Here is a 115,343-nt window from a genome sequence, read left to right as displayed (position 1 = left end):
CATGTGGCGAGTTACCGATAAAACGAAAATCAGGACGCAAACAGGAGAAAAGATCACAATTGACGATTTAAAAGCGGGCGATGTAATCAGTTATGAAAACGACGGCCCTGTTGCGGAATCGTACCCTGGTCAAGGAACATTGAGAAAAATTACTTTGCTTAATGATGAATCTAGTTTAAAGTTAAGTTCTGCAATTACGTCCTTTCTCGAAAACCAACCTCACGGGGACCTAGTCAGGTTTGAAATGCTGGGAATTGAGGGCGATGAACTTAGCGCACATATTAGAGTGTGGGATTTAGAAGCAAATGGTCAATATCTGGTCCAGTTGAATATTGAAACCAACCAGTTTACGATTGTTGAAGAATCATAAAGATAGTAGCTTTAAGAGGAGGTGAATTTATTATGTGGAAGGATTTTAAAGAGTTTGCGTTTCAAGGAAATGTATTTGACCTTGCTGTTGCGGTTGTGATTGGAACGGCATTCGGGAAGATTGTATCTTCACTCGTGGAAAATATTATAACACCTTTGATTGGATTACTTTCAGGAGGTATTAACTTTTCGGGTTTACATAAAAATTTCCGCAACACAGATTTTACGTACGGTATGTTCTTGCAATCTATTATTGATTTTTTAATTGTCGCTGGTGTTATTTTCTTAGTCATCCGCTTGCTTTCGAAATTCAAGAAGAAAGAAGAAGTCGTGGAGGAAGTTGTAGAAATCGATGCACAAGAAGCGCTTCTAATTGAAATTCGCGACTTGTTAAAAGCGCAAAATAAACAATAGGCTACTATAAAAAATGGCACCCTCCAATTGAAGGGCGCCATTTTTTATTTAATCAACGGTTACGGAAAGCTCTTTAACGAGTAGTGATGGTGAACCATAACCGCCTGGTGCAAATTGTAAATCGGATCCTGTTTCTACGATGTTCTTCATATAGTCATAGTAGTTTCCAGCAATCGTCATTTGTTTAACCGGCGATGCTACTTTGCCTTCTTTAATATAGAAACCCGTCGCTGCAACCGAGAAGTCACCAGAAATTGTGCTAGCACCCGAATGGAGTCCAGATAATCCGGTGATGAGTACGCCTTCTTCGACTGAATCGATTAGTTCCTGCTCACTTTTAGTGCCCGGTTCAATGTATAGATTAATCGGCGCGACAGAAAGGGTTCCTTTATAGGATTCTTTCTGAGCATGCCCAGTCGTTACGACACCGTCTTTTTTAGCGGTTTTTCGATTATGAAGAAGTGTTTCAAGCCTACCATTCGAAACAATTGTTTGTTTTTTAGTGGCGACACCTTCCCCATCAAAGTTCGATCCCATAATTGATTCTTGATGAAATGGATCATCGATTAATGTGTAAACTGAAGAAGCAATTTCCGTTCCGATTTTTCCTTTTAATAAAGACTGATCCTTTTGCGTATTTTCAGCTGAAAATATGGCTGTAAATGTAGCAAGTAAGGACGCAGCTGCATCATGTCTCATAATGATTGGATATTTCTTTGTCGGAATTGATTTTTCACCTAAATGGGACAAAGCTTCCTCCGCAACTTCTTTTGCTATTTTATCGGCATCAAGCGATTTATAGTCCCGTGTCATTTCACGAGCCATACCTGTTTTCATTTCATCGCCTTCTTTAACAACGGCTGAAATGAAAATGATGATTCCATTTTTCTTTTCATTCAATGAAAGGCCTTTATTGTTCGCCAGAATCCGGTCTTCTGAAAACTCTTGTAGCGCACAATAGTTAAGCGTAACAATACGTGAATCGTAGGCAAGCACTTTCTTTTCAATGGCTTTAATCAGTTCGATTTTTTCTGAAGTCGGGATATTTGCTAGTTCTTCACTGTAAAAATCATGGTCACTATAGTTATCGCTACCTTCAAAAATATCGGTTCCATCATCTTCATCAAGGACTTCGGCATTGGCTATCGCGCTTTCGATTAAGAACGGAATCGACGCTTCCTCAATTTTTTCCGTGTACGCATAGCCCATTTTCCCATTATAAAGACCTCGAAATCCAAGCCCACCCTCTTCAGATGTTTCGTAACTATCGATTTCACCTTCAAATATCATGCATTGGAAAGATTCTGATCTTTTATAATAAATTTCAGCTTCTTTAAAATTTGCGTTCACCGCTTCGGACAACAACTTCTCTTGAAAATCTTGGATAGTTATCATTCGTTATTCCCCCTTCGTCCCGCCGACAGTTATTTCACTGACTCGAATCATCGGTTGACCGACATTTACAGGTAGACTTCCACTGATCGATCCACACATGCCTGCACCATGCGCAAGATTATTCCCCACCATATCGACTTTTTGCAGTGTTTTTGCACCGTTTCCGATTAGCGTTGCACCGCGAACTGGTCGGTCAATTTTTCCGTTTTTCACAAGATAAGCTTCTGCAACGGCAAAGTTATAGTCACCGGTTGCTGGATTCACTTGACCACCGCCCATATATTTCGCATATATGCCATTTTCTGTCGAGGCAATAATATCTTTGGGTTCCGATTTCCCAGGTGCGATATAGGTGTTTGTCATACGGGATGTCGGATTAAACCTGTACGATTCCCGGCGTGAAGAGCCCGTGGCCTCAGCGTTCATGCGACGCGCATTGAATTTATCGATAAGATAGCCTTTCAAAATCCCATCTTCAATAAGGATGTTTTTCCGCGTCTTTTCCCCTTCATCATCAATATTAAGCGAACCCCACTCATTCGGAAGCGTTCCGTCATCAATATATGTCACGATATCCGGAGCCACTTTTTCACCAATTCGGTTTGCGAAGACAGAGTTATTTTTCGCAACGGATGTTGCTTCAAGTCCATGACCACAAGCTTCATGGAAAATGACGCCACCAAATTCATTGTCAATAATGACTGGGAATTTTCCGCTCGGACATTCATCTGCTTCAAGCATCGTCACGGCAATCCGCGCAGCTTCACCTGCATAATGATCTAAATCAAGGTTTTCAATAAACTCAAACCCCGCATGTGCCCCCGGTCCGTAAAAGCCAGTTTGCAATTCTACACCATCAGTCGCAGTTGCTTGAATCGCCAATCGGCTATAAACCCGTGTGTCTTCCACAAATTTACCTTCAGAGTTCGCGATGAGAATGTTTTGTTCTTCATCAATATAGCGTAAACCTACTTGTGAAATCCGCTCATCATAATTTCTGGCAATATCATTCGCTTTTTTCATAACTGCTGCCCTTTGAGCATGTTTCACTGTCTTCGGCATCTGTGCAATTGAATGAATCGGCTTGATAATTTCTTTTTCGAGCGGATGAATGATGCCATTTCCGCCACCTTTTATTGCCAGCGCTGCCTTTTTAGCCGCTTTAACTAATCCCTCTTCCGAAAAGTCGGTCGTGTATGTATACACGTTTTGAAGGCCAGAAAAAATTCGAATCCCGATACCGAAGTCGCGTCCCGATATACTTTTCTCGATTTTATTATCCTGTAATGCCAATGTGTTTGCATAACGATCCTCCACAAACACTTCTGCAAAATCACCGCCTGTTGACAATGCGGCTTCAATTACATTTTCGATTATTGATTGTTTAATCATGTATTATTCCCCCCTTGTTTTAAGTATAGCGAATATTTCACAATACGAAAGACTTTTCTTTAATAGTTTAGTATTTTTAATTAACTTGAAAAGGAAAAAGGGTTTGCTTGCAAGTCGTGACCTTCGACTCACACAAAACTCTCACACCCCTCGGCAACATTTCCGACACATCCATCGATTGCCCAGCGCGGTAAGTAATGATATACTAGATGAAAGAGATTTCTCGAAAAAGGAGTGGAATGCTCATGTGGTTCTTATATATTATGTTCGCATTATTCGCATTCGTCCTCGTTGGGACGGCTGCAGGTCTTATTCGTACGTTCAGCAATAAGTAATTAATTGAATTCAAAAGGACGATAACCGATCAATCGGTTATCGTCCTTTTTTTCATTTATGCTGTGACGTCACGTTTATTAAACGTTAGATAGCTAATTGCCAGGAATAAAATCGCGTAAATACTCAAAACTAAAACCGAGAACGCCATTGTATTGCTTTCTAAAATTTTCTGACCTAACTCATATTGTATTAAGTCATGCGCAAAGAAGATATATTTAGCGATTTCAAATCTTTCAAGGAAAAACACAATCACCGTGCCTGAGAAAAATAAGAAAATCGATAAACCAACCGCCAATGAGGTAGAACGGAAAACCGATCCAACCATGAACGCGAAGGTTGAAATCATAAATACATTCACGAGCGATAAGAACATCATATACGCTGACTTGCCCCACACGGCTGTAAGTGCCAAGTCTGAGCCGCTCCAAATAATTGAATTTCCTTCTGCTGACGGGAAGAAGATAAATGCGCTTATGATGGTGAATACATACACGAGTATGGTTAATGACAAGCCGAACAATAAAATCGTGATATATTTCGACGTTAATATTTTCCAACGTTTAACCGGCCTAGACAGTAGCATCTTAATCGTCCCTTGTGAAAACTCGGACGCCACGATACCAGCTGAAGCAATGATCGTGAACAAGGTGACAAGCGACATAGTACCGTATGCATCGACTATCGTTCTTTCACGACTTCCGGGCTGATTCCATTCTTCATTCATAACTATTGTTTCTACTGTACTCTGCTTCTGAGCCTCTAAATCAGCTCTTTCATCATCCGTCAAGTCCGGTGATGCAAGTTCTTCGTCCATTTGAACAACTTCCGCTTCCATGTCCTCGATCCAAGTCGTGTCTGTAAATCGTTCGGACAATTTTGTAAGTCCCGTAAGTCCAATAATGGCAACCACTAAGAGTATGGCCATAATCCAAGTCGCTTTCTTATGCCATAGTTTCATCCATTCATTTTGTATGAGCTTCAGCAATTTGGCCACCTCCTGTGATTTCTAAGAATTGATCTTCAAGCGTTTTACGGTGTGGATTCACTGCGAATAGCTGAATCTCTTCCGTAGCCAGCTTTTTCATGAGCATTGGGATCTGCTCTTTTTCAGCATCGATGATAAACCCATCATTCAACGCATCTACCGTAAATCCTTCGGCTATCAAGATGTTTTCAACCAAACTAGCAGGTGAAGCTTCGATATAATAATGTGATTTCTTTGTGTCTGCTGTTTCTTCAACATCAATCAGTTTCCCATTTTGGATAATGGCAATCCGGTCACACATCAATTCAATTTCAGACAACATATGACTAGAAACAAACACCGAGACGCCTTCTTTTTCTGCAATATTTCTTAAATAGATACGAAACTCTCGGATTCCTGCTGGATCCAAACCATTTGTCGGCTCGTCGAGAATCAGAAATTTAGGGCTATGCAATAAGGCTTGTGCAAGGCCGAGTCGTTGGCGCATTCCAAGTGAATACGTCGATACTTTTTCATGAATTCTGTTTTGCATCCCAACTTGTGCGATGACCTCGTCAATTCGCTCTTTCGTTACATTGTCGTGCATTCGCGCGAAGTGTAACAAGTTTTTATAACCCGACATAAACTTATACATTTCTGGGTTTTCAACAATGACGCCGACCTTTGAAATACTGCCTTCAAAATCATCTTTTAATGACTTACCTTCAATTAATACATCGCCTTCTGATGGTTTCATTAAACCAACCATCATTCGAATGGTCGTCGTTTTCCCTGCCCCGTTCGGCCCAAGAAAGCCTGTAATCTGACCAGGATATAAAGACAAATTCAAGTTATCAATAATTTTTTTCTTCCCGATCGTTTTCGATAAATTCTTTAATTCTACTACCGGTTTTATCGTCATATTAATGCTCCTCTCTAAACAAAGATACCATCCAACTTGTGGCATCTTTCCCGTGTATGTCACGGATTTCATCTACCGCTTTTTGTGCGATAACATGGCCCTCTCTAAGTACTACGATTTCATCGAGCAAAGGTTCCACTTCTTTTAATTCATGGGTTGCCATGAGAATTGTTTGCCGCTGGGTGTCGGTAAAGCGGATGAGCCCTTTTGAAATATCATCACGTACCATAGGATCGAGTCCAGAGAAGGGTTCATCTAGAAAATAATAGCTGGCTTCACGACCAAGTGTGACCGCAATTTTGACCCGCCCCCGATTTCCTTTAGATAGACGCTGCATTTTCGAATCCAGTTTGATGTTCAAAAACTGTGCAATCTCTTTTGCCTTGATCAAATCAAAATCTTTAAACTGTGAATTATAAAAATCGAATAACTGCTCAACTGTAAAATAGGGATAGAAAAGGTCCGTGTCTGGCATATAAGCAATTTCCGAAGCAATTTTTCTTGTAATCGGTACCCCGCCGTATAAAGCTGTCCCTTTATCAGGCGTCAACAGGCCAGCGCTCAATTTTAGAAGCGTTGTCTTCCCACTTCCGTTTTCCCCAACTAGGCCAATAATTTTTCCTTGTGGAATGATGAGGTCAATCCCATCCAATGCTTGTTGTCCACCGTACTTTTTCGAAACTTTTTTCAGCTCAATCATTATTCGCACCCCGTTTCGTTAAATATTCCACCATCTCAGTTTTTGTAAATCCAAGCGCTTCAATATTTTGGATGAAGGACGCAATCAATTGTTCTTTCATTTCGTCACGGAGCTTAGAAATATTTCTAACGTCTTCCGTTACAAAAGAACCCTGTCCCCTTCTCGTTTCGGTAATCTCCATCTGCTCCAGCTCCTTATAGACGCGTTGCATCGTATTGGCATTCACACCAGCTTGAACCGCATAATCCCTAACAGAAGGTAACTTTTCCCCTGGCATCAGTGTTCCTCGAATAATATCGCCGACAATTCGATCAATCAGCTGCTGATAAATTGGTTTATCTGGAAGAAAATCCATGCTCATGTCATAACCTCACTTTCTTCTCAAATGACTTGGCACCCACCGCAAAAAAGATTAGCGTTAAAGCCGCGTAAAGAATCAAACCACCAGCAGTGAATGCAACCCCATCCGGAACAATCCCTGTGAATAAATAACTGTTTTGTTCATTGTAAAAGGATAAGCCAGTTAATCTTACTGGTCCAAATTCTTTAATACTTGTTAGGAATTCTATTGATCTGAACAACTCTGTAGTAACCGTCGCCGTAAAGATTCCTGCGAAAAATAGCAATGTCGTGAAAATGACTGACAAGCCCTTAGAGCGAGAACGGCCGATTTGATAAAAGGACCAGAACATAAACCCAAAGCTCATGATGTAGATTGACTTTAAAAAAATTGATATCATGACACTCACCATGGCTAGCACTCCGTCAAACCTCGGTATCGAGCCATATGCATCAGAGAGCGTGAACGAAATACCTAGTAGAATACCATTCAATACAACGATTAAAGCCGTGACCGTGATGGCAAAAATTGCTTTGACACCAACAAGTTGCCAGATGGGTGCAGGCGAGTGTAACCAAATATCCGGTTGTCTCATTTCCCTTTCCAAACTTGTAAATATAATACCAACCCCAATGAATAGACTTGCGACAAACCAAGTTCCAGAAATGATGAGGTAGTTCTCAAAAGAATCGAGTGGCAAATCGAATGCGCGGTTGATCAGCGGAGGCACAGCCATCACAACTGCAATATTCGCAAAGACCAAGGCAAGAATTCCCCATTTCAGCAGAACCCACTCTTTTCCGATTAATCCCTTCAACCGACTTATGTCCATATTAAAGCCTCACTTTCTTTTCGAATAACTTAGCTGCAGCTATGAAAAAAAGAATGCCAACTACCAATCCCATGAAAATATCACCCATATAAAAAACAAGCGCATCTATTTCCATAAAAAAATCTTCCCCAAAATGATAAACGCCTTCACTAGGTCCTCTTAGTGGCCCAAAACCTTTAATTTCTTGGATAAATTTCATCGTTGTGATTTTATTAATTAGCCACATAGAGATAAAGAACAGCAATAATAGTGTTGGCGCCACCAGCCTTTTTGCATATGAATTGATTAACTGAAATAGAACAGCTCCGAATGAACCTATACACAAAATTAGTAATGACAGCATGTAGAGCATTGTAAATAATAAAGAAATTGATGTGAATGTAGGACCAAACGGGATCCCTGATACGGCTAATCCTACTGCGTTGACGATAAGTACGATAATTGTATTTATAGCGCCAACCGAACCAGCAAACGCCGCCTTTGAACCAAATAGTTTATAAATAGAAGCTGCTGAATGTAACCAAATGTCTGATCTCTTCATTTCATTCGCTAAGGATATAAAGAAAACAACAATTGGAATACCTGCCCCCAACATCATCCATTGAATACTGACGCCAAACATAATCTCTAAAAATTCGATTCCCCAATTAAAAATTTGATTGCTTAGCGGAATCATGACTGTAAATATAATTGCGACGCCTACAGTTATATAGAACGCTATGTTCATCAATGCCCACTCTTTTTTCAATAAACCACTCCACTGTCGCACTTTATCCCTCCTTGCTTATTTGTAATTGACTGAACACGCACCTGAAAATTATAATCTTACTTTCTTATCAAACAATATCGTTGCGGTTATGAAAAATAAAATGGCTATCATGGTATCGATTAGTAATTCTCCGGTATGGATTTCCATGTTTTCAAATTCAAATGTGAAACTCTCTTTCTGAATTTCGTAAGTTACTTCCTGATTTAACCGACCGAAATGTGTAATTTTAGTGTAGATTGCCGATTCAGCTAATCTGGCTTGCAACCAAGATAAAAACAAAAAGATCATAACAACGATTGGACCTGAAAACCCTTTGACAACTGGTTTGAATAATTGATAAAGCACGCCAAGGAATAGTCCGGTGCACATGATAAAAATTGATAATAAAAAGGACATAATAACAATTAACACTGCGGACTTCGATTCGGTAAGAAAGAAAATGAGTGGAAACAAAATATTTACGAACCCAATCATTGAAGCAAATACCATTTTAACGCTGAAAAGTTTAACTGTCGGTGCTGTTGAATGAAGCCAAATATCCGGTCGAACCATTTCCTTATTCAGCGAGCTAAGCAAAAGGATTGTCGGTAAAATCACGTTAAACATGACCCAAAACGTACTGAAAATCGACAATAACTCCCCCAGACTTAATTCTTCAAATAAGTAGTGGCTTGCTAGCGACAGAAAAAGGACACCGCATAGTTGAATTAATAACGATGCGTAAAACCATCCTTTCAGAGCTGACCATTCTTTCTTCAACAACCCATTCCACTGTTTCATAGATTCATCTCCCCCCCTGTATTGGTGTATTAGTTACATAGTACACTATGTTTATATAAAATGTAAAGGGTTTATCCAAAAGAATTTTGAGTTTATTTGAAATACTTGGTTTCGAATTATGTCCATAAGGTTTTCTTATGGGTTTAATTCCAAAAATGGTCATGGGTGTTTCAGGAGTCTATCTGTATACTAAAGGTATAAGGGGGAGATACAGTATGCGTACATTCTTAACAGGCATTGACCATATCCAAATTGCGGCACCAAAAGGTTCTGAAGATGAAGCACGTGCATTTTACGGGAAAATTCTTGGAATGGAAGAGATTCCAAAACCAGAAAACTTGGCAGGTCGTGGAGGTTGTTGGTTTAAGTGCGGTTTGCAAGAGGTCCATATCGGAGTCCAGCCAGATTTTACGCCAGCGAAAAAAGCCCATCCAGGATTTACCGTGAATGCGCTCGAAGAACTAAAAGTACGATTGGAAGAAGCAAACTATACGATTAGCGAAGAACAGCCTATTGCAGGAAGATCGCGTTTTTTCACACATGATCCTTTTGGAAATCGCATTGAATTTCTTGAATTTGAGTGACTACGCTTCAATAATTTCGCGTTCCTCCACATCAAGCTTTTCTAATCCATGCATGATTTCATCACGTTTACGGGCAAGGTCATCTTGGACCCTGCGCACATCCCTAAGCACATCGTTTAACTTGGCTTTTGCATCCGTAATCCGTGAGTGCACGGTCCAATCTGAAAAAATATTATCAAAAAAGATGTCTGTGAATGTGAAAATATCTTTTTTGTTGACTGTGAATGATTCCGTCGCAACGTTTTGAACGTCCATTAACTCTGTTTCAAAGTGACGCAATGCACGCTGAGCACGGTGAACATAGTCGTCTGAACTGTTGACTTCGGAATATTTTATCGCGGAAACAATCAGTCCACCGCCTAGAAACGTATCCCATAGTGACAACCCTTCTGCCGATCCAAGCTTATCAATCGCCGCATCAAGTGCTCGGCTCGCTTTCGTCCCCGCCTCACGGGCTTCATCGATTTCACGCAAGATAGACCTTAACGTCACCCGCTCATCCGCAATTTTTTGCAGTGTGTTATTTGCAGCAGTATCATTTCGACGAATCCACGTCTCTTTCTCTTTTAAAAAATCTGCCCAGTCTTCATCAACATATGCAAAGTCGGGATTTTTCATAGCTGCCTGTAACCTCATTACTTCAGCTTCGAGGTCAATGAGATTTTTCTCGGCTTCGTTATATTTTAGCTCGGCTTCTGCTGCTTCCGCTATTTCCTTTTCCATTTTCTCATTCCATTTACCCGTCCACTCGCTGATTTTATTGGCAAATGAAAAACGTCCTAGCTTTGCAACATCCTGCTGTTCTTTCGTAAGTTGTTTATGAAAACGGTCCCGTTCCTTACGCGCTTCCTTCAACCCAGCTTCTGCACCGTCAAGCCGCCTCTTCACTCGATTTCGCTCCGTCCGTCTAGACGTCAATTCCATTTGTCGCTCATGAATATTTCCTCTCATTGACACCGCCCCCTTTTAACTCTATACGAAAATATGGGCATAAAGTTTCAACTATCTTGATGCAAATCAATGTAACCGAACAAGATTCCTTTTAATCTTAGAATAGAGGTGATGGTATGAAACAGATTCTGATATTTTCTTTTCTCATCCTACTAACAGCGTGTGGAAACACGGCAGAAGTGAGTACATTGCCAGATCCTGTACCCGATCAAAAAATAAATGCTTCTGAAGAAGGATTATCACTAACACTTCTCGAAAATACATTTACTGGTTCTCCAGCAATGATTCAAACACAGATTCAAAATGAAAGCCAAATCGCTTATACCTTGGGGGATTTCTACCATATCGAGGTCGAGAAGGACGGACAGTGGTATATGATTACCTACTCAGATGCCGTGTTTTTTAACAATCCAAGATTTAAGGATTACGGAAACACGCTTGCAGCAGGCGATGAAGTCTATCAAGATTTTCACGTGAAGGATCTTGATGTGAAGTTAGAAGCAGGGAATTATCGTCTGGTCAAAACGTTTTTGTCACAGGGTGAATCCTTTTATGAAGTAACTGTGGCTGAACCATTTATTGTAAACTAAAGGAGAAGATTGAATTGGATGAGCTATTTGACCAAGATTCCATCAACAAAGGAGTAACAAACGAAGAAATTCTAGCTGCACAAACAGATTTAGGAATTATATTACCCGATGACTTTATAGAATTAATGAAGATATCAAATGGGGGTTATCTAAATTATGAAAAACAAGCTTTTCCTGTAAACTTCAGTATTGAAAGCGGCGATTCATTTATTAGCATTGAAGAAATTATGGGCATTCATGAGGACGGAATTTTACAGAGCGAATACTTGGTAAGCGAATGGGGGCTGCCAGAAAACTTGATTCTATTCTCAGGCAGTGGTCATGCATGGGTTGGTTTCAACTACGAGGGACGTAACATTCCAAATATCGTCTATGTCGAGCCAGATGATGGAGACGGCCATAACTTTCATATAATCGCAGAATCTTTTACAGCTTTTTTAAATAAGCTGGATAATCCAGATAAATATATGGAATGAAAAAAGTTTATCATACTCTAATCCCGTTTTCCCACTCCAATCAACTAGTTTTTGTGGTACAAGGAAGTTTTTCAGTGCTTTCCATTCACACAGTAAGGTTCTTTACATTTATCCGTCAGATAGAAGAAGATATCCGACAAATGCGGTGTGATATCCGTAACTTTTAGGTGTATATCCGTATATTTACTACTTATATCCGTACCTTTTACACACATATCCTCAAAACACAACTTAAGCACTACCAAAATGAAACAAAAAAGAGCCTTACATCCACAGCGGACTTTTTGTATTCTAATGGAGGTTCGTCTTAATCCGTTCTTGTCGGTGTTCTCTTCTTGCAGGTCCCATGTCAACTAATGCTTTTTCAGCTTCCGTTTCAGGTTCGATTCCTGGGACAGGGGTTGGCTTTTTATTTTCATCCATCGCAACCATCGTCAAAAATGATTCCGTCGTTAGTTTGGTTACACCTGTCAATAGATTTGTTGAGTGAACGAGTACGTGAACTTCCATGGATGAGCGTCCTGTTGAGCTCACAACAGCCTCAAGTTCTAACACATCACCTACATAGGCAGATGATACAAAGTCAACTCGGTCAATAGATGCTGTCACGACAGCTCTGTTAGAATGCTTCATCGCAGTGATCGCTGCAATTTCATCGATATAAGCAAGCACCTTGCCGCCGAATATTGTTTGCAAATGGTTTGTATCTGGGGGTAACACGAGTTTTGTTTGAATGGTGCGAGATTGGCTCATAGGCCTTGTATTCGACATCTAATCATTTCCTTTTCTATACGGTCTTCAATCTAATATACCAGTTTATGTAGATGATTAAACAACATTTTCATCCAGCCAATTGAAAAAAGCGGATCCTAGTAAATAGAGATCCGCCTTCACACCATTTTTGCTAATAACGCATAAATCCGCTTCATTTCTTCTTGTAGCGCCCATTGACTGCGGCCAAGCCATCTACAGTGGATTGCATTTCCTTCTAGTCGCGTCATGCTCGCTTTTAAGCCTTCATCTACAAGTAGGGTTTCTTGGAGGGTACGTATGTCTACATCATTGATTTTAGGCGACACAAGCCAAATAGATCCAATGTACAGCGCATCTTCAAGTACACCGACGCTGCCAAGTTCTAGTTCACTCGGTGAGAAATGAAGTGCATCAAACGCGATTAACTCGCCTTCTACAAATATCTTAAAGTTTGAGCGAAATGATTGATAGTCAAAAATCTCTCCGCGTTTCTCCCGGCCCGGGGCAATGATTTCTCCCCATAAGACTGTAGAATCTGCGGCCATACGAAGCGTTGTATCCACTTGAAATTTCGCAGCAACAAAGGGAATAATTACTTCGGGCATCCATTCGAGACGTGCATTTTCAGCGATATCCACGTCTATTTTATGAAAACATGTTTCACCTGTATGTGAGGGGTAAATTTTCATCGCTGATTGTTGAACTAACCGAACACTGCTTTGTGGTGCTAGCTTGATCGTTATATCGTTCCGATCGCCCGCAACCATGCCGCCTGAAGATTCCATAATATAAACGGTTGCAGTCGGGTCTTTTCCCTCGTACAACTCACGGCTGGCTTTTAACGGGGGTTGTTGGAAAACGTGTGGCATCCGTGTATAGCCTCTTCGCAGTTCGAATTCTAAATCCAGTTTCCCGTTATGATGCCTACGAGTTGTTGAATTACCCATTTTCACCAACAGGCTTTGCGCCTTCCAAGAGCATATTGTGCTGAATCCACTCGACTATTTTATCCACGTTTTTTTGCGTCCTTACGTCTGAAAATATATATGGACGACCCCCACGCATTTTTTTCGTGTCGCTTTCCATCAAGTCAAGATCAACCCCAACATGCGGCGCAAGATCGGTTTTATTGATCAATAAAAGATCTGAACGCGTCAATGCAGGGCCTCCTTTTCTTGGAATATCTTGCCCTTCCGCGACATCAATGACATAAATATAGCCGTCCACAAGCTCTGGGCTGAACGTAGCGGATAGATTATCACCGCCACTTTCAACAAAAATGATATCAAGATCTTCGAAGCGACTGTTCATCTCATCAATGGCTGCAAAGTTCATTGAAGCATCTTCACGAATCGCAGTATGCGGACAACCGCCCGTTTCCACACCAATAATTCGATCTTCACCGAGCACACCATTCGTCATTAAAAACTGTGCATCTTCACGTGTATAGATATCATTTGTAATGACACCAATATTATAATCTTTATGCATGACACGCGTCAGTTGGTCAACGAGTGATGTTTTGCCCGAGCCAACTGGTCCACCGATCCCTATACGTACTGGTTTCATTAAAAAAACTCCTTTATTTAGAATTCCGCTTCAGTGGAAATTCATTAAGAAATAAATAATCTCGAATACAAATACTCATGTTTCATCGAAGCGAGTTCTATTCCGAGCGCATTATTACAAATATCTTCTATTTTTAAAGTCCCCACTAAATCCGAAGCCTCTGTTACAGGACGTATTAACTCATTCATGGCCTGCACACCGGTATTTTGACCAAACGGCACAGCCCGAACCGCATTTTGCACAAGTCCGTTCACAGAAGCGTACAAATACATCATCACAGCATGATGGACACTAACTCCCGTCGTTGCGCTGTAAATCCCGTACAAAATTGCGTAATGACCTTTAATCGACTTCGCATCGATGCGCGCTTTCCATTCAGCTAAAAACGCATCCGCCCCAAGCGGCGATACCGTGCGGATAAATTGTCTGCCAAGATTCACACTCGCTTCACGCGATTCCTTTGCCAACTTGACAGCTCCACATATCTGTTCTAATTCCAACAGCTTGTCCACGTCCTGCGCCGTTGCCGCAGCGTAGGCTTCCTGAATAAGAATCGCATCGCTGCGCACTAGGTTATTGAACAAGAAAGACGTACAAAACTCAATCAAATCTTCTTTCGTACGAATTAGATCTTCTTGTATATATGTCTCCATGCCATATGATTGCGTGTAGGAACCTATTGGAAAGGCGGAGTCGTGTATTTGAAATAGTTGTAACAATGCTAAATCAGTGGGAGTGGCCACGGTATTTGAATGGTTGTTTAAACCTTCTTTCGGTTGTTTCATACTGAACACCCACTTCATCTAATAATGTGTCCAACGTATGATCCGCACGCACGATAATTTCATTATTATCGATTAGAGAAGGTGTATGTCGATTCCCCAACTCAAATGCGGCTTTCCCCATTTCAGTCATGTTTTTCGGACTAATGACGATAACTGGCTCTAATTTCGTTCGGATGGCAATGCGACGTTCGTCATCTTCAAACAGGATATCCCCGTATTGAATTGGTTCTTCTTGGTTTAGTCGTAGCGCAATATCCGTCCCTTTGTCCGTTTCTGTACGGAGAATACGCTTGCTCAACTCTTCCCAATCAAGCTCAATCCATTCCGTATTCTTTCCAGCAATTTCTTCTGCTGAACCGACATTACCCACTATTTTTTCAATTAGCATATTGCACTCTCCTTCAAAGACCTGCATGATGCAGGTCTTAAATCGAATTCATTAAAATAAGAAATAGCGCTGAGCCATTGGTAGAATGTCTACTGGCTCACATGTAGCAAGCTCACCATCAATTTTAACTTCATAAGTCTCTGGATTCACATCAATATCCGGCGTTTCATTATTATGTTTCATATCTGCTTTTGAAATATTACGGCAGTTTTTCACTGTACCAATCATACGTTTTAAGCCAAGCTTTTCTGGTAAGCCTTCTTCAACTGCAATCTGCGGTAAGAATGTCATCGCTGCATTTTGTGGTCCTTGACCGTGAAAGCCATACATTCTTCGTCCCATCATTGGCTGCGGCGTTGGAATCGAAGCATTCGGATCACCCGTCATTGCGTAAACGGCAATACCGCCTTTAATGACAACCTCAGCTTTCACACCGAAAAATGCCGGATCCCAAAGAATAATATCCGCAAGTTTACCTTCCTCGAGGGAACCTACTTCATGGCTGATCCCAGAGGCGATAGCCGGATTGATATTTAGTTTTGCAATATAGCGTTTCACGCGGAAGTTATCGTGATCTTTTCCTTCATCTTGCGGAAGAGGTCCGCGTTGCATTTTCATTTTATTCGCAGTTTGCCATGTCCGAATTCCTACTTCACCAACACGGCCCATAGCCTGTGAATCGGATGACATAATACTGAGGATCCCCATGTCTTGCATAATATCTTCAGCCGCAATCGTTTCAGGACGAATACGAGAGTCCGCAAATGCTACGTCTTCTGGAACGTCATGTTTCAAATGATGACAGACCATAAGCATATCCAAGTGCTCGTCAATTGTATTCACTGTAAACGGTTTTGTCGGGTTAGTCGACGCCGGCAAAACATTCGAAAACCCAGCCATTTTCAGCTGATCCGGCGCATGTCCGCCGCCCGCTCCTTCTGTATGGAAAACGTGAATCACTCGACCGTCGATGGCTTTGATTGTTTCTTCAACAAATCCAGCCTCATTAAGCGTGTCCGAATGAAGCGCCACTTGAATGTCATACTCATCTGCCACGCTCAAACTTTGGTCGAGTGCCGCAGGGGTCGCGCCCCAATCTTCATGGATTTTCATGCCAATTGCACCCGCGCGAACTTGTTCCACCAAAGGTTCCGGAGAAGACGCACTACCTTTTCCGAGAAGTCCCACGTTAACAGGTAAATCTTCAACAGCTTGGAGCATGCGATGCAGATGCCACTCGCCCGGAGTTACACTTGTAGCTTTTGAACCTGCCGCAGGACCTGTCCCGCCGCCAATAAACGTCGTCGTGCCAGCATTGAGTGCTGTCTCAACTTGTTGCGGGCTGATAAAGTGGATATGTGTGTCAATCGTTCCCGCTGTTGCTATTAAGCCTTCACCAGCATATACTTCGGTCCCAACCCCAATAATCATTCCTTGGTCGACCCCGTCCATCGTGTTCGGGTTTCCTGCTTTACCAATTCCTGCAATACGGCCGTCCTTAATACCAATATCCGCTTTCACAATCCCTGTGTAATCAATAATCATGACGTTTGTAATGACTGTATCCAAAACGCCTTCATCACGTACTGATTTCCCATCTTGTCCCATTGAAACACGAAGCGATTTTCCACCGCCGAATACACCTTCATCTCCGTATTTTGTGTAATCTTTTTCAATTTCTATCCATAAATCCGTATCCGCAAGTCTTACTTTATCGCCAACTGTCGGACCAAACATTTTTGCATATTGATCATGTGTTACCTTCATTTATACTCCGCTCCTTTATAGCCACCTTCAGATGCTTTTTCTACAATTTCATCTTTATTATGCGTGGAGCCTTCCGTTAACTTGTTCAATCCGAAAACATGACGTTTTCCGCCAAATTCGGTTAACTCAACTTCTTTTTCTTCACCTGGTTCGAACCGTACCGCAGTTCCTGACGGTATATTTAAATGCATACCAACTGCTTGTTCACGGTCAAACTCTAGATTTTTATTCACTTCAATAAAGTGAAAGTGAGAGCCAACTTGAATCGGTCTGTCGCCTGTATTTGCCACACGAACCGTTATCCTCGGGCGTCCTGTGTTAATTTCTATCGTTCCTTCAGCAGGTCTAATTTCTCCTGGAATCATTTTGTCTCCTCCTTTTATTGAATTGGGTTGTGAACAGTAACTAGCTTCGTTCCGTCCGGGAACGTACATTCAATTTGTACATCGCTTATCATATCCGCTACACCGACCATTACATCATCGACTTTCAATATTTGTTTTCCTTCGCTCATTAGTTGTGCAACCGACTTCCCGTCTCGTGCACCTTCCATAATGTAGTGGCAGAGATATGCCATCGCTTCCGGATAATTTAATTTAACCCCACGTTCTTTTCGTTTAATTGCAAGTTCACCTGCAACATGGAGAAGTAGCTTTTCTTGCTCAACTGGTGATAATTTCATTAGAAACACCTCTTTTTTCTAGTTTCAAATAAACTATCCCTTAAATCGGGATAGATTTATTTTATTTATTCTGCTGTTTATCTATTTAGTATGTGTGCATGATCATGCTTAAGTACAAGGGTGGTGTCGTTCGATGTTTTGCAGACGATCGCATTCATCTCACGACGGAGAGGGAATATAAACTATTCATTTATTAATTGTAATGGATAAAAACAAGTTCTTCAAGATAGACACATTGCAATTGCGATATAGTTCGAACTATTGACGTATTTTGCACTTATTGCACACCTGGTAAAATCGTTAACGTAAGATTATCTGCATCCAATCTTGCCTTGACACCAAGTGGAACTGCAAAATGAGGTTCACAATGACCGATTTTAAACCCTTTGACTACCGGCTTATCTAGTGTCTTAAAGTAGTGATCAAAAACTTCATCAACTGTGAGTGTTCGCTCTTTTTTCGTCTCTGTTTTGGAAAAGTCACCGAGAACAATTCCAGCAGCATCGTTAATCTTGCCACTCATTCGTAACTGATTAAGTAAACCATCAATCCGCGCCGGCTCCTCACCGATATCTTCCAGTAATAAAAGCTTTCCTTTCGTATCAATTTCATACTTAGTCCCTATTCCGCGCGCAAGTAGCGATAAATTCCCGCCAACCAATTCACCTTCTACAACGCCTGTCGTCAGCGCAGTTAACGTCGAAATATCGTTCGTGTAATGCAATTCCATTGGTTCAAATAATTGACTGAACATTTTTCCGGACATTTCATGAAAATGATCCGCCCCAACATTTGGCCCCAGCATTGGTCCATGAAAAGTCACGAGATTTGAATAGCGTCCCATAGCAGTATGAAGAAATGTAATATCACTAAATCCCCAAAATATTTTCGGATTTTCTTGCATCAGTTGCAAATCAATTTGATCGGTGAACCGAGCTGCTCCGTATCCACCACTTGAACATATAATGCCCTTTACCTCTGGATCTGTAAACATGTCATGTAAATCTTCCAACCGCTGAGCGTCTGTTCCTGCAAGATAACCTTTCACTTGTTTAGCATGTTTACCAAATTTCCATTTCAAACCTAATTCCTCTAGAAACTTCAGTGAACGCGCCAAGTTTTCTGGATTTGGTGGACTTGATGGTGAAATAATCCCAATCGTATCGCCTTTTTGTAAACGCTGTGGACGTATTCTCATAAAAAATCCCTTCCTCTCTTTTCTATCTACTTCTATCATAACCTTTTCGAATAAAAAAAACTGCTATCCAGTTGCCTGGATAGCAGTTCAATTGTTGTTAATTATTCAGCAACCACTGCATCTTGAGATGTAACGCCCCAAACCCATGGACGGTAGTTATCTGAAGATTGGTCGATCGAGTAGTTCGCAACACGTTTGTTAACTAAAGTTGTAGCATAACGGTATACAGTTGGTGCAACCGGAACGTCTTCAACCATTAGTTCTTGCCACTCATTATAGATTCCTGTACGGTATTCAGTGTCAAATGCTTTCTCTGATGTACCTGCTGCAAGAAGTCTATCGTTCTCTTCACTCGTGTAACGTGAATAGTTGAATGAAGATGTTCTACCATATAGTCCTTCAGGATCTGGGTCAGAACCAGTTCCCCAAGCGCCTTGGTAAATATCAATTTTCGGATCATCTGCTTCTACCATATCGTAGAAAGAGTTAAATTCGTGTAGACGGCCATCTGTAAGTTGAACTTTAATTCCTACATCTGCCCAGTTTTGGATATAATGTTGTGCAATCGGCTCTGCAACTTCTCCACCTTCCATGGAAGCGAAGTTAAGAACGAATTCATTACCTTCAGCGTCTTCACGGATTCCGTCGTCGTTCGTGTCTACAAATCCTGCTGCATCAAGTAATTCGTTTGCTTTTTCAGGGCTATATTCACGGCCTGGATTTTCAGCATCATGGAAACTTTCAAATACTGGAATAATTAGTGTTGTTCCTGGGAAACGAAGACCGTGGTACATTTTCTCACCAATTACTTCGTTGTCCATTGCATGCCACATTGCTTGACGTACGCGCTTGTCAGCAAGTTTAGCATCTGGATCTGTTACGTTTTCTTTCGCTTTATCATCCCATTTACCCATTTTGAATCCGATATATGTGTAAGCTAGGTCAACTTTAGCAAGTAAGTCAACGTTTGTAAGTTCTTTTGCATTCAAATATTGGTCTGCAGGAACTTCTGCAATATCAATATTTCCTGATTCAAGTTCTTTAAGAACAGATTGTGTGTTTACTACTGTTAAAACAACAGATTCTAGAGCTGGTTTACCTCTCCAGTAATCTTCGTTTCTTACAAATTGTACAGACTCACCTGGTACTACTTTTTCAACTTTATAAGGTCCGAATCCAATTGGAGTTGTACGGATCTTTTCAGATTCAATAATATCATCAATTGTAACGTCACCTGCTGCTGCGTCACCAAGGTAATGACGTGGAACTGGAGCAGTCCAGATACCTGACATTAGTGATGGTGATGCTTCTAGGTAGTTAATTGTAATTTGTTTGTCGTCTTCAGAAATTTCAATACCTGAAATTGTATCTGCTTCGCCAGTATGGTATTCTTCCATACCTTCAACGTTGTAAATTGTGAATGTATAACGGTTACCTGTGTAGTCAGGGTGTCCAAGAAGTTCATAAGCGTATAGAAGGTCAGACGCTTTAACTGGCTCTCCGTCATGCCAATTTACATTATCACCAATTGTAAGCGTGATTGTCTTGTTTTCATTTGTAACTTCGTATGTTGCTGCTCCGTCGTTAGTAATGAGGTAGTCGCCGTCAGTTGCTAACAAGTTTTCATTGAAGAACTGCATTACCTCAGCATCAGGTGCTCCTGCGTAGAATACTGGGTTAAGTGTTCCTTCAAATGGTGTGTTTGAAACTAGTGCATAGTTCAAAGTCCCATCCTCGATTGTTGAGTCAGTGTTAGAAACATCTAGTGGGAATGTAAGCTCTTCCTCAGCCTCTGCTTCTTCTTCATCTTCGCCTTCTGTGTCTTCTGTGTTGTCTTTGCCTTCGTCTTTCGTGCCCGTATCTTCTTTGTCATCACTACCTGAACATGCAGCTAAGAAAACGCTGAGTGCTAGCATAAGACTGACAAGAAGCATTAATTGCTTTTTACCCAATTGTATTACCTCCCCTATTTGATTGGTTAACTTATGTCAACCTTTGTCTTGCATCGGACGCGCGTTTGATCGCTTGACCGATATAATTTATACACAACATCACTACTAAAATTAGTAATGACGCAGGTAACCATACCCACCACTTATTTTCCATTACATCAGGGTGTGACGCATAAGAGATTAATGTTCCAAGTGACGGTGTGCTTTCTGGCAAACCGAACCCAAGGAATGTTAAGCCCGTTTCAATCCCGATGTTACCGGCTAAAGTAAGTGTCATATTTACTATGACGAGAGAGCTTAAGTTTGGAAAAACTTCAAACAACATGATTTTCCAGTTCGGCGTCCCTAACGTCTTTGAAGCATTGACATAGTCAAGCTCCCTTTCTGCAAGTGCTCTAGACCTAATAAGCCTTGCTTTCCCAAACCAAAGTAGAATACTCATAATCGCGATAAATGTCCAAACATTAAATGCTGGTACAATTACAACGAAAACGATGATAAGCATCATTGTTGGTAGGACCATCAAAAAGTCGAGCACACGCATAATTACAAAGTCTACCTTACCGCCAAAATAACCGGAGATTAAACCTATCATTAATCCGAGAAATCCAGCGATCAGTGTAATTGCTACCCCAATAGTGATGGAGTTTCGTGCACCGATGACGAGTTGTGTAAATATATCCCGTCCCCCACGGTCAGTCCCAAGCCAAAAATCCTTTGAAGGCACTTCATAAATTTGCATAAAGTTTGTACGAGTCGCTTCAACTTGGTCTATAAAGATTGGTGCTATATAAGAAACAAGCATTATGATTGTAAGGACAAATAGCGCAATTATTGCCATTTTATCGCCCTTAATTTCACGCCAAATTGTTTTCCCAAAACTTGATTCTTCTGATTGCTCTTCTAAAACTGCTGCGTCTTCCGCATCGATTGGCATATCTGTTTTCATTTTGTTACCCTCCGTTCATTCAAATTTTCATCAATCAATGCGGATTCTTGGATCAACGATACTCAATATAATATCCGATAACATTGTACCAACAATAACTGCGGTTCCGGAAATCATAACAAGTGCTGTAACCACCGTGAAGTCCCGCGTTTGAATCGACTGAATGAATAGTTGTCCGAGTCCAGGATAACTAAAGATTGATTCAATGAACACTGACCCTGAGATTAATAATGTAATTTCATATCCCATGAAAGCCGCGATCGGCAAGATGGAGTTACGCAAGATATGACGTGTGTATACTCGCCCCTCTGGAACACCTTTGGCACGCGCTGTTTTAACAAAGTCTTTTAATTTTGTGTCTATAATATCGTTTCTCAAGTATTGAATTGTCCCTGCAGTTCCGATAATGGCCCCGGATAATGTCGGTAAAACAAGATGATTTGCTTTACTCATAAAATACTCCCAAGTGCCATTCGGTATGGTGATGTCAACACTTCTTCCGGTCGGGAACCAACTGAAGTAGAAGCCGAAAACAAACAGCATAATGAGCGCAAAGATAAATACAGGCGTTGCAATTGAAAAATAGTTATATGTAACAATTAACTTATCTGCCCACGAGTTATGCCAACGCCCCGCAATAATCCCTAAAGGAATTGAAATAAGGTAAATGGTAATCATGGTCGTGATCGATAAAAGAACTGTATTACTGAGTTTACTTCCTAATAAAGATGTTACTTTTTGTTTATGGACATAAGACATTCCCATGTCACCTTGAACAAAGTTTCCAATCCAACGGCCATACTGTTCATACCACGGATCGTTAAAACCCATCTTTTCCCGTAGCTCTTCTATCTGCTCTGGATTTGCATCTGGGTTTCCTTGAAACGCACCAGTTAGTGCATCACCCGGCATCGCTTTTGCGAGCATAAAGATAATAACACTAAGTAAAAGTAGTTGCGGGATCATGACCAATATTCTGCGTATTATAAATGATATCATATTCTCATAATCCCCCTTTAAGGCAATGCTACGGAATGGGTATCTGATATTTTCTTAAGATCGAATATTCGCCCATCCTTGTCAAAATAATTATCATACCTAGTGCGGTACTCATCATCAATCGCTTGACGTAAGTGCGTCTTTTCTAGACGAAGTGTAGGGTCCATTTCTGGGATCGCAGAGATTAAACGTTTCGTATAAAGGTGTTTTGGATTACTATAAATTTCATCTGCTAACCCTTCTTCTACTAATCTACCACGATACATAATCCCAATGCGGTCACATAAATGTTGGATGACACCAAGGTCATGACTAATAAATAAATAGGATAGATTGAATTCTTTTTGAATATCTTGCATAAAGTTTAAAACTTGCGCTTGAACCGACACATCTAGTGCTGAAACCGGTTCATCTGCAATGATTAGTTTAGGATTTAGAGTTAACGCACGTGCGATTCCTATACGTTGACGTTGCCCACCTGAAAACTGGTGAGGATATCGATAAATTGAGTCCGGATTGAGCCCAACTCTCTCAATTAAGGCTTGAACTCTCTTTCTCTCTTCGTCTGGTGATAGTCTTTCAAAGTTACGAAGTGGCTCCGCAACAATGTCAAGTACTCTTTTCCGGACGTTTAACGAGGAATAAGGATCTTGGAAGATCATTTGAATATCGCGTGTATGAAGTCGTTTCTCCTTACCGCGAAGCTTCGCTAAGTCTTTCCCTTCAAATAGGATTTCTCCTGATGTTACTTGATTAAGCCCAATTACTGCGCGGCCAGTTGTTGTCTTTCCACAACCAGACTCTCCAACAAGGCCATATGTTTCACCTGGTTGAATCTCAAAACTAACACCGTCTGTCGCACGAACATGGTCGACTACACGTTGGAAGAATCCCCCGCGAATTGGAAAATGAACTTTTAAATCATTAACTTTAAGTAAGGACATGTTTTTCTACCCCTGACTCTTCCGGCTCAAAATGGAAGTTTTTGTAGCATGTACACCGTACAAAATGCCCAGGTTCTACTTCATGTAAAGAAGGATTTTTCTCATGTTCCTCTTCTGAAATCCAAGGAATACGAGGTGCAAAGCGACAACCTTCTCGGTCGAGGTTTTGCAACGCTGGCACAATGCCTTGAATCACGTGTAGTCTACCTTTGTCTGGCATATTTGATGGAATTGAACTGAGTAAAGAACGAGTATACGGATGTTTCGGATTGCTAAACATTTCATTTACCCCGCTAAGTTCAACAACTTGACCCGCATACATAACTGCAACCCGATCGGCCATTTCTGCAACGACACCAAGGTCATGAGTGATTAATAGAATGCCTGATTTCATTTGGGCTTGTAATTCTTTCATCAAGTCCATAATTTGCGCTTGGATTGTTACATCCAGAGCAGTTGTTGGCTCATCTGCAATAAGAAGAACAGGATCGCATGCAAGCGCTATCGCAATGACAACACGTTGCCTCATTCCACCCGATAATTCATGAGGATATTGAGAGAAGACACGATTTTCATTCTTAATGCCTACTCGTCTGAGTAGTTCAAGCGTACGTTTTTTCATATCTGCTGGTGACAATTTGAGATGATATTTCATTGGTTCAGTGATTTGTGAACCAATGGTCGAGAGTGGATTTAATGCCGTCATCGGGTCTTGGAAAATCATTCCCATATCTTTCCCACGGATTTTATTCAATCTGGCTCGCGATAAATTAAGAAGGTTCTGACCTTTAAAGTTAATCTGTCCTTCTAATTTTGTTACTCTGGCTTCATGGAGCCCTATAATTGATAGTGCTAAAGCACTTTTACCACAGCCCGATTCTCCTACGATTGCTAGCACTTCATTCTCGTGGATTTTCAAGGAAACATCATCCACCGCAGCGTAGTATTTTCCCTTGATGCTAAACGATGTGCGGAGATTTTCAATTTCCAATACAGTGTTTCCCAAGAAGAATTCCTCCTAACCTCAACTAATTCTGTGCAAATAGTTAATTTTCAGATTTCAAACTACTTGCATTAATATACTACAGAAATTTCAAGTTGACAACACCATTTTTTTCAAATTCTTAGTGTTACAATAATTTCATTTATGACAAACCTATTACAAACGTTGGTGTAAACATGTTCTGTCGGACTTTTTGCATAAACTAAATTCAATCTTTATTTAGAAATAATTTTTAACTTTTATTTTTTTGCATGAAAAAGCGGTCCTGCATGAAAAATACAGGACCTATTCGCCTATGAAATTTATAGTTTTATTTCTCAATTTAACTTCTGTAGACAATTGTCATGTGAGAAAAAAGGAGAATAGCTCCTTCGCCCTACGTTCTTTGCTTAAGAATTTGAAGAGTTAGCGCTAGTTGAAGCAGCTACTGCAGCAATCGTAGCTACCATCACTGCTTCTTGCGCCTGAACTAATAGTTCGACTGAGGTTGCTAGGCTTACAATCGAATCATCCGCGTTTCCAACTAACTCATGAATTACGTAACCAATCCCGATTGAAAGTGCCATTTCTTTTTTCAATTTCAACGGCTCCGACTCTTCTAACGCTTTTGTTAATGTTAAAATTCTTTGGATTTCTTGATTGGACACATCAAAAATTGTTAGAAAACCTATTAGTGGATAGTGTATCGGTCGAACCTTCGCTTGCTTTTCGAATTGACGAAGGTTTTCTGCCGCTTTTTCAGCGAGTGAAGCGTCATAGTTTTCGTTCACATAAGTCATTACTTGCGAAAGCCATTGCAGTTCATTGCCCGAGCGGAATTTTTCTCCGCGCAAGGTATCATAGTACATACGCATTGACTTTGCTTGCGTGACAGGATTAAAACCCCTCTTTCCAAGTAAGACCGCATATGTATAATCATCGTCTGATGTAAGAAAGAAATGATGTTTTTTCATTTCACTAAATAGGGTTTTGGCTAACCTAGCTTCTTGATCATAAGCGTCCGAATCATTCGTCATGAAAAGCGCTGCTAAGTAAGAGTGGATTGTATTGCGAAATCCAAAAGTCCGAAGTACTCGCTGTTTTTCAAAAAGACGAACAACTTCGTCATCAATATCCACACCTGGCTGGTCGATAAATGCAGCCATCATTGGAAGTAGGTTGCCGCGTAGCGGAGAAAACCAACCGGACTTTTGTTTAATCGCGTCCATTGAGCGACTTAAACTTTCTGCATCAAACTCACGCTCCGACGTGACGTAGTAGGAAGCGATAGTCAAGACAACATTTTTATCAACCGTCCAACCAGCCAATGATTTTATTCGCTCATAAGTGATTTCAACATCTCGTCGAATCGAGTTTGTATCCACAATGACCATCTCCTTATCTATTTGTACGATTTGGCTAAGGAAAGGTTTCATATTCAGTCCAGCTAAATTTTTAACGGTTCTTATTTTCCGGCGGACACAATTCTGAAAGTGATATTATATGGAAGGAACTTTATTTTTCGACGCATTCACCAAACTTTTGACAATCCTTTTTTCTCCATTGTGAAGGGCGGTTACAATCGCACTCCCGACAATGACCCCGTCAGCATAATTTCCGATTAACGCAACTTGTTCTGGCGTAGATATGCCGAACCCTGCTAGAACAGGAACGGGACTCACCTCTCTCAACTTTTGAAGATGTTCTTCTAGCTCCGTATCAAATCCGTCTCGAACACCGGTAATACCATTTACAGTTACGGCGTATATGAACCCTTCACCTGCAGCAGTAATTTTTTGGATCCGTTCAGGAGGACTCGTCAGAGAAACTAGTGGGATTAAAGCAATTTCTGCGTTCGTGAGTGCTTCGCGTACGATGCTGACCTCTTCATACGGCAAATCTGGGATAATCAACCCACTAATCCCACCATTTCGACAATCATTGGCAAATTCTTCAATACCATACTGAATAACCGGGTTCAAGTAGGTCATCAAGATAATCGGTACGGTCAATTCCTCCTTAAACGATGCTACCGTTTCAATAACCAAACGGAGGGTAACCCCTTTTGCAAGTGCTCGTTCACCCGCTTCTTGAATCGTTGGTCCATCTGCTACTGGATCTGAAAACGGAATGCCAAGCTCAATCGCAGTAACGCCAATTTCTTGGAGAAATAAAATGGTTTCTTTCAATGTTTCTATTCCGCCGTCGCCTGCCATGATGTAGGGAACGAATGCTTTATCCCCTCGAGCATTACAGGCTTGAATTGCTTCTGTAATCTGCTGTTTTGTCATGTTAAATCCCCTCCAAGTCTAGCTTTCACCGTTTCAACATCTTTGTCGCCGCGACCCGATAGACAAACAACGACAATTTCTTCTTTTCTCATACTCGCTGCAAGTTCAACGGCATATTGCACAGCATGAGAACTTTCAAGTGCTGGGATAATGCCTTCTGTTTGCGACAATAATTGCAATGCTTCAAGTGCGCCTTGGTCTGTGATAGATGTGTACGTTGCCCGACCGCTTTCATGTAAATGACAATGCTCCGGTCCAATCGCTGGATAATCCAACCCCGCAGAAATCGAATGTGCTTCTTTTATTAAACCGTCCTCATCTTGCAAGATATACATATAGGCACCGTGCAAAACACCCTCTTTGCCACCAGCTACTGCTGCGGAATGGAGACCAGATGTAATACCGCTACCAGCTGCCTCAACGCCGAATAATTTCACGCTAGTATCATCGACAAACGGATAAAACATACCAATCGAGTTACTTCCACCACCAACACAAGCGACAACTGCATCGGGTAAACGGCCTTCCTTTTCCAAAATTTGCGTTTTCGTCTCATCTCCAATTACACGTTGAAAATCACGAACAATTCGCGGAAATGGATGTGGTCCTAATGCAGACCCCAATATGTAATGCGTATCTTCGACATTCGCTACCCAATAACGAAGTGCATCATTGACCGCATCTTTCAACGTGCCTGCGCCTTTATCAACAGATTTTACAGTAGCACCGAGTAACTCCATGCGGAAAACATTCAATTCTTGTCGGCGAATGTCTTCTTTCCCCATGAAAATCGTGCACTCAAGTCCAAATAACGCACAAACCGTTGCGGTTGCAACACCGTGTTGACCCGCACCTGTCTCAGCAACAATTTTCTTTTTACCCATGCGAACCGCGAGTAGCGCTTGCCCTACTGTGTTGTTAATCTTATGAGCTCCTGTATGGTTTAAATCTTCTCGTTTCAAGTAAATTTTCGCACCACCTGCATGCTTCGTAAGTCTCTCAGCAAAGTAGAGTGGTGTTTCACGTCCGACAAAATCCTTTAAATAATAATTTACCTCCTCAATAAATTTAGGATCTTCAATTGCTTGGTCGTAAGCTTCTTCTAATTCAATCAGCGCCGTCATTAACGTCTCGGGTACATATTGCCCACCGAATTTTCCATACCTGCCTTTTTGTGTACTCTCTGTTTGTATTGTCATTCGTATCGCTCCCCGTCTTTAACTACTCGTATAAATTCTCGAATAAGTCCAGTATCTTTTCGCTTATTTCGCTCGACACCGCTTGAAACATCCACCATAAAAGGGCGTACGCGCAAAATAGCTTCTTGTACATTGCCGCTATTTAATCCACCTGCAAGGATAATTCTCTCCGCTGGAACGCCTGCGTTTTTCAGCAATTCCCAATCAAACGTGATACCACTCCCGCCTTTATAAATCGTACCCGGAGCGTCAAACAAGTAATAATTCGTATCGTACTTCGCTGCTTTTTCCACGTCATCAGCACTTTTGACTGGTAGTGCTTTAATAGAAGGAAGTTGAATATTACGAATAAACTCCACACTTTCATCTCCATGCAGCTGGACATAATCCAAGGGTACCGTTTCAAAGATCCGCGTTAACTCTGCTTCCGTTTCATTGACAAAAACACCAATTTTCAACACATTATCCGGGATATCCATTGCCAGTGCTTGAGCCTGTTCAACCGTCACTTGCCGCCTACTGGGTGCGAAAACAAAGCCAATCGCATCTGCACCCGCTTTTACTGCAACTTTGACGTGCTCAGGTTCCATCAGTCCACATATTTTGACTTTCGTCACCGTACAGCCCTCCTAAGCGGAACACCAAAGGCTTGAATGGCTTCTTGCACTGAACCGCTTCTCATAAGAGATTCGCCTACAAGGACCCCGCTCGCTCCAGCTTCCGCAACCCGAATTGCATCATCCCGCCCCACTAAACCGCTTTCGCTTATCAGCACCCGCTCCTCATCAAACGGAAATTGTGCTGCAATTTTCTCTGTTTGTTCAAGATCCACTTCGAACGTTTTAAGATCACGGTTGTTCACGCCGATTATTTTCGCATCGAGTGCTAGTGCTCGTTGGAGTTCTTCCTCGTCATGCACTTCGACGAGGACTTCAAGCCCCAACCCTTTTGCATACGAATAAAGTTCAGCGAGTTCGGATTGCGCTAAAGCTGAAACAATTAGTAAAATAACAGATGCCCCAGCACTTTTTGCTTTATCGATTTGTACTTTGTGAATCATAAAGTCCTTGCATAATATCGGCGTCGAAACAGCTTTCGCAACAGCCTTTAAATCATCGAATGACCCTTTAAAAAAAGTGGTATCTGTTAACACCGAGATGCAAGCGACATCAGCATCGCTGTAAATTCTTGCCTGCCTAACCGGATCAGCACCCTCTGCAATTAGTCCCTTGGAAGGGGAGGCGCGCTTCATTTCCGCAATGACTTGCAAGTTATCAGCTTTATATAATCTTTGAAATAAAGAAGGACGGGTTACCGGGCTTTCAACATCGACTTTCTCCTCTGTCAGTAAGACTTTTACTTCAAGTCGTTTCTCCCGTAGAATCTTGTCTAATATCGTCATATCACCAGCTCCTCCTTGTGCCCAATCTTTTCACTAAACGCAACAACCGCTTCTAGCTTTTCTAATGCACGCCCTGATAAAATACTATCCGTTGCCAATTTAACCCCTTCTTGAATTGTTCCCGCCTGCCCGTTTGCGAACAAGCCAATTCCTGCATTAAAAACAACTGTGTCAAAACGCGGACCACGCTCACCTCTAAGAATGGAGCGAGTAATTTCTGCATTTTGAGAAGCAGTCCCCCCGCGAATGGCAGACAGATCGGCTGTTTGTAATCCGACATCGTCCGGTGTGAGCGAAAACGGAATTAGATCACCTTGGTCGAGCAATACAAATGCATTTTGTCCCAGTAACGAGGCTTCATCCATCCCACCAGCACCTGAAACAACAACCGCACGTTTACGCCCAAGCATTTGAAGGACCGACGCATATTCCATGATGAAATCGGGTCGACTGATTCCTGTAAACTGTGTGTGCAATTGGAGCGGATTGGTTAATGGGCCAACAAGGTTAAAAATCGTTGCTTTGCCGATTTCTTGTCTCACCTCACCAATTCGCTTCATTCTTGGATGAACATTGGCCGCAAACAAGAAAGTAATCCCTTCCTGCCGCAGCAATTCACTCATATCCTCTGGACTAAAATTCGTGTGAATTCCAAGCGCATCGAGTACATCCTGACTACCTGCTGCACTTGAGATTTTCCGGTTGCCGTGTTTTGCAACTAAGGCACCTGCTCCGGCTAAAACGAAAGCTGCCGTCGTGCTAATATTGAAGCTGTTAACACCATCCCCACCAGTTCCACAATTATCCATAAATAAATCTTTTTCAACATCCAAATCAATCGCAAATGATTGCATGACGGATGCCAAAGCGGCCACTTCATTAGCTGTTTCCCCTTTAGCTGACATCGCAATTAGAAAGTTCTTGATATCTTCTTTCGGCGTGTTTTTATCGAATAGTAACTTTGCCGCCTCTTTCATGTCTTCATATGGTAAATGCTTATTCTGCTCCACTCGGCTCAAATACTTTTTCATGCTCATCTCTCCTCGTCTATGTTTTATTAATCTTGAATAACTTCTAATAATGATCTAGCTTTATTGACAGTTTCAAAATACTCATCAGTCGGATTCGATTGTTTAACAATGCCGGCACCCGCTTGAACGTACGCTTTTTCATCCTTTATTAACATCGTGCGGATGGTTAACGCAAAATCGATATTGCCGTTCAAACCGATATAACCAATCGCGCCGCCGTATATGCCGCGGTGCTGCTTTTCCAATTGATCAATAACGTCCATTGCCACCGATTTAGGGGAACCCGTCACCGTGCCAGCTGGTGAACTCTGTTTCAATGCATCGAGCGCATGCAACCCGTGTGCTAGCGTTCCTTCGACTTCTGAAACGAGGTGCATCACATGTTCATAGCGAACCGTTTCCATATAATTCGACACATGGACGGTTTCTGGAATGCACATCTCGTTCATCTCATTTTTGCTTAATTCCACAAGCATATTATGCTCTGCCAGTTCTTTCGGGTCTTTGCGTAATTCAGCTTCTAGCTCGATATCTTCTGCATGATCTTTACCGCGGCGACGCGTTCCGGCAATCGGGTTAACCATGACCGTGTCTCCGGTTACTTTCACAAGGCTTTCAGGCGACGTTCCGATCACGGTATGATCATCGAATTCCATGTAATACATATAGGGAGACGGATTGCTTTTCCTAAGTTTTCGATATAGTGCGAGTGGATCACCTTGAATATCTGCTTCCAATCTACGTGAAATCACAATTTGCTCAGCCATGCCTTTATCAATAAAGGAAATGGCTTCACGCACTTGATCTTCGAATTGTTGTTGCGTTATTCCACAACGATAGGAAGACATTTTCACTTCGGCTTCCTTTTTGGTGGCTCCATTCAAAATCATTTCTTCTAACGCTTCTAAGTTCGGCCCGCCGTAAACCGGGTTTATTTCCGTATGCAGCAATGTCACTTCATGTAGTTCGTGGTCATAAATAATGATCGTATCGTAAATATTGAAGTAGACGTCTGGCATTTCTAAATCATCTTCCGCGCGCTTTTCGCCGTTTCTTGCAGCGCCGTAGCCGACATATCCAACTGCGCCGCCTGTGAATGGAAAATTCACATCATCTGTAATTCGCGGCATAAGTCTTTTCAGTAATTTGTACAAGTCACCTTCATGCGTGTACGACCGCCCATTTGTATAATCCAATTCCTCGAGTTGACCATCCTGGCCGCGGTACGCTTTCACTGGATTCATCCCGATGAATGAATACCGTCCAGAGCCTTTTTGAATGGATGAACTTTCAAGTAAAAATTTTTGTTTCCCTTGAAGTCGTCTAAAGATTAAAATCGGTGTGAGCGAATCGCCATTTAGTTTTTTCATCGTCGTCCGTAAGTTTTTTGATTTTGTCGTCATATAAACACTCCTCTTTTTTATGGAAATAAAAAAGCCCCCTGCAAAAGGACAGATTAGTCCGATTGCAGAGGACGGTTTAACCGCGTTGCCACCTCTAGTTGAAGTATTGCTACTTCCGCTTGGCGTGCTTTTAAAAAATGAAAGCACATCCCGTAACGTGGGATAGACGTTCCCCTTGAAAGAATTTCCAAAGGGACTCTCATAAGTCCATTCACAAAGGCTGCGTATCAGTTTTCACCACCCACTGATTCTCTAAAACGCTCACCCGTGCTACTCCTCTTATTCAACAATTTCTCAGCTATGCTCTTCTCATCTAAACTCATCTGTTCCGTGGGCGGCACCGCTATCGGTACCTCCTGCCCGTCTTTGAAACAACAACTTCATATTATCATAGTACGTATTATTAGAATCGTCAAGCTTTTCTGTAGGTTAGTAGAATTGTTTTATATGAATCCCCATATAGTAGGAGGTCAGTGAGAAAGGGTGGTTAATATTACTTTCCTTAAAAATGATTTAGTGCTCCGTCGTTCGCTTTCCTGCGGGCGAGCGCCAAGCCGCTTCCCTCGCTGCGCTCAGTCCAGGGTCTCGGCTGTCTCGCTTTCCCGCGGGAGTCGAACGACTGCGCACTAAATCGGTGAGTATTAATATACAGCATTCTTTTCAATACTTTTGCAGTCGACCAATCTAGTAGTCTTGGAGGTGAATGGACATACTCTATATTGCTGCTTTTATAACGCTTGTCGCCATTTTTTTACTTGGGATTGGCTGGATGCGTATTGGGCTTTTTAATCTTTCTGGGAAAAAGTTAGAACAACGGTTAAAGAAAGTTACCAAGACGCCTGTAAAGGGAATGTTTGCCGGAATTGTCATGACGAGTATTTTACAAAGTAGTTCGGCTGTTATGTTGATTACAATCGGCTTTGTTGCAACGAGATTACTGTTATTCCCGCAAACAATTGGCATTATTTTAGGAACAAATATCGGCACGACCTTAACATTACAGTTTATTTCATTCGATCTATCAAGTTTAGTGATTCCACTTATCCTCCTAGGAATTTTATGCCTTCTTTTTAAAACGATTTGGATTAAAAGTACTGGATTCATTTCGATCGGGTTCGGGTTTATCTTTGGTGCAATGTACGGCTTCGAAAGACTCGCAATTCCTTTAACGAATACTTCATTGATGGGTCATCTACTCCAATTGCTGGACCAACATATACTTTATGCTTTACTGGTAGGCGTTCTGATTACATCCATCGTTCAATCTAGCACTGTCGTTACGGGGATTGCCATGAGTTTTTTAAACGCTGATATTTTCCCTTTGGAAATCGGGATTGTCATAATGTTAGGTGCCAATATCGGGACTTGCGTCACCGGATTATTGGCCAGTATCGGCGCCGGTGAAGAGGCAAGATTAACCGCATTCGCGCATGTATGGCTAAATGTTATTGGAGCCATCATCTGCCTGCCTTTTATCACCCAGTTAGCCGATGCCAGCAGCATTTTCGCTAACGATCCCGATGCAAGGTTGGCCCATGCCAGTATTATTTTCAACTGCGTATCTTCCCTGCTCGTCTTGCCATTCGCCGTTCGATTCGGAAAATTTGTCGCTTGGATTCACGGAAAACACTAGGCTTCACCCATCCCTTTTCTTAGTAGTGTGTCTTTCGAATAAGGTATACTTGGTTTATTATTTAAAGCAGGTGACTTTTATGAGAATTAACAAATACTTAAGCTCAGCAGGGATTGTTTCAAGACGCGGTGCCGATAAATGGATCGAAGACGGACGCATCACGATTAACGGACAACCCGCCGAACTCGGCAGTCGAGTAAATGAGGGTGACGATGTTCGTGCAGACGGAAAACCCGTAAAAACTGAAGAACAACTCGTTTATATTGCGCTCAATAAACCCGTCGGCATTACGAGCACAACGGAACGCCATATTAAAGGGAATGTGGTCGACTTCATCAATCATCCCTTACGTATTTTTCATATCGGCAGACTCGATAAAGACTCAGATGGTCTATTACTTTTGACGAACGACGGGGATGTCGTGAATGAAATCCTTCGTGAGGAACACGGACATGAAAAGGAATATATCGTCGCCGTCGACAAACCGATTACAAGAGAGTTTGTGCAAAAAATGGAGTCCGGCGTCGATATTCTCGGGACGACGACAAAACCGTGCAAAGTAAAACAACTAGGACCACGCAAGTTCAACATCACACTCACACAAGGACTCAATCGCCAAATCCGCCGCATGTGTTCAGCACTCGGCTTCACAGTGAAGAGTTTGCAGCGCACACGCATACTAAATATTCACCTCGGCGACTTGCCAAATGGAAAATGGCGTGATTTAACGAAGGAAGAACTGGATGAGATGTTTACTATGATGAATTATGTACCGAAACGATAGAAAAGCTGTTCCAATCCGGGGAAATACCGGGGATGGAACAGCTTTTTTATTTTACATAATTTGTGGTTGTGAATTCAGATGGAGATCGAGTGGGGTTGAGAGGACCTTCGGGGGTGATTCAGAGGAGTTCAGACAAAACTCCAAAGTGAATAATTATGTTCAACTCTACCTTTCTCCAAGTTTTTTAAATAGTCATTGTTTCATTGTTTATTTAGTGTATTGTTGTGTTGTACATAACTAATTGTATGGAATGATTTAATTGAGTGTTTTTTCTGAACCGAACGATTTATTTGGGAGGTTTGTAAATTAGGAGGGATTCTTTATTAAAAAGTTGAAAACATGGATCGCTATTTTAGTAGTTCTCTCTACATCCATTTCTCTCTATTATTTCTCAAAGAATAATTCATGTATGAGAAGTGTGCCTTATTATAATTCGTTTGTTTTTGAGGAGGTTCCAGTAGATAATAATTTTTTTATCGCTAAGAATTTATCATCCGAGGAAGTTGATGAGAAGGATTACAAGCGTTTTAAAGATACGACGGATGCGATGAAGGAATTTGGTGATTATGTTCCATTGCCGAAGGATGAACCTTATTTTGTCGAGTGTACTTTTGGTGAAGTGAAGTACGAGGACGATGAGCCGGTTGAGTTTACACATTTCGTGCTGAATAATGATATTAAAGTCGATTATGAAAAGTACGGTAAAACTGAGTATGATAAGCAACTTCATTATGGTCGCTATTATTATCGTGTGAGTAAAGCGCCATTTGACTATTCTCTTGTGTCGTCTGAACTTGACGACGCGCGGGACATCACTTTTGATGATGGTACATCCGCATTGGTCTATAACAACCTTGTTGAGTGGCATGATGATAAGTATTATTATCAATTCTTTTATCCGAGTGAATTAAACTCGGAAATTCTCGCCTACATGGCGAACTCGACGCGTCATAATATAAGCAAATTTATCAGGTAAACATCAAAAGCTGTTCAACATCTATAGGTCATGGATGTTTGAACAGCTAATTGCTTTTATCCCAAAAGCGAGAAACAATGTAATCCACGATGAAAAACACACCGCCACTTTCCCCACATAATAAAATAAACCATAGTTCAATGCTACTAACCTCATGATAGATTACTAGCGAGAAAAGATTTAGCGGAATAAAGAACAGGAGGCCAAATCCGATATGGTAGAGTAACGACCAACCCTTAGCATATTGTCTATGTTTCACACTAAGCCATTCAGATATGCTAGATGTTAGAATGCCATACACAAACATCGGCGGGAATACATGAATCGAATAAATAAATAGATATAGACCGAAGTTCTCCGATTCAGGTCCATCTCTTACATATGTGATTGTGGCTAGCACTAACACAATAATAATTGACGCTAAAAGGGCGGATATGATTTTTCTTGCTAACATAAAACTCCCCCATATTAATCCCGTTTATAGTTCGCAATAATCACCGCAACTTCGTCTAACAATCCGTATGCAGTATCGTCTAGATGATTGTTTATGATGACAGAAAAGATGAGGGTTTCACCGTCTTTTGTTTCCGCGTACCCCGCCAAAGAAGTAACACCGTTTAGTGTTCCAGTTTTCGCTTTGACCTTGCCTTCTGCGGCTGTATCTTTCATGCGATATCGTAATGTTCCACCGACAAATCTTTCTTCAACTCCCGCGATAGGTAATGAATTCATGAAGTCATCGTACCAGGGTTTAGTTTGTGCAATATATAAAAGGTTAGTTACTTCATTAGATGTGACGAGGGTTTTATGGGACATCCCTGAACCGTCGCGCAGCAATATGGTGTTCATATCAATCCCTATGTCAGCGAGTGTTTGATTCATCGTCGAAAGTCCTTTCGTCCAACTGCCTTCGCCGCCGATTACTCGTCCTATTTCTTTGACGAGCACTTCCCCGTGTCCGTTATTGCTTAATTTCATAAAAGGTGTGATTAGTTCTTTCAAAGGTATGGACTGTTTAGTGGCCAAAAGAGTTGCGCCGCTAGGAACTGTGCCAGTTCCGACTAGTGTTTCGTTTGTCAATTCGATGCCTTTTTCGTCTAGTACGTGTTTGAATACATTCATCGTATAATTCGCTGGTTCCCAAACGGATGCCCAGGAACGATTTTGTTTGAAGCCTATTGGAACTGTTCCAGTGACGATGACCGTATTTGAACCGTGTTCGCGCTCTGCTTTAATGTAAGACGTTCCATTCTTCGCAACAGTTTTTGTTTTGTTGACAGTGGTCAAATAGCTGTTTTCTGGAACCATTCGAATCGTCCCGGCTTCACCAACTTTAGTTGCTGGATAAACGTCAACGATAACTGTTCCTGCGTCAAAATCGTCGTTCGGAGAGAGTGTCAACCCTGAAACTTGTGCGCCCGTGTAATACGGCTCATCGGACCAGTTTAAATCTTGAGAAAGTCGGTCATCATCGTACCATGTATCGTCTCCGAAAAGATCGCCTGTTATGGTGTGAATGCCTTTTTCTTTTAATTCATGAGCAAAATCGATTAAGTCGTCTTTCGTTAATGTCGGATCGCCTAGTCCTCGTAAGTAAAGATTCCCTAGAAGTTCTCCGCCCTTAATTTCCCCATCGGTGTACAGTTCTGTTTTAAATGTGTGATCTAACCCAAGCGTTTCAAGTGCCGCGACTCCGGTGAAAAGTTTCATGAGCGAGGCTGGATGGACTCTTGTATCGCCTAAATTTGTGTACAGGATTTTCCCGTCGGTTGCTTTTCGAATGCTGATGGAAGTTGTTGTTCCGTCTAGCCTGGGGTCATTTAAAACAGTTTCTATTTGCTCCTCTAATCCAGCATCATTTTCAATTATTCTTTTTTCCATGGCTTCGTTTGGTTTAATTTCTTTAAAAACGAACTCTTTAGAAGAAGGCGATGCAACCTCTACTTGGTCGAAAGGATTTTGGCTAACTGGGACGTTGACGACAACCAGTAGAAGTATGAAAACAATGATTGATTTTACTATTCTTAGATTATCCAACTGACTGCACCTCAGCATTCATTCAATTTATGAAGACAATATCAAGGTTTTTAACTGGCTCTTTTAGGGCAAATTAACAATAGACAATAAAACAATTCTTTTCTAAATAAATAAGGAGTGTTGTGAGTGATTAACAAAATTGAAGAAGATCAAGTTGCAATTGGTTTAATTCAACTATTGAAAGACGGGAAGAAAGAAGAGTTTCAAGATGTTATTAAAGAACTTATACCTTATGATGTTGCACACCAATATAAGGAATTGCCCGTGAAACGCCGGCCACTTTTTCTTGAATATTTGGAGTTGGAGCAGCTGGCCTATCTTTTGCGGTACCTCACACGAGATGAACAACTCCATGTCATTGAAGTCCTGAAAGCTGATCGTTCAGCGGAACTCTTAGACCTTATGAAAAATGATGAACTTGCAGTCATGTTGACAGGATTTTGAACCTCCCACGACTGTAGTCACGAGATTCCAATGTCAAAAGACGTTGAAAGCCCGGTGCCGTTGGATTCCTGCTTCATCGAGAACTGCGTTAATTGCAACGTCTAACACTCTCTCCATTGCTCCTTTCCTAGCGAACAAACAGCCCCCCTTAGGTGCTGACAGGCACACCCCGCAGTTCCTGCGGTAGTTAGAATCTTTAATTTAGATTTCTGCCAACATACGAATGCCTTCCTCTTTTATATTTTTAGCGGCATTTACATCTCGGTCATGTTCCCTCCCACAATTCGAACAGACCCAAGTTCGATCAGAAAGGGATAAAAGCGTATTTTTCTCTCCGCACCCATTGCACTTCTTTGAGGAGGCAAAGAAGCGGCCAATGAGCACAACCTTTTTGTGGGCCCAATCTGCTTTATATATCACGAAAGTTACGAAAGTAGACCAGCCCACATCAGAAATACTGCGTGCCAATCTACGATTCTTGATCATACTTTTGACATTCAAATCTTCCAACACGATAACTTGGTTTTCATTAACGAGTTTTCTAGATTCTTTATGCAGAAAGTCCTTGCGCATATTTGTGATCTGTAAGTGTAGTTTCGCGATTTTTTTTTGTTGTTTTTTATAGTTTACAGAACCTTTCATTTTGTTTTTCAAGCTACGTTGAAGCTTTGCCAGCTTACTCAAGGCATTCTTCAGGTGCTGCGGGTTCTCGACCTTTCTACCGTTTGAATCGATTAGAAAATGCGTTAAACCTAAGTCGCAACCAATGACTTCCTCGCTTGGAATCGTCGACCAATCAACCTCTTTTTTAAGTGGGATAATTTCTTCGATTCGTAATGAAATATGGGTTTGCTTGCTACCGTGAACGGTTAGCGTAGCCGCTTTCACTTTTCCATTGAAGCCATTTTCTTGAAACGATGCGATTTGCCCTTTTGAAAACCGGACGTTTACCCATCCGAGTTTAGGTACTTTAATGCGTTGTTTTTCAAAGTCAATCGCTAGATTTCCATTGGTTTCTTTTGTTGAATAACTTTGTTTAGATGTATGCTTGGACTTGAATTTTGGGTAGCCGTTTTGTCCTTTGAAGAAGCGGTCGTAAGCGTCATCCACTTGTTCCATGCCGCACTCTAATGCGAATTTATCGGGTTCAGACAGCCATTCATACGCAGGACTCTTTTTTAAAGCAACAAAATCTTTTTTGAAAGCACTATAACTGATGGCTCTCTTCGTCTCTTTGTATGTTTTTTGTTTTTCAGCCAAATAAGCGTTATAGGCGAAACGAGCACAACCAATTGATTTAACAATCAGTTCGTGCTGCGCCGGTGTTGTAATCGCACGAACTTTCATGCCGTAAAAACGTAATTTCTTGCCTTCTTTTTCAAGTTCTTGATTACGTTCTACGACAGTTTTTCTTCGAGCCATAACGAACACCTCCCTTAGTTTTTTGGTCTGCCACGCTTTCTCGGTGCGGTTTGTTGTCCTTGAATATAAGCTTTAATTTGCTCATCCGTTCGATCACTCACAGTACAAACGAAATACGATGGATTCCAGAGATGTCCACCCCAGAGCGTATTTTGCAGCTCCGGGAACTCTTTAAAAAGAAAGCGGGCACTGTTTCCTTTTAACGCTTTCATTATATTTGGAATGTAATGTTGTGGGGAACATTCGATTAACATATGTATATGGTCGCCATCCGTTTCCATTTCAACGATTGTAAAAGCATGTGTCTTGGATTGTTGGATTAAAATCTCTTTCAAGCGGGCTTCCACTAAGCCATTCAGTATGCTTTTTCTATACTTCACACACCAAACCATATGGTATTGAATACTGTACACATAGCCTCTACCTTTTCTAACATTCACTATTATCACCCTATTATAATAATAACATGTGCAATTTTTAATAGATAACTAAAACCATTTTAATTTGTTTAGGATCTAAAAAAACACCCTATCCCACGACTGAAGTCACGGGTATGCGGGTGCTAGTCAAATCAAGTGATGCCATTGATAAACTCATTAAGAAGATGAAACACGAAGAGTCCACTGCGATTCGTAGGATTCTTTCATACCCCGAAAAGTCTGCCGGCCGCGCGATGTCTGACCGCTTTGTTTGGATTGACAAGTCATACACAGTTAAAGAGGCCACCCAAAAACTGAAACATTTCTCGGACCTAGCGGAGTATTTAAACTACCTCTACGTGATTGATCATGAACAAAAACTTGTCGGTGTTGTTTCTTACCGTGATTTATTGCTCGCGGAAAGTGATATTGTCATTGAAGATATTATGGTCAAGAATGTTATTAAAGTAGACGTCTTAACGAAACAAGAAGAAGTTGCGAAACTCATTGCTAGACATGATTTTGTTTCCATTCCAGTTGTGGTGGAGGGTAATACATTGGCGGGAATTATAACAGTTGATGATGTTGTTGACATTATTATGAGAGAAGCAGATGAAGATATCGGAATGCTTCTAGCTTCAGGTAAAGACATTGACTTTAATACGCCGCCGTTCATTGCAGCCTATAGACGACTTCCGTGGCTCATTTTACTATTATTTATCGGTCTTGTTTCCGGAAGTATTATTTCAAGATTTGAAGCAACACTCGAAGCGGTTGTCGCTCTGGCTTTTTTCATGCCCATGATTGCAGGCATGACTGGAAATACAGGAACTCAATCGCTCGCCATCGTTGTGCGCGGATTTGTGACTGAGGACCTGAGTGCAAAGAAAACGATTAAACTGATTTTCAGAGAATTTTTTGTCGGCATTATTATCGGTGTCACTTGCGCAATCCTCATTTCAATTATTGCTTATGTTTGGCAAGGCAGTCTTGTTCTTGGGTTAGTTGTCGGTGCATCCTTGCTTGTTACGCTCATTATCGGGACGCTTGCGGGAACGATTATCCCGCTTATCTTACACAAGTTCAATGTGGATCCTGCGGTTGCATCAGGACCGTTAATTACGACAATCAATGATATTTTATCACTTCTCATATACTTTGGCATTGCGACGATGTTTATTTCCAAACTCATGTAATAAAACAATTGAGAAAATAGTGCCAAAGGGGAAATTCATATGACGAAAATTAATGGAATCGGTCAAGTTGCAGTGCCTGTCAAAGAAATTAATCGCGCAATTACTTTTTACCAAGATGTTTTAGGTTTGCCGCTATTATTCAGCACCGATACGATGGCGTTTTTTGACTGCGACGGCGTGAGACTTCTCCTTAGTCTCCCCGAAAAAGAGCAATTTGGGGCGGCTAGTTCCGTACTTTATTTTAATGTTGATGATATTCATGAGCATTATGAAACGTTGAAAGCTAGGGATGTTTCATTTCTGGATGAACCGCATGTTGTCGCAAAAATGGGTTCATCTGAAACATGGATGGTGTTTTTCAACGACACCGAAGGCAATACACATGCTTTAATGAGCGAAGTCACGGTATAAGTTATTGAATAATTAGATAAACCCCGGTAAACAATAAAATCACATAGGTAAAAATCCGAAAATACGTTTGATTGATGCGGTGGAATAGAAGTTGTCCAAAATACAATCCTAAAACGACGAGGGGCAATCCCATTCCGCTCGATGTCCAAACGGTTTTATTGGTCCCGGCAAATAGTACTTGAATGATGAGGCTAATTGAATAAATAAAAAGATAAAATGCTAATGTCGTAGCACGCAATTGCGCTTTTGGTGTGCCTGTTCCTGAAAAATAGAGGAGTAAAGGCGGACCGGGCATACCAATTCCCGTCGTTAGCAAACCGGATATTCCTCCTATATAAAAATCGCGACGTTTCGTCATTTTCAAGCGATAATTTAAAATAAGCAAAAGTGTTAACGTTAAAATGACTACGCCAATACCTAGTTTCAACTTCTCCGTTTCCGCAAATAAAAAGATCAGAATCCCGATTGGCAACCCTGGTAAACTTCCAATAATGAATCGTTTTAGTATGCCCAAATCGATATCTTTGCGTATTTTTCTAATAAGCGCAGCAGAAATGACAAGCGATAATACTAAATTGATTTGAATGGCTTCTCTAGGTTCAAAAATCAACAATAAGAACGGCGTTGCCATGATGGAAAAGCCAAATCCCGTGCTTGTTTGTAAAATAGACGCAAATAATATAATGACAACAAATAACAAAACAGTCACTTTATTACCTCCTCGTTCATAGCATACCATTTGGGGCGGATAATCCACATGCGAAATGGGAGACACCAGTTCCAAGTATTTTTCTGTAATAGCTATCAAGCATACACAAAAACCCCCGATTCTTATAGGTTAGTAGTTTCAAACTGACTCTACTACACCAAGCATCGAGGGTTTCTTCTGTATTATAAATTATCCTGAGTTATCATTTTTCAATGGTTTTTGTACACGTTCCCTATCCTATTCCCAAAGCTCCAATAACTCCACTGCCCCTACTCGAAGTTCTTCATAAGCACTCGCGGATATTTTGCCTTTTTCGTATTGTTGTTCTAACTTTTTAATGAATTTCTTCACATGCTTAACAACTTTCTCGGCATTATTTTGAGTTTCGAATTGTGCAACTGGATTCAATTGAGCTTGTAGTGAACGAGCGGCTCCGTGGTTAGCGAATTGACCGTCCTCTTCCAAACGATCAATTTCTTCAATTAAATAAGAAGCGCTTACATAAGATAAACCATAGCCTAACGCATAATCGTCACCAACAGCGTTTGTATAAACATAGTCAAATGTTTCAGCGTATCCAGGTACATCAGATGCGTTATTTTCAACCGCTTCTTTGTCAGCTGGTACCGTGAATGGTAGCTTTCCAGTTGGGTTAAATTTACCGCGAATGATGTCCACGATAGCATCTGGCGTCGTATTGAATGTAGCTAATACGGCATCTGCACCCGGCTCAATTTCATTGATCAGCCATGGATTGGTCATATTTACGCTTAAAATCGTCGTCTCTACTTTTTCTTGGATCTCAAGAATGCGTTCCGAATCAATTCCGGTATCAGAATCCTTAATCAGTTCAATAGACGGCGGATCATCTTCCGTGTCATCTTCTCTCCAACTTAAAGCTGGCATCACGGAGATAAAAGCGTGTGTAGCTTCTTCGACAGTATCGACGATTTCAATTAATGGATCTGCCAGCGCAATCGATGCTTTCAACCCTTCACTTGATGCTGCTGCAGCTTCTTCATCTTCCTCAAAGACTTCTACATAGAGCTTTACATCGCCTGCTTCTTCATCTGTAATCGGTAAAACTGGTCCTGTTTCCTCATTACCATTGCGTAATAGCACGATGGACTTGCGGTGTGCTTCATCTGCCAATGCTTGTGATTCAGGATTATCAGCGATTTGCTGTGCGAGTTCAGGATCTACATATGGATTTTCAAAAAGACCCAAGTCATACATCTCGGTGAGCAGGAAGGTAATCGAATGGTTGATCACTGATTCTTCTACCAATCCTGTTTGAATCGCCTCAATCAGTGGTGCAACATCCGTGCCACCTGAGAAAATGTTTGTTCCAGCGTCGATTGCTTTTGCATAACGCTCAGGTAAAGTGAGATGTTCCACACCCCAAGGACGATCTCCATCATTAATAATGCCGGTATCAGAGTTTACATAGCCTTCGAATCCGATTTCATCGCGAAGAAGACCTTGAAGTAACCCTTTATTATAAGCAAAGGCAACTTCTTCAAATTGCTGATCTTCTGTGTACCATAAATGCTTCGGAAGCTGATCTGCACTTCCTTCATTTACCGGTTTTGCATAGTAAGGCATGATAGATGCCGTGCCTGCTTCAACTGCCGCTAAAAATGGTGGCAGGTGATATGTATACAAGCTTCCTTCGGTTGGATACACATTTGTACTTCCCCATTCATGATGAGGGTCTGTACCTTCTAATCGCGGACCGCCACCAGCAAAGTGTTTAATGGTTAGTGCAACACTGTTTTCGTCTAATTCCTCACCTTGAAAACCTTCAACGATTGAAGTGATCATGTTGGAAATTAGTTCAGGATCTTCGCCAAATGTACCATCCGTACGTGTCCAGCGTGGCTCAGTCAGCACATCTGCCATATAGCCATAAAGCTTATGCATCCCGGTTGCGCGCCATTCTTTGGCAGCAATTTCGGCAAACTCCTTCACAAGCTCTGTATCCCTTGTCGCAGCAAGACCAAGCTCGCCCGGCCAAGTCGATAGTTGTCCACCAGCTTCTGCATGACCATATGTCTGGTTCGGGTTCACGTGGTTACGCGGATTGGAAGTCATCACTACCGGAATCCCCAAACGAGAAGCCTCTCCTAGTTCTTGAAACTCATTATTTCGAGACGCAAGATCCCGCGGCTCTGGATCATCACGAACGATGAAGTTACGTAAATTTTTCTCTTGAAGAGTTAAACGGCTGGAATCATTATTAAACGAAGAAATCAGCATTAATCCTGCTTTTTCTTCCACAGTCATTTTAGAGACCAAATCTTCTACCCGTTCTTCAACAGGAAGTCTCCAGTCCTCGTAACGATCCAGTTCGCCATTTGCATTCAAATCCCTGAATGCTTCTCCATCTACTTCAATAATTTCCTTTACTCGGGTTTCAACAGTAGTAGTAGATTTTTCAGCATTTGCAATACCCGATGTCGGAGCTACGGGGGAAAATACTAACACAGCAACTAACATTAGAATTACACTTTTAGATAAATAACTAGATTTAAAGTTCATTTTTTTGCCTCCTTAGATATTATTGTAACTTTAAAAAAACTGCCACTTCTGATAGCGATTACTGATTTTCTCATTCCTTCCTGTATCCCCCCTCACCCATTAAAGCGCTTTCATATTTACGATACAGATACGCTGGTAAGTTAGTTTGGCTAGCAATCAAATAAACTAACTGCATTCATCGTAGGTGTAAGTTGTTTATTTTTCAACACGTTTTCTGCCTTTTCTAAAAAATGAGTCAAATGAAGTGATGCTTCCAACTAATACCAAAGTATTACAAAAAATGAAATAAATTCTACTTTATTAAGATTATTCGTTATAAAAACAACCTTTAGCACAAACAAAAATAGACTTTCTTCCATATAGGCACACAGACCCAAAACCAATATTTACTTTTCAAATTAAAAGTACACATAGCTTTTTCGGACAAATAGGTCATATTTAACAGACTTGAATCAAGAAATTTACTTTCATTTTGACTGCGGTAATAATTCGAATAATTTTACTTCAAATATTTGATTGACTTATACTTCTTTTCGCTCTAAAGTAAGGATTAATTCTTGCGACAATTGAATAGCAAAACATCACTTTCTTATCAAGAGAGATCGAGGGACAGGCCCTATGACATCTCGGCAACAGATTCATGACGAATGAATACTGTGCTAATTCCTGCAAGTGCTTCGGCATTTGGAAGATGAGGACGAGATGGTTTCTTACATACTAGAAGCCCTCTTTTTTCTTATCGAACGATGATAAGTAAGAAGGGGCTTTTTCTTTTTTCACTGATGGCTGAGATGTTGTGAACGCGGAATAAGAGTTTTATCAGGAGGTTTTGACATGATTGAATTTAAAAATGTCTCGAAGACGTTTAGTCTTGGAAAACGGGAGGTGCACGCGGTTAAAGATGTTTCCCTCTTTGTTGAAAAAGGAGAGATATACGGCATTATCGGATTTAGTGGTGCTGGAAAAAGTACGCTACTGCGTTTAGTAAATATGTTAGAGCGTCCAACAGCTGGTTCTGTTTTCATCAACGAAATTGACGTCAGTACATTATCAGCGAAAGAACTACGTAAACAACGCCAAAACATCGGCATGATATTCCAAAACTTTAACTTGTTTAACTCAAGAACAGTTTCGGGAAATATCGCTTATCCATTGAAATTAGCCGGCGCATCAAAACAAGACATTCAAGAGCGTGTCCAAGAACTATTGGCTTTCGTCGGGCTATCTGATAAAGCGAAAGATTATCCAGATCAACTATCCGGTGGACAAAAACAACGTGTTGGGATTGCCAGAGCACTCGCCAGCTCCCCAGATATTCTAATTTGTGATGAAGCAACATCCGCTCTAGACCCTGACACAACTGCTGATATTTTACGGTTACTCAAAAAGGTCAATAAGGAGTTCGGGATAACCATTCTCCTTATCACACATGAAATGCATGTCATTCAATCAATTTGCGACAATGTAGCGGTCATGGAAGAAGGCGAAGTGATTGAGTCTGGAGAAGTTTTCGAAACCTTTACCGACCCACAACATTCGACTACGCAGCGCTTTATCCAATCCATCCAACAGGACTTGCCTTCGGAAAAGCTTTTGAACGAATGGCGATCAAAAGGTGGTACCCAGTTATACCGCGTTATTTTTAAAGGCGATATTGCAAGTAACCCTGTACTCTCGCAAGTAACTCGAAAACATGGCGTCGATTTCAACATCGTCTACGGCTCGGTTCGAGAGTTACAAGAACGCTTTTTCGGAAATCTGCTGGTTTCGTTTGAAGGCGATACGGAAGCGATTCAAAAAGTATTGCAGGAACTTCAAACGATCGTTGAAATAAAGGAGGTCATTAAAGATGAAAGTTGATTGGTCCACGTTTTGGCCACGTATTGTAGAAGCGACTGGCGAAACGCTCCTCATGGTGATCGCCACACTGATTTTTGGTTCAATTATTGGAATCTCGCTTGGCCTACTATTGTTTGTGACAAGAGAAAATAACATTTTAGAAAATAAAGCTGTTTCACGGATATTGAATATATTTATTAATATCATTCGACCGATTCCATTTATCATCTTCTTGGTTGCCATTTCACAACTTACGAGATTGGTAATGGGTACCACCATTGGAACGGCGGCAGCTATATTCCCGATGACCATAGTAGCCAGTTTCGTAGTTGCCCGAGTCGTAGAGAATAACTTGGTGAGTATTGACCCCGGCGTAATCGAGGCTGCACAAGCTATGGGAGCTAGCCCGTTACGAATTATCTTTACAGTCCTTATTCCAGAAGCGCTTGGGCCTTTGATTTTAGGATTAACTTTCGTTTCAGTCAGTCTCATCGATTTCTCGGCAGTTGCGGGAACGGTCGGTGGCGGTGGCCTTGGACATATCGCTATGACTTATGGTTATCAGCGGTTTGATGGAAGTGTCATGATTGTAACGGTTGTTATCCTTATTGTGATGGTACAAGTTGCACAGTGGATTGGAAATACGCTTTCTAAAAAGATTATGCGTCGTTGATTAAAAAATAGATGAACTTACATAAAAGGAGAAGAGAAAAATGAGAAAATTATTGATTTTATGTTTAGCGATTGTAACTGCAGCTATATTAACGGCTTGTGGTACTAAAGAAAATGCCGGAAAAAATGCTGATGGTGAAAAAACAGTTAAAGTGAAAATCGGCGTCAATGGATCAGACGGTGCTCAGTGGCCAATTCTGAAAGAAAAAGCTGCGAAGGAAGGCATCGAAATTGAACTTATTGAGTTCGCGGATTACACTTTGCCAAATAATGCACTTGCACAAGGCGATGTTGATTTAAACGCATTCCAACATTTTTCTTTCTTGGCCCAATATGTAAAAGAAAGCGGAAATGAACTTGTTCCAATTGGCTCGACAATGTTTGCACCACTTGGCGTTTACACTGAAAAAATAAGCGATATTTCTGAGATCAAAGAAGGAGACAAAATTGCAATTCCTGATGACCCTTCAAACCAAGCACGTGCACTACGCTTACTTGAAAGTGCTGGACTCATTAAGCTAACTGATGACTTTGGATTATTTGGAGACCCGAGTAAAATTATTGAAAACAAATTGAATTTAGAAATCATTCCAATGGTCGCGCAACAAACGCCTCGTTCATTGCCAGACGTGACTGCTGCTGTTATTAACAATGGATTTGCTGGACTAGCAGGATTTTCACCAGGCGAGGATCCAATCTTTAGAGAATCTGTCGATGATGAAAATATTTACCCGTATGTGAATTTAATTGCAGCAAGCGAGAAGGAAAAAGACAATAAAACATTCAAACGCATCGTTGAGTTATATCAAGAAGAAGATATTGCAAAAGCTGTTGAAAAAGATACAAAAGGTGGATCTTATCTGATTAATTTAACGCAGGAAGAAATTGATACATTATTTGAAGACCTTAAAAAATAATTGAACTGGGGGCAATCATAATGAGCATTGTAAAAGAAGAGACGAACGTATTATTCCAATCTATCGAAAACAACCGTGCGTTATATATTCAAACGAGTCAGGATATCCATGCAAAACCGGAAATCGGAAACGAAGAAGTGTATGCGAGCGCTAAACATGTGGCATTGTTGGAAAATGCCGGGTTTGAAGTGACAACAGCGGTTGCTGGTCATGAAACTTCGTTTTATGCAGTGAAAGACAGTGGAAAAGAAGGTCCGACAATCGCTTATCTTGCTGAATATGATGCACTTCCAGGGTTAGGTCATGCATGCGGACATAATATCATCGGAACAACGAGTGTCGCAGCGGGGATTGCACTCGCTGAAGCGCTTCCTGAAACTGGCGGACGCGTCGTCGTTCTTGGGACTCCTGCTGAAGAAGGCGGCCCAAATGGTAGTGCAAAGGGGAGTTTCGTCAGACAAGGCTTTTTAAAAGATGTTGACGTTGCACTCATGATTCACCCATCTGGTAAAACTGCAACAACAGGCGAATCACTTGCTGTAGATCCACTTGATTTCCATTTTTACGGAAAACCTGCGCACGCATCAGGTTCACCAGAAGCAGGCATTAACGCGTTAGATGCTGTTATTCAACTGTTCAACGGCATCAGTGCACTTCGTCAACAATTACCGTCTGATGTTCGTATTCACGGCATTATTACACACGGAGGCGATGCACCGAATATTATTCCCGAATATGCATCCGCACGCTTCTATATTCGCGCTGCATCATGGCAAAAAACAGTCGAAGTATCTGATAAAGTTCGGAACGTCGCTGAAGGGGCTGCGCTTGCGACAGGTGCAACCGTCAAAATCGAACGCTTCCAGAACGAAGTAAAAGATCTTGTCCTTAACTCGGTTCTTGATAACATCTTGGATGAAGAACTTTCCGCACTTGGCGAAGTAGTCCATACCGAAAAGAGAGAAGGTAAAGGCTCGACGGACGCAGGAAACATTAGCTACGAAGTGCCAACTGCACATCCGTATATCAAAATCGGACCGGATAATCTTGTTGCGCACACTGATGAATTCAGAGAAGCCGCGAAGTCAGAACAGGGTGATGAAGCTTTAATTACTGGCGCTAAAGCTTTAGCGTCAACAGGGCATCGTTTATTGACAGATTTTGAATTGCTTCATCGCGTGAAGAAGGAATTTGAGAGAGCTTTGGCTGCTAAGGCGGAATGATGTGAGCGGCGGCTTTAGTCGTTTACCGAAGCTTATAATTTCGCAATTTAAATAACATCATATTTGACCATCAAATGGCACTATAATTCAAAAAACTGAAAGACTCTTAAACTAGAGTCCTTCAGTTTTTTTGTCGCTTTTTATAGAGTTAGATTTAATTGCCTTATGCTAATGGCATCCGCCTTTAAATATATTTATATATTATTCAATCCTCATTTTTAGCAAATTTTGTATATTATCTGAATATATGATACTATTAATTAAAATAGAGAATTTATCGATGAAGTAAACTATGAAAATAGTTTCATAAGCTTATTTGCGTTGTTATTCGCCTTTGTTAAGTTTTCCTGTCTAAAATGCATTAACAGCAAGTTATAAAATAACAGAAAAGTTGGTGGGATTTTGTCTATTTTAACTGTGCAAAAATTATCGAAACGCTTTAAAAAGCAATCCGTCATTAATGATATTTCACTTACAATTGACACGCCGGGAATATGGGCACTGATTGGTCCCAACGGTGTTGGAAAGACGACATTACTAAATCTAATTACGAACTTAATCCCTGCTAGTTCGGGAACTGTGCAACTAGTTGGCAAATCCAATAAAGATTACTCTGTTTTTAAAGAAGTATCATTTTTACAAGATAATACGGTATTATTTGATTATTTAACTGGGTACGACCATTTAAAATATATTTGTGATGTTCATAACCTGCCTAAAAAGCGGGTTCAAGAAATTGCGACGTATGTCGGAATGGAAAATTATTTAAAAAAAACGGCCGGAGATTATTCGTTAGGGATGAAACAACATCTTCTTTTAGCGATGGCGATTGTCAATAAACCCCAACTATTACTGCTCGATGAACCATTAAACGGATTAGATCCTACGAGCGCAATTTTAATAAGAAAAATACTCGTAGAGTTGGCGGAAAGTGGTACGACAATTATATTATCCTCCCATAACCTGGCCGAAGTAGACCGTGTAACTAAAAACATTCTCTTTTTAAAAGATGGCAAACTAATCGAAGAAGATTTAAGTGATTTCGAGCAAGTCTATTACCATTTTGAGGTGGAAGACAAAGGACCAATGAAATCGATTTTCTCGTCAAAATCCTATCTTTTCTCTGAAACTGAACAAGGTTTTACCGTGCAGCTAAATGATGAAGGCTTCCAATCATTAATTGATTTATTTAGAGACTCGGATGTTGATATTATTGATATGCAAAAAGAAGTCGTAGGTTCGGAAAAACGGTATGAGGAAATATTTGAAATAGCAGGGCCGACAAAATGAAACTTCTCTTATTCGAATTCAAAAAGATGATTCGTACGAAAACCGTCCTTTATTTATTTCTTTTTACTGCGCTTTTCATAGCGGGTATTTTCCTCAAAAATATCATACAACAAGATTCAATCATTCCTAAGAAAGTAACCTACTTTTCAGAGTTCTCCTCAGAAGTCAGTTCGAATAATTCAGGAGATCTGGAGGATTTAAAGAAAATCCATGACCCTGAAATTGAGGCAAGACTGGAAATTGGTAATCAATTATATGGATTGATACGTGAATTAATACAGGCAATTGAAACTGAGGAGTCAACACAAGAACTTCAACTTGAGAATGATGTATACCGAATGGCGATGACCTATAAAGAAATGGAAGGACAATTTTCTCTTGGTCAGATAGAAATCGATGAGACCATCCTGATTAATGAAGAGTTGCAGCGAGTGGGGTTAAAGAAAGAGGATTTCGATTTGTCCATAGAGGGGGCCGTTTTTCTTAAAAAAGTTATGAATTTAGCCATCACCCCTATCGGATTTCTTATCGTATTGCTTATTTTAGGTACATTTATTACGAGAGAATTTGAGGATCATAATGCTCAACTTATTTTCACATTACCAATTCCCAAGTGGAAGTACATAATGACAAAGTTTAGTAGTTTGTTCATCGTCTTTATTGTTTGGATATCATTTGTCATTTCGCTCGCTTACCTACTTCCATCCATTTTTTCTCAGGCCGATAGCAACTTCTTTAAGTATCCACTTTTAACAAAGGCCGATCAATTAACGACTATCGGGATTTACTTGAAAGAAGGTACTTTAATCGCAATTTGCTTCGCTCTCTTTGCGGTTGCCTTATTATTGTTTCTTAGCTTCTTCATTCGACATACAATTATCACTTATGTTGCTTTGTTTATTTTCTTTATAGGTGGTTGGATGATGACTTCGAATGACGTTACCCATTTTATCAATCCTTTTGTTTATCAAGAGATTGAAACTGTTCTTATTGCGTTGCCGACCTATTATCCGGGTGGACTTGCTGTGCTTATTATAAGTGCACTTGTCCTTTTACTCCTTACGATCAGCGTCACTGAGAAGAGGGGGATATAAATGAAGCATTTTCGATTTGAATGGAAAAAGTTAACGAAACAAAAAATGATTTGGGCAACTGTTCTATTGTCATTTATCGCAGCGGTTAGTCTTTACTTTTTTAATTATTCTGTTGCAGAAAAGTTACATGAAAATAATATTGCTGGTGTAAAGAGCACTATACAAGACTTTGAGAACTGGATTGAAAATGAAGAAATCGAACTAAATAAAGCGGAAGAAAGCGGCAAAGTCGATAAGATACAGACTATCGAAGAAAACATTGAACGATTTAAAAACTCGATACTATGGCGAGAACAATGGCTGGAAGATTACACCGAAGGTAATTGGAAAAATATCTTTCAAGAAGATATTGAGCACCTTGAAAATGCCATAGCGGGCCATGGCGGTTTTGGCGTCGAAGATCAAAATATCGGGCCCTTTACAATCCGTGTAACAAAAGAAGAAACAGAATGGCTAGTGGAGCGCGGGCTCGAACCAGTTGCCCATGAACCTAACTTTTTCTTTTTTCATCCTACTATATATGACCAATTTACTGGAAAGTCACTGGACAGATGGAAAAGTCTTACGAAACGTTACGGTGAAACCGGATTAACCTATCTTTATCAAATGATGCCAAACTATTACTTAACGATTATCATCTTGATTGGCCTCTTCATCTTCGGGAATACGATTAGCGCTGAGTCTAGAGGAAAGAAAAGAGGCTTGCACTTTTTCTTCGTTCAACCGATTCCGAAGATGCGTTTATTTGTGGCAAAGTATGTCAGTGGTCTACTTTACTTGGTTGGTTTCATACTTCTCATTGTCGCCGCACCTCTCTTCAGTAGTTTGTTTACAAAAGGGATTGGAAGCCTCCAATATCCAGTGCTTTTCTATGAAGGGGCCATTCCCAATTCGTTCGATCCTCAATATACAAAGTTAAGTGCAGAGAATGACTCATTCCATTTTATCACGATGGGTGAATATTTCCTTCAAGCGATTGGGTTAGCACTCGTTTTGGCATTCTTCCTGTACTCACTCTATCTATTGATTTCGTTTTTCATTAAAAGTCCAACGATTAATCTACTAATTGTCAGCGGGCTAACATTTGGTGGAATGATGATACTTTCGCCGTCGAAATTTAATCCATTCACATATGTCGATATTCATCGTGTGTTAAATGGGGAAATTGCTGCTTTGTCGATTGACCCTTCGATTCACTTTCAAAACGGGGTCATTCTTTTGTTAGGGCTTGGTTTGCTGTTGGCAGTTATTAATCTGGTCGTATTTCGGTTCAAAAGAATATAAGGACAGTTTTACTGAACGGTTGGGCTGAAAAACTCCTGACCGTTTTTTCGTTTCAAAAGATCTTGTTTACTCAAATTATATCTGGGAATAAGAAAAAATAAAGTGCTAAAACCTTTTACGGTTTAGCACTCTATTAGTATGTCGTTATCGATTAAGCAAACTCTTCAACTAGTTCACGCATTGTTCCGTTCTTTGCCAAATTCGTATGCCATGAAAATGCTTTTTCCAAGACATGCGGTGTTTGTCCGCCTCTTTCAAGGGCTTCGTTATAATACTCACGTAATTGATCCTTGTACATTGGATGTGCACAGTTTTCAATGATCAACCCTACACGTTCTCTTGGCGCGAGTCCTCGAAGATCTGCATAACCCTGTTCCGTTACAATTATATCAACATCATGTTCTGTATGGTCGACGTGAGATACAAAAGGTACGATACTTGAAATGTCGCCGCCTTTTGCAACTGATTTGGTTACAAAGATTGCAAGACGTGCATTTCGTGCAAAATCGCCAGAACCGCCAATCCCGTTCATCATCTTCGCACCAGAAACATGCGTAGAGTTAACATTTCCGTAAATATCTAACTCAAGTGCCGTATTAATGGAGATTAATCCGAGACGACGAATGATTTCTGGATGGTTTGAAATCTCTTGTGGTCGCATGATTAGCTTGTCACGGTATTTGTCAAAGTTACCAAATACTTGCTCCATTTTCTCTTCAGATAATGTAATCGAAGCACAGGACGCGAAACGCACTTTACCCGCATCTATCAAATCAAAAACCGCATCCTGAAGCACTTCTGAATACACTTCTAACTCCTCAAATTCAGAGTTAATCATACCGTGCAACACCGCGTTTGCAACTGATCCAATTCCTGATTGCAACGGCGCTAATTTATTTGTTAATCTACCTGCTTGTACTTCCGCACGTAAAAACGTCAATAAATGTTCTGCCATAATTTCTGTTTCTTCATCCGGTGCCACAATCGTTGACGGTGAGTCCAATTGATTGGTGAAAACGATTCCTTTTACCTTTTCCACATCAATTGGAATACCGATTGTGCCGATACGGTCATCCGCATTTGTTAATTGAATTGGCTGGCGCTCGCCTTGTTTGCCTGGATCATACAAATCGTGTAATCCCTCAAGTTCAGTCGGCTGTGCCATATTGATTTCAATAATAATCGACTTTGCATGTTCTGCGAATGTCAATGAGTTCCCCACGGACGTTGTCGGTATTATCATTCCGTCTTCCGTTATTGAAATCGCTTCCAATATAGCGAAATCAATTGGTTCGATGACTTCCGCACGAATAAGTTCCGCGGTCTGTGATAAATGATGATCAACAAATAAAAGTTCTCCATCGTTAATTTTCTTTCTCATGGTTGGCTCGGCTTGAAATGGCAGTCGTTTATTTATAATGCCAGCCTCTGCAAATAATCGATCGATATCCGACCCCAATGACGCTCCAGTAAATATATTTACTTTAAACTTTTCATGCTCTGCACGTTTTACTAAAGCCAATGGAACCGCTTTCGCGTCACCCGCACGAGTAAATCCACTTAATCCCAACGTCATACCGTCTTTAATCCACGATGCCGCCTCTTCCGGTGTCACAACTGAATCTTGCAATTGAAGATGTTTAATACGATCTATTTGTTTTCCCATTGGTTTATTCCCCTTTTCATAACTTTTAGTTAATTCTACAGGATTATAACAGTCAATAGGAAATATGCGTTTTGAATAAAGAAAAACTGGCTGGAGCACTTAAAATCATGTCTGAAACCGTATTTAAAAACCTAGTAATTTTCGGAAATAACTAGAATATGATTGACTAACCGGTATTTTCGTCTCGTCATCCATCGCCAACACAAATGTCGAGTGCGTATCCGGGAAGATTTCTTTGATGTGATGGACGTTCACAATGAAGGATCTATGGCATCGAACAAAGGAATCCCTTGGTAATATGTATTCAAACTCTTGTAGCGTATTTTTATGCGTGCCCAAAAAACCATCTGCCGCGACAATTGTCTTCCGATCTTTCACTTCAACGTACTTCACGTCTTTAAATGAAACAGGAATCCAGCCATCCGGTGTTTTGACAGTCACAACAGACTTACCATCCGTATAAGCAGGGTATATTGCCATAACGCAGCCTTCCAGTACACCGTCATTATGAACAGGAACCGCCATGCCGTGATAAGGCACGCCAAAAACGTCTCGGTTAATAAACTCCGAAACTTTTTGATTTTCGGCAAGGGCTTTATAAGCAATGGTCCCTTCCTTTACTGGATCCCCTGCATTAATTTTTAAGTCAATCCGTTTACTTGGACGATAATAGATATATTCTTTCGTATCTGATATAGCGATTGATATTTCATTGGAAAATAATTCGCCCATCACTTCTAAAAGTAAATCGATTGTAAAACTTTTCATTGAATGACTCCTTCAAATAAATTCGTAGTAACACTTATTATACTACAATTGAGATATTCATAATTAAAAAGGAGCTATCCAATACTTTTCTAGTCCCATTAAGTTCCGTTCCGAGCGGACGCTTTCCACTCTGATTAATGATAAAAACAGGAAATTACTTGTTTTATTACCACAGAGCACCGGACTGTGGATTTTGCTTGCACTCATGCTCTGTTTGCTTGCACTTGGTAGTGTTTTGCTTGCACTTGCACTATGTTTGCTTGCACAGTTAGGTAGTTTGCTTGCAAGTCGTGACCTTTGACTCATTGGAAGCACTCTTTAAAAACCTTCATTCGCAACGAAATTAAAAGCAGAGAGCAATTTCCACATTCCACTCTACTTTTACGTTTGCTAGTATCATATCCACCTATTCAAACCAAACCATTATCCCTTTCCCTAAACTTTCATTTCTCAACAACAAGCCATAATTTTCAACACTGTCGGGAACGCTAAACTCCAACACGGCACGCATTTTCCCATCTCGATAGCCATTTAACCAACGTTCCTCTTCCGAAGCCTCTGTTTCAAGCACTTCCACTTCGACTGGGCGATAGCTATCCTCTCCAACAACAAGCGAAAAATTTTGCTTTGGCCGCATTACATATGACCCCGAATCTAGTATTTCAAAAGAAAATTCGATGGCAATATTCTTCTCCCCAGCTTCTGCAGGCGGTAAACTACTCTCTATTTCTTTTGCCTCGTAGGATAAAGCTAGCCTTCCCTGACTGGTTTCATTTTCCGTGAATTCCAATTCATATTCTCCTGGGGTTTCGAAAATATCATTTGTTTCCGCACCATCAGTGTCCTGGTCCGGTTTATTGACATCTGTCTTTTCCTCAACACCGCCTTCTGTTGGACGAAAGACTTGCTCTGCTTCAACCCCTGTATGAGCCCGTTCAATGTTTGGGGCAACCTTTACCATCGTAACTAGAAAAGTGCCCACCAATAACACGGATGTTGAAATCAGAACCCATTTTAAACGTCTTTCCACAGCTTTTCGATTCGAAATATTTCCGCCCATCCCTTGACTTGGATTGATTCGAACGGCTCTTTCCGCAGGGAAGATTGTGCCGATTAACCCAATGACTACTGGGATCAATCCTGTCGCTAAGATAAATCCAATTTCATCTTTCGGGAAAGTACCATATAACCCCCACATCATCAGAAATGCAATTGTTAGACCTATCACCGCGGCAAACAAACCACTAAAGATTCCTTCTGCTAAAATCAACCGACGAATGCTCCATCTTTTCCATCCGATTGCTTGTAGTAAAGAAATTTCTTCTCTTCGCTCAGAAACATTTTGCCACATAATTTCCGCTGTAGTTAAAACAGCGATTATTAAGGACACGATGATGGCAACATAATGTGTAGGTCCAATCTCCAATGCCACATACTCCCCCAATAACGAGGCGTACATGATTCCTTTTAACCTGAATGTAATGTAGAGAAACACAGCCAATAAAGCGGTAGGTAGTGCAATCGAAATAACCGATAGAAAACTCCTTTTCCACTTTCCGATAAAATGGTTAAAAGCCATACGATTAATGCCTTTAGCCTGGAACATCCGCTTACTTTTGCCCGATATTTCTCCTGTACGCATTGCCTCATATGGAGAAATATTCCGTGTTAACATCATCGGAATAATCGCTCCTAGCACGTAAACGATAAGTCCAAATAAACCGGTCCATAAGAAACGATTAAAGGATATCGTTGCTTCACCCGATACAAAAACAAAACCGAGCATCATCCAGGAAATTAACGCGACGAATAGACCAATTATGCTAGATTCCAAGAACAATAGACGACTTAATTGACTCGGTCGCCAGCCAATAGAAAGTAATACAGCAAATTCTTTTCTTCTAGCTAGCAAATTAACGATCCCGGAAGCCCACACATAGACGATTGCAACTGCAATCACGCTCGCAACGATGCCTGAAAAGCCAACTTTTGTTTCCCTGAAAATCGAAATAGAGGACCCAATATTCACCCACGGTTGTTGTAACCAACCAATATCGCTTTTATCATCTAAGCCAGGGATATAGGTTAACGCTAGCTGCGGGGACGAGCCTAGCGTGATATCTGTAATGAGACCTGTTTTACTTTCGATTTCCCTCGCGACTTGTTCCAATAGAGCCTGACTTTCGTCGCCTATATCTACGATTCCGGATACTTTAATCCGGATTGCTGAAATGGGCTTATCACCTAACACCTTTTCTGCTGCTTCTATTGTCGTTAACATTCCGGGCGGGTCGGTTAAAAAGCTATAACGGTCACCAATTGGTTTTAACATTTTAGGCGGATTCACTGGATTACCTTCTGAATCCATGACAAACTCGGCAGTGGCGGGGCGATAGGTTTCCATTGGCAATTCACTTGCTGGATCCTTTGATATTGCGAGATTACCAGAATCATAAAAGCCTATCCAATTTGGTTTAACTTGCGGTAAGTCCAAGTATTCTTCTGCCATTAACTTAGGTTCTCGAAAAGACTGCTTATTTTGATACACGCCTACGATATCTTCACCATTCTGGAAAGGAATCACTTGGTAAGAATATGGCCACCTATCTGCATAGGGACTTGAGATTTCACGATACTCCAATGGACTTGGCTTAAACACAATGCCTGTAATGTCTTCACCGTATGTTTTCGATTCGTTCTCTTCAACTACTTCACCTGTTTTCCAATCAACGCCTGTCATCCTGCTGACAAATGTTTCAAAGGCTTCTTCTCCTGTAAAAGAGAATGTATCAGTTACCTCTCCTTCAAGCGTATCTAGATAACTTACGCCACCGCCTTCCTTAACGCCCTCCATTATTTCATTGGCATTGTCTTCGTTAATCGAAATATTAAGGCGTTCAAAGGTAATATCTACTTGCTTTTGGGTAAATGCTTTTTGATTTACAATGATCGGAAATTCATGGTATTTATTTGATTCATTGAAATAATAGGTATCGGTATCCTCAAAATACCGACTTGTTCCCAAATCAATGATTGCTTGATCTAGTCCAACTAATTTCGCTTCTTGTTCAGGATCGATTCCAGCCAAAAGGGTTTCTCCAGTAACCATCAAATCCGTATGCGGAGCACCAACTCCGTATTCAGGTCCTTTATTTGAAATGTCCCAAACATTAATTGGAAAGTAGGAATTATTGGATTCTATTTCCTCGCCTATCCCATTATTTACGGTTGTCGTCGTTGTCCTTCTATAAATGCCATCCTCAGGTAACTCAACTGTATTAAAATTCACATTATAGATTGCGTAACCAATCATCGCGATGGGTGCAGCAACCTCAACACCCGGTATATCCTTTATCAATTCATATTGTTCAACACTAATCCCTCCACTTAAGCCGCTTAAGTAGTTGGGTTCCAACAATTTTTTCTCCTCCGTAACACTTCGGGTTCCTTCTGGACGAACGACGATGTCATAAGAAGCAGACCATCGTTTCTGTAATGTATCGACAATTGTCCCTTTATTTGTTTCTGATAATCCAATTAAGTATGTTAATCCAGCGCTAACAATGAAGGCCCCAACAATTAATAAAATAAAACGCTCTTTCCGTCTCCACCAATTCTGCCAAATAAAGCGAATCACGGGGCTACACCCACTTTATCCGAAATTACAACACCATCTTTCATCGAAATAATGCGTTTTGCGTTGGATGCAAGCGCTGGATCATGGGTCACAAATAAGACGCCGCATCCTTCTTGTTCATTTAGTTCTTTTAACAAGTCATAAATTCGTTCTCCTGTTTCTGTATCTAGGTTACCTGTAGGTTCATCCGCTAGTAACCAGCTTGGTTTGTGTATGATGGCACGCGCAATGGCAACGCGCTGTTGCTGACCGCCTGATAATTGGGAAGGAAGTGAATTCAATTTATCCTGAAGTCCGACTTGTTCTAGGACTTCATTTGCTCGTTTCAATTTATCGTATGGGACTTTTCTAGAAAACAACGGGGTCAGAACATTTTCTAATGCAGTTAATGTGGGAAGGAGATGGAATTGTTGAAAGATGAAGCCTATTTCTTCGAAGCGAAAGTCGGCGATTTGGTTTTTTCTCTTGGTTAAGATTTCTTCGCCATCATAAAAAATACCACCCTCCGTTGGCTTATCTAAGGTGCCTATCAAACTTAGCAATGTGGATTTACCAGAACCCGACGGCCCAATGATCGCTGTGAATTCTCCTTTTTCAAATGTCAGATTTGCATCTTTAAGCGCAATCGTTTTTGTACCATCACCCTCAAATGACTTTTCAACATGTCGACAGATGATTTTTTCTATCAAATTTCTCCCCTTCTTCCCTATACTTTTAAGCTAATTTTACATGCAATTTCACTAGACATCAATGAATAATTAGAATTTTCCTTGTATTTATAGTTTTTTGTTCTACTCATAATATCATTAGCAGAAAAAAACGGGGCTGTCCAATAAGTACGGAAAAATAAAATGGTTAAGAAATCATACCATTTCTTAACCATTTTTCACTACTATTTATTTGACATGAAATTTCTAGAAAATCGCCAGAAAAGGCGACACTCCCGCAGGAAAGGGAGCCGTTCTGGCGATTTTCGGTCTTTTGGGACAGCCCGGTCATATATTTAGATTATTAAGTTGAAAATAGCTTTCGAATCATGTACTACGCAGTGTATCAGGTTCAGGTACAAAACGAAGAACGATAATCCCGATTATGAATAAAACAACAAGACTGAACACGCCGTATGCTGAGTTCCCCGTCATTTGTGAGGTTACCCCAACTAGTAAAGGACCCATAACGGAGGCAAACTTGCCGAAAATATTATAGAATCCGAAGAACTCATTCGCTTTTTCTTTCGGAACTAGTTTAGCGAAATACGAACGACTGAGTGCCTGAATCCCACCTTGTGAAGTTGCAACCAGCATCGCTAAAATCCAAAAGTCCGTCTCTGTTTTCATGAAAAACGCATAAATACAAACAATGATATAAACGAAAATCCCGACGTATAACATCTTTTTCCCCGTAAACTTTTGCGATAAACGACCGTAAATAATCGCAAACGGTGCAGCGACTAATTGCGTCACAAACAAAATGATGAGCAATGTCGTCGCACTAATGCCCAAGTCGGTCCCGTAAGCTGTGGACATCGAAATAATCGTTCCAACCCCGTCAATATAAAAGAAATAAGCAATTAAAAATAAAAACACGTGACGGTATTTTCGAATGTCTTTAAACGTACGCCCTAGCCTTACAAAACTTCCTTTAATAATATTCACGTTTGGATCACGCGGAATTGAATGAATCTGTACGACATTTTTAAGCATCGGCACCGTGAACACAATCCACCAAATTGCGGTGATGATAAATGCGAACTTCATCGCCAATCCTGTAGCAATCGGTATGACGCCATTTTCAGCCAATAGGATTAACGCAATACTAATAATGAATGGGATTGTACTCCCGATATATCCAAGACCAAAGCCACGTGCTGATACTTCGTCCATCCGCTTCTCCGGTGTCACGTCCACTAGAAATGCATCGTAAAATATATTTGCCCCGTGAAAACCGACTGCAGTGATCGCATAAAAAACTAATAATAGCGTGCCATTTCCTTCAGGAACGAAAGCTAGTGACGCCGTCGATAAAGAACCGAGTGCAAAAAAGGCAAAGAAAAACTTCTTTTTCAATCCTTGATAATCCGCGAGCGCACCTAAAATAGGTCCAATCATCGCGATAATGAACGTTGCAAAAGCGACCGCATAGCCTAAATAGGCAGTTGAATCTGAGTTGGCAATACCGGCATTCGACGCAACTGATTTATAAAATAACGGAAATACCGCAGTCGTGATAATGATAGAATACGCTGAATTCCCCCAGTCGTACATCATCCAACCGCTCTCTGTCTTATTAAACTTTTTCACTTCTATTCCCCCCTCCTACACTTCTATTATCTAGTGTACAACAATCGAGGTGAGAATATATATAGTATTCTAAACTTTACAAGACTCTTACATTATCAGAATCTGTTCAATCACTTTTCCGTCCGTCTTTCCCAAATCTAGACCGAGGAGACGCGCAAAAGTCGGTCCTTCATCAATCAATCTCATTGCAGGAATTTCAACATTCGGCTGTATGCCTTTTCCAGTCGCAATGAAAATCGTTTCATAGTTGTCCTTTGTCGGCGAATACCCATGCGAGGCAAACGTATACTTTCCGCTAGCCACATCCTCCTCGGTAATTACATCGATGTAGTCACCTTCAAGATGCTCAGTAAAATAAAAACCGCGACGCGCTTCAATCATAAAAGCCGCATGCTCATCCGCTCCGCGACGCTTTGCTTCTTCACCATCGATAACAAATTCAACACCATTATCTTCATTCATCACCAAAGAATGCAATAGCGCACGCACCCGCTCTTTCGTTCCCGTATCCTCTTCATCTTTCAAATAAACATAAGCCGAACCATCATTGCTCTTACAATATGCCTTCCAGTTCTTCACTTTCCCACGTTTCGTCACTTCAATCAAACCGCTTTCTTTGAATAAAACATTCAATTTCACGACTTTGGAATGATCCAACGAACTATGATCACCTAACGCCACAATCGTTGATTTTTCATACAGTCCACTATCCTTCAAAGCTGTTAATATCTTACCAAGTCGCTCATCATGACGACGAATAGCGGCATCTGCTTCATCAGATGCAAATCCATAACGATGGCGCTGTGAGTCCAAATCCACTAAATGAATGAGCATGAGATTCGGTTTCTTTGTTTTAATCGTATGAACTGCCGAGGCTGTCACGAAATCATCAAGTTCAGGTTGCTGAAGTCCGTTACGAAGATGGCCAAATTGTTTATTCATATCAAATTGATATCTTTTGCTGCCATTCCATAGAGAAGTTAAAATTTGATGATGCCAAGGCCGATTCGCAAAGATCTCCGGCATATGATAATCGATATTTGCCTTCGCGGTGACCGGCCACAATAATGCCGCAGTCGACATGTCAGCCTTTTTCGCTTCATCATATACTGTCGTTCCTTGAATATGACTCCGCTGCCAATACCAATCCGGCGATTCTTTTCCTGGTTGTAACAAAGTATTTGTCGGAACCCCGTGTTGATTGGGATAATTTCCTGTCACGATACTTGCATGACACGGATACGTAACCGATGGATAAATGGTTTCGACATGTTCACAAACCGAAGCATGCTTCAGAAGCTCTGTGAAGTTTGGTAACTCTTTCAACTTTTGAATGTCCTGGGCGGCTAAACAATCAAAAGAAATCACAAGTAAATGATCAGTTAGTCGTTGCAAACAAACTCACACCCGTCCCTATATAGTCTTCTTATTCTATCAGACAAAAAACTGGTCACCAAAGGAGGACGCCTCCTTGATGACCAGTTTTCCCTATTCTTTCATCGGTAAATCGAATTGCACCACTTTTTCTTTAAATAAATTCTTCGAGTTTTCATCCACTAAGGGCCCGACTTCGAATTTCAACTCTTTCAAAAGATTGAATTCGTCTTCTCTAAATAGGTATACAGATAATACTTCATGCGTTTCGCTAGGTTTAATTTCTCCACTTACATTTGGTTCAAGCATCCCGTTTGAAAGCATCGATCCACGGTTTTGATCTAAATGTAGTCTGGTCTTAATCGAGTACTTAGAAATAAGCTCATCACTTCCGTTATCCACTTTATATTTAATCGTTAACGCAACAAGTGGCCCGTCTCCGAAATTACTAAAGCGGTCTGCATGTCCTGCTGTCGGTGTAATATTCGCATATTGTACACCTTCTAATGTAATTGTGACATCATCAATCATTTGCTCTTCGTTAATATCTTCGTCAGAAAAGAATAATTCTTTGTCTGCGACACTGTCTGTTACCATTTTATCAGCATATAATTTAGCTGTAGATTCAGCCTTTTTAGCGCCTTCTTCCGTAAATGGTAGGAAGAATACAGCTTCTTCACCGAATGGTTTACTGGTATCGTCTTCTAGATAGGGTGTAGAAATTGTCAATCTCGGTGATTCTAATTTTTCAAATTGCGCTTTCGTAATCATATGTGCAGCCATTCCCGTAAAGGAGCCTTTTGTATAATTACTAACTGTGTCATGCGAATCATCATTCATCCATTCGTCACGAGCCACAAAATGGCTTCTACCAGGCAGATGTTCCGTTGCATCATCCGAATACAAGAATACACCGCCATTGAACGTTATTTCTTCATCACTTTGGTTATCGAGTGTCCATTTATACGTCAAAACATAACCTTCATCTTCATCATTAAAACTAACTTTCGAAGACTCGTTCATATCCGTTACCTGCACAACTTGATATTCGTCAATTGTAATGCTGACATCGTCGCTATAAGCATGCATTAAACCGGGATCTTGGTTTGTTGTAATAATCTCAACATCTCCACCAGTTTCTTCCGCAAGGTGGGTATTTAACATTTCACCCTCTTCACTTGCAGTGGCTTCTTCAGTCTCAACTTCTTCCACTTCTTCTTCAACTTCATCATCTTCTACTGCTGGTTCAGTTTCTTCGATGTCAGCCGGCTTTTCTTCTTCTGCTTCCACAGCATCTTCTTTATTCGTGTCGCTACATGCCCCTACGAGTAATACTAATGAGAGTAGGCTAACCATTAACCACTTCTTTTTTATCACAGACAATTTCTCCCCTTTTTAGGTTCTTAATAAATACACTATCACGCTTCAATACCCAAAACTGTATATTTTAACCATTCAGAACTTAAAACCTATGTACGAAAACGGAAATTGGATAATAATACCTAACTGGTTTTATTCCGAATGCAAAAAGACGAAAGAATTGGTTGTTCTTTCGTCTTTAAGTTTAAATTTAATTAAATAAACATACCTGCAATTGCTGCGCTTAATAAAGAAGCCAACATTCCCCCAGCAACTGCCCGAACGCCTAATCTTGCGATATCCGGACGTCGAGTCGGTGCCATTGATCCTAGTCCGCCTATAAGAATTGCCAATGAACTTAAATTCGCAAATCCACATAACGCAAAGCTGACGATAATTACGGTTTTAGGCAGTAACTCAGGAATCTGAGGCGCAAAAGAAGCGTACGCAACAAATTCATTTAACACGAGCTTTTGACCAATGAAACTTCCCGCAGTAACCGCTTCAGACCACGGAACGCCAATTGCAAAAGCAAGCGGGGAAAACACGATGCCTAATATCCCTTCGAGCGTGATAGACCCATATCCAAACCAACCGCCAATGCCGCCTAACATCCCGTTAATCATAGCGATTAACGCAATAAACGCCAACAACATCGCACCGACATTTAGCGCAAGTTTTAATCCATCACTTGCCCCGCGTGCCGCCGCATCAATCACGTTTACGGATTCTATATCCTTTTCCATTTTAAACTCCGTAACCGCCGATTGTTCTTGTTCCGGTATCATTATTTTTGCCATGACTAACCCCGCAGGTGCAGCCATGAAACTTGCAGCAAGTAGATATTCAATTGGTACACCTAACAAGACGTAACCCGCTAGAACAGAACCTGCAATAGAGGCTAGTCCTCCCGTCATAACAGCAAAAAGTTCCGATTTAGTCATGGTCGCTAAAAATGGTCGAACGACAAGAGGCGCTTCTGTTTGTCCAACGAAAATATTCGCTGCTGCAGATACTGATTCCGCCCGGCTCGTTCCAAGTAATTTAGACAATCCGCCACCGATTAAACGAATAACCAATTGCATAATGCCTAGGTAGTATAAAACAGAAATTAAAGCCGAAAAGAAAATGATAATCGTCAATACTTGGAAAGCGAAGACAAACCCAAAGTTTTCTGCATCGGCAATTGGCCCAAAGAGGAATTCAACCCCTTTACCCGCATAGTCAATCACATTTTGAACCTTGTCTGAAAACCATTTCAAAGCCTTTCTTCCTGCACTCCACTCCAACACAATAAACGCAAACGACACTTGAATCGCTAAACCGACTAGAATCGTTCTATAATTTATAGACCTTTTCGCATTCGACATGAGAAATGCAATTCCGAGCACAACGACTATGCCAAAAAGTCCCCATAGTAAATTCACTTATTCCACCTCTAAAATTCATTATTCCTACATGAAAAATCATTGCGAAAACGCGTGCAATTGCATTATTAGCAAGCTTTTTCAATAGGTGACTTCGGAATTTTAACAGACTAACTTGTAAAAGTAAATGAAAAAGAAAAAGCTTATCCTACTTAGTAGAATGAGCCTTTTCCTTTTTTTAATACTATCTATTATATTATTGGAACTTATCCTCGCGTCGTTTCAACCCGCTCACTTCATCATCGGTTAAATACCGCCAATGACCCAGCGCTAGCTGTCCCAGTGAGAGGTTTTTAATGCGCACGCGTTGAAGTTTTGTCACTGTGAATTGATAGCGCCTGCACATTCTTCTAATTTGACGGTTTAAGCCTTGCGATAAGGTAATTTTAAAGCGGAAGTCATCTAGTTGAATGACCGTACATTTTTTAGTCGTAATAATTTCTTTTTTTCTAGGATTATAAATGTCTACACCGCTAGCCAAGCTGATTAAAAATGCATCGGTTATTTCTTTGTCAACCGTGACGATATAATCTTTTTCTTCATTGTATTCTTCTCGTAGGAGGTCGTTTACAATACTTCCATCGTCGGTTAAAAGGATTAGTCCCTCGGATTGTTTATCAAGTCGACCCACCGGAAAAATTCGTTCAGGGAAATTCAGGAAGTCAATTATATTTCCGTCTATTTCACTGGCGGTTGTGCAAGTTATACCAGGTGGCTTATTGAGCATGATGTAAATATCGTTATCTTTAGCTTCTAGTAAACGACCTTCAACTTCCACTCTGTCGCCTTCATTGAGCATACATCTACGCTCAATTACAACACCGTTAACAGTTACTTTCAGCTCTCTAATCAACACATCCGCGCGTCGTCTCGAACAATAACCCGTTGAAGCAATAAATTGATTTACCCTCATCGTTTTTCCTCCATCAATTACGAAAAAAAAGACCTACCTTTTAGGCAAGTCTAGTTCCTGATACAATATGCGGTATTCTCCGTCTTCCGCGACTTCTGCATGAAACAAAGCTTTAAGTGCAAAACTTTTTTCCAAATCCATTTCTTTCATGATTTGGTTTAAGCGGACTTGCAATTCTTCGTTTTCTTTAACGAGTTGCTTCATTTGTGATTTATAATATTTCATAGGTAATTTTAAACTCCTTTCTGAAATCGAATCTATCTTATGAGTATACCATTATTTCTGCGGACTTCATTCATCTAAGTATCGCCTTGCACCTGCATATTCAGAAGACCAATGTTTGGATTCAAATACATCAATGATTTCTACAGTGCTTGCCGGGTTAGGTGCATGAATCATTTTTCCGTCCCCGATATACATGCCGACATGGTGAACAGATCCTTTTCCGCCTTCATAAGCAAAAAACAACAGATCACCTTTTTGCAAATCGTCCTTGTTCACGGCTGTCCCGTGTGTCGCTTGTACGGATGAATCTCGTGGTATTGTGATCCCATTTGCTTGATAAATTGTATACGTAAAGCCGGAGCAGTCAAATCCAAATCCTGAAGTGCCTGCCCATAGATAGGGTAAGGCCAAAAACTGTTCGCCTGATTGAACTAATGTTTCCCCGGATGGCTTCGGAATATCCTGTTCAGTTTCAAAAACACCGATTTCTTCAGATGAAATCCACTTATCTCCATCTGTTGGTGTTGCAATCAGTGTAGCACCTTCTTTTTGAGACTGTACAGGGAGTCTCGTATTATAGCTAACTTCCATGAATTTCACCTGTAATTGTTCATCATCATAGAGCCAACTCGTTGGTTTCAACATGACTGCGAAAGCATTTTTTTCCGTCGCCTCAGAAAATTCACGGTTCTTGATTAGTTGTATTTTGGGAAGCCAACCCACGTAACCGAGATCACTTTTCGGGGTTGGTTGGCCGTGAACAGCTACTTTCGTCCAATCACCAAGCTCTTCTAAAATAGTGACGGATTGACCGAAAAGTCCTTGCGTTTCTAATTTTCCCACAAGCCATTTTCGTTGTTCGAGCGACATGCTTGTGCTCCATTTCCATAAGTCTACTGGATTCTGGGTAGACGGATTATCCATTGAACGCTTATTCCCTGGCGCTGACCAGAGCGTCGCAACTGCTACGTTTATATAAGCTAAATCGGATTCCTGCGCCTGCTTGTCCAACTCTTCTAAGGCTTTCTTCTCAGCGGCTTTTCTATGAACTTCATCAGCCTTTTCCTTTGCTTCAGCCACTTCCTTCTCGATCGCTATATTGATTTCTTTATCTAGTAAGTCTTTATTAGCTTCATTATGTTGGTTGTCGGAAACAATACTATCCGTTTCATGAATTTCTGACTCATTCACAAAGAGCATAATAGAAGCAACCAGTAGTAAGGCTAAATAGGTAGTGTATATTTTCAAAAAACTTTTTCTTTTTGAGGGTTTACCGTGGAATTTCATAAAGGTTTTGGGCATAATTAAACACAATACCAAGTAAATTGCACTTACTAAAAATAGCCCAATAGAAAACAGCGTAATCGATGCCATATGAACACCCTCCCGAATAGTACAACCTAATTTTAGAATAGCATGAATTCATGCGAATGAACCATCTCAGTAAAAATAAATTTCACAGTTTTCTACTTTCGATAATTTCGACAAACCTGGTTGCTGCTCGCGTCAGTGGAACACTCTTTAACGAACATGCGCCTATGCTCCTTTTGGGAATGGATTCGACCAGTTCGACTTCGTTCAGTAAGCCTGTAAATAAGTATTCCTGAGAAAACTCTTTCGTCACACATGCAATTCCCAAGTTTATTTTTGCAAATTCTAATAATAAATCATGTGAGCCTAGTTCAAATTCCGGCGCTATTCGTATACCTTTTGAAAGGATAAAGTCCTCAACATATTTACGAGAATTTGATTTTTTTTCGAGGAAAATTAAGGGCAATTTCACTAATTGCTCGAGACTAATCGCGCTCGATAAGATACTTTTATATTTCTCTCCACAAACAAAAATATCTTGAACCTCTGTAAATGGTCGAAGTTCTAACGTTGGATCATCTAGTGGAAAGTTACAAATGACAATATCCACTTCTCCCGCTTTCAGGATTGAAATCAGTTCTAATGTTGTACCGTTTTCAATCTTATATTTAATGTTTGGATAACGATTATGAAAAACTTCTAAATAAGGCAGTAAATAATACCTGGAAATTGTATCGCCTACACCAATTCTTAATTCACCAGCTGTTAAGTTTTTGAATTCCAAAATTTTCTCTTCACCAACATGTAGCAGGTTAATTGCCGAATTGGCGTATTCAAAAAGCAGTTGCCCTTCGTGAGTGAGCGTCACTCCTTTAGGCGTGCGATTAAACAGACGAACATCTAACTCTCTTTCCAACTGCATAATCGCCTGACTGACTGCAGGTTGCGTCATGTACATATCTTTTGCGGCTTCAGAAAAACTATTACTTTTTCCAACCTGACAAAAGACTTTATATAAATCTAATTTGCTAACCATATAAGCACCCCTTATACCTATCATTCGTTATATTAATTTTACTTATACCATTAACCTAGTGTATATTACAAGTAGATACTTATCATAACTGACAGTGACGTTCATGTTAGTAAGGAGCGATTTGTGTGGAAAGAGTAGTTGGAACAGTTGCAAGAGGGCTCCGTTGCCCGATTATTAACGAAGGCGATAACATTGAAGAAATCGTAGTAGACAGCGTATTAAAAGCTGCTGAAATTGAAAAACTAACCATTAATGATAAAGACATTGTGTCCATAACAGAATCGATTGTTGCGCGTGCCCAAGGGAACTATGCGACGATTGATCATATTGCAAAAGATGTACAAGCTAAATTCGAAGACGATACGATTGGTGTTGTTTTCCCTATTTTAAGCCGTAACCGTTTTGGTAACTGCTTACGTGGGATTGCTAAAGGTGCGAAAAAGATGGTGTTAATGCTTAGCTATCCTTCAGATGAAGTAGGAAACCACTTGGTGGACCTCGACCTACTGGATGAGAAAGGTATTAATCCTTGGACAGATGTGCTGACAGAAGAAGAGTTCCGTCAGCATTTCGGATCCTCTAAACATGCTTTTACAGGCATTGACTATATCGAGTACTATAAATCATTAGCTGCTGAATTTGGAACAGAATGTGAAATCATATTCTCCAATAAGCCAGAAACCATTTTATCCTATACGAAAAATGTGCTTGCTTGTGATATCCATTCTAGAATTCGTACAAAGAAAATCTTGAAAGCCAATGGCGCTGAAAAGGTGTACAGCTTGGATAACCTGTTAAATGAATCAATCGATGGCAGCGGTTATAACAAAGAGTTTGGTCTTTTAGGTTCAAACACCTCGACAGATGACGGCATGAAATTATTCCCACGTGATTGCCAGCCTGTCGTCGATAATATTCAACAAATGCTAAAAGACAAAACAGGTAAAACAATTGAAGTAATGGTTTATGGAGACGGTGCGTTTAAAGACCCTATCGGCAAGATTTGGGAACTAGCAGATCCAGTCGTATCACCTGCCTACACAGCAGGACTTGACGGGACGCCAAACGAAGTAAAACTCAAATACCTTGCAGATAATAATTTCGCTGACTTAAGAGGCGACGAACTTAAACAAGCGATCTCAGAGTTCATCGATACCAAAAATGACGACCTTCAAGATTCAAAGGAATCTTTAGGAACAACACCACGAAAACTAACGGATCTGATCGGTTCATTAGCTGACTTAACTTCAGGTAGCGGAGACAAAGGCACGCCGATTGTCTTCATACAAGGTTATTTCGACAACTTCACAAAATAATACATTAAAACACCACCAACATGGGAATTGTTGGTGGTGTTTTTTTATGATGCTATTTAAATAAGCAGTCCTTCCAGCCCGTGAGTAATTATGAAACTTACTACTTTTTTTTCGCATCCTTTATTATTGAAATTTCTTGCTTACTAATTTTATTTAATTCTACTCCCTTTATTATATTTACATATTCCTCTTTATTATTTTCCTTATAAATATGATTAGGTGACACAATTGTATATTGAGTAACATCCTCGGGGTTTTGATTTAAAAATAATAAATAGCTTCCTGTCTCAAGTTCCTCAGAGTTTCCATCCAATAAATCATATTGATAGTTTTCTTGTTTAAATGAAATAGCTTGGGTAATCGTTAACTCATCTCCAATATTAATCGCATCACCTAAATTATTATTTAATACCTCTGTAACGATTACTTTATATAAATGTTCTTTAACCACTTTATCTGTAAGTTGCCTTTCAAATTCTATAAAGTCTTTAGAAATTTGACCTTTTATTACAACGTCAGAAAAGCTAGTCATATCATCAAAATCTTCGAATATTACTGCAGAAGCTATACTTTTCGATTGATTTACGGGATTGTTATCATTAAATTTATATAAAGTAAAACCGCTGATTGCTATCACAGCAAGAAAAGTAACAATTACTATTTTTTTCATCACATTAACCACCCTTCATCTATTAATATATGCCCTTTAGGTTAGTAATAATTTACAAATTACCTTTAGCGTTATTGTAAACGAGAACATTAAATATATATATCTTTTTTGATTAAAGTGATGACTTCCTATCAGACTTACACAAATTAATATATTCGAAAACACCACCATAATTGAAATTGTTGGTGGTGTTTTTTATGAAATTAAGTACAGAATATTTTCGTAACTTATACTTGAGATGAAAGTCTAATGGCTAGGAGGTGTTTAGATGAAAGCTTTAAAAAACATGGGTTTTATTTCAGTATTCGCTTTGATATTATCCTCTTGTAGTAACCTCACTTCTCTAGGTTGCCCAGATGCAATAATTGAATGGGCGGATGTGCTGATGATTGATGATATACACTATCATCATGATTTCCCAGAACCAACGAATGAAAATCTTCCAATAACGATTGAAAAAGGGAATGAAATTGGGAAAGTGACGTATAAGATGGCTGACAGTGCATGTAGCAACCATAAGATGCGAAATGGGGATGCGGCATTTTTAAATGCAGGGACGCCCATTTATAAAATTAAGGGATATCCAACTTCTTTGATCGTTTCCGCAAATGATATTGTCTTTGTGGTGAATACAAATGACAAGGCAAAAACTGCAGGAGAACTTTACCCAATGGATAATTTGGTGAAAAACATTTATATTGAAAGCACCGAAGATGGAAGTAGAATCCATACTTTCGCCCAGTCATCCAACGATAAGTTCTTAGCTGAATTTCAAGAATTAAAATTAGAAGATGGAATGTCTTTGGATAGTGAAGGTAAGTTCGAAGGTACTCGTTTATTTTTGGGAATCGAACTTAATAATGGCGTTTCATTTAGACAGGTTTATTGGGTGGATTCTAATACATTCATGAATGGAGCCATTGGAAACGAAGAAATAAAAGAAGTTATTAACGCTGAACTAGCAAATATGAAAAATTAAATAGAATTACAATGGATGAAAAAAAGCCTACTACTCCATTCAGGATAAGTAATTGGCGTTTTTATTTGTCTCACATTTTATTAAGAATGGTTCATTGCATGTAAATATAAATCCAGTGAAGACTCCACTTCTATGGCTACCGGCTTGATAAAATCATCATAGTTTTCAGTCGTATGTGCTTTCTCCAATGCATTATAATACGCTAAACGATTTTCGACCTTAATAATCAAGGGCGGATAACCCGCTTTCATGAGCTCTAGATTTAGGAGCAAACGCGAAGTTTTTCCATTCCCCTCGATAAATGGGTGAATACCTACAAAGATGGCATGTAACATCGCACCTCGAACAACAACATGGAGATCTTGCGCTTCACCGTTATACCAATTCAACAGCGACTCCATTTGTTCTTGAACTTTAAAATGTGCTGGTGGCGTATGTTGTGCGCCTGAGATGTACACTTGTTGATTCCGATAAACGCCTGCATAATCGTCTTCAATTCCCTTTAAGACAAGGCGATGAAGATTTTTAATTTGCCACTCTGATAAAGGTTCTTTATTTTGAACAATGTCCTCAACATATGAAATCGCATCGCGGTGATTTATTACCTCTAAATGTTCACGCATCGTCTTGCCGCCGACCGTAATGCCTTCTAGCACTACTTTCGATTCAATAATCGTTAAGGTATTTCCCTCAATTGCGTTTGAATTATATATCCACTCAAGAAACAACTTTTCATGAAGACTTTTCTCCGTATAGTTAGGTAAGGGGCGCTTACTGTCCAACAAACTCTTCTTTTGATCAATTTGTTCCAACATACAGACACCCCCCATTCTGTCATATCTATCGCCGGTCTTCACGCCAAAATATAGACTTATATTTTACTAGTATGTCTTTTTATCATCTATTTTATAACTTCTATAAAATGTTTTAAAATCCGAGCTGTTAACCCCCAGATTGTGTACTGCTCATAGTCATAGAACCATTCTTCAATTGAATGTGTTCTCCATTGATACTCAGCACCATTCGCAATCTTTTCGAAGGGAAAGTCAGTTGAAGGTGCAGGTTCAACAGATACCGAGTGCATATACGGCTTATAATTCAATAGCCATTCGACCGGCACTGTAAATACCTCTTCAACCTCATCTGTGTTATAAGAATGAATGATTTGATCATAATCTATGACAGCGACAAATGGATAGACAACAAATGTAGGTGAGGCTATATATGGGCTTAATGCTCGTATATATGAAACCGTCTTTGGGTCGATCCCCAACTCTTCATGTGTTTCCCGTAAAGCCGCCGCTAATGGGGTTGGATCCGCAGCATCAATCCGACCACCTGGAAAACTTATATCGCCAGGTTGCCTTCTCATTGTGAATGAACGCACTTCGAAAAGAATATGCCATTCCTCGTTTACTTGAACTAATGGTATTAATACAGCTGAACGAAAAGCAGTGTCCTCCCCTATAAATAGGGACTGGTTATTGTTTAGCTGGTTTTTCAGTTTATCTAAGAACACGGAATTCTCCTCATTTCAATGATTATATTAGTATTATCGTATCACTAATAGGTTTATGATTGAAGAAGAATAGGATAAGATTGCAGTTAAAAAGAGTTATTCTCGGTAACTCATCGCCAATCCCTTCAAGAAGTTTCTAGCATACCGGTCGCCGCATTCCTTATAGTTTCGGTGTCCTTCTTTTCTTAGCACTGCACTTAATTCACTTTTTGATAAATTTGTGCCTGTATCACTTAAGATATCTAACATGTCTTCACTAGTAAGCGTAAGTGCGATTTTCACTTTCTTTAACAAGATATTATTCACATTTCGATCATTCATTGTCAGCTGGACTGGTCGATCAGAATCAGATGCACCTCTTTTAAATGTGATTAAACCGTTTAAAAAGGACTCCAGCATCTTGTTGTCGAGTTTTTTCTTATAGTCATTTTCCTGAAACTCTTCTTCATCCGCTTCATGACTTTTCACTTTGGATAAAATAGCTTGAATATCTTCTTTCGTGATTTCAACGCCGCCCAATCCAAAAACTTCAACCATTTCAGCATCCTTTAAATCTAGCGCATAACGCAATCTCGTTAAAATATCATTATTATTCATTTTTATCTCCAAAACCTTTCTGGTTTGTCTCTATTATTGATAACCGATTACACTATATTATCTCCATACTTCTAAGATAAAGTCCAATAATGTAAATATTTTAACATGATAGCCTGCATATAGTAAACCTGCCGACACATCAATTTCTGGCCTCTAAAAATAACGCTAATCCTAAATGGGTAAAATTTCATTCTTATTGTTACAACTACTTCAAAAGTTCCTCTGATAGTAGTGTAAATCCTTCAATCATCGTGTCTTCTTCTACCTCGATCAATATACAACGCTTGCCGTCAACATTGACCTGTCTGACATATCTCAAGTCTTGCGGGCTAATAGAAATATTCGCAACTTTTGTTTGGATTTTAATTGATTTCGAATTATAATTTGGAACGACATGGCTTGCTTTCAGTTCGTAGGTTTCATCTTCGATCACTCTTTGGAAAGCTCTTTCCACTTTTCCCGTATCCACATCTTTAACACCGCTTGCCTTCAGCACGCGGGTCACTTCTTTCGTATCCAAGGTTGGAATCGTTTCCCCTACCTCTTCATCGTCTTCCACTTCCAACATGCGTTGGATTTCGTCATACACGCTCGCAATCGTCCTAGTATTCATCTCATCGCCAACAACCGATTTCACTATCTCTTCAAATACGGCTTTATCATCTTCAGCTGTCATGATTTCTTCGCCATTTAGTACATTTTCAATAAAGTCGTAATCCGGATTATTCGCTTTACCAGCAGCATAAAGGATGTGATTCACATCTGCTGCGTTGTCTGTAAAGCAGGGGAATAAAAACCCACCAATTGGAGTCGTTAGGTTGACAACCGGATCGAGCATTGTAGGTGACTTATATTCCTTCTCGATAAAGTCAAATACAAGTGACCGTTTAGGTAGTACGGTCTGATTCATACTACAGAGAATAAAAGGGGTAGTGTACACTTCATCCCGGTCAGCTATTTCCGATTCATCACCACGAGTTTTCGTCGGTTTAAAATAGTGTCCGCGGATGAAAGTGATCACCAAATCCTTCTCATATTGAACATCTTTAAACATCTTTTCAGTGATGCGTTTCATTGCCTCTTTCCATTGTTCTATATCCTTCGAGCCAAGGCTTTCATATAAAAGCTGCTGTGTATGGTCCGTTTGCTCCTCCTCTGGACGCTGAAACTTCACTTCAAACAGCTTCACACCCAGTTTTCCGCCTAAAACCTTTTTAAAGTTTGTAAGAAACAACTCCTGTTGCTCCAAATCCAACAGAGAAAATGACTGACTTTCCTCATGATAGATTTCACTGCTTTCCTGCCTGATATACACTTTATAAATGTCACTGATTTTCAGTAAATCTGTTTCCACCTTAAACTGCTTACGAATCGCCGCAATATCCTTCTTGTTCATTTATAATTCCAACTCCCTAACTAGAATGATTAGTCATCGAATCTACTATTCACGTTATATACATAAAAAAGAGCATCAAAAGCTATTGTTTAGCTTTTAGCTCCCATAATTATAGCAATGTTTTTAATGATGACAGGAACACAGTCAATTTCAAAAAATACGTAGCCTCTTCTTATCCAGGGTTCATGTCTGCATTTTCTTTCCTTTTCTTCTCATTCACCGTAATAAATAGCATTCCTGGAACCAACACAATAGCAACAACCACTAATACAATCGCCATTGCACTCATATTTCCTTTGTTCATTCCTGTAGCAAACGCTACAAATAAATACTCGATGCAAGGATATTCCCGATAAACCTCGATGTCATGAGCAATCCAGATGCAATCCCACTTTTCGAAACACTACATGGCTATACAACAAATTTTGCAGTCCCACTGCAAGTATGATATATTCCTCTTTTTTCTACGGTCAATCTGATGTCTCCTCTAGAAGATACTATTCCTTAATTTTAGCACAACTAAATTCCAATCAGTTCAAAACTAAGACGCAAGTACAAATATACCTGCGTCCACTAAATACCGTATCTATTTATGATACGGTTCATTTTTCATAATCTTAAAAGCCCGATAGACTTGCTCCATCAATATAAGTTTCATCAGCTGATGCGGGAAAGTCATTTTGGAAAACGATAAAAGCTCATCCGCTCTTTTGTATATCGATTCATGGAGTCCAAGTGATCCTCCGATGACAAATGAAACTTTACTGCGACCGTATGTCATTAGTGAATCCAATCCAGCTGCTAACTCTTCGGAAGTTTTCATCTTTCCTTCAATCGCAAGCACGATGACATAATCATTTTCCCCAATTTTTGCGAGAAGGCGTTCTGCTTCTTTTTTCTTCACAATTTCCATATCCGCTTCGCTTAATGTTTCTGGTGCTTTTTCATCTGCCACTTCAACAATATTCACTTTGGCATATGGTTTCAGTCTTTTACTAAATTCTTCAATGCCCATTTTCATGTATTTATCTTTTACTTTCCCCACTGTCGCAATTGTAATATTCACAAGTTATCCACCTTTATTTTATCGTTACGAACACATCTTATACACATATCCACAAAAGTTATCTACATCTTGTGTCCGACTACTTGTTCGCCACAACATACAATGCAGGTGTGTCACAATAACTGCACTTCGTGGATAACTTTTCTGATTCCGCTACTTTTTCCATTATTGGATACACTTCTTCTTTTTCGATTAATTCGTCAAGTGCTTGATCTATATGCGTTTGACAACTATATATTTTCAAAAAAACACCCACTTTCTCACAGAATTATACAAATTTACTTATGCACATTTTCGTTTAATTATCCACAACACACAGAAAATTTGCAAATAAAGAAGCGGATCAGCTCTTAGATTTGCTACTCCGCCTTCTTGTGGATAACTTATTCAAAAGATCTTGAATCTATAAGATATACCCTTCAACGATTTACTGATTTACTGATTTATTGATCAATATTAAAAAGTAGTCCCATTTTCAAGCGTCATTTCAATATCAATTAATTGACCATCACGATAAACTTTAATCATCATCTTATCGCCAACTTCTTTTTCATTATACAGGTGTTTTCGTAAGCTCACCATGTCATCAATTTTTTCGCCATCCATATCAACAATCACATCATATCGCTGAACATCGGCTTTTGATGCCGGGGAATTTAGAACAACCTCATTTACGACTACGCCTTCTGTTACATCATTCGGTAATCTTAAAACAATTTGTTGCTGGGCAGGAATACTAGCTAGATCAATTAATGTAATACCCATTGTCGGGCGAATGACTTCCCCGTGTGCTTCGAGTTTCTCAATGATTGGAATCGCTAAATTAATCGGGATGGCAAGTCCAATACCTTCCACTGTTTCCTGTGATATTTTCATCGAATTAATGCCGATTAGCTGTCCCGCTAAATTTATAAGCGCTCCACCTGAGTTACCCGGATTTATCGCAGCATCTGTTTGAAGGACATCGGAATACCAGTCAACGCTGCCATCCTGATTGAAATCGATGGGAATAGATCTGTCTTTACCAGATACGACACCAAGTGTCACAGAGCCTGAAAATCCTAAACCTAATGGATTTCCAATTGCAATAACCGTTTCCCCACGTTTTAACGCATCTGAATCGCCGAACCCTGCAACCGTTGTTACATCCGTTGCGTCGATTTCAATAACCGCTAAATCAGTCCACATGTCATCGCCAATGAGTCGTCCTTCTGCTTTTGTTCCATCATCAAATGTCACATCAATTTCTTGTGCACCTTCTACAACGTGATGATTTGTGACAATATACGCTTTCCCATTTTGTTTTTTATAAATAACACCAGATCCGGTACCACTTTCTCTCGTCGTTTCAGAAGATGACCAGAAATCACGCACGGATTGTAAATTGGTGACACCCACGACTGCATCTTTTACTGTGCCAACGATATCCGTAACATCTGTATTAATATCGACGGATAGTCGCTCCTGTTGCACGATGTCAGTATCTCCATTTGCTTGATTGGTTCTCTCATTTTCTGCGGGGCTTGGCAGTATGAGCCAAACAAGAAGTGCACCAACAATTACACCTAGAAGACCATAAAGAAAACTACCGCCTCTTTTTGGTGGTCTCTTATCACTTCTTACTAGGTTATCTTGTGTAGTGGGCATGATTTTTTGTGTAGTAGATTCGGTACTTTGAGTTAGATTATTGTGTTCATCCGGGGTGGATTCGGATGGCTTGTTAAATTCGTCCATAGACCTCATCCTTTCTATGTATTCTTTCTATAATATACCCTTATTCCCTTAATATTAACGAAAAAACCCTGCCAAGAGAGTGATTACTCTTTCAGCAAGGTTTTCTCCTCATACTGTAATTAGCTCAGTAGGCTCATCAGCATCTGTATCAAATAGATGTACATATTCACCCGCAATTATGCCGCATGTTTCCAACGTCTGCGTCACGCTCATCCTTGCCAAGTCTTTCATATTATTATCTTTACTTAAATGAGATAGATAGATTTTTGTTTCTTTCTCAAAAACCACTTCACTCATTGCAACTGCAGCATCTTCATTTGACACATGGCCAACATCACTTAAGATTCGTCGTTTGACGGACCACGGATAGCGGCCCATTTGTAGCATACTTACATCGTGATTACTTTCAAATACATATGAATCAGCGCCACTTATTATCCCTTTCATACGGTCACTGACATAGCCTGTATCTGTAATAATTGCGAGCTTACGCCCATTTTGATGAAATGTATAAAACATAGGATCTGCTGCATCATGTGAAACAGCAAATGATTCAATATCTAAACTACCAAATGATTTAACAGTTTCCATGTCAAATTGAAAGCGTTGATCGAGCGGAATTTTTCCAACTAGACCATCCATCGCTTTCCATGTCTTCTCGTTTGCATAAATAGGAATACCGTACTTTCTTGCCACAACGCCAAGCCCTTTAATATGATCGCCATGTTCATGCGTAACAAATATACCGTCCAATTCATTCATTGAACGATTAATGCCTGCAAAAAGGCTTTCTAGTTTTTTACCGCTAAACCCTGCATCTACAAGAAATCGATGTTCATCATTTTCTATATATATTGCATTCCCGCTACTTCCACTTGCGAGTACACTAAAACGCATTATAAAAACTCCTTATTCATTTCCCCTTAATCATCTATTCCAATGTCCTCAATGATCTCATCTACTTCTAAATCTTCCGGATCATCTTGAAACTCAATGATTTTTCCATCAGTTGCATTGACAAAATAATCTTCAATGACTTCTTCATCTTCTAATTTTACACGAACATGCCAGGTCGGTGCAAACACTTGAGTTTTAGTCAATTGAATATGTGTAGAGTAACCCAGAGCGATATTTATAACTGTTGAGCCTCTTTTTAAATAATCTTTTGAGTACAATGTATTGATGACCTCGATGGGTAATAATATATCTTTCTTTTTATTGAAATTGCTAAACTCGCCAAACATACTTTGTTCATAGCTGATAATCTCTTCATCTTCATCCCAATGGATAATCAGCATTGCATTCTTATTGAAAAAAATCGGATAATCCTCTACCTTTTGAAAAAAAGTGGCCTGTCTTTGTTCTTCGTCTAGATTCCATAAAACATATTCATTACCATTCAGCACATATGTTGAAAGGAATTGTTCGAAGGTGTTTTCACCTTTTTCATCTTTTAACGGATAGGGCTCATCTATTCTTGAAATGAGGTGATTCTCATCAACGAAAGTGAATGTTTGACCTTCAATTTTGGCAAACTGTTCCTTGGAAAACGAGGTGATTTCAGCAGAAACATAATAAGATTCCTCGTTAAAATCCGAAAGCTCACCATAAGTAATATCGTCTAATTTTAACAAGTCCCCAATCGATGTTTCACCCATGACCTGCACATTTTCAGCGCTTTGATACCGGTCCAAATATAGCGAATAGAGAAATATGTTTAAAATCGCAAAAACAATAATGAATATGGTTTTTGTTTTATTCCAATCCAAGCATTTCGCCTCCCAGCTGTTCAGGTGTGAAGCGGATCCAATTTCCTTGGACTTTATAAAACCATGACGGCTCTAACATGAACAGATTTGTATCATATCTCATAAAATATCCTGGAATAATTTCTTCTATTTGAGCACCATCAATTTCAGTTGATTCAAGCAGCATTTCTACAACATCTACACCCGCTGCTAGTTGCACACTTTCAGTTTCTGATGGCAGGTTAGAGTCTAGTATATAGTAAGGCCGTTTATAGCGAAAAACCCGTTCCGTTCCCCATACTTGTTCAATCAATGTGGATGTTGTATTACTAAAAACAGGTAATCCATGGACATGTAGTTGAAATTTAACCGTCCGTGATAAAGGATTTATATTCGAAAGTCTATATTCATTTGTCCATCCTCCGTGTTCGTTGATAAATTCGAACACATCCAATAATAATTCAGAAGGGATGGATACTTCACTAATTTTTTCTGACGGATGTACATATTCTAGCGTTTTCTTATCTGCATTAATCGTCATTAGTGCATGGTCATCTTGAAACTCTTCTATGTTTGAACCGACTTGACTCCGTCTTACCACCGCATTTGGATCACTAAATAACGCATCTCTAAAAAGAGAAGGACTTATACCCTCTTGGTAATACGTACTACGAAGAAGCTCTATTCGGTTAACAGGAATCATCAGAAGATGCCCATTATCAGTTTCAATATCTGTATAAGCAGAAAAGTTTTTTCCTCTGACTAATAATGTTTGATTAAATTTCTGTACATCTAAAACATGAACCTGGGCACTATAGCGTGACTCATTTGCACTGCTGACAAAGTGAATATCTAGCGTTGCATTCAATGAATTCCATTCCACAACAACTCGATCAAACGTGATGATTTCAGGTATATTCAAATCCTCTATATTTAGTAAGCTGTCAATAACCTTTAACGGGATTTCTGTATGATAGAATAACGTAAAACTATTTCTCTTCTTCATCAAGAGATTCAACTTATTCGCATCAAAGTTTTGATCCTTTAGCAAAACATCAGATATTGTCCAAGATTTCATCGCTTTTAATATATGATCAATATCAGTTGAATCTGTTGTGCCTGTTATTGTATCCTGAATGCGGAAAACTGTTTTATAAGGTTTTACAATATCCTCTATCGTTGCTTGATTTGCAATGGAAATATCAACTGTTGGTTTTTGATCAAGCGTTTTATAGTTCGGCATATATGTCCAAATCGAAAAAGTTAGGATAACACTTAATGCAATGAGTAAGAAAAGAACAACTGATTTAATAAACTCCACTTGTTTCAATCCCACTCACCATCCTCTTCAAGTTCAAACGGTAACGTAAAGAAAATTGTCGTTCCTTGTCCTTCTTCGCTCTCTGCCCATATTTCCCCACCATGTGCTTGTATCATTTCCCGGGCAATTGCAAGCCCTAAACCCGTGCCGCCCATAGCTCTAGACCTCGCTCGATCCGCGCGGTAAAATCTGTCGAAAATACGATTAACATTTTCAAAAGGAATTCCCATACCATCATCTGAAATCATTACTTTAATGTATCGATCTAAGACGGATACACTGAAGTAGACATCCCCACCGTCCGGAGAATATTTTAATGCGTTTGAAATGATGTTATCAATTACCTGGGTCATTTTATCTGTATCTATTTCGACAAATAATTCGACGTTTGGAAGAATTCGCCTAAAACTTACATTATGCGATTTAGATAATTCAAATCGGTCAATAATAAAGTTGAAGAAGACATTAAACTCAACCCACTCTTTGCTCAAATCATAGTCTTGGCTATCCATTCGAGATAATTTCAATAAATCCTCTACCAATCTTATCATTCGTTCTGTTTCGGTTTGTGTGACATGTAAGAACGAAGGTGCGATTTCTTTATCTTTCCACGCCCCGTCAGCAAGTGCTTCCAGATAACTGCGCATCGTCGTTAGCGGCGTTCGCAATTCATGTGAAACATTAGAGACAAACTCACGTCGCTCCATATCTATTTTTTCCTGTTCGGTATTGTCGTGTAGGACAACAATTAGACCATTAATAAAACCAGTTTCTTTTTGCGTCACCGAGAAACTCGCGCGAAGTACATACTGCATATCGACAGTACTGAAATCTAGTGCGAGGGATTCCTTAAGCTGTATTAAGTCTTCAAAAGTATAATCTCTATCTAAATCTAGTACGGAGGTTATAGGTCTGTTCAATATGTTTTCTGGGACGGCTTTTAACATTTGAAGTGCAGTGTCATTGATCAGAACAACACGGCCTTTTCGATCTGTTGAAATAACACCATCCGTCATATTTTCTAAAACTGATTCAAGTTTTTTTCGTTCGCCCTCTGTAGAGGCTTGCGATTCCTGAAGCCGATTCGTCAAATGGTTAAATGCCACGGCCAGCTGACCCATTTCATCGTTCCCATAAACACGTACTTTACGAAGAAAGTTCCCTTTTGCCATCTCCTGAGCTTGTCTCCTCATATCAGAAATTGGCCTCGTTATCGTTTGGGCAATAAAGATTCCTAAAATAATTGTAACCGATAGAGAGACAGCTGTACCGGCGGCTAGGATTTGGTTGATTTCATCCATTTGTTGAAAGACTTTTTCAATATCCGCCTTCACATATATGACTGCAATCACTTCACCGTCAACTTTAATCGGTGTGACCCAGATCATTACTCGATCCCGGGTTTGTTCATCAAGATTTATGACATTCTCAATATTAGTTCCTGATGCAATAGAACGTCTCACTAAATCATCCATAGAACGCTGCCCAACCACTGCTTGATTATCAATATCTGAAGAAGCTAGAATCTGATTCCTTGAGTTAATCACTCGAACTTCATGAATATCATCTTGAGTGAACCCCGAAAGGACGGTCCGTAAACTGTCTTCGACTTTCGGATCGTCCTCTGATCGCTCTTTTATCATTTCTTCTCGTACGCTAAACTCAACGAGGTTCATTCGATCTACAATCGAATTTGTAAAGTTTGTTTTAAATGTATCCTCTAGTTGTCTAGCAAAATAAAGTCCAATAATTTGTACAGCAATCAATATGAGCAATACATAAACCAGTATAAGTTTAAGGTGGATAGACCTAAAAAAACTAACTTTCTGCATGCGCTACTCCTGTTCTGGATCTCTTAAATAATATCCGACACCGCGTCTAGTAACAATCCATGCGGGATGACTCGGGTTATCTTCAATTTTCTCACGAAGTCGACGAATGGTAACATCTACTGTTCGCACATCGCCAAAATAATCATAACCCCAAACAGTTTGTAAAAGGTGCTCGCGTGTCATTACTTGTCCGACATGTTTTGAAAGGTAATGAAGCAATTCAAATTCACGATGTGTCAACTCAATCGTTTCCCCACGTTTCAACACTAAATAAGCGTCGGGTTGAATAATCAAATTACCAACCGTAATATTATTTGTTTCAATTTCATTTTCTTCAGACTCTACTTTCATATGTCTACGTAAGTTTGCTTTCACACGTGCAATTAGTTCACGTGTTCCAAAAGGTTTTGTCACATAATCGTCAGCGCCTAGCTCAAGACCAAGAACTTTGTCAATTTCAGAATCCTTTGCTGTCAACATAATAATCGGGAAATTATATTTCTTTCGCACTTCACGACAAACTTCCATCCCATCACGTTTTGGAAGCATAATATCTAGTAGCATTAAATCCGGTGAAACTTCCTCGACTTTTTGGAGCGCTTCCTCACCGTCATACGCACAATGAACAATGAAGCCTTCTTTTTTCAAATTAAATTCAAGAATATCAGCAATTGGTTTTTCATCATCTACAACGAGAATTGTTTTATTTTGCATGTTTTATCCCTTTCTCGCTCTTTATAGCGCTCTACTTGTTCTTATTACTCTATCACTCTTTACAAGCTTTCGCACGTTCTAAACTGCAAGAACCAGTAGTTATTTCCTGGTAATCAATAGAGGAAAATAACAATAGCTATAATTTTTTGATAATTAAAAAGTACAGAAAGAGAGTCATTAAACCTCTTTCTGTACCCTTGTTTTTAACATTTACTAGTAGATCATTTCAGTACACTTAGCGGATTCACGAGTGAACCATTTTTTGTTACTTCAAAATGAAGATGAACGCCTGTTGAGCGGCCAGTAGAACCCATCACACCGATTTTAGACCCTTGTGAGACTGTCTGACCGACGCTTACATTAATCGATGACAAGTGAGCGTACAATGTTCTATACCCATTATTATGATCGATTTCGATTCTATTGCCGAAAGCACCACTCCAACCAGCGGAAACAACAACCCCGTTGTCTGATGCTAGTATTGAACGAGATGATGGTCGAGCGATATCAATGCCGTTATGCATTCTGCCCCAGCGCGTTCCCATTTTACTTGAGATATAACCGCCAACTGCGGGCCATTTAAACTGTCCAGCCCCTCTGGAAGGCATTACTTTTGTTCCAACAACAGTGATTTCGTCTTTCGCTTCAACTACTGGTTCAGATTCGAGTTCTTTTTTGCTAACCACTTTTCCATCTTGTTTAATAATTTGCTCTGTAACGATCTTTTCACCATCGGTACCCTTTTGCGTGACCTTTTTATCGCCCTTATAAATAGACGCATCGTTCTTTGTCACTTTCTTATAAGAAATGGTTTCTCTCTTTTTCGACTCAAAGTATGCTTGTACTTCCAATAATGGTTCAATAACCGTGACATTTAATGAATCACCAGGCTTTATAACTGAATCCTCGCCTAGCTCTGGGTTGATGTTAAGTAGTTTTGCAACCGGCATACCATGATTATTTGCGATTTCACCGAGTACATCACCTTTTTTAACAATATAATCTTTTTCTTCAAGTGTTCCTTTGTTGATCAACTTGACTGCTTCTTCAACACTTAAAACATTCTCGGGTTGAACAACTTCATCTATTGCTTTTACGTCTGCATTCATTACAATTTTCGTGATACGTGTTTCATTTTCTTTTAATGGTGGTATATCAGTAGTAGATGCTTCGAAATCAATCAGTTCCTGTTCGGTTACCGATTGTAATTTTAACGCACGAATAACTTCATCATATGCGGCTTTATCTTTGACGTAGAGTTGCCGCTCATCGTCAACTACAATTCCAACCGCTTTCGCTTCTACAGTGATTAATTTTTGAAGTTCTTCAACGACTACCTGATCAGCGATTCCAACTTCGAAAACCCGTTCAGGGACGATTGATAAATCGGATGTAATCGTTAATGTTAAGCCTTCAAATTCTTTAGCTGCTTCTTCTAGTTTTATTGACTTGATTTTCTCAATTTCCTTTTCATCTATGATACCGCCAATATATTTACCATCCCAATAAACATGATTAATTGTTTGGAGACTTGGCTCAACATCTTCTGCAAATATCACTTCCGAACTCATTCCGGTAAGCAACATCATTATAATAAGAATCTTTCCAACTAATTTTGATACAGATTTCTTAAAAGTTGGTGAAGGAATCTTATTATCTGTCATACTATTTGAAAACATATTAAAATTTTCCCCTTCCATCTTTCCACTAAACTCTCTATTATTTTACTGCCTATAAACTCATAAAATTTACACCTTCTCTAATTTATCACATCTATTAGACTAATTGTTGAATTGTCGAGATTTGTAACCAAACTGTATAATAGCATCCATTTTCTTGAAGTTACCTGTTGTTTTGTAGTGAAAAATACTTATTTTCAAGGATTACATCCTAATTTACTGTATGTTTCGACCTGTTTATTTGTATATATTAGTACACTCTAAATGACCTACTATAATGTATCGAAATTTCACAACACAAAAAGACATCTTTTAACCAATTCTCCTTGGTTAAAAGATGTCTTTTCTTCTATTTAAAATTCGCGCGGTGTATGTTGACTCCAATCCACATTCACGAATTTGTTGAATTCCTTTGCAAATGCAAGTGTAACTGTTCCAGTTGGACCGTTACGTTGTTTTGCAATGATTATTTCAATCATATTTTCATTCTCTGTTTCTTTATCATAGTAATCTTCACGATATAAGAACGAAACAATATCTGCATCTTGCTCAATACTTCCAGACTCTCTTAAGTCTGACATCATTGGACGCTTATCTTGTCGTTGTTCGACGCCACGAGAAAGCTGTGATAATGCGATGACAGGTATTTCTAATTCCCTTGCCAATCCTTTTAATGAACGTGAAATCTCTGAAACTTCTTGTTGTCGGTTTTCACCAGATTTACCGCTTCCTTGGATTAGTTGCATGTAGTCGATGATGACCATTCCTAATCCATGTTCTTGTTGAAGTCGACGGCATTTCGAACGAATTTCATTTACACGAATACCGGAAGAGTCATCTATAAAAATACCAGCATTTGACAGACTTCCCATTGCCATCGTCAATTTACGCCAATCCTCTGCTTGTAGGTCGCCTGTTCTAAGTCGCTGCGCATCTATATTACCTTCTGCACAGAGCATACGCATAACGAGTTGGTCAGCACCCATCTCCAAACTAAAGATCGCTACCTTTTCCGAAGTTTTTGTCGCAACATTTTGAGCGATGTTTAAGGCAAATGCCGTCTTACCAACAGATGGACGTGCTGCAACTATGATTAAATCGTTACGCTGGAATCCAGCGGTGATTTTATCCAAGTCGGTAAAACCTGTTGGAATTCCCGTGACATCACCTTTTTGCGTATGAAGAAGCTCGATATTATCATACGTCTGAACAAGCACATCTTTTATATGTTTGAAATCTCCAGCATTCTTACGATTAGAAACTTCCATCATATTCTTTTCAGCTTCAGAAAGAAGTGCTTCTACTTCATCTTCACGTGTATACCCATCTTCAACAATCGTCGTTGCAACTCGTATAAGTCTACGAAGTAGCGCTTTTTCCTCTACGATGTTGGCATAATGGACAATATTTGCTGCAGTCGGAACCGAGTTTGCAATTTCCGTTAAGTAAGATATTCCGCCCACATCTTCTAGCTCTTTTCTTGCAGACAGTTCTTCCGTAACAGTTACAACATCGATGGCCTGTCCCCGATCACTTAAAGTTAACATCGTCGTAAAAATCTTTTGATGTGCCATTCGATAAAAGTCTTCGGGTATTAACACTTCGGCTGCTGTTATTAATGCTTGCGGTTCCAGGAAAATTGCCCCGATGACCGACTGTTCCGCTTCGTTATTATGTGGTGGAATTCGATCGATCATCTCATTCATTTCTCATTCTCCTTATGCTTCCTCTGTTACATGTACTTTTAGCGTTGCTGTGACTTCCTGGTGAATTTTAATTGGAATATTTGTATAGCCAAGTGAACGAATTGGTTCAGGTAAATCCATTCTTCGACGATCGACCTTTATGCCATTTTCTTTATTTAGTGCGTCTGCAATTTGTTTTGATGTAATCGATCCAAACAAACGCCCACCTTCACCAGATTTTGCTTTCATTTCAACAGTTACTTTCTCAATCTTTTCTTTTAATAATTCAGCTTCGGCTAATTCATTTTCTGCGTTTTTCTCTTCACGATTTTGTTGACCTTTTAACTTGCTAAGATTCGCAGGCGTTGCCTCAATTGCAAGATTGTTTTTCAGTAGGAAGTTTTGTGCATATCCTACTGATACATCCTTTACATCCCCTTTATTTCCTTTACCTTTTACATCTTTTATAAAAATTACTTTCATGTTTATTAGCCCCTTTCTGCTTCCATTTTATTTTCTATAATTGATTTTAATTTTTCTACTGCTGCTTCAATGTTTTCAACATCAATTTGGCAAGCTGCATTGGTAAGGTGACCGCCGCCACCAAGCTCCTCCATGATGATTTGGACATTTACCTCTCCAAGCGAACGAGCACTAATGCCGATTTTTCCGTCTGCCCGATGTGCGATGACAAATGATGCTGATACATCTTGCATCGCGAGTAAAATATCAGCTGTCTGTGCGATTAACACAGAGCCGTAAACAACATCATCATTTCCTCTAGCAATGACAATCCCATCGTCTAACCATTCAGCGGTGTCAATGATTTTCGCTCGTTCCATATACGTGTTTATATCTTCTTTCAATAAGCGTTGTACAAGAACAGTATCCGCTCGGTTCGTACGAAGGAAAGATGCCGCCTCAAACGTTCTAGAGCCCGTTCTGAGTGTAAAACTTTTCGTATCAACAATAATCCCTGCTAGGAGTGCTGTAGATTCTAACATCGTTAACTTCTCATGTTTTGGTTGATATTCGAGTAATTCAGTGACAAGTTCTGCTGTAGATGATGCGTATGGCTCCATATAAACAAGTAATGTATTATTGATGAACTCCTCACCACGACGATGATGGTCTATGACAACTACTTTTTCCGTCTTGTCTAATATCCGTTCATCAATCACCATACTAGGTTTATGTGTATCCACGACGATGACAAGAGAATGTTCCGTCAACATTGACAGTGCTTCATCAGGTTCAATAAATTGAGAATAGAGTTCTTCATCTTGTCGAATTTCATGCATTAACTTTGACACACTTCCATCAAGCTCATCGTAGTTAATGATGACATAACCTTCAACATTATTCATGCGCGCCATTTTCCGTACACCGATAGACGCACCAATTGCATCCATGTCTGGTAACTTATGTCCCATGATAAAAACTCTATCACTTTCCTGTATTAAATCTCTGAGCGCATGTGAAATGACTCTTGCACGGACTCTCGTTCGTTTTTCAGCTGGATTTGTTTTGCCCCCGTAAAACTTAACTTTTCCGTCAAGCTGTTTAATCGCGACTTGGTCACCCCCGCGTCCTAATACTAAATCCAATCCTGATTGAGCAAGTTCTCCAAGCTCAATTAAAGATGTGGATCCTGTACCCACTCCAATACTTAGTGTCAACGCTGTACTTTGTTCTTCAGTCGCTTCTCTTATATCATCCAAGATTGAAAACCTAGCTTTTTCGAGCAGTCGAAGGGATGCTTCATTAAAAACGGTTAAAAACCGGTCTGATGCAATGCGCTTCACAAAAACCCCATTTTCTTTTCCCCATTTAGTAACCAGGGATGTTACCAGTGAATTCAACTGACTCCTTGTCTGGTCATCCATTGCTTGAGAAAGTTCATCGTAATTATCGACAAGTAAAATACCCAGTACTGTTCGATCTGCTTGATATAGCGTCTCGATAGCCATTTGCTTCGTAACGTCAAATAAGTAAATCAGCTTTTCTTCTATGTTATAAGAGACTTTATATGACTTGTCTTTAACGGATATAATTTCTTGATCGCCTTCTTCACGATCAACAATCGTATAAAGCTGTGGGGATAGTTCATCTACTTCTTTTCCTATTAATGAAGGTAACTCAAATATATTTGAAGCATATGGATTTGCCCACTCAATCCCTCGGCTTTCATTTATAAGGATAATGCCAATTGGCAACTCAAGAAGGGCTTCTTCCCCTACTTTTTTCATACGATAGGAAAGAGTCTGTATATGTTTTTCGGTTTCAAGATAGGTTTGTTCCTCTGTTTTCCATGCAATTCCCATTGAAATTGCAAACAAAACAAAAAAGATAAGACCTGCCCAAAATTGAGACATTAGTAAAAATACTGCCGCCACAGAGCCCAAAAGCGACAACACCGCTAATGGATAGCGTATTGTTCTTTTCCTAAAAAAAGAGTTCATTGTTGTCACCTCCTATTTCGATTTGTTTCTCCCGATCCATGCACGAATATTCATACCCACATCTAGAATACCTATCAAAATGGTGAGCTGACTTATTAAAAGGGCGAGTATCGTTGAAATGACCATTAACCACTTCGGTGATTTTACTTCATTTAAATAATAATGAATGAAGGAGATCCCCTGAATCATAAATAAGAATCTCAAAATGACAGATGCATTCACGACCGTTAGCTCCATTGTAGAGCCTTGGGTAGGAGGTGCAATGAATGGGACGAGTACAACAACTAAATAACACCATAATAGGATGACTGGGAGCTTCATTGTTCTAAACGATGGAAATTTGGGTGGATTGTGTCCCATTTTCTTGACAATAAGTAGGTTCAAAACAACAATCAAAAAGGCTAAACTAAACGCAATGATGATAATAAACGATGGAATTGCCAATTCATAAAAAGTGATGAGATCAGTCATTTGCGTTTGAAAATTTTCAGGTAGTTCACCATATTGCACCAAGAGCTTTGTTGCACGCTCCTGTGAATCCCGTAGCCCATCCATCAGACTTTCAATTACGTTCACTTTAAAAATTAGAACAACTGCCACATAGGTTAAAACGAGGCTTATGAGTAGTGTGAGTCCAGTAGACATGAACGTATACAACTTTGTGTTTTTCTGGCTAACTGTGTCTCCAATGATAAAACCTATCAAACCGAATATCAGTGCGATAAGCGCTGCGATTACACCGCCTATTACGATTGATATCAGTAAGCCAATTGTTAAAAGGAGAAGGGATGGGATGCGGCCATAGTCTAATCTGAAGAGAATAATAGGTAGCGGAATGAAAAGCATCGTCAAGCCGCCTACAAGCGGAATATATATTGTTACGCCGATTAGGATGATAAATAATAGCATCATCAACATCCCATAAAGAATGCGTTTGGTTGAGTTGTCTTGCATAAGTAGAATTCCTCCGATAATTTGAATGCTTATTTCTATATTATTTCAGCGCTTAAGAATTCCGATGTTCAAACAGATATAACTTTAATTATATCATGATTGCTGTTTATAAACCAAAAGAGAATTTATGATTCATCATCAACTCTGCTTTAAAAAAGTTAAAAAAACCGTCCTAAACTGGATGAAACCAGTGTAAGACGGTCTATATTTTGTTAGATTATCTTTCTTCCGAGCTAAACGGAAGAAGTGCCATCGTACGTGAACGTTTAATTGCAACTGTAAGTTTACGCTGATATTTAGCGCTTGTTCCAGTTACACGACGAGGTAAGATTTTTCCACGCTCAGAAACGAATTTTCTAAGTAGGTCAGTATCTTTATAATCGATGTGTGTAATGTTATTTGAGTTGAAATAACAAACTTTACGGCGTTTGCGGCCTCCACGGCGTTGTCCCATATTGTTTACCTCCTTGGTAAAAGGAATCTTAATGATTCCTTGTTTTGATCATGTACAAATTCGATAATGATTAAAACGGCAAGTCGTCGTCTGATACTTCTATCGGACCTCCGCCTGTCGAAAATGGATCATCGTTTGTACGTGTATAGTTTTGTTGATTTGGTTGGTAATTAGATTGCTGATACGATTGTTGTTGTTGTTGTTGGGCTCCTCCTTGAGAAGGTGCTCCGCCTTGTGACTGTGCGCCTTGGTAAGGTGCATTCGAAGGATTACCTTCGGATCTTCCAGCAGTCGCACCACGAGGTTCAAGGAATTGCACACTATCTGCAACAACCTCAGTCATAAAGACGCGATTGCCATCCTTACCATCGAAGTTACTCGTTTGTATACGACCTTCGATTCCGGTAAGGCTGCCTTTCTTTAAAAAGTTCGCTGTGTTTTCTGCTTGTTTGCGCCAAGTTACACAGTTAACGAAATCAGCTTCGCGCTGACCTTGTTGGTTTGTGAATGGTCTGTTCACAGCAAGTGTGAAACGTGTGACCGCAACACCACCTTGTGTATACTTAAGCTCAGGGTCTTTTGTTAAGCGGCCAACTAAAACGACATTATTAATCATCAGAATTCAACCTCCCTCATCATCATCTTGTAGGTTTCAACTGTTAAACCATTTATAGCTAGATTAAGCATCAAGGCGGATTGCCATGTGGCGAATAATATTTTCGTTAATATTCGCAAGACGCTTGAATTCTTCAAGTGCAGTTTCTTCAGCATTAAGCGTTACAAGTTGGTAGTAACCTTCACGGAAGTCGTTAATCTCGTAAGCGAGACGACGTTTACCCCACTCTTTCGACTCGATGATTTCTGCACCATTTGATGTAAGAACCTCATCGAAACGTTCGATTAGCGCTTTTTTTGCATCTTCTTCTATTGTTGGTTGCACAATGTACATAATTTCGTATTTTCTCATCTTTAGTCACCTCCTTATGGACTTTGGCCCTACTGAATTCAGTGGGCAAGGAGCAAGTAATTGTATTACTCACATCTACACATAGTAACATATTTCTATCTACTATACAACCATTAACTATATAATAATAACGAGGTGATATTTTTGAACGAACTTCCTACACCAAATGAAATTGTTGAGGTAGACTTAAGATCCATTGCTAAGAAAGGCATTATTCTCACTGTCGTTCCACTCGTCTTCTTGCTTGTTATTCATTACATCATAGAAGGCAGGGTGTATATCAATTTCTCACTCTATGCATTCCTCATGCTTTTTGTTGGTTACATCTTGTTAATCATCTTACATGAGTTTTTTCACTTACTGGGCTTTCGCGTATTTGCAAAAGTTCCATGGAAAAGAATGAAGGTAGGTGTCAATTTTAAGGAAGGCATAGCCTATGCAACAACTGATATGCTTATGACGAACCGTGCGATACGCGGTGCGCTTCTTCTTCCCTTTTGGCTTACCGGCATCCTTCCAGCACTAATCGGCCTCTATACAGGCAGTGGCGTGCTCATTATATTGTCTGCATTATTAATCGGTGGTGCCGTCGGGGACTTTGCTATGTATAAACAACTGAAAAAATCGCCTGACCATTGGCTAATAAAAGATGATCCAAAATTACCAAGACTCTACGTGTATTCACCCGAAACTATTGGCCAATAAAAAAAGAACTCTTTGCAAGTGGCATTTCAGCCAACTTCAAGAGTTCTTTTACATTTATACGTTAAAACGGAATAAGATAACGTCTCCATCATTGACGACGTATTCTTTTCCTTCCTGGCGTACTTTCCCATTTTCCTTTGCAGCGATCATGGAACCAGCTTCTACTAAATCATCATAGGCAACAGTTTCTGCACGTATGAATCCTCTTTCGAAGTCTGTATGAATAATTGCCGCACATTGTGGTGCTTTCATCCCTTTACGGAATGTCCAAGCACGAACTTCCTGTACGCCCGCTGTAAAGTAAGTCGCATAACCTAGTAGATTATATGTCGCTCGAATTAATTGATCTAGACCTGATTCCTGTATACCTAGCTCTTCAAGAAACATTTCTTTATCGTCATCATCAAGTTCTGCCATTTCTTCTTCTATTTTTGCACAGACGACAATTACTTCTGCGTTATCAGTTTGTGCAAAGTCACGAACTGCTTTCACATAATCATTTTCCTCTGTATTGGCAATTTCATCTTCATCAACATTTGCCACGTAGAGCATCGGCTTGATTGTCAATAAATGCATGCCTTTAATCAATGAAAACTCATCATCCGTAAATTCAACTGAGCGTGCCGGGCGTTCTTCTTCAAAAGCATCTTTTAATTTTAAAAGAACCGGTTCTTCTTGCATCGCTTCTTTATCTTTTTGTTTTGCCATTTTACTCACGCGCTCTAACCGTTTATCTACGCTTTCCATATCGGCAAGGATGAGTTCGAGGTTAATAATTTCGATATCATTGATTGGATTGACACTTCCGGAGACATGTGTAATATTCTCATCTGCGAAACAACGAACCACCTGACAAATTGCATCCACTTCACGAATATGGGATAAGAATTTATTTCCTAATCCTTCACCCTTACTTGCACCTTCTACAATTCCAGCAATATCCGTGAATTCAAATGCTGTTGGCACCGTTTTTTTAGGCACAACGAGTTCAGTTAGTTTTTCAAGTCTTTCATCTGGAACTTCTACTATTCCTATGTTCGGATCAATCGTACAAAACGGATAATTTGCCGCCTCCGCACCGGCTTTTGTAATGGCATTAAATAATGTTGATTTTCCTACGTTCGGGAGACCTACAATTCCTGCTGTCAATGACATTTAAGTCAACTACCTTTCATCTATATCAATACAATGTATTTTAGCATTCATAACCCTTCTAGTATAAGGACTAGAATCATAAATGTCCATTTCATCAACCGTTCGCTGATTCAATGACTTTCTTCATTTTCTTTGTAAATTCATTACGAGGCATCATAATACTATGGCCGCACCCTTCACACTTAATACGGATATCTGCACCCATTCGTATGATTTTCCATGCGTTTGTGCCGCAAGGGTGTTGTTTTTTCATCTCAACAATGTCATTTAAAGCGAACTCTTTATTGTTCATCTTTGCTGATCCCCTCTTTCTTTTGATAAGCCATTATTTTAGGATATGGAATTTCGATACCATGTTTATCTAAAAAGACTTTTAAATCCTTTCTAAATTTACGTGCAAATGCCCATTGCATAACTGGTTCTGTCTCAGCTGTAACCCTAAATACGATTTCAGAAACAGCAAGATCTTGAACACCAATCAATTGGGGCTTCGCGATTAACCCTTCGTATCCCATTGGTAAGGTACTCAAAAACTCTTCTAACAAACTTTCGGCTCTATTAATATCCACTTCATAACCAATTCGTATATCAACGATTGCAAGTGAGTTGTTAACCGAGTAATTGATCACTTCGGAAATATTGCCGTTCGGCAGGATATGGATTTCCCCGCCGTAAGCACTGATTTTCGTTGTTCTAAGTCCGATTTCTTCAACGGTTCCCATTGCCGCACCAATTTGCACGTAATCCCCAACTGAAAATTGATCTTCAAAGATGATGAAAAATCCAGAAATGATATCTTTCACTAAACTTTGGGCACCAAAACCAACTGCTAATCCGAGAACCCCTGCACTTGCTAACAAACCGCTTATATTCATAAACTCCGACAAAATCGCAAGGATTGCCGAGAAATAAACAACATAAGCAAGCGTGTTTTCCAACAACTTCAACAGCGTTTTTTCCCGCCGCTCGGACGGTCGTAACCGGGTTTTAATTTTCAACGTAAACATTCGTCGAATGATCATTTTACCAATTGCAACGACAATCATCGCGACTACCACGATAGCTACAATTTTAAACGCTAAGAGCCCTAATTCAATCCATGTTTCTTGGTTAAATAAAAACTTTCCAACTTTCTTTGCTTGTTCTTTTGCTTGCTCTTCTACTTCCTCCACATAACTCCTCCTCTCGTATAATCACCTATCAGTTTGCATATACTTATTTAAAAATTGAAATGGAGGGTTCACATGAGAGCCACAGTTACAACAACATATGATTATCGTATCCATTATAAAGAATCAGGGGCAATTTGGAAATTAAGTACGTTTTTTCTTGAACATATTCCTTTTCATAGTACTGACCTCGTTTTTTTCTGTATCGGAACCGATCGCTCCACTGGTGACGCATTAGGTCCCCTAACTGGTTCAAAATTAACTGAGTTTCAAACTTTTCCTTTTCCCGTTAAAGGCACACTTGAAAATCCGCTCCATGCCCTTAACTTAGAACAACAACTTAAAGATATCTTGAGAACCAACCCCAATGCATACATAGTTGCCATTGACGCCTGTCTTGGAAAGGAAAGTTCAATTGGACAACTCGTCGTACATGACGGAGCAATGTTTCCTGGACTTGCAGTTGGAAAACAGTTACCTGCAGTTGGTAATATTTCAATCAAAGGAATTGTTAATATCGGTGGTTTTATGGAATATGCAGTCCTTCAAAGCACACGCCTTCATCTTCCTTTCGAAATGAGTCGGACAATTGCCCGTGCTTTAAAGCTTGCCTACAGCCGTTCTAAATTATAGAACATAAACAATGGTCACAACAATAGCTACGACAAGAATACCGGGAATTAGATTAGCTACTCTAATTTTAGTAATGCCGATTAAATTCAAACCAATAGCGACTATCATTAGTCCACCAGTTGCGGTCATTTCGGAGATGAAAAAGGATAACAATTCGTCAGGTACATATTGACTGATTTGTGTGGAGAATATCGTAATAATTCCTTGATATAAAAATACCGGAACCGCTGCAATCGCAACACCAATTCCAAGCGTCGAACTAAGAATAATAGAAGTAAAACCATCAATAATACCCTTCATCACAAGTACGTCATGATCATTTCGGAGCCCACTGTCAATCGCACCAATAATCGCCATAGATCCAATAACGAAGATTAAGGTCGCCGTTATAAAACCTTGTGCAACACCTGGCCCATTTTTCTTCGCTGGCATTTTACGTTCAATCCAATGGCCTAATCTATTTACTTTTCCATCAAGGTCAATCCATTCTCCGAGAACAGCACCTACTACGATACTAATAATAACGATTAAAATTTGTGTGCTTTCAAACGTCATTTGAATCCCAATAACTGCAACAGCTAAACCAATTCCATACATGACGGTCTCTTTCATCCGCTCAGGTATGTTATGTAGAAATCTACCAATGAAAGCACCTAAAATAATTAATAGCGCGTTAATGATTGACCCAAATAAAATCATCTAATCACATCCAAATTCAATAAAAAATGTACCTATTTTGCTTTGACGCAAAATAGGTACTTATCACTCATCAAGCAATTCAAGAATTCTTTCCAAATCATCTTCCGAGAAAAACTCTATTTCAATTTTCCCTTTATTCTTAGACTTTTTTATACTTACATTCGTTCCGAAGTAATCTCTTAATGTTGATTCTCGTTCCTTTAAAAACAAATCTTCTGGTTCTTTCTTTTTTGTTTCACGTGGAACATTGTCGTTCATTTTTTGAACTAGACTTTCTAGCTGGCGTACATTTAAACCTTCTTTTAATACACGTTCAGCAACAGCTAACATTTGCTCGTTCGTTCTTAGGCCGAGTAATGTTCGACCATGACCCATTGATAGCTTTGCTTCAGTTATCAATTCTCTGATTTTTTTTGGAAGAGATAAAAGTCGGACATGATTAGCGATATGTGATCTGCTTTTACCAAGTCGAAATGCTAATTGTTCTTGTGTAAGCTTTAAATTCTCCATAAGGTTATGATATGCTTCCGCCTCTTCTATCGGCGTAAGATCTTCCCTTTGAAGATTTTCAAGTATAGCAAGTTCCATTGTTTCTTCATCTGTTAAATTACGAACGACCGCTGGTATTTCTTCTAGACCAGCTAGTTTAGCAGCCCGAAACCTTCTTTCACCTACAACAATTTCGTAAGTCATACCGGTTTTTCTTACAATGATTGGTTGAAGAATTCCATGTTCCTTAATTGAATCACTTAATTCTTCGATTGCTACTGGATCAAAAACTTTTCTAGGTTGATACGGATTTGGCTTGATACTTTTTAGATGTACTTTTTCTACTAATTCTGCCTTTGATAATGATTCGCCTGGAAATAAAGCGTTAATCCCTTTACCGAGACCTTTAGCCATTGTGCACCACTTCCTTTGCAAGCTCTAAATACACTTCCGCGCCACGTGACCTAGAATCATAAACGATAATTGGTTCACCATGGCTTGGCGCTTCACTTAATCTTACGTTTCTTGGAATAATTGTTTTGTACACTTTATCTTGAAAATACTTTTTGACTTCTTCGATTACTTGAATCCCTAAGTTGGTTCTTGCATCAAACATTGTGAGTAGAACTCCATCAATGGTTAGATTCTCATTTAAGTGTTTTTGAACGAGTCGAATTGTACTTAATAATTGACTCAATCCTTCTAGTGCATAGTATTCACACTGCACGGGTATTAAAATTGCATCAGATGCAGTCAATGCGTTGATTGTAAGTAAACCCAATGAAGGTGGACAATCAATAATAATGTAATCATACTTATCTTTTGCACTCTGAATTGCATGTTTCATTCGAACTTCTCTTGAAATCGTTGACACCAGTTCTATCTCAGCACCTGCCAATGAAATTGTTGCGGGTATAATATCTAGATTTTCCACTTTCGTTGGCAATATCACATCATTCATATCAACATCATCTATCAATATATCATAAATACAGTTTTGAACATCTCCTTTATTGATACCCACACCACTCGTAGCATTCCCTTGTGGATCTGTATCAATAATTAAGACTTTTTTGCCTATATGAGCAAGGCATGCACTTAGATTAACAGATGTTGTTGTTTTTCCGACACCACCCTTTTGGTTGGCAATCGCTATAATTCTTCCCACGCCTGCACCTGCTTCCTACCTAAAAATTTCATCATTATCATTCAATTTGACCAAATATATAATAGTTCATAAAAATACTCTTGCCGGTTTGAGCAAGAGTATTTTACTTTTTCTTCGGGATTTTAACTGTGATTTTGTAATAATCCTCTAAATCCTCTTCCTCTGTTTCTACATCTATACCACTTTTAGAAACTAGATTAAGAGATTGTTTAATCGTATTTAATGCAATTCGAACATCCCGACTAACTGATATTCTCTTTTGCACTGTTTTCTTATTCTTTTCTGGGTTTAATTGTTTATATACTCGTTCTTCTAATTGTTTTACATTGAGTTGTTTTTCAATTACTTCTTCTAATAACGCAATTTGCAGGTCTGGATCCTTTAAAGGCATAAGTGCACGTGCATGACGTTCCGAGAGTTCTTTTCTCATAATTGCCGTTTTAATTTCTTCTGGCAACTTAAGTAACCGCAGCTTATTAGCAATTGTGGATTGTCCTTTTCCTAAACGCTGCGCGAGTGCTTCCTGTGTTAATGAATGCAATTCTAATAACTGCTCGTATGCATATGCTTCCTCTATAGGTGTTAACTCTTCTCTTTGCAAGTTTTCTATTAACGCGATGGAGGCTGTTTCCCTATCATCCAAATCTCTAACAATTGCTGGTACTTCTGTCCATTCTAGAAGTTTCATTGCCCGGTATCTTCGTTCACCAGCAATAATTTCGAACTTCCCATCGCCAACAGAACGAATGACAATTGGTTGAATGACGCCATGTGTATGAATTGTTCTAGCAAGTTCCTCGATTTTCTCTTCAGAAAATACAGATCTAGGCTGATATTTATTTGGTCTTATCGCGTCAATCGCAATTTTTTCTATCTGTTCATGACGTTCCTCATCCGTATCTAAATCAGCTTCTTTTTCTCCACCAAAAAAACGTGAAAAAGGACTTTTCATTCATTGCACCACCTTTTCAAACTTCCCCATACTATATATCTATTTCGACAAATCTATTAATAAACCTTCTAACCCAATAAAATGTTCCACGTGAAACATTTTATTGAATTGGTGTTTTATTTGGAATACCTGGCTTTCGCGGATATTTACTTGGCGTACTTTTTACTTTATTGAAAATAAATATGCCGCGTTCACTTTCTTCTAATGGTAATAAAAATGAGTGCTTCTCTGCAAGTTTTGCGCCAAGAACAGCAAGTGGTTTTTCAGCATCTTTAAGTTCTTCTTTAGCTGCGGCACCTTTCATTGCGATAAATTGTCCACCCTTTTTTACCAATGGAACACATAACTCAGATAGAACTGATAACCTTGCAACTGCTCTAGCTGTCACAATATCAAATTGCTCTCGATATTTTCTGTTTTGTCCGAAATCTTCAGCTCTTGCATGCACAAAATGAACCTGTTCAAGTTCTAATTGCTCTGCTAAATGCTCTAAAAATCCAATTCGTTTATTTAATGAGTCTACGATTGTCACTTCTAGTTTTGGAAAACAGATTTTCAGCGGAATGCTCGGAAATCCTGCACCTGCACCAACATCACAAATTGTCAGTTTTTTATCAAAGTCAACATAAAAAGCAGCAGATATCGAGTCGTAGAAATGTTTTAAATAGACGGAAGGCTCATCTGTAATGGCTGTTAAATTCATTTTTTCGTTCCATTCAACCAATTGATCGAAATAGATCGTAAATTGATGTTGTTGTTTTTCGGATAATTCGATTCCATGTTCTTTTAATGCGGTTAGAAATTGCTCTTTATTCATTTGCATCCCTCCCTATGTAAAAAAACTGGTGTGGACGTCAATATTTTCCACACCAGTAGTACTTTTTCTTCATCAGCTTGAAATTTTTGCAATCCTTCCTTGTTCTATATAAACAAGTAAAATTGATATGTCTGCTGGGTTTACGCCTGGCATACGTGATGCTTGTGCAATTGAAAGTGGTCTTACTTTATTCAACATACTTTTCGCTTCAGAGGCAATACCAGAAATCGCATCATAATCGATGTTATCAGGAATTTTTTTATCTTCCATTTTGTTCATTCTTTCAACTTGTTGCATAGATTTTTCAATATAACCTTCATACTTAATGAATATTTCAACTTGCTCTACAACATCAGCAGATAGGCTTTCAGTTAACGGAATGATTCTTGCAATCTGATCATAACTAATTTCCGGGCGTTTCAACAGATTTGCTGCTTTCATTGGTTCTTTTAATTCGGAACTTGTCGTTTCCATCATAATTTCATGAACATGTGCCGCAGGCTTCACAGTCGTTTTACGAAGTCTCGTCACTTCATCATCTATTTTCTTTTGTTTTGACAAATAGTTCTCATATCTTTTATCACTGACAAGTCCATGATTATACCCGATTTCGGTCAAACGAAGATCTGCATTGTCATGACGAAGGAGCAAACGATATTCTGCACGGGAAGTAAGAAGTCGATAAGGTTCATTCGTACCTTTTGTGACTAGGTCATCTATTAGTACACCAATATACCCATCGGAGCGACTAAGAATCAGTTCATCTTTTCCAAGTGCTCTTGCCGCTGCATTAATACCTGCCATAATTCCTTGTCCAGCTGCCTCTTCATAGCCGGATGTACCATTAAGTTGTCCAGCTGTATAGAGATTCCGAATTTTCTTAGTTTCAAGTGTTGGCTTTAATTGTGTTGGAATAATTGAATCATATTCAATCGCATAACCAGCTCTCATCATTTCTGCCTTTTCAAGACCTGGGACACTTTCAATCAATCTTTTTTGAATATGTTCCGGCAAGCTCGTTGACAATCCTTGAACATATACTTCTTCTGTATTTCTGCCTTCAGGTTCTAAGAAAATTTGATGACGTGATTTATCATTAAATCGAACAATTTTATCTTCTATTGATGGACAATAACGTGGTCCAGGTCCAATCTTTTCTCCAGAATACATCGGTGATAAATGTAAGTTTTCATTGATAATCTCATGAGTTAGAGGAGATGTATGTGTGAGCCAACAAGGCAATTGGTCTAGAATATATTCAGTTGTTTCAAAACTAAATGCACGTGGTTCCACATCACCAGGTTGAATTTCAGTTTTACTGTAATCGATTGTCCGGCTATTCACACGTGGTGGCGTTCCTGTTTTAAAACGAACCATATCGAATCCTAAGGCACGAAGATTATCAGCAAGCTTAATCGATGGCATTTGGTTATTTGGCCCACTTGAATATCTTATTTTCCCAATCACAATTTCACCACGTAAGAATGTTCCTGTTGTAATGATTACGGTTTTAGCACGATAGACTGCGCCAACTTGCGTGATTACACCTGTTACTTCATCTTCTTCGATTATTAACTCATCAACGGATGCTTGACGTAATACTAAGTTCTCCTCTTCTTCAAGAATGCGTTTCATTTCTTGTTGATAGAGTACTTTATCCAATTGTGCACGAAGCGCACGAACTGCAGGGCCTTTCCCAGTGTTTAACATCCGCATTTGAATATGGGTCTTATCGATTACTTTCCCCATTGCGCCGCCGAGTGCATCAATTTCACGCACAACAATACCTTTTGCAGGCCCACCAATAGATGGGTTACACGGCATGAAGGCAACCATATCAAGATTTAATGTTAAAACGAGCGTCGATGCACCCATACGAGCTGAAGCTAATGCAGCTTCTACACCAGCGTGACCGGCACCGATAACGATACAATCGAACGTGCCGGCTTCAAATTTGTTTGGCATGTTCTTTTCCTTCCTTCTATACAGGTAGTATTTAATACCAACCTTTTTTATTTTCCGAGGCAAAAACGAGAAAACAATTCATTGATAAGACCTTCTTGTACGGTATCCCCGACAATTTCTCCAAGGATTTCCCATGTGCGTGTTAAGTCGATTTGAATCATATCTACAGGAACGCCAGCTTCAGCAGCTACGAGTGCGTCCTCTATTGTTTTATGGGCTTTATGAAGCAAGGCAATATGTCTTGCATTAGATACATATGTTAAATCTTCTGATTCAAGATTTCCTTCGAAAAAGAGTTTGGCAATCGCATCTTCAAGTTCGTCAATCCCCTCATCTTGAAGAAGTGAAGTCTTAATAATCACACCCTCATTGGTAAGGTCTTCAACCTTTTTCATATCCAATTTTAGAGGGAGATCGGTTTTATTAATCACTACGATTGTATCCATTCCAGCGATTGCATCAAAGAGTCTTTCATCTTCTATCGATAATTCTTCAGCACTATTCAGCACTAATAAAATTAAATCTGCTTCTTTTAAGACTTGCCTTGATCGTTCAACGCCGATTCGCTCTACAATGTCCTCAGTTTCACGAATTCCAGCTGTGTCAACAAGACGGAGTGGAACGCCGCGTACATTGACGTATTCTTCAATTATATCACGCGTTGTACCTGCTATGTCAGTTACGATGGCTTTATTTTCTTGTACTAAGCTATTTAAAAGTGAGGATTTACCTACGTTTGGTCTTCCGATGATCACTGTAGATAAGCCTTCTCTTAATATTTTCCCTTGCGAAGAAGTTCGAAGTAATTTACCAATTTCCTCTTTAACCCATGTGCATTTATCCAACATCAGTGGAATGGTCATCTCTTCGACGTCATCATATTCTGGATAATCTATCGTCACTTCAACCTGTGCAAGTGTCTCTATTAACGTATTACGTAATTCGCCGATTAGTTTTGAAAGTTTTCCTTCCATTTGACCCAGTGCTACATTCATCGCGCGATCTGTTTTTGCACGGATCAAATCCATGACTGCCTCTGATTGCGACAGATCAATACGACCGTTTAAAAAAGCACGTTTTGTAAATTCACCAGGTTCTGCAAGACGTGCGCCCTCTGTCAAAATGAGTTCCAGCACACGATTAACTGCAACAATTCCACCATGACAATTAATTTCCACGACATCTTCTCGCGTGAAGGTTTTTGGGGCTTTCATTAAAGATACCATTACTTCTTCTACAGTTTCGCCTGATTTAGGATTTACTAAGTGTCCGTAATGGATTGTATGGGATTGTTCCTCTATTAACCTTTTTTCTCCTGGAGATTTAAATACGCGGTTTGCGATTTGAATTGCTTCATCCCCACTTAATCTAACAATCGCAATTGCCCCTTCTCCCATTGGAGTTGAAATTGCAGCGATCGTATCAAAATGCACAGTTCTCACCTTCCTTATTAGTTACGCACATGTGGATAACGTAATTCCGGACATGACTTCCTAACATAATATATTAACATAAATATGTCGAACGTCATAGTACTTCACAATAAATTTTGTGGATAATTTCATTTCATGATCATAAAAAAATCCCGTAAAGAGTATGATACTCTTTACAGGATTTTCTTTTTACCTGATTGGTTCGATGACTAGATAACGATATGGATCCGATCCTTCTGAATAGGTTTCAATATCCAACCGACTGGAGAGAGAATGATGAATAACTTTTCTTTCATAAGCTGGCATTGGTTCAAGTTGAACTTTTCGACCCGTCCGAATGGCTCGGTCTGCCATTCTTTCTGCTAGTTGCTCTAGTGATTGTTCACGTCGCATTCGATAATCTCCTACATCGATTCGTACAACTTTGAATTGATCTGCATATTTATTGGCTACTAGTTGGCCTAATTGTTGCAACGCATTCAATGTTTGACCACGTTTTCCAATTAATAAAGCCGCCTTTTTACTTTCTAGTTGGAAATTGACATACTTTCCAGTTATTTGATAAGAAATAGCAAGATCATGGATGCCCATTGATTTCGCAACGTCTGTCAAATATTGCTGGGTTTCTAAAATAGCGCCTTCATCACCTACTAATTCAGTAACCTCCGCTTCTTCTGTCGCTTCCAATACTTCAACAGAAGTAGCATCTTCTTTTTCCAATGTTTCTTTCATTACAACTTCTTCTACATGCTTTTCAATAAGACTCTTTTCTTCAATGACAGTAATTTTCACTTCTGCTTCTTTTGATCCGATACCAAAAAAACCTTTTCTACCCTGATTAAGTATTTCTACCTTTACTTTATCGCGGGAGACATCGAGTGTTTGTAATGCCGCTTCGATCGCCTCTTCAACAGTGGCTCCGCTTTGCGTCATCATTGTCATTTTCTTTTCCCTCCTACTTTTGCAGGTACCACTTCATCTTTCTTAGGTTTGTAAATGAAATAGTTTTGGATGACAGAAATAATATTACCAATTACCCAATACAATGAAAGTGCTGCTGGTAAGATTACACCAATTCCAACTATAAATACTGGCATAATATACATCATCATTTTCATTTGCGGGTTGGCCATTGCAGGTCCTGTGCGCAGAACGATGAATTGCATGATTCCTGCAAGGATTGCAAGGGTAATACTTGGTTCAGCAAGTTGGAACCAGAGAATAGAGCCTAACTCAATTTCGGGTGTATTGTTCATACGGCTAATCGCATGATAAAATCCAATCAATATTGGCATTTGCACGAAGATTGGTAAACAACCTGCAGCTGGATTGATTTTTCGTTCTGTCATGATTTTTTGCATTTCAGTTCGGTATTTTTCTTGAGTTACTGCATCTTTAGATTTGTACTTTTCTTTTAAAGCATTCAGTTCTGGTTGTATTTCTTGCATTTTTTTCGAGCTCTGTGTTTGTTTAATCATTAATGGTAAGAGAACTAAACGAATCACAATTGTTACTGCAACAATTCCATAACCGTAAGTGCCTAGTAATTCTTTAAAAAGTGTAATTAATGAAACTAACGGCCAAACAATGTATTTATTCCAAAAACCTTCGCTATCTTGATAAATCGGTTCATTAAATTCAGTACATCCTGCCAAAAATAATGACAGCATCGTTAACATGAGTACAAGTCCTATTCTCTTATTCAAATTGGCTCCCCCAAATCGTAACTTCTTGCTTAACAGTCTAACATTTTCATATGTAGGTTTCTACTTACGCTTTCTTTGGATCACTTTTGCAATTCGTAATACATGTTGCAAACTCTTTTTTGTTTCATGAAAGTCCTTAGTCGCTGCTTGATGCCTGGCGATTATAACATAATCCATATCACTTTTAATTTCATCTTTTATTTCCAAAAAAGCTTGTCTTAAATATCGTTTTATACGATTTCTTGTCACTGCATTGCCGATTTTTTTACTGACGGAGAGTCCAATCCGAAATTCCTCTTGTCCCTCTTTTGGATAACAGTAAACAACAAATTGCCGATTCGCAAATGATTTACCATTTTTAAAAACGACTTGAAATTCTTTATCTTTTTTTATTCGCTGGCGTTTATTCATTAAAAGATACACCTGCTCCGTTACTAGTATTGTTTATATCAATTCGAAAAGATTTCATTAGCTTCATCTTGTTCTATATAGACCTTTTCGAAACAACTTCTACAAAAAAAAAGACCACTGAATGTCAGTGGCCTTAAGCTGAAAGTTTTTTTCTTCCTTTGAGGCGACGAGCTGCAAGAATTCTGCGCCCACTTTTCGTGCTCATTCTTGCACGGAAGCCGTGAACTTTACTACGTTTTCTTGTATTTGGTTGGAATGTACGTTTAGACATGTTATTAAGACACCTCCTGATTGATTGTCATTGATACCGAGTGACAGTCCTAATTAGTATAGAGAAATTCAATCAAAAAGTCAATCATTTATTTCAAGTGGATCAATTCTTTATTTCTATGTACCATTATTAGTTATCCACATATCGAAATCGAATAAGACTACTTCTCTGTGCATATATTTTTTCATCATTTTTTTTTAGTCGACAGTTATCGACATGATTTTCACATATAAAAGCCTGTGGATAACGGTTTTGTTCACAATGAATTAAGTTGTGGATAAGCCCTTTGACTCCTTGTAATAATCAGCATTGCCTGTTACAATGATAAAGATTTAATTGTGCACAATTTAAAAGTTTAATTTGTTATCCACAATTGTTGATAGGTTGTGGATAATTTTTTCCCCACTTTTGCATAATTGTTATCCACACGAGTGAACTATGTGTATAATACATATTCTCGCATAGATAAAATACAACGTAAAGGAGGTAGTTAATTGAAACACCTTGAAGAATTATGGATTAAAGTGTTAGCCCAAATAGAAGAAAGAATTTCAAGGCCAAGTTTTGAAACGTGGTTGAAATCGACGAAACTGATCTCTTATGAAGAAGAGGTTGTAACAATCGCCGCTCCTAACTCATTTGCGAAAGATTGGCTTGAAAATCATTATGTCCATTTAATAACGGGAATCTTATCTGAATTAACTGGTGAAGATCGGTTAATTCAATTTATTGTGCCAAAAGATATGCAGGAAAATGATATTATGTTGCCAAAACCTATTGAAAAAACTGTCGAAAGAGTCCGTTCTAACTCGAAAACTGGTATGTTGAATTCAAAATATACATTTGACACGTTTGTCATCGGCTCTGGAAACCGTTTTGCGCATGCAGCATCTTTAGCTGTCGCGGAAGCCCCTGCAAAAGCTTATAACCCGCTATTCATTTATGGAGGCGTCGGCTTAGGTAAAACCCACTTAATGCACGCAATTGGTCATTATGTAATCGATCAAAACCCTGATGCTAAGGTTGTTTATCTAACTTCCGAAAAATTTACCAATGAGTTCATCAATTCAATTCGTGATAACAAGGCAGTTGAATTTCGAAATAAATACAGAAGTGTAGATGTACTTCTAATAGATGATATTCAATTCCTTGCTGGAAAAGAACAAACCCAAGAAGAATTTTTCCATACGTTTAATACACTTCATGAAGAATCTAAGCAAATTGTCATATCCAGTGACCGGCCGCCAAAGGAAATTCCAACGCTAGAAGATCGACTAAGATCCCGTTTTGAATGGGGGCTAATTACAGATATCACACCGCCGGATTTAGAGACAAGAATTGCAATTTTACGTAAAAAAGCAAAAGCTGATGGACTGTTGGACATTCCAAACGAAGTCATGACGTATATTGCCAATCAAATTGACACGAATATACGTGAATTAGAAGGTGCACTTATTCGAGTTGTCGCATACTCATCTTTGGTAAATCGCGACATTACAATGGATTTAGCTGCAGATGCATTAAAAGATATTATTCCAAATGACACACCACGCACTGTTACTATCTTAGATATTCAAAAAACAGTCGGTGGTCATTTTAACATGCGTTTAGAAGACTTTTCTGCAAAAAAACGAACCCGTGCGATTGCTTTTCCACGTCAAATCGCGATGTACTTATCAAGGGAGCTAACTGATTTTTCTTTACCAAAAATCGGTTCAGAATTTGGTGGACGCGACCACTCAACCGTGATTCATGCGCATGATAAAATTCGTGGAATGTTAGAAGAAGATCAATTACTTCAACAGGATATTCAAGATATAAAGAAACTACTTGGGCGAGGTTAGACTGTTAGTAACCTATAATAACTAGTGCATACTTATAAACTAGTTATGAACAAGTGGATAACGTGAGTTTAATAATGTTATAGCACTTATCCACGTATCCACAGCCCCTATTACTATTACTACTATCTTTAATAACTAATATAAATATATAAGCGAGGGTATGAAATGAAATTTGAAATTAGAAGAGATGAACTTCTCAATGGCTTAAATGATGTTATGAAAGCAATCAGTCAGAAAGTAGCAATTCCCATTTTAACGGGTATAAAAATCGAGGTTACTGAAAGTGGAATGACAATGACAGGTAGTGACTCAGATATTACTATTTGTACATTTATTCCTGCAGAACGTGATGGGGAACAACTTATAAAAGTAAGTAATGTTGGAAACATTGTATTACAGGCAAAAGTTTTCAGTGAAATCATTCGAAAACTTCCAACAAACGAAGTGAAAATCGAAGTAAAAGATGGTTTTCAAGCCTTAATACGTTCAGGTAAATCAGAATTTAAATTGATCGGCTCAAACCCTGATGACTATCCAGTGTTACCAGACGTTAAAGATGAACATAGTTTCTCACTACCAGCAGATTTGATGAAATCAATCATTCGAGAAACAGTATTTGCAGTATCTCAACAAGAAACGCGACCGATTTTGACAGGTGTCCAATGGGTAACTGAAAACGGCAAACTTTCTTGTGTAGCAACAGATAGTCACAGACTTGCTAGAAGACTCACATCGCCTGAAGAAATGCCAGTAGATCCATTAAGCATTGTAATTCCAGGTAAAAGTCTTCAAGAATTAAATAAAATCTTACCTGATTCAAATGAGTCAATTGAAATTCTAATTACTGAACAGCAAATCCTCTTTAAAACAGCGAACGTTTTATTTTACTCTCGATTACTTGAAGGTAATTATCCAGATACATCAAGATTAATCCCTACGGAGAATAAAACATCAATCATTGTAAATGGTCGATCTTTACTTCAAGCAATTGATCGTGCATCATTGTTAGCAAGAGAAGAACGGAATAATATTGTTCGGTTTTCAACAGATGAAGGAAAATTAATTGAAATCTCTTCAAATTCTCCAGAAGTAGGAAATGTTGAAGAGATGGTAGAAGCCATTAGCGTAACGGGTGATGCTCTCAAAATATCATTCAGTGCAAAATACATGATGGATGCCTTACGTGCAATTGACGGACAAGATGTTGAAATCCAATTTACCGGTGCAATGCGACCATTCATCTTAAAATCAGTCAATGATGACACAATACTTCAACTGATTCTTCCTGTTAGAACATATTAAGACGAAAAGATAGTCAATTATTGACTATCTTTTTTACTTCTAGCCAAAGTTCTTGTAAAATAGAAAGAACTACTAAATTATGAAAGGTTGAACGCTAATTGAACGATTTAGAAATAAATACAGAGTTTATAACACTTGGCCAACTTTTGAAGATGACGAATGCTATTAGTTCGGGTGGGATGGCAAAATGGTATCTCGATGAACATATTGTTCATGTAAATGGTGAAGAAGAGCAGCGCCGTGGTAAAAAATTACGTCATGACGACGTTATAAAACTGCCTGATGTCGGCACATTTAAAATTATTGAAATGCCTTCTGGAACATCGGATGTTTATTGAGCAACTTGCTTTAACCAATTACCGTAACTATAAAACCCTTGATTTATCCTTTTCTCCTGAAATCAATGTATTGATTGGTGAAAATGCTCAAGGGAAAACAAATGTCATGGAAGCTATTTACGTACTATCCATGGCCAAATCGCACAGAACATCGAATGATCGCGATTTAATACGTTGGGACGAAGAGTATGGTAAAATAGAAGGTAGCGTCCAGCGCAAATATGGACGACTTCCTCTAGAACTCGTTATTTCCAAAAAAGGAAAAAGGGCAAGAGTTAACCATCTCGAACAAAATCGTTTAAGTCTTTATATAGGTCAACTAAATGTTGTGATGTTTGCTCCAGAGGATTTAAATCTGGTTAAAGGTAGTCCATCTGTGAGAAGACGATTTCTTGATATGGAAATCGGACAGATTTCTCCGGTGTACCTACATGATCTCTCAACTTTTCAAAAAATATTAAAACAGCGGAACGCGATATTAAGAGCTAATCGCGGAAAATCTAATTTTAGTGATGTCATGTTCGATGTTTATACTGAGCAGTATATTCAAGTGGCTGTACAAATTATTCGTAAAAGATTTTATTTCATGGAACTTCTTCAAAAATGGGCTGAACCGATTCATAAAGGTATTTCCCGAGGAATGGAAACACTTAAAGTATCTTATGGAACATTAAAAGGTATCGAATCGGGGCAGACTCAAGAAGTAATGGAATCTATACTAGAACAAAGATTACTTGAGATGCGACCGCGCGAGTTAGAAAGAGGATTAACTCTGATTGGTCCGCATCGTGATGACCTGCATTTTTTCGTCAATGGATATGACATCCAAACGTTTGGCTCACAAGGTCAACAACGAACGACAGCTTTATCTTTGAAACTCGCTGAAATTGAACTTGTGAAACAAGAAGTGGGAGAATCACCGGTATTACTTTTGGATGATGTCCTATCCGAATTGGATGATTTTAGGCAGTCTCATTTACTGAATACAATACAAGGAGAAGTTCAAACCTTTGTAACAACAACGAATATAACCGGTATTGACCATGAAACAATTCGCCAAGCCAATATATTCGAAGTAAAAGCAGGAGAAGTTATCCATAAAGAAGAAAATTAAGTTTTATGGATACACGTACCATGCTAGGTGGTATACGTTCAGAAAGGAAAGGTGAACAAGCTTGGCAATGGAAGAAAAGAATTTAGAGGCCTATGATGAAGCCCAAATACAAGTACTTGAAGGACTCGAGGCTGTAAGAAAGCGTCCAGGTATGTATATCGGGACAACTAGTTCAAGAGGACTTCATCATCTTGTATGGGAAATTGTTGATAATAGTATTGATGAAGCACTAGCTGGTCATTGTGACCATATCGAAGTAACAATGGAAAAAGATAATTGGATTTGCGTTGTAGATAATGGTCGAGGTATTCCAGTTGGGATACAAGAATCTACAGGTAGACCTGCTGTTGAAGTCATCATGACCGTTCTTCACGCTGGTGGTAAATTCGGCGGTGGTGGCTATAAAGTTTCCGGTGGATTACACGGCGTTGGTGCAGCTGTCGTAAACGCTTTGTCGATGGAGACCGAAGTATTTGTCCGACGTGACCAGAAAGAATATTATATTAAATTTGAAAAAGGCATTCCAACAGTCGAACTCAAGGAAATTGGGGCATCAGAAGAAACTGGAACAAAAGTCCGTTTTAAAGCAGATCCTGAAATTTTTACGGAATCGACCATTTATGATTATGATATTCTTGCGAATCGCTTAAGAGAACTTGCTTACTTGAATCGTAAACTTCGTGTAACGATTACAGATGATCGTGATGACGAGGGACGTACCGATACTTATTACTACGAAGGCGGTATTAAATCATACGTCGAACATTTAAATAAAAAGAAAGAACCGATTCATGAAGAACCAATCTTCGTTGAAGGTGAAAAGGACGGCATATCCATTGAAATTGCTATGCAATATAATAGCGGTTATGCTGAAAATTTGTATTCATTTGCAAATAATATCAACACTTATGAAGGTGGAACGCATGAATCAGGTTTCAAAACTGCATTAACCCGTGTTGTAAATGATTATGGACGCAAAAATGGTGGTTTGAAAGAAGGCGACCAAAACTTATCGGGCGACGATGTACGAGAAGGTTTGACCGCGATTATTTCAATTAAGCACCCAGATCCACAATTTGAGGGGCAAACTAAAACAAAGCTTGGGAACTCTGAAGTCAGCACGATAACGAATTCATTGTTCTCTGAGGGTTTCCAAAGATTTTTACTTGAAAATCCATCTGTAGCTCATAAAATCATTGATAAAAGCTTAGTTGCGGCACAAGCTCGAATGGCTGCAAAAAATGCACGTGAACTTACACGTAGAAAATCAGTGCTTGAAGTATCAAGTCTTCCAGGAAAACTTGCAGACTGTTCATCTCGGGATCCAGCAATTAGTGAATTGTACATCGTTGAAGGTGACTCAGCAGGAGGATCTGCGAAAAGTGGACGTGATCGTCACTTCCAAGCAATCTTACCGCTGAGAGGAAAAATCTTAAACGTAGAAAAAGCACGACTTGATCGAATTTTAGGGAATGCAGAGATTCGTGCAATGATTACAGCACTAGGTACAGGAATTGGAGAAGAATTTATTCTTGAAAAGGCACGCTATCATAAAGTTGTCATTATGACAGATGCAGATGTTGACGGTGCGCATATCCGCACACTTTTGTTAACATTTTTCTTCCGTTTTATGAGACCACTTGTGGAAGCGGGTTATATATATATCGCACAGCCACCGCTCTATCGTGTAAAACAAGGACGAACAGAAGAGTATTGCTATACAGATGAACAACTTCAGGAAATTCTACAAAGAATGTCACAATCGCCAAAACCAGTAATTACGCGCTATAAAGGTTTAGGAGAGATGGATGCAACACAACTTTGGGATACAACAATGGATCCTGATCAACGAACATTACTCCAAGTCGAACTTGACGATACAATAACGGCGGATGAAACTTTCCAACAATTAATGGGTGATGAAGTTCTACCACGTAGAATTTTCATTGAAGAAAATGCAAAGTATGTTCAAAACATAGATACGTAATCAAAAAGAAATTGAAAGGAGCTTTTCAATATGGCAGATGTGCCAAATCGTGGTGTTAAGGGAATTAACATAAGTACTGAAATGAAGAACTCATTCCTTGACTATGCGATGAGTGTAATTGTTTCTCGTGCGCTCCCTGATGTAAGGGATGGACTTAAACCGGTTCATCGCCGTATTTTATATGCAATGCAAGATCTTGGAAATACCGCAGATAAACCACATAAGAAATCTGCACGTATTGTGGGCGATGTAATTGGTAAATATCATCCACATGGTGATAGTGCTGTTTACGATACAATGGTTCGACTGGCACAAGATTTCAATATGCGCTATATGTTAGTGGATGGTCACGGAAACTTCGGATCTGTAGATGGTGACTCAGCAGCTGCAATGCGTTACACAGAGTCCCGTATGTCCCGTATTGCGATGGAATTATTACGCGATATTAATAAAGACACAGTCGATTATCAAGACAATTATGATGAACAAGAGAGAGAGCCGGTCGTTTTACCAAGCCGTTTTCCAAACTTGCTTGTCAACGGTTCTTCCGGCATCGCGGTTGGAATGGCGACAAATATTCCACCTCACCATCTCGGAGAAACGATAGACGCAGTTCTAGCTTTAGCTGATAATCCTGCCATTACGACAGAAGAATTACTAGATATAATACCGGGTCCTGATTTTCCTACAGGTGGGATTATTATGGGACTCAGTGGAATTCGAAGAGCTTATGAAACAGGTAAAGGTTCAGTTATTGTTCGCGGTAGAGTAGAAATCGAACAAAAGGCGAATGGAAGAGAAACCATTCTTGTTAACGAATTACCTTATCAAGTAAACAAAGCACGTTTAATCGAGAAAATTGCTGACTTAGTACGTGAAAAAGCAATTGAAGGTATTTCCGACTTGCGTGATGAATCAGATCGGACAGGTATGCGCATTGTTATTGAAGTCAGACGCGATGCAAATGCCAATGTATTATTAAATAACCTATATAAGCAAACAGCTTTACAGTCTAGCTTCGGTATTAATATGCTTGCACTCGTTGATGGACAACCAAAAGTTCTTGCATTGAAAGAAATTTTATATCATTACTTAGAACATCAAAAAGTCGTCATCCGTAGACGTACTCAATATGATTTACGTAGAGCAGAAGACCGTGCGCATATTCTCGAAGGGTTAAGAATAGCCCTTGATAATATTGATGCGATTATTACACTTATTCGTGCATCTAAAACGACAAATGAAGCAAAAACTGAATTAATGGCTCAGTTTGACCTTTCTGAACGTCAAGCGCAAGCAATTCTTGATATGCGTCTCCAGCGCTTAACAGGTTTGGAAAGAGATAAAATTGAAGAAGAGTATAATGATCTTCAATTATTAATTGCAGAACTTCGTGCTATTCTTGCAGATGAAGAGAAGCTACTTGAAATTATTAGTGAAGAACTACTTGAACTGAAAGAGCGATATGCCGACAAACGTCGTACGGAAATCACGCTAGGTGGTGCAGAAATGATTGAGGATGAAGATCTCATCCCGGTCGAAAATTCTGTATTAACCCTGACGCACAACGGTTATATTAAGCGTTTACCGGCAAATACGTATCGAAGTCAACGTCGTGGTGGCCGCGGAATTCAAGGAATGGGCACGAATGATGATGACTTTGTAGAACATTTGCTCAATACATCAACACATGACACCATCCTATTCTTTACAAGTAAAGGTCGTGTCTTCAAGACAAAAGGTTACCAAGTACCTGAGTTTAGCCGTACAGCGAAAGGTTTACCGATTATTAACTTGCTAGGCGTCGACAAGGAAGAGAAAGTAACAGCCATGATCCCAGTCAGTAAATTTGAAGAAGAGAAATACTTATTCTTTGTGACTAGAAATGGTATTGCTAAACGTACACCTGTCTCAGCTTTCGCAAATATTCGTTCAAATGGTCTAATTGCACTCACACTTCGTGATGAAGACGAGCTCATTGGCGTTAAAATGACAAACGGTGACGAAGAAATTGTTATTGGAACGAAAGATGGCATGCTGATTAAATTTAAAGAAACTGATATACGTTCTATGGGACGCGTAGCAGGCGGGGTTCGCGGAATTCGTTTACGAGAAGGCGATATCACCGTAGGTATGGACGTTGTGGATGAAGGAAAAGAAATTCTTGTCGTCACAGAAAAAGGATTTGGAAAACGTACACCACAAGAGGAGTACCGGATCCAATCACGTGGTGGCTATGGATTAAAAACACTTAATGTAACTGAAAGAAATGGATCTCTCGTCGCTATGAAAGCAGTTGATGGTTCAGAAGACTTAATGCTAATTACAATCCATGGCATTTTAATTCGAATGGACATCAAAGATATCTCTGTTATTGGTAGAAGTACTCAGGGAGTTCGTTTGATTCGTCTTGGAGAAGATGAATTTGTTGCAACGGTAGCAAAAGTTGAAAAAGATGAAGATGAAGACGAAGAAAATAGTAATGATGAAGACAAAGAAAATAGTAATGATGAAGACAATGAAATAATAGTTGAATCGCAGAATAACGAAGAAGACAATTCTACATTAGATGAATCTAACTCCTCTATAGAAGAAGTAGAAAAAAATGATGATGAAGAATAGCTTTTAGAACATATCGCCAACGTGCTAACTAGCTCGTTGGCGTTTTTCTTTTAAAAAACTCAACAGTAAACAATATGACCTTACATATATATTGTGCCGATTAAAATAGCATTGAGTTATTTCAATTAACTTTCTATTGTTTGGGTATTGTAATTGAAATAGTAAGGTGTTATAGTTATGAATGTCGCCAAAGAGACCAGGATACAACGAAAAAGAATTTTAAAAAGTTGTTGACAAGTTGAGTGTGGCTTGATATGATATAAGAGTTGCTGTTGCGAGACGGTAACGCAGAAACGAATATGTAAGTTGAGTTCTTACTTATATAATGAACCTTGAAAACTGAACAGCAAAACGTCAAGATATATCGTTTCGTTAATTCGAAACAAAAAGCGAATCTTCGGATTCGAAGTCAGTAAACGAAACTCGAGCTATTCAAGTTTCTCTATTATGGAGAG

General features: G+C 39.5%; 113 protein-coding genes, 1 riboswitch and 1 other annotated feature (1 of these 115 running past the window's edge). Of the genes, 28 read left to right on the top strand and 85 right to left on the bottom strand.

Features of this window, described 5'->3' with window-relative positions; translation table 11 throughout:
- Both AC25Y1_RS08095 and mscL read left to right on the top strand, forming a co-directional pair.
- On the top strand, window positions 1-370 hold the 3' portion of the coding sequence (locus AC25Y1_RS08095) for a hypothetical protein (protein ID WP_488147463.1). Its footprint begins 146 nt before the window's first position; the window shows 370 of its 516 coding nt (coding positions 147-516); its start codon lies off the left edge, out of view; it ends in the stop codon at window positions 368-370.
- A gap of 32 nt (window positions 371-402) precedes the next feature.
- The gene (gene mscL / locus AC25Y1_RS08090; RefSeq protein ID WP_488147462.1) at window positions 403-783 is read left to right on the top strand and encodes a large conductance mechanosensitive channel protein MscL; all 381 of its coding nucleotides are present in this window, start codon (window positions 403-405) and stop codon (window positions 781-783) included.
- 48 nt (window positions 784-831) lie between these two features.
- Here the strand turns inward: mscL and AC25Y1_RS08085 are convergent, their stop codons facing one another.
- From AC25Y1_RS08085 to AC25Y1_RS08045, 9 genes are all read right to left on the bottom strand, one after another.
- Complete coding sequence (locus AC25Y1_RS08085) at window positions 832-2,178, bottom strand: TldD/PmbA family protein (protein ID WP_488147461.1); 1,347 nt, start codon at window positions 2,176-2,178, stop codon at window positions 832-834.
- Between the two features lie 3 nt (window positions 2,179-2,181).
- Complete coding sequence (locus tag AC25Y1_RS08080) at window positions 2,182-3,570, bottom strand: TldD/PmbA family protein (protein WP_488147460.1); 1,389 nt, start codon at window positions 3,568-3,570, stop codon at window positions 2,182-2,184.
- A 391-nt stretch (window positions 3,571-3,961) separates the two neighbouring features.
- Window positions 3,962-4,900, bottom strand: a complete 939-nt coding sequence (locus AC25Y1_RS08075; protein ID WP_488147459.1) for an ABC transporter permease — start codon at window positions 4,898-4,900, stop codon at window positions 3,962-3,964.
- A complete protein-coding gene (locus AC25Y1_RS08070; protein WP_488147458.1) occupies window positions 4,869-5,792 on the bottom strand; it encodes an ABC transporter ATP-binding protein in 924 nt (307 codons plus the stop codon). The genes AC25Y1_RS08075 and AC25Y1_RS08070 overlap by 32 nt, the downstream gene beginning before the upstream one ends.
- Window position 5,793: 1 nt before the next feature.
- Window positions 5,794-6,492 (bottom strand): ABC transporter ATP-binding protein, encoded by a 699-nt coding sequence (locus AC25Y1_RS08065; protein WP_488147457.1) that lies wholly within the window; start codon window positions 6,490-6,492, stop codon window positions 5,794-5,796.
- The gene (locus AC25Y1_RS08060; protein WP_488147456.1) at window positions 6,485-6,853 is read right to left on the bottom strand and encodes a GntR family transcriptional regulator; all 369 of its coding nucleotides are present in this window, start codon (window positions 6,851-6,853) and stop codon (window positions 6,485-6,487) included. The genes AC25Y1_RS08065 and AC25Y1_RS08060 overlap by 8 nt, the downstream gene beginning before the upstream one ends.
- A 1-nt stretch (window position 6,854) precedes the next feature.
- Entirely contained in the window at window positions 6,855-7,664 is an 810-nt protein-coding gene (locus AC25Y1_RS08055) for a hypothetical protein (RefSeq protein WP_488147455.1), read from the bottom strand.
- Window position 7,665: 1 nt separating this feature from the next.
- Window positions 7,666-8,433 carry a hypothetical protein gene (locus tag AC25Y1_RS08050; RefSeq protein WP_488147454.1) on the bottom strand — a complete coding sequence of 256 codons (768 nt, stop codon included), beginning with the start codon at window positions 8,431-8,433 and terminating at the stop codon, window positions 7,666-7,668.
- Between the two features lie 48 nt (window positions 8,434-8,481).
- The gene (locus AC25Y1_RS08045) at window positions 8,482-9,213 is read right to left on the bottom strand and encodes a hypothetical protein (RefSeq protein ID WP_488147453.1); all 732 of its coding nucleotides are present in this window, start codon (window positions 9,211-9,213) and stop codon (window positions 8,482-8,484) included.
- A gap of 215 nt (window positions 9,214-9,428) precedes the next feature.
- Between AC25Y1_RS08045 and AC25Y1_RS08040 the strand changes: the two genes are divergently transcribed.
- Window positions 9,429-9,797, top strand: coding sequence for a VOC family protein (locus tag AC25Y1_RS08040; RefSeq protein WP_488147452.1), 369 nt, complete (start codon window positions 9,429-9,431; stop codon window positions 9,795-9,797).
- Here AC25Y1_RS08040 and AC25Y1_RS08035 read toward each other — a convergent pair whose 3' ends face one another.
- Window positions 9,798-10,748 (bottom strand): hypothetical protein, encoded by a 951-nt coding sequence (locus AC25Y1_RS08035; RefSeq protein ID WP_488147451.1) that lies wholly within the window; start codon window positions 10,746-10,748, stop codon window positions 9,798-9,800. It lies immediately after the preceding gene.
- Between the two features lie 116 nt (window positions 10,749-10,864).
- Between AC25Y1_RS08035 and AC25Y1_RS08030 the strand changes: the two genes are divergently transcribed.
- The gene (locus tag AC25Y1_RS08030; protein WP_488147450.1) at window positions 10,865-11,338 is read left to right on the top strand and encodes an immunoglobulin-like domain-containing protein; all 474 of its coding nucleotides are present in this window, start codon (window positions 10,865-10,867) and stop codon (window positions 11,336-11,338) included.
- Between the two features lie 14 nt (window positions 11,339-11,352).
- On the top strand, window positions 11,353-11,814 hold the full coding sequence (locus AC25Y1_RS08025; RefSeq protein WP_488147449.1) for an SMI1/KNR4 family protein: 462 nt from the start codon (window positions 11,353-11,355) through the stop codon (window positions 11,812-11,814).
- 291 nt (window positions 11,815-12,105) lie between these two features.
- Here the strand turns inward: AC25Y1_RS08025 and AC25Y1_RS08020 are convergent, their stop codons facing one another.
- From AC25Y1_RS08020 to AC25Y1_RS07920, 21 genes are all read right to left on the bottom strand, one after another.
- On the bottom strand, window positions 12,106-12,585 hold the full coding sequence (locus AC25Y1_RS08020; RefSeq protein WP_488147448.1) for an acyl-CoA thioesterase: 480 nt from the start codon (window positions 12,583-12,585) through the stop codon (window positions 12,106-12,108).
- A 119-nt stretch (window positions 12,586-12,704) separates the two neighbouring features.
- Window positions 12,705-13,514, bottom strand: coding sequence for an urease accessory protein UreD (locus tag AC25Y1_RS08015; protein ID WP_488147641.1), 810 nt, complete (start codon window positions 13,512-13,514; stop codon window positions 12,705-12,707).
- Window positions 13,507-14,136 (bottom strand): urease accessory protein UreG, encoded by a 630-nt coding sequence (gene ureG, locus AC25Y1_RS08010; protein WP_488147447.1) that lies wholly within the window; start codon window positions 14,134-14,136, stop codon window positions 13,507-13,509. The genes AC25Y1_RS08015 and ureG overlap by 8 nt, the downstream gene beginning before the upstream one ends.
- A gap of 44 nt (window positions 14,137-14,180) precedes the next feature.
- The gene (locus tag AC25Y1_RS08005) at window positions 14,181-14,789 is read right to left on the bottom strand and encodes an urease accessory protein UreF (RefSeq protein WP_488147446.1); all 609 of its coding nucleotides are present in this window, start codon (window positions 14,787-14,789) and stop codon (window positions 14,181-14,183) included.
- Between the two features lie 73 nt (window positions 14,790-14,862).
- Window positions 14,863-15,309: an urease accessory protein UreE gene (locus AC25Y1_RS08000; RefSeq protein WP_488147445.1), complete on the bottom strand. Its 447-nt coding sequence runs from the start codon at window positions 15,307-15,309 to the stop codon at window positions 14,863-14,865.
- A 51-nt stretch (window positions 15,310-15,360) separates the two neighbouring features.
- Window positions 15,361-17,076 carry an urease subunit alpha gene (gene ureC / locus AC25Y1_RS07995; RefSeq protein WP_488147444.1) on the bottom strand — a complete coding sequence of 572 codons (1,716 nt, stop codon included), beginning with the start codon at window positions 17,074-17,076 and terminating at the stop codon, window positions 15,361-15,363.
- On the bottom strand, window positions 17,073-17,441 hold the full coding sequence (locus AC25Y1_RS07990) for an urease subunit beta (protein WP_488147443.1): 369 nt from the start codon (window positions 17,439-17,441) through the stop codon (window positions 17,073-17,075). Before AC25Y1_RS07990 ends, ureC begins: the two co-directional genes overlap by 4 nt.
- A gap of 14 nt (window positions 17,442-17,455) precedes the next feature.
- Window positions 17,456-17,758, bottom strand: a complete 303-nt coding sequence (gene ureA / locus AC25Y1_RS07985; RefSeq protein WP_488147442.1) for an urease subunit gamma — start codon at window positions 17,756-17,758, stop codon at window positions 17,456-17,458.
- 277 nt (window positions 17,759-18,035) lie between these two features.
- A complete protein-coding gene (locus AC25Y1_RS07980; RefSeq protein ID WP_488147441.1) occupies window positions 18,036-18,956 on the bottom strand; it encodes a S66 peptidase family protein in 921 nt (306 codons plus the stop codon).
- Window positions 18,957-19,057: 101 nt separating this feature from the next.
- The gene (gene opp4A / locus AC25Y1_RS07975) at window positions 19,058-20,908 is read right to left on the bottom strand and encodes an oligopeptide ABC transporter substrate-binding protein (RefSeq protein ID WP_488147440.1); all 1,851 of its coding nucleotides are present in this window, start codon (window positions 20,906-20,908) and stop codon (window positions 19,058-19,060) included.
- A gap of 31 nt (window positions 20,909-20,939) precedes the next feature.
- On the bottom strand, window positions 20,940-21,857 hold the full coding sequence (locus AC25Y1_RS07970; RefSeq protein WP_488147439.1) for an ABC transporter permease: 918 nt from the start codon (window positions 21,855-21,857) through the stop codon (window positions 20,940-20,942).
- Window positions 21,858-21,887: 30 nt separating this feature from the next.
- Entirely contained in the window at window positions 21,888-22,856 is a 969-nt protein-coding gene (opp4B, locus tag AC25Y1_RS07965) for an oligopeptide ABC transporter permease (protein ID WP_488147438.1), read from the bottom strand.
- 17 nt (window positions 22,857-22,873) lie between these two features.
- Complete coding sequence (locus tag AC25Y1_RS07960; RefSeq protein WP_488147437.1) at window positions 22,874-23,800, bottom strand: ABC transporter ATP-binding protein; 927 nt, start codon at window positions 23,798-23,800, stop codon at window positions 22,874-22,876.
- Window positions 23,787-24,806 carry an ABC transporter ATP-binding protein gene (locus AC25Y1_RS07955; protein WP_488147436.1) on the bottom strand — a complete coding sequence of 340 codons (1,020 nt, stop codon included), beginning with the start codon at window positions 24,804-24,806 and terminating at the stop codon, window positions 23,787-23,789. Before AC25Y1_RS07955 ends, AC25Y1_RS07960 begins: the two co-directional genes overlap by 14 nt.
- Before the next feature lie 386 nt (window positions 24,807-25,192).
- Window positions 25,193-26,167, bottom strand: a complete 975-nt coding sequence (locus tag AC25Y1_RS07950; protein ID WP_488147435.1) for a DUF4003 family protein — start codon at window positions 26,165-26,167, stop codon at window positions 25,193-25,195.
- A gap of 114 nt (window positions 26,168-26,281) precedes the next feature.
- On the bottom strand, window positions 26,282-27,073 hold the full coding sequence (gene trpA / locus AC25Y1_RS07945) for a tryptophan synthase subunit alpha (RefSeq protein ID WP_488147434.1): 792 nt from the start codon (window positions 27,071-27,073) through the stop codon (window positions 26,282-26,284).
- Window positions 27,070-28,272 (bottom strand): tryptophan synthase subunit beta, encoded by a 1,203-nt coding sequence (gene trpB / locus AC25Y1_RS07940; RefSeq protein ID WP_488147433.1) that lies wholly within the window; start codon window positions 28,270-28,272, stop codon window positions 27,070-27,072. The genes trpA and trpB overlap by 4 nt, the downstream gene beginning before the upstream one ends.
- Entirely contained in the window at window positions 28,269-28,889 is a 621-nt protein-coding gene (locus AC25Y1_RS07935) for a phosphoribosylanthranilate isomerase (protein ID WP_488147432.1), read from the bottom strand. The genes trpB and AC25Y1_RS07935 overlap by 4 nt, the downstream gene beginning before the upstream one ends.
- Complete coding sequence (gene trpC, locus AC25Y1_RS07930) at window positions 28,886-29,674, bottom strand: indole-3-glycerol phosphate synthase TrpC (protein ID WP_488147431.1); 789 nt, start codon at window positions 29,672-29,674, stop codon at window positions 28,886-28,888. Before trpC ends, AC25Y1_RS07935 begins: the two co-directional genes overlap by 4 nt.
- Window positions 29,671-30,705: an anthranilate phosphoribosyltransferase gene (trpD, locus tag AC25Y1_RS07925; RefSeq protein WP_488147430.1), complete on the bottom strand. Its 1,035-nt coding sequence runs from the start codon at window positions 30,703-30,705 to the stop codon at window positions 29,671-29,673. The genes trpC and trpD overlap by 4 nt, the downstream gene beginning before the upstream one ends.
- 26 nt (window positions 30,706-30,731) lie before the next feature.
- Window positions 30,732-32,108 carry a chorismate-binding protein gene (locus AC25Y1_RS07920; RefSeq protein WP_488147429.1) on the bottom strand — a complete coding sequence of 459 codons (1,377 nt, stop codon included), beginning with the start codon at window positions 32,106-32,108 and terminating at the stop codon, window positions 30,732-30,734.
- 64 nt (window positions 32,109-32,172) lie between these two features.
- Window positions 32,173-32,404: a binding site (T-box leader), on the bottom strand.
- Window positions 32,405-32,811: 407 nt separating this feature from the next.
- On the opposite strand from AC25Y1_RS07920, the gene AC25Y1_RS07915 reads away from it, so the two are divergent.
- The 3 genes from AC25Y1_RS07915 (at window position 32,812) to AC25Y1_RS07905 (ending at window position 35,501) form a co-directional block, all read left to right on the top strand.
- Window positions 32,812-33,741 carry a Na/Pi symporter gene (locus tag AC25Y1_RS07915; RefSeq protein WP_488147428.1) on the top strand — a complete coding sequence of 310 codons (930 nt, stop codon included), beginning with the start codon at window positions 32,812-32,814 and terminating at the stop codon, window positions 33,739-33,741.
- Window positions 33,742-33,820: 79 nt separating this feature from the next.
- Window positions 33,821-34,525: a 23S rRNA pseudouridine(2604) synthase RluF gene (gene rluF / locus AC25Y1_RS07910; protein ID WP_488147427.1), complete on the top strand. Its 705-nt coding sequence runs from the start codon at window positions 33,821-33,823 to the stop codon at window positions 34,523-34,525.
- Window positions 34,526-34,856: 331 nt separating this feature from the next.
- Window positions 34,857-35,501 (top strand): hypothetical protein, encoded by a 645-nt coding sequence (locus AC25Y1_RS07905; protein ID WP_488147426.1) that lies wholly within the window; start codon window positions 34,857-34,859, stop codon window positions 35,499-35,501.
- A gap of 46 nt (window positions 35,502-35,547) precedes the next feature.
- Here AC25Y1_RS07905 and AC25Y1_RS07900 read toward each other — a convergent pair whose 3' ends face one another.
- Together AC25Y1_RS07900 and dacB are read right to left on the bottom strand one after the other, a co-directional pair.
- A complete protein-coding gene (locus AC25Y1_RS07900; protein WP_488147425.1) occupies window positions 35,548-35,955 on the bottom strand; it encodes a hypothetical protein in 408 nt (135 codons plus the stop codon).
- A gap of 14 nt (window positions 35,956-35,969) precedes the next feature.
- A complete protein-coding gene (dacB, locus tag AC25Y1_RS07895) occupies window positions 35,970-37,538 on the bottom strand; it encodes a D-alanyl-D-alanine carboxypeptidase/D-alanyl-D-alanine endopeptidase (protein WP_488147424.1) in 1,569 nt (522 codons plus the stop codon).
- A 126-nt stretch (window positions 37,539-37,664) separates the two neighbouring features.
- Between dacB and AC25Y1_RS07890 the strand changes: the two genes are divergently transcribed.
- On the top strand, window positions 37,665-37,982 hold the full coding sequence (locus AC25Y1_RS07890; RefSeq protein ID WP_488147423.1) for a magnesium transporter MgtE N-terminal domain-containing protein: 318 nt from the start codon (window positions 37,665-37,667) through the stop codon (window positions 37,980-37,982).
- Window positions 37,983-38,183: 201 nt separating this feature from the next.
- Here the strand turns inward: AC25Y1_RS07890 and AC25Y1_RS07885 are convergent, their stop codons facing one another.
- Window positions 38,184-39,404, bottom strand: a complete 1,221-nt coding sequence (locus AC25Y1_RS07885) for an RNA-guided endonuclease TnpB family protein (protein WP_488147422.1) — start codon at window positions 39,402-39,404, stop codon at window positions 38,184-38,186.
- Window positions 39,405-39,418: 14 nt separating this feature from the next.
- Window positions 39,419-39,847 (bottom strand): IS200/IS605 family transposase, encoded by a 429-nt coding sequence (gene tnpA, locus AC25Y1_RS07880; RefSeq protein ID WP_488147640.1) that lies wholly within the window; start codon window positions 39,845-39,847, stop codon window positions 39,419-39,421.
- Between the two features lie 110 nt (window positions 39,848-39,957).
- Here tnpA and mgtE point away from each other — a divergent pair, with 110 nt between their 5' ends.
- Window positions 39,958-41,019 (top strand): magnesium transporter, encoded by a 1,062-nt coding sequence (gene mgtE / locus AC25Y1_RS07875; protein ID WP_488147421.1) that lies wholly within the window; start codon window positions 39,958-39,960, stop codon window positions 41,017-41,019.
- 39 nt (window positions 41,020-41,058) lie between these two features.
- Window positions 41,059-41,430, top strand: coding sequence for a VOC family protein (locus AC25Y1_RS07870; RefSeq protein ID WP_488147420.1), 372 nt, complete (start codon window positions 41,059-41,061; stop codon window positions 41,428-41,430).
- 1 nt (window position 41,431) lies between these two features.
- Here AC25Y1_RS07870 and AC25Y1_RS07865 read toward each other — a convergent pair whose 3' ends face one another.
- Both AC25Y1_RS07865 and AC25Y1_RS07860 read right to left on the bottom strand, forming a co-directional pair.
- The gene (locus AC25Y1_RS07865; protein WP_488147419.1) at window positions 41,432-42,139 is read right to left on the bottom strand and encodes a sulfite exporter TauE/SafE family protein; all 708 of its coding nucleotides are present in this window, start codon (window positions 42,137-42,139) and stop codon (window positions 41,432-41,434) included.
- A 237-nt stretch (window positions 42,140-42,376) separates the two neighbouring features.
- Window positions 42,377-44,680 (bottom strand): glycoside hydrolase family 3 protein, encoded by a 2,304-nt coding sequence (locus tag AC25Y1_RS07860; RefSeq protein ID WP_488147418.1) that lies wholly within the window; start codon window positions 44,678-44,680, stop codon window positions 42,377-42,379.
- A 586-nt stretch (window positions 44,681-45,266) separates the two neighbouring features.
- A riboswitch (SAM riboswitch) is annotated at window positions 45,267-45,378 on the top strand.
- A 136-nt stretch (window positions 45,379-45,514) separates the two neighbouring features.
- On the opposite strand from AC25Y1_RS07860, the gene AC25Y1_RS07855 reads away from it, so the two are divergent.
- The 7 genes from AC25Y1_RS07855 to AC25Y1_RS07825 all read left to right on the top strand — a co-directional run bounded on the left by AC25Y1_RS07855 (window position 45,515) and on the right by AC25Y1_RS07825 (window position 52,999).
- Window positions 45,515-46,540, top strand: a complete 1,026-nt coding sequence (locus AC25Y1_RS07855; protein WP_488147417.1) for a methionine ABC transporter ATP-binding protein — start codon at window positions 45,515-45,517, stop codon at window positions 46,538-46,540.
- On the top strand, window positions 46,530-47,192 hold the full coding sequence (locus tag AC25Y1_RS07850; RefSeq protein WP_488147416.1) for a methionine ABC transporter permease: 663 nt from the start codon (window positions 46,530-46,532) through the stop codon (window positions 47,190-47,192). Before AC25Y1_RS07855 ends, AC25Y1_RS07850 begins: the two co-directional genes overlap by 11 nt.
- Before the next feature lie 40 nt (window positions 47,193-47,232).
- Window positions 47,233-48,108, top strand: a complete 876-nt coding sequence (locus AC25Y1_RS07845; RefSeq protein WP_488147415.1) for a MetQ/NlpA family ABC transporter substrate-binding protein — start codon at window positions 47,233-47,235, stop codon at window positions 48,106-48,108.
- 20 nt (window positions 48,109-48,128) lie between these two features.
- Entirely contained in the window at window positions 48,129-49,331 is a 1,203-nt protein-coding gene (locus tag AC25Y1_RS07840; RefSeq protein WP_488147414.1) for a M20 family metallopeptidase, read from the top strand.
- A gap of 417 nt (window positions 49,332-49,748) precedes the next feature.
- Window positions 49,749-50,621 carry an ABC transporter ATP-binding protein gene (locus AC25Y1_RS07835; RefSeq protein WP_488147413.1) on the top strand — a complete coding sequence of 291 codons (873 nt, stop codon included), beginning with the start codon at window positions 49,749-49,751 and terminating at the stop codon, window positions 50,619-50,621.
- Window positions 50,618-51,715, top strand: coding sequence for an ABC transporter permease subunit (locus AC25Y1_RS07830; protein WP_488147412.1), 1,098 nt, complete (start codon window positions 50,618-50,620; stop codon window positions 51,713-51,715). The genes AC25Y1_RS07835 and AC25Y1_RS07830 overlap by 4 nt, the downstream gene beginning before the upstream one ends.
- Window positions 51,716-52,999, top strand: coding sequence for an ABC transporter permease subunit (locus AC25Y1_RS07825; RefSeq protein ID WP_488147411.1), 1,284 nt, complete (start codon window positions 51,716-51,718; stop codon window positions 52,997-52,999).
- A gap of 151 nt (window positions 53,000-53,150) precedes the next feature.
- Here the strand turns inward: AC25Y1_RS07825 and scpC are convergent, their stop codons facing one another.
- From scpC to AC25Y1_RS07765, 12 genes are all read right to left on the bottom strand, one after another.
- The gene (scpC, locus tag AC25Y1_RS07820; protein WP_488147410.1) at window positions 53,151-54,665 is read right to left on the bottom strand and encodes a succinyl-CoA:acetate CoA-transferase ScpC; all 1,515 of its coding nucleotides are present in this window, start codon (window positions 54,663-54,665) and stop codon (window positions 53,151-53,153) included.
- Between the two features lie 123 nt (window positions 54,666-54,788).
- Window positions 54,789-55,433 carry a LytTR family DNA-binding domain-containing protein gene (locus AC25Y1_RS07815; RefSeq protein ID WP_488147409.1) on the bottom strand — a complete coding sequence of 215 codons (645 nt, stop codon included), beginning with the start codon at window positions 55,431-55,433 and terminating at the stop codon, window positions 54,789-54,791.
- Window positions 55,434-55,839: 406 nt separating this feature from the next.
- Complete coding sequence (locus AC25Y1_RS07810) at window positions 55,840-59,070, bottom strand: ABC transporter permease (protein WP_488147408.1); 3,231 nt, start codon at window positions 59,068-59,070, stop codon at window positions 55,840-55,842.
- Window positions 59,067-59,759 (bottom strand): ABC transporter ATP-binding protein, encoded by a 693-nt coding sequence (locus tag AC25Y1_RS07805; protein WP_488147407.1) that lies wholly within the window; start codon window positions 59,757-59,759, stop codon window positions 59,067-59,069. Before AC25Y1_RS07805 ends, AC25Y1_RS07810 begins: the two co-directional genes overlap by 4 nt.
- A 345-nt stretch (window positions 59,760-60,104) precedes the next feature.
- Window positions 60,105-61,337, bottom strand: coding sequence for an MFS transporter (locus AC25Y1_RS07800; protein ID WP_488147639.1), 1,233 nt, complete (start codon window positions 61,335-61,337; stop codon window positions 60,105-60,107).
- 120 nt (window positions 61,338-61,457) lie between these two features.
- Window positions 61,458-62,765, bottom strand: a complete 1,308-nt coding sequence (locus AC25Y1_RS07795) for an alkaline phosphatase family protein (RefSeq protein ID WP_488147406.1) — start codon at window positions 62,763-62,765, stop codon at window positions 61,458-61,460.
- A gap of 93 nt (window positions 62,766-62,858) precedes the next feature.
- Entirely contained in the window at window positions 62,859-64,121 is a 1,263-nt protein-coding gene (locus AC25Y1_RS07790; protein WP_488147405.1) for a DUF5068 domain-containing protein, read from the bottom strand.
- Window positions 64,122-64,318: 197 nt separating this feature from the next.
- Window positions 64,319-65,530 (bottom strand): NupC/NupG family nucleoside CNT transporter, encoded by a 1,212-nt coding sequence (locus tag AC25Y1_RS07785; protein ID WP_488147404.1) that lies wholly within the window; start codon window positions 65,528-65,530, stop codon window positions 64,319-64,321.
- Between the two features lie 196 nt (window positions 65,531-65,726).
- Complete coding sequence (locus AC25Y1_RS07780; protein ID WP_488147403.1) at window positions 65,727-66,443, bottom strand: pseudouridine synthase; 717 nt, start codon at window positions 66,441-66,443, stop codon at window positions 65,727-65,729.
- Between the two features lie 33 nt (window positions 66,444-66,476).
- A complete protein-coding gene (locus AC25Y1_RS07775) occupies window positions 66,477-66,668 on the bottom strand; it encodes a hypothetical protein (RefSeq protein ID WP_488147402.1) in 192 nt (63 codons plus the stop codon).
- 66 nt (window positions 66,669-66,734) lie between these two features.
- Window positions 66,735-68,042, bottom strand: coding sequence for a C40 family peptidase (locus AC25Y1_RS07770; protein ID WP_488147401.1), 1,308 nt, complete (start codon window positions 68,040-68,042; stop codon window positions 66,735-66,737).
- Window positions 68,043-68,124: 82 nt separating this feature from the next.
- On the bottom strand, window positions 68,125-69,015 hold the full coding sequence (locus tag AC25Y1_RS07765) for a LysR family transcriptional regulator (RefSeq protein WP_488147400.1): 891 nt from the start codon (window positions 69,013-69,015) through the stop codon (window positions 68,125-68,127).
- Between the two features lie 125 nt (window positions 69,016-69,140).
- On the opposite strand from AC25Y1_RS07765, the gene AC25Y1_RS07760 reads away from it, so the two are divergent.
- Complete coding sequence (locus AC25Y1_RS07760) at window positions 69,141-70,331, top strand: coenzyme F420-0:L-glutamate ligase (RefSeq protein ID WP_488147399.1); 1,191 nt, start codon at window positions 69,141-69,143, stop codon at window positions 70,329-70,331.
- A gap of 100 nt (window positions 70,332-70,431) precedes the next feature.
- On the opposite strand, the gene AC25Y1_RS07755 is transcribed toward AC25Y1_RS07760, so the two are convergent.
- Window positions 70,432-71,001 carry a hypothetical protein gene (locus AC25Y1_RS07755; protein WP_488147398.1) on the bottom strand — a complete coding sequence of 190 codons (570 nt, stop codon included), beginning with the start codon at window positions 70,999-71,001 and terminating at the stop codon, window positions 70,432-70,434.
- Between the two features lie 268 nt (window positions 71,002-71,269).
- On the opposite strand from AC25Y1_RS07755, the gene AC25Y1_RS07750 reads away from it, so the two are divergent.
- Window positions 71,270-71,980 (top strand): hypothetical protein, encoded by a 711-nt coding sequence (locus tag AC25Y1_RS07750; protein WP_488147397.1) that lies wholly within the window; start codon window positions 71,270-71,272, stop codon window positions 71,978-71,980.
- Between the two features lie 80 nt (window positions 71,981-72,060).
- Here AC25Y1_RS07750 and AC25Y1_RS07745 read toward each other — a convergent pair whose 3' ends face one another.
- The 21 genes from AC25Y1_RS07745 to rpsF form a co-directional block, all read right to left on the bottom strand.
- Complete coding sequence (locus AC25Y1_RS07745) at window positions 72,061-72,795, bottom strand: Fic family protein (RefSeq protein WP_488147396.1); 735 nt, start codon at window positions 72,793-72,795, stop codon at window positions 72,061-72,063.
- A gap of 86 nt (window positions 72,796-72,881) precedes the next feature.
- On the bottom strand, window positions 72,882-73,499 hold the full coding sequence (locus tag AC25Y1_RS07740; RefSeq protein ID WP_488147395.1) for an NUDIX hydrolase: 618 nt from the start codon (window positions 73,497-73,499) through the stop codon (window positions 72,882-72,884).
- Window positions 73,500-73,595: 96 nt separating this feature from the next.
- Window positions 73,596-74,102: a YehS family protein gene (locus tag AC25Y1_RS07735; RefSeq protein WP_488147638.1), complete on the bottom strand. Its 507-nt coding sequence runs from the start codon at window positions 74,100-74,102 to the stop codon at window positions 73,596-73,598.
- A gap of 199 nt (window positions 74,103-74,301) precedes the next feature.
- On the bottom strand, window positions 74,302-75,492 hold the full coding sequence (locus AC25Y1_RS07730; protein ID WP_488147394.1) for a DUF4317 domain-containing protein: 1,191 nt from the start codon (window positions 75,490-75,492) through the stop codon (window positions 74,302-74,304).
- A 172-nt stretch (window positions 75,493-75,664) separates the two neighbouring features.
- Entirely contained in the window at window positions 75,665-75,796 is a 132-nt protein-coding gene (locus AC25Y1_RS07725) for a hypothetical protein (protein ID WP_488147393.1), read from the bottom strand.
- 282 nt (window positions 75,797-76,078) lie between these two features.
- Entirely contained in the window at window positions 76,079-76,558 is a 480-nt protein-coding gene (gene rlmH, locus AC25Y1_RS07720; RefSeq protein WP_488147392.1) for a 23S rRNA (pseudouridine(1915)-N(3))-methyltransferase RlmH, read from the bottom strand.
- A gap of 79 nt (window positions 76,559-76,637) precedes the next feature.
- On the bottom strand, window positions 76,638-76,802 hold the full coding sequence (locus AC25Y1_RS07715; RefSeq protein ID WP_488147391.1) for a CxxH/CxxC protein: 165 nt from the start codon (window positions 76,800-76,802) through the stop codon (window positions 76,638-76,640).
- Window positions 76,803-77,014: 212 nt separating this feature from the next.
- Window positions 77,015-78,292, bottom strand: a complete 1,278-nt coding sequence (locus tag AC25Y1_RS07710) for a S1C family serine protease (RefSeq protein ID WP_488147390.1) — start codon at window positions 78,290-78,292, stop codon at window positions 77,015-77,017.
- A gap of 108 nt (window positions 78,293-78,400) precedes the next feature.
- A complete protein-coding gene (locus AC25Y1_RS07705; protein ID WP_488147389.1) occupies window positions 78,401-79,189 on the bottom strand; it encodes an MBL fold metallo-hydrolase in 789 nt (262 codons plus the stop codon).
- A 26-nt stretch (window positions 79,190-79,215) separates the two neighbouring features.
- A complete protein-coding gene (locus tag AC25Y1_RS07700) occupies window positions 79,216-80,061 on the bottom strand; it encodes a two-component system regulatory protein YycI (protein ID WP_488147388.1) in 846 nt (281 codons plus the stop codon).
- Window positions 80,048-81,376: a YycH family regulatory protein gene (locus AC25Y1_RS07695; protein ID WP_488147387.1), complete on the bottom strand. Its 1,329-nt coding sequence runs from the start codon at window positions 81,374-81,376 to the stop codon at window positions 80,048-80,050. Before AC25Y1_RS07695 ends, AC25Y1_RS07700 begins: the two co-directional genes overlap by 14 nt.
- On the bottom strand, window positions 81,367-83,193 hold the full coding sequence (gene walK, locus AC25Y1_RS07690) for a cell wall metabolism sensor histidine kinase WalK (RefSeq protein WP_488147386.1): 1,827 nt from the start codon (window positions 83,191-83,193) through the stop codon (window positions 81,367-81,369). Before walK ends, AC25Y1_RS07695 begins: the two co-directional genes overlap by 10 nt.
- A 3-nt stretch (window positions 83,194-83,196) precedes the next feature.
- The gene (yycF, locus tag AC25Y1_RS07685) at window positions 83,197-83,907 is read right to left on the bottom strand and encodes a response regulator YycF (RefSeq protein WP_488147385.1); all 711 of its coding nucleotides are present in this window, start codon (window positions 83,905-83,907) and stop codon (window positions 83,197-83,199) included.
- Window positions 83,908-84,128: 221 nt separating this feature from the next.
- Window positions 84,129-85,571: a peptidoglycan DD-metalloendopeptidase family protein gene (locus AC25Y1_RS07680; RefSeq protein ID WP_488147384.1), complete on the bottom strand. Its 1,443-nt coding sequence runs from the start codon at window positions 85,569-85,571 to the stop codon at window positions 84,129-84,131.
- A 368-nt stretch (window positions 85,572-85,939) separates the two neighbouring features.
- Window positions 85,940-87,292 carry a replicative DNA helicase gene (gene dnaB / locus AC25Y1_RS07675; RefSeq protein ID WP_488147383.1) on the bottom strand — a complete coding sequence of 451 codons (1,353 nt, stop codon included), beginning with the start codon at window positions 87,290-87,292 and terminating at the stop codon, window positions 85,940-85,942.
- 12 nt (window positions 87,293-87,304) lie between these two features.
- Window positions 87,305-87,754, bottom strand: a complete 450-nt coding sequence (gene rplI / locus AC25Y1_RS07670; RefSeq protein ID WP_488147382.1) for a 50S ribosomal protein L9 — start codon at window positions 87,752-87,754, stop codon at window positions 87,305-87,307.
- Between the two features lie 5 nt (window positions 87,755-87,759).
- The gene (locus AC25Y1_RS07665) at window positions 87,760-89,733 is read right to left on the bottom strand and encodes a DHH family phosphoesterase (RefSeq protein ID WP_488147381.1); all 1,974 of its coding nucleotides are present in this window, start codon (window positions 89,731-89,733) and stop codon (window positions 87,760-87,762) included.
- A gap of 12 nt (window positions 89,734-89,745) precedes the next feature.
- A complete protein-coding gene (locus AC25Y1_RS07660) occupies window positions 89,746-90,687 on the bottom strand; it encodes a YybS family protein (protein WP_488147380.1) in 942 nt (313 codons plus the stop codon).
- Between the two features lie 217 nt (window positions 90,688-90,904).
- The gene (gene rpsR, locus AC25Y1_RS07655) at window positions 90,905-91,141 is read right to left on the bottom strand and encodes a 30S ribosomal protein S18 (RefSeq protein ID WP_172370283.1); all 237 of its coding nucleotides are present in this window, start codon (window positions 91,139-91,141) and stop codon (window positions 90,905-90,907) included.
- Between the two features lie 70 nt (window positions 91,142-91,211).
- The gene (ssb, locus tag AC25Y1_RS07650) at window positions 91,212-91,757 is read right to left on the bottom strand and encodes a single-stranded DNA-binding protein (protein ID WP_488147379.1); all 546 of its coding nucleotides are present in this window, start codon (window positions 91,755-91,757) and stop codon (window positions 91,212-91,214) included.
- A gap of 63 nt (window positions 91,758-91,820) precedes the next feature.
- Window positions 91,821-92,108 (bottom strand): 30S ribosomal protein S6, encoded by a 288-nt coding sequence (gene rpsF, locus AC25Y1_RS07645; RefSeq protein ID WP_488147378.1) that lies wholly within the window; start codon window positions 92,106-92,108, stop codon window positions 91,821-91,823.
- Between the two features lie 144 nt (window positions 92,109-92,252).
- Here rpsF and AC25Y1_RS07640 point away from each other — a divergent pair, with 144 nt between their 5' ends.
- Window positions 92,253-92,813 carry a DUF3267 domain-containing protein gene (locus tag AC25Y1_RS07640; protein WP_488147377.1) on the top strand — a complete coding sequence of 187 codons (561 nt, stop codon included), beginning with the start codon at window positions 92,253-92,255 and terminating at the stop codon, window positions 92,811-92,813.
- 54 nt (window positions 92,814-92,867) lie between these two features.
- Here AC25Y1_RS07640 and ychF read toward each other — a convergent pair whose 3' ends face one another.
- From ychF to AC25Y1_RS07625, 3 genes are all read right to left on the bottom strand, one after another.
- A complete protein-coding gene (ychF, locus tag AC25Y1_RS07635) occupies window positions 92,868-93,968 on the bottom strand; it encodes a redox-regulated ATPase YchF (RefSeq protein WP_488147376.1) in 1,101 nt (366 codons plus the stop codon).
- A gap of 94 nt (window positions 93,969-94,062) precedes the next feature.
- Window positions 94,063-94,260, bottom strand: coding sequence for a DUF951 domain-containing protein (locus AC25Y1_RS07630; RefSeq protein WP_488147375.1), 198 nt, complete (start codon window positions 94,258-94,260; stop codon window positions 94,063-94,065).
- Window positions 94,250-95,140, bottom strand: coding sequence for a mechanosensitive ion channel family protein (locus tag AC25Y1_RS07625; protein ID WP_488147374.1), 891 nt, complete (start codon window positions 95,138-95,140; stop codon window positions 94,250-94,252). Before AC25Y1_RS07625 ends, AC25Y1_RS07630 begins: the two co-directional genes overlap by 11 nt.
- A gap of 72 nt (window positions 95,141-95,212) precedes the next feature.
- On the opposite strand from AC25Y1_RS07625, the gene yyaC reads away from it, so the two are divergent.
- A complete protein-coding gene (gene yyaC / locus AC25Y1_RS07620) occupies window positions 95,213-95,770 on the top strand; it encodes a spore protease YyaC (protein WP_488147373.1) in 558 nt (185 codons plus the stop codon).
- Here the strand turns inward: yyaC and AC25Y1_RS07615 are convergent.
- The 11 genes from AC25Y1_RS07615 to rpmH form a co-directional block, all read right to left on the bottom strand.
- Window positions 95,765-96,469, bottom strand: a complete 705-nt coding sequence (locus tag AC25Y1_RS07615) for a DUF554 domain-containing protein (protein ID WP_488147372.1) — start codon at window positions 96,467-96,469, stop codon at window positions 95,765-95,767. The genes yyaC and AC25Y1_RS07615 overlap by 6 nt on opposite strands.
- A 63-nt stretch (window positions 96,470-96,532) precedes the next feature.
- Window positions 96,533-97,372, bottom strand: coding sequence for a ParB/RepB/Spo0J family partition protein (locus AC25Y1_RS07610; protein ID WP_488147371.1), 840 nt, complete (start codon window positions 97,370-97,372; stop codon window positions 96,533-96,535).
- Window positions 97,365-98,126 carry a ParA family protein gene (locus AC25Y1_RS07605; protein WP_488147370.1) on the bottom strand — a complete coding sequence of 254 codons (762 nt, stop codon included), beginning with the start codon at window positions 98,124-98,126 and terminating at the stop codon, window positions 97,365-97,367. The genes AC25Y1_RS07610 and AC25Y1_RS07605 overlap by 8 nt, the downstream gene beginning before the upstream one ends.
- A 103-nt stretch (window positions 98,127-98,229) precedes the next feature.
- Window positions 98,230-99,078: a nucleoid occlusion protein gene (gene noc, locus AC25Y1_RS07600; RefSeq protein WP_488147369.1), complete on the bottom strand. Its 849-nt coding sequence runs from the start codon at window positions 99,076-99,078 to the stop codon at window positions 98,230-98,232.
- A gap of 100 nt (window positions 99,079-99,178) precedes the next feature.
- Entirely contained in the window at window positions 99,179-99,895 is a 717-nt protein-coding gene (rsmG, locus tag AC25Y1_RS07595) for a 16S rRNA (guanine(527)-N(7))-methyltransferase RsmG (RefSeq protein WP_488147368.1), read from the bottom strand.
- A gap of 72 nt (window positions 99,896-99,967) precedes the next feature.
- On the bottom strand, window positions 99,968-101,860 hold the full coding sequence (mnmG, locus tag AC25Y1_RS07590) for a tRNA uridine-5-carboxymethylaminomethyl(34) synthesis enzyme MnmG (protein WP_488147367.1): 1,893 nt from the start codon (window positions 101,858-101,860) through the stop codon (window positions 99,968-99,970).
- A gap of 47 nt (window positions 101,861-101,907) precedes the next feature.
- Window positions 101,908-103,293: a tRNA uridine-5-carboxymethylaminomethyl(34) synthesis GTPase MnmE gene (gene mnmE, locus AC25Y1_RS07585; RefSeq protein WP_488147366.1), complete on the bottom strand. Its 1,386-nt coding sequence runs from the start codon at window positions 103,291-103,293 to the stop codon at window positions 101,908-101,910.
- 189 nt (window positions 103,294-103,482) lie between these two features.
- Window positions 103,483-104,235 carry an RNA-binding cell elongation regulator Jag/EloR gene (gene jag, locus AC25Y1_RS07580; RefSeq protein ID WP_488147365.1) on the bottom strand — a complete coding sequence of 251 codons (753 nt, stop codon included), beginning with the start codon at window positions 104,233-104,235 and terminating at the stop codon, window positions 103,483-103,485.
- Window positions 104,232-104,999: a membrane protein insertase YidC gene (gene yidC, locus AC25Y1_RS07575; RefSeq protein ID WP_488147364.1), complete on the bottom strand. Its 768-nt coding sequence runs from the start codon at window positions 104,997-104,999 to the stop codon at window positions 104,232-104,234. The genes jag and yidC overlap by 4 nt, the downstream gene beginning before the upstream one ends.
- A 60-nt stretch (window positions 105,000-105,059) precedes the next feature.
- A complete protein-coding gene (gene rnpA, locus AC25Y1_RS07570; RefSeq protein WP_488147363.1) occupies window positions 105,060-105,410 on the bottom strand; it encodes a ribonuclease P protein component in 351 nt (116 codons plus the stop codon).
- Between the two features lie 133 nt (window positions 105,411-105,543).
- Window positions 105,544-105,681, bottom strand: a complete 138-nt coding sequence (gene rpmH, locus AC25Y1_RS07565; RefSeq protein ID WP_488147362.1) for a 50S ribosomal protein L34 — start codon at window positions 105,679-105,681, stop codon at window positions 105,544-105,546.
- 494 nt (window positions 105,682-106,175) lie between these two features.
- On the opposite strand from rpmH, the gene dnaA reads away from it, so the two are divergent.
- From dnaA to gyrA, 6 genes are all read left to right on the top strand, one after another.
- The gene (dnaA, locus tag AC25Y1_RS07560; protein WP_488147361.1) at window positions 106,176-107,525 is read left to right on the top strand and encodes a chromosomal replication initiator protein DnaA; all 1,350 of its coding nucleotides are present in this window, start codon (window positions 106,176-106,178) and stop codon (window positions 107,523-107,525) included.
- A gap of 165 nt (window positions 107,526-107,690) precedes the next feature.
- Window positions 107,691-108,827 (top strand): DNA polymerase III subunit beta, encoded by a 1,137-nt coding sequence (dnaN, locus tag AC25Y1_RS07555; RefSeq protein ID WP_488147360.1) that lies wholly within the window; start codon window positions 107,691-107,693, stop codon window positions 108,825-108,827.
- A 98-nt stretch (window positions 108,828-108,925) separates the two neighbouring features.
- On the top strand, window positions 108,926-109,165 hold the full coding sequence (gene yaaA / locus AC25Y1_RS07550; protein WP_488147359.1) for a S4 domain-containing protein YaaA: 240 nt from the start codon (window positions 108,926-108,928) through the stop codon (window positions 109,163-109,165).
- Window positions 109,155-110,279 carry a DNA replication/repair protein RecF gene (recF, locus tag AC25Y1_RS07545; RefSeq protein WP_488147358.1) on the top strand — a complete coding sequence of 375 codons (1,125 nt, stop codon included), beginning with the start codon at window positions 109,155-109,157 and terminating at the stop codon, window positions 110,277-110,279. The genes yaaA and recF overlap by 11 nt, the downstream gene beginning before the upstream one ends.
- Window positions 110,280-110,346: 67 nt before the next feature.
- Entirely contained in the window at window positions 110,347-112,266 is a 1,920-nt protein-coding gene (gene gyrB, locus AC25Y1_RS07540) for a DNA topoisomerase (ATP-hydrolyzing) subunit B (RefSeq protein ID WP_488147637.1), read from the top strand.
- A 30-nt stretch (window positions 112,267-112,296) separates the two neighbouring features.
- Complete coding sequence (gyrA, locus tag AC25Y1_RS07535; protein ID WP_488147357.1) at window positions 112,297-114,888, top strand: DNA gyrase subunit A; 2,592 nt, start codon at window positions 112,297-112,299, stop codon at window positions 114,886-114,888.
- Window positions 114,889-115,343: the final 455 nt, after the last annotated feature.

This window comes from Sporosarcina sp. Y1009 (assembly GCF_057669865.1).
Note: the sequence above shows the minus strand (reverse complement) of the source record. Positions and strands in the feature narration are given on the sequence as shown.

Bases quoted from the DNA above. Each gene is read 5' to 3' on its own strand.
- gyrB (WP_488147637.1), top strand. From the start codon at position 110,347: ATGGAAGAAAAGAATTTAGAGGCCTATGATGAAGCCCAAATACAAGTA.
- trpC (WP_488147431.1), bottom strand. From the start codon at position 29,674: ATGACGATATTAGACAAGATTCTACGGGAGAAACGACTTGAAGTAAAA.
- AC25Y1_RS07885 (WP_488147422.1), bottom strand. From the start codon at position 39,404: ATGGCTCGAAGAAAAACTGTCGTAGAACGTAATCAAGAACTTGAAAAA.
- rpsF (WP_488147378.1), bottom strand. From the start codon at position 92,108: ATGAGAAAATACGAAATTATGTACATTGTGCAACCAACAATAGAAGAA.
- mnmG (WP_488147367.1), bottom strand. From the start codon at position 101,860: ATGCCAAACAAATTTGAAGCCGGCACGTTCGATTGTATCGTTATCGGT.
- dnaB (WP_488147383.1), bottom strand. From the start codon at position 87,292: ATGAATGAGATGATCGATCGAATTCCACCACATAATAACGAAGCGGAA.
- AC25Y1_RS07800 (WP_488147639.1), bottom strand. From the start codon at position 61,337: ATGATGTACGACTGGGGGAATTCAGCGTATTCTATCATTATCACGACT.
- dnaN (WP_488147360.1), top strand. From the start codon at position 107,691: ATGAAATTTGAAATTAGAAGAGATGAACTTCTCAATGGCTTAAATGAT.
- AC25Y1_RS07765 (WP_488147400.1), bottom strand. From the start codon at position 69,015: ATGGTTAGCAAATTAGATTTATATAAAGTCTTTTGTCAGGTTGGAAAA.
- yycF (WP_488147385.1), bottom strand. From the start codon at position 83,907: ATGCAAAATAAAACAATTCTCGTTGTAGATGATGAAAAACCAATTGCT.
- rnpA (WP_488147363.1), bottom strand. From the start codon at position 105,410: ATGAATAAACGCCAGCGAATAAAAAAAGATAAAGAATTTCAAGTCGTT.
- AC25Y1_RS07845 (WP_488147415.1), top strand. From the start codon at position 47,233: ATGAGAAAATTATTGATTTTATGTTTAGCGATTGTAACTGCAGCTATA.
- AC25Y1_RS07960 (WP_488147437.1), bottom strand. From the start codon at position 23,800: ATGTCCTTACTTAAAGTTAATGATTTAAAAGTTCATTTTCCAATTCGC.
- ychF (WP_488147376.1), bottom strand. From the start codon at position 93,968: ATGTCATTGACAGCAGGAATTGTAGGTCTCCCGAACGTAGGAAAATCA.
- AC25Y1_RS07915 (WP_488147428.1), top strand. From the start codon at position 32,812: ATGGACATACTCTATATTGCTGCTTTTATAACGCTTGTCGCCATTTTT.
- opp4B (WP_488147438.1), bottom strand. From the start codon at position 22,856: ATGATATCATTTATAATACGCAGAATATTGGTCATGATCCCGCAACTA.
- AC25Y1_RS07750 (WP_488147397.1), top strand. From the start codon at position 71,270: ATGAAAGCTTTAAAAAACATGGGTTTTATTTCAGTATTCGCTTTGATA.
- mscL (WP_488147462.1), top strand. From the start codon at position 403: ATGTGGAAGGATTTTAAAGAGTTTGCGTTTCAAGGAAATGTATTTGAC.
- AC25Y1_RS07840 (WP_488147414.1), top strand. From the start codon at position 48,129: ATGAGCATTGTAAAAGAAGAGACGAACGTATTATTCCAATCTATCGAA.
- rsmG (WP_488147368.1), bottom strand. From the start codon at position 99,895: ATGAATAAAGAGCAATTTCTAACCGCATTAAAAGAACATGGAATCGAA.
- AC25Y1_RS08040 (WP_488147452.1), top strand. From the start codon at position 9,429: ATGCGTACATTCTTAACAGGCATTGACCATATCCAAATTGCGGCACCA.
- AC25Y1_RS08035 (WP_488147451.1), bottom strand. From the start codon at position 10,748: ATGAGAGGAAATATTCATGAGCGACAAATGGAATTGACGTCTAGACGG.
- AC25Y1_RS07725 (WP_488147393.1), bottom strand. From the start codon at position 75,796: ATGAACAAAGGAAATATGAGTGCAATGGCGATTGTATTAGTGGTTGTT.
- AC25Y1_RS07680 (WP_488147384.1), bottom strand. From the start codon at position 85,571: ATGACAGATAATAAGATTCCTTCACCAACTTTTAAGAAATCTGTATCA.
- AC25Y1_RS07970 (WP_488147439.1), bottom strand. From the start codon at position 21,857: ATGAAAACAGATATGCCAATCGATGCGGAAGACGCAGCAGTTTTAGAA.
- AC25Y1_RS08020 (WP_488147448.1), bottom strand. From the start codon at position 12,585: ATGTCGAATACAAGGCCTATGAGCCAATCTCGCACCATTCAAACAAAA.
- AC25Y1_RS07780 (WP_488147403.1), bottom strand. From the start codon at position 66,443: ATGAGGGTAAATCAATTTATTGCTTCAACGGGTTATTGTTCGAGACGA.
- AC25Y1_RS07870 (WP_488147420.1), top strand. From the start codon at position 41,059: ATGACGAAAATTAATGGAATCGGTCAAGTTGCAGTGCCTGTCAAAGAA.
- ureC (WP_488147444.1), bottom strand. From the start codon at position 17,076: ATGAAGGTAACACATGATCAATATGCAAAAATGTTTGGTCCGACAGTT.
- AC25Y1_RS07855 (WP_488147417.1), top strand. From the start codon at position 45,515: ATGATTGAATTTAAAAATGTCTCGAAGACGTTTAGTCTTGGAAAACGG.
- AC25Y1_RS07825 (WP_488147411.1), top strand. From the start codon at position 51,716: ATGAAGCATTTTCGATTTGAATGGAAAAAGTTAACGAAACAAAAAATG.
- AC25Y1_RS08060 (WP_488147456.1), bottom strand. From the start codon at position 6,853: ATGAGCATGGATTTTCTTCCAGATAAACCAATTTATCAGCAGCTGATT.
- noc (WP_488147369.1), bottom strand. From the start codon at position 99,078: ATGAAAAGTCCTTTTTCACGTTTTTTTGGTGGAGAAAAAGAAGCTGAT.
- AC25Y1_RS07920 (WP_488147429.1), bottom strand. From the start codon at position 32,108: ATGACGACAAAATCAAAAAACTTACGGACGACGATGAAAAAACTAAAT.
- rluF (WP_488147427.1), top strand. From the start codon at position 33,821: ATGAGAATTAACAAATACTTAAGCTCAGCAGGGATTGTTTCAAGACGC.
- scpC (WP_488147410.1), bottom strand. From the start codon at position 54,665: ATGGGAAAACAAATAGATCGTATTAAACATCTTCAATTGCAAGATTCA.
- AC25Y1_RS08080 (WP_488147460.1), bottom strand. From the start codon at position 3,570: ATGATTAAACAATCAATAATCGAAAATGTAATTGAAGCCGCATTGTCA.
- AC25Y1_RS08065 (WP_488147457.1), bottom strand. From the start codon at position 6,492: ATGATTGAGCTGAAAAAAGTTTCGAAAAAGTACGGTGGACAACAAGCA.
- AC25Y1_RS07660 (WP_488147380.1), bottom strand. From the start codon at position 90,687: ATGCAAGACAACTCAACCAAACGCATTCTTTATGGGATGTTGATGATG.
- trpD (WP_488147430.1), bottom strand. From the start codon at position 30,705: ATGAAAAAGTATTTGAGCCGAGTGGAGCAGAATAAGCATTTACCATAT.
- AC25Y1_RS07850 (WP_488147416.1), top strand. From the start codon at position 46,530: ATGAAAGTTGATTGGTCCACGTTTTGGCCACGTATTGTAGAAGCGACT.
- AC25Y1_RS07630 (WP_488147375.1), bottom strand. From the start codon at position 94,260: ATGAACAATAAAGAGTTCGCTTTAAATGACATTGTTGAGATGAAAAAA.
- AC25Y1_RS07815 (WP_488147409.1), bottom strand. From the start codon at position 55,433: ATGAAAAGTTTTACAATCGATTTACTTTTAGAAGTGATGGGCGAATTA.
- AC25Y1_RS08045 (WP_488147453.1), bottom strand. From the start codon at position 9,213: ATGAAACAGTGGAATGGGTTGTTGAAGAAAGAATGGTCAGCTCTGAAA.
- AC25Y1_RS07705 (WP_488147389.1), bottom strand. From the start codon at position 79,189: ATGCGTTTTAGTGTACTCGCAAGTGGAAGTAGCGGGAATGCAATATAT.
- AC25Y1_RS08030 (WP_488147450.1), top strand. From the start codon at position 10,865: ATGAAACAGATTCTGATATTTTCTTTTCTCATCCTACTAACAGCGTGT.
- AC25Y1_RS07980 (WP_488147441.1), bottom strand. From the start codon at position 18,956: ATGAGAATACGTCCACAGCGTTTACAAAAAGGCGATACGATTGGGATT.
- AC25Y1_RS08085 (WP_488147461.1), bottom strand. From the start codon at position 2,178: ATGATAACTATCCAAGATTTTCAAGAGAAGTTGTTGTCCGAAGCGGTG.
- AC25Y1_RS07830 (WP_488147412.1), top strand. From the start codon at position 50,618: ATGAAACTTCTCTTATTCGAATTCAAAAAGATGATTCGTACGAAAACC.
- AC25Y1_RS07610 (WP_488147371.1), bottom strand. From the start codon at position 97,372: ATGGCTAAAGGTCTCGGTAAAGGGATTAACGCTTTATTTCCAGGCGAA.
- ureG (WP_488147447.1), bottom strand. From the start codon at position 14,136: ATGAAACCAGTACGTATAGGGATCGGTGGACCAGTTGGCTCGGGCAAA.
- AC25Y1_RS08005 (WP_488147446.1), bottom strand. From the start codon at position 14,789: ATGGAGACATATATACAAGAAGATCTAATTCGTACGAAAGAAGATTTG.
- gyrA (WP_488147357.1), top strand. From the start codon at position 112,297: ATGGCAGATGTGCCAAATCGTGGTGTTAAGGGAATTAACATAAGTACT.
- AC25Y1_RS07665 (WP_488147381.1), bottom strand. From the start codon at position 89,733: ATGAACTCTTTTTTTAGGAAAAGAACAATACGCTATCCATTAGCGGTG.
- AC25Y1_RS08070 (WP_488147458.1), bottom strand. From the start codon at position 5,792: ATGACGATAAAACCGGTAGTAGAATTAAAGAATTTATCGAAAACGATC.
- mgtE (WP_488147421.1), top strand. From the start codon at position 39,958: ATGCGGGTGCTAGTCAAATCAAGTGATGCCATTGATAAACTCATTAAG.
- AC25Y1_RS07770 (WP_488147401.1), bottom strand. From the start codon at position 68,042: ATGGCATCGATTACGCTGTTTTCTATTGGGCTATTTTTAGTAAGTGCA.
- AC25Y1_RS07710 (WP_488147390.1), bottom strand. From the start codon at position 78,292: ATGGACGAATTTAACAAGCCATCCGAATCCACCCCGGATGAACACAAT.
- AC25Y1_RS07860 (WP_488147418.1), bottom strand. From the start codon at position 44,680: ATGAACTTTAAATCTAGTTATTTATCTAAAAGTGTAATTCTAATGTTA.
- trpB (WP_488147433.1), bottom strand. From the start codon at position 28,272: ATGACAATACAAACAGAGAGTACACAAAAAGGCAGGTATGGAAAATTC.
- recF (WP_488147358.1), top strand. From the start codon at position 109,155: ATGTTTATTGAGCAACTTGCTTTAACCAATTACCGTAACTATAAAACC.
- rpmH (WP_488147362.1), bottom strand. From the start codon at position 105,681: ATGTCTAAACGTACATTCCAACCAAATACAAGAAAACGTAGTAAAGTT.
- ssb (WP_488147379.1), bottom strand. From the start codon at position 91,757: ATGATTAATAATGTCGTTTTAGTTGGCCGCTTAACAAAAGACCCTGAG.
- AC25Y1_RS08000 (WP_488147445.1), bottom strand. From the start codon at position 15,309: ATGCTAATTGAAAAAATAGTGGGTAATGTCGGTTCAGCAGAAGAAATT.
- AC25Y1_RS08055 (WP_488147455.1), bottom strand. From the start codon at position 7,664: ATGGACATAAGTCGGTTGAAGGGATTAATCGGAAAAGAGTGGGTTCTG.
- rplI (WP_488147382.1), bottom strand. From the start codon at position 87,754: ATGAAAGTAATTTTTATAAAAGATGTAAAAGGTAAAGGAAATAAAGGG.
- rpsR (WP_172370283.1), bottom strand. From the start codon at position 91,141: ATGGGACAACGCCGTGGAGGCCGCAAACGCCGTAAAGTTTGTTATTTC.
- AC25Y1_RS07615 (WP_488147372.1), bottom strand. From the start codon at position 96,469: ATGATTTTATTTGGGTCAATCATTAACGCGCTATTAATTATTTTAGGT.
- trpA (WP_488147434.1), bottom strand. From the start codon at position 27,073: ATGACAAAACAGCAGATTACAGAAGCAATTCAAGCCTGTAATGCTCGA.
- AC25Y1_RS07990 (WP_488147443.1), bottom strand. From the start codon at position 17,441: ATGATTCCAGGAGAAATTAGACCTGCTGAAGGAACGATAGAAATTAAC.
- AC25Y1_RS07730 (WP_488147394.1), bottom strand. From the start codon at position 75,492: ATGAACAAGAAGGATATTGCGGCGATTCGTAAGCAGTTTAAGGTGGAA.
- ureA (WP_488147442.1), bottom strand. From the start codon at position 17,758: ATGAAATTATCACCAGTTGAGCAAGAAAAGCTACTTCTCCATGTTGCA.
- jag (WP_488147365.1), bottom strand. From the start codon at position 104,235: ATGACAATGATGACGCAAAGCGGAGCCACTGTTGAAGAGGCGATCGAA.
- yyaC (WP_488147373.1), top strand. From the start codon at position 95,213: ATGAGAGCCACAGTTACAACAACATATGATTATCGTATCCATTATAAA.
- AC25Y1_RS07775 (WP_488147402.1), bottom strand. From the start codon at position 66,668: ATGAAATATTATAAATCACAAATGAAGCAACTCGTTAAAGAAAACGAA.
- AC25Y1_RS07745 (WP_488147396.1), bottom strand. From the start codon at position 72,795: ATGTTGGAACAAATTGATCAAAAGAAGAGTTTGTTGGACAGTAAGCGC.
- walK (WP_488147386.1), bottom strand. From the start codon at position 83,193: ATGCAGAAAGTTAGTTTTTTTAGGTCTATCCACCTTAAACTTATACTG.
- AC25Y1_RS07755 (WP_488147398.1), bottom strand. From the start codon at position 71,001: ATGAAAAAAATAGTAATTGTTACTTTTCTTGCTGTGATAGCAATCAGC.
- AC25Y1_RS08015 (WP_488147641.1), bottom strand. From the start codon at position 13,514: ATGGGTAATTCAACAACTCGTAGGCATCATAACGGGAAACTGGATTTA.
- AC25Y1_RS07900 (WP_488147425.1), bottom strand. From the start codon at position 35,955: ATGTTAGCAAGAAAAATCATATCCGCCCTTTTAGCGTCAATTATTATT.